Below are 112,645 nucleotides of genomic sequence, written 5' to 3' on the forward strand. Positions count from 1 at the left end.
GGATGTAACGTATTGAACCGACGTCGGTTTATAAAGGGCCTGCTGGCGGTGACGCTGGCAGGCCTTGTCACGGCCGCCTACGGGTTCATCATTGAACCCGCGGTTCGGTTGCGCGTGCGCAAATGGCGCATTCAGCGGGACGACTGGACAGCGCCGCCGCTCAGAATCGCCGTACTGTCCGATATGCATGTGGGCGAGCCCTATGTCGGCCTGAACCGCGTAAAGCAGGTGGTCCGTCGAACCAATGCGCTGGCTCCGGACGTGATCCTGCTGTTGGGTGATTTCTTTGCAAGCCACAAAGGTGTCTCGGACACGGTCAAGATGCAGGACCTGGCCCCTGTGCTTGCCGGGCTTGAGGCGAAGAATGGTGTCTTTGCCGTTCTGGGCAATCACGACTGGTGGGATGACAGGTCGGCTCAGCGGCGCGGGTCCGGGCCCAATCGCTATGCCGAAATTCTGGAACAGAACGGCATTTCGGTGTTGTCCAATGCCGCGATCAAACTCGAAACTCAGGGCATCTGGTTGGCCGGGCTCGAGGATCAGCTGGCGATCTGGCGCAACGGCAAGCCGCAAGGATTGGACGATCTGGAAGGTACTCTGGCGCAGATCACCGATGACGCTCCGGTTGTGATGATGGCGCATGAGCCCGATGTGTTTCCCACTGTGCCCGGGCGGGTGGCGTTGACCCTTTCTGGGCACACACATGGTGGCCAGGTGCGCCTGTTCGGCTGGTCGCCTGTGGTGCCATCGAAATTCGGCAATCGCTATGCCTATGGCCATGTACGCGAAGATGGGCGCGATCTGGTCGTTTCGGGCGGTATCGGCTGCTCGATCCTGCCGGTTCGTCTGGGCGTGACGCCCGAAATCACCGTTGTCGAGATGTCCGCCTAAAGGGTTGATGACCAGCCGGTGAAAACCCGCCGATACGTGCCCTTTCTGCACGACGGTACCTTGTTTGCTGTTTTCCAGTACACATCTCTGTAGGGTAGAGGGAGAAACTGCATATCAATTCAAACAATGATTGGGCTGCGCACTGTTCGTGCGTCAACAACCCCGCATGTCCGGCAGGTCGAGGGATACCCAGAACACAACCTAATCAGGAGATCGCAATGGTCGCACTTACACAGGGAACTTGGGTTATTGTTGCAGATGGAGAGAAAGCGCTGGTGATGGAGAATATCACCGATGCCGACGATCCCAACCTTGTCGTCGTCGCTGTCGAAGAACAAGACGGCCCGACCGGAAAACCGACGGACCGCGCAGGTCGTCGCAACGACGGCGGACCAAAACAGAAATCGGCAATTGAAGAACCCACGTGGAAGGCGCACGCAAAATCTCTGTTCGTGCAGGATCTGGCGAACCTGTTGAATCGCAAGGGGCTGAAAGGGGCCTATGACAAGCTGGTTCTGGTGGCCAGCCCTCATGTTCTGGGCTTGTTGCGGCGTCGGTTGCACAGCGAGGTGCTGGGAAAGGTCGTGGCCGAGGTCAACAAGACCCTGACCAATCATCCTTTGCACAAGGTCGAACAGGTGGTGCGCCACAGTCTGCAACCCAAAGCCAGACTGGCCTGATCAATACGGCGGGCGGTTCGACCGCCCGCACGGTTTCCCATCCTCAAGTCAGCTTGTTCCGCAGGGCGATCATGGCTGTATCGGCGTCTTCAACCCAGGTGATGAAATCCGCCAAAGACGTGTCGGCAAAGCCTTGCCCGATCACCTGATCCAACAATGTGTGCAACGCGTCCCAATAGCCGTTCACATTGACCACGACGATTGGCTTGTCATGCAGGCCAAGCTGGCGCCATGTCAGCGCTTCGAACAGCTCGTCCAGCGACCCCGGACCGCCCGGTAGAACCACGACGGCGTCGGCGTTCATGATCATGACCTTCTTGCGCTCGTGCATTGTCTCGGTGATCACGAAATGGGTCAGATCCGTTTTTCCGACCTCGCGCTTGACCAGATGCACCGGAATGACGCCGAAAGTTTCACCACCGGCATTCTGCGCGGCGCGGGCCACTTCACCCATCAAACCGACATCGCCGGCTCCGTAGACCAGCCGCCAGCCTTCCTGCGCCAGCAGGCTGCCGAACTGCCGTGCAGTTTCAGAATAGGCTTTCTCGGCTCCATTGCGTGACCCGCAGTACACACAGACTGATTTCTGAGACATCAAAGAGGGGCTCCGGGGTTGTGTCAGGGGTTTTGACCCGTGATAGCGGGATTGATAGATTGGCTCAACTGTCCGTCGGAAAGCTTTTCAACGCATAGCTTTTGCCCGGTGGAGTGAAAGGAAAATAATGGACGCCAAATCGGGAAACGGAAGCTCGGGCAATTTCATCTGGGGGGTGATTGCAGGTCTTGTTGCGATATTGGGCGCGGGTGGATTGTATCTGTCCGACGTCTTCACCAAAACGCCCGAGCCGAGCGCCCCGCAGGAAACCGCCTCTGCCGTGGCCCCGGAACCTGTAGGGCAGGATGCGCAGGTTTCGGAACCGGAAGTGGCTGAACAGGCGGCTCCTGTGGATGAAGGGCCCACGACCGAGCCTGCCGAGGACACAGGTAAAGCGGCCGACGCCCCTGACGCAGATACTGCCGTTGCCAAGACGGATGATACCGCGCCCCAGCCAGCGGTCCCTCCGGCGCTGGATCAGATATTTGTTGAGCCAGATGGCACGGCGCTGTTGTCCGGCGATGCCGAGCCCGGCAGCCGGATCGAGGTGCTGCTGAACGGCGAACCCCTGCACAGCTTTACCGTGGACGGCAGCGGCCAGTTTGCCGAATTCGTTTCGATCCCGTTCAGCGACGCGGCTCAGGGGTTGGTCCTGCAAAGCAAGGATGGCGAACGGATCACACAGTCCGACGACTATCTGATTGCGGCATTGCCAAAGCCGGTCGAAGAAGCGCCTGTAACTGAAGAATCGCTGGCATCCGATCCGGACACGACGGCCGATGCCGAAGACGCCACGATCGCGACAGCCGATGAAGATGTTGAGCCCGAAACGACGACCGAAGTTCCGGCGCCAGAAACTGACGTGACCGGAACCGAACCCACCGTGCCGGAGGCCGAGGAAACGCAAACCGCCGACTTGCCGCCGCAGACACCCGAACCGGATCAGCAGATTGCGGTGCTGCGGTCCGGCGAAGAAGGGGTTGAGCTGGTGCAGCCGCCTGTGGTGCGGGATACGCCCCCCGATCAGATCGCACTGGATACAATCGGATATTCTGATACCGGCAATGTTCAGTTGACAGGACGTGTGCAGGACGGTGCAGCCGTTCGACTGTACCTGAACAATCGCCTGATCGCCGATCTCGACCCGAAAGAGGATGGATCCTGGCGCAGCGATCTGGAGGGAATTGATCCGGGTGTCTACACGCTGCGCGTGGACGCGGTGAATACGGACGGGACGGTGCTGAGCCGGGTCGAAACGCCGTTCAAGCGAGAGCCGGTTGAAGTGCTGGATGCCGCCGTGGCGGCCAGCCAGGCCAACGCGCAGGGCGAAGCAGCTGCCATCCGTTCGGTTACGGTTCAACGGGGCGACACGCTGTGGGCCATCTCGCGCGACCGGTTTGGCGACGGGGTCCTGTATGTACGGCTGTTCGAGGCCAATCGCGACCTGATCCGCGATCCGGATCTGATCTATCCGGGGCAGGTCTTCACCATACCTGAATAAGCATCGCCTTTGGCCCAAGCGGGCCGGGGTCAATCTCTGACCGCAGTTAAGGTACGTGATGAGACGAACACCTACTATGACCCCGGACGATACGGTGCCGCGCGACGAACGAAGCTCGGGCTGGCGCACGATCCGCAAAGTGGCACCCTATCTTTGGCCACAGGATGAGCCATGGGTAAAGCGCCGCGTGGTGATTGCTATGGTCATGCTGGTTCTGGCCAAGCTGATCGCGGTCTATACGCCGATCCTTTACAAAGGTGCAGTTGACGCCCTGGCAGGTGAAGGCGTGCCGCCGGTGGCGCTGGGCGCGGTCGGGCTGACGGTTGCCTATGGCGTGGCGCGGATGCTGACCGTGGGTTTCCAACAACTGCGGGATGCGGCCTTTGCGCCCGTAGGGCAAAGGGCCCTGCGGGCGTTGGCGCTCGAGACCTTTCGGCATATTCACAACCTCTCGATGCGTTACCACGTGTCCCGCCGTACCGGAGGGCTGAGCCGCATCATCGAACGGGGTGTCAAGGGCGTCGAGTTCCTGTTGCGCTTTCTGCTGTTCTCGATCGGGCCGCTGATCCTGGAACTGCTGCTGGTGGCGATCATCCTGATGTGGCTGTTCGATGTCTGGTATCTGGTGGTCGTCGCCGTCACAATCGGCCTGTATATCTGGTTCACATTTGCCGTAACCGAATGGCGGGTGAAGCTTCGGCGCGAGATGAACGATCAGGACACCGAAGCCAATCAGCGCGCCATCGACAGCCTGCTGAATTTCGAAACCGTCAAGTATTTCAATGCCGAAGCCCGCGAAGCTGAACGATATGATGTGTCGATGAAAGCCTATGCCGGGGCGGCGTTGAAAACGGCTTATTCGCTGGCATTTCTGAATTTTGGCCAGTCATTCCTGATCACCTGTGGTCTGATCGGTGTGATGGTTCTGGCTGCAATCGGGGTTCAGAGCGGGAACCTGACAGTGGGCGATTTCGTCATGGTCAACGCCTACATGATCCAGATCACCGTACCGCTGAACTTTCTGGGGACGGTCTATCGGGAAATCCGGCAGTCGTTGGTCGATATGGGCCAGATGTTCGATCTGCTTGAACAGCCCGCCGAAGTCACCGACAAACCCTGTGCGCCCAACCTCAAGGTAAATGGCGGCGAAGTCACGCTGGACGACGTGCATTTCGGCTATGACCCTGAGAGGGAGATCCTCAAAGGTGTTTCGTTGACCGTTCCTGCCGGGCAGACCGTGGCCATCGTCGGGGCAACCGGGTCTGGCAAATCAACCATCGGGCGGCTGCTGTTCCGGTTCTACGATGTGACCAAAGGAGCCTTGAAGATCGACGGGCAGGATGTTCGGGATGTGACGCAGTCCAGCCTGCACGCGGCCATCGGCGTTGTGCCGCAGGACACAGTACTGTTCAACGACAGCATCCGGTACAACATTGCCTATGGCCGTGACGACGCCACCCCGGAGGAGGTCGAGGCTGCCGCCCGAGCTGCGCAAATTCACGATTTCATCACCTCGCTGCCCGAAGGCTACGACACTATGGTCGGTGAACGGGGGCTCAAACTGTCAGGTGGTGAAAAACAAAGAGTCGGCATCGCGCGGACTTTGCTCAAGAACCCGCCGATCCTGTTGCTGGACGAGGCGACCTCGGCCCTGGACACCGATACCGAGCAGGACATCAAGGATGCGCTGGCGCGCGCAGGAGAGGGTCGTACGGTTATCACCATTGCCCATCGCCTCAGCACCATTGCCGAAGCGGACCGGATCGTGGTTCTGGAAGCGGGCGAGGTTATCGAACAGGGCACGCATGACGAGTTGCTGGCGCGGTCGGGGCGGTATGCCCAATTGTGGAACCGGCAGCAATCGGACGGGGAGGCGGCCTGAAGTTCCAAACTTGGAGCGAAACAGGGTAGAATACACCAAACTAGGAGGGTGCCTGTCATGATGAAGCGACTGAAATCACGACTATCGTCTATTGTGATCGCGATTTGTCTGCCCGTCATTGTGGTGGCAGATCCCATCGTGGGTGTCTGGAAGACTGAACCTGACCGCAAGAACCTGATTTCGCACATCAAAATCACGGCGTGTGGAGATAAGTTCTACGGTCGGATCCTTTCGGCCTATGACGCTTCAGGCAAGGAAGTCCAAACACCGAATATCGGCAAAAAACTGTTCTGGGACGTGGTCGGTGAAGGCGGTGGAAAATACGGCGGCGGCGAATTCTGGGTCCCGCTGATCAACGTGGATGCGGTGCCACAGATGACGTTGCAGGGGGACAAGCTGCTGGTCAAAGGATGCGAACATGCGATTTGCGCGCATCAGACGTGGTCCCGGTTGTGATGATGGCCAAATGAAAAAGGACCGGGAAAACCGGTCCTCTTCCTTTATTCAGCAGCTTTCAGCGGCGGGCCAGAGGGGCGACCAGACTGATCTGATCGACTGTCCTGTTCTGATCCTTCAAAACGCGAGTCGTCCTCCCACACAATTTCAGTGGCCTGCATCTGCCGGGCAGAGCGCCCTATCGCCATGTCCTGCGCGATCTGGCTGGACCGGCCTGCCGTTACACGGGCCAGAACTCGGCTGAGCCAAATCGCATAGGTTGTCACCCAGACCCGCAAGGCCAGAAGCGATGGCGTCACGATCAGCGTCAGGACAGTTGCAATGCCCAGGCCAAACACCACCGCCGTGGCCAGCTGTTTCCACCACAGTGCGGTGGGGCTGTCGATGGAATAGCCGCCATTGATGAAGTCCAGCGATAGGCCGAACATCATCGGCGTCAGACCGGCCATCGTTGTCAGCGTGGTCAGCAGCACAGGGCGGATACGGGACTCCGCAGTGCGGATGATCGCCTCGATCCTCGGCATATAGCTGCTGTATTCCTGATAGGTGTCGATCAGAACGATATTGTTGTTCACCACGATACCGGCCAGGGCCACGATGCCGGTCCCGGTCATGATGATCGAGAAGGGCTGTTCCATCACGATCATGCCGATCAGAACCCCGGTAGTGGACAGAACCACCGCCAGCAGCACGAGAACTGAATTGTAGAACGAGTTGAACTGCGCCAGCAGGATCACGAACATCAGCCCCAGGGCGCCCATGAACGCGTTCACCAGGAAGGCGCCGGATTCTTCCTGCTCTTCCTGATCACCGGTCCATTCCCAGCTGATCGCGTTGGCGAACGGGCCGGTTTCCAGCCATTCCGTCAGCACCGCAATTCGCTCGTTCGGGTTGATCAGCGCAAACTGCGCGTCCCCGTCGTCGATTGCGCTGCGCAGCTGGTCGACACTTTCTGCGCCGGTCAATTGAACCAGTTCATATGACTTTCCACCCGTACCATTCAGAACGGTGCCGGTCGGTGTGTAGCCTTCCGTCACTTCACGCATGACCGCCAGCCGCACCTGTTTTCCATCGGGGCCCTCGGTCACGACCTTGCTCAGCCCCGGTTCGACATCCGCTTTTACGTCGTAGTATCGCTGCTGGTCGACGCGGTTGATCTCGGCCAGCTTGGCCACGGGTTTGCGCGTCACGAAGTTCGACAACGGCACCAAACCGTCCGGGGTACGAACCTTGAGTGTATCCAGTGTCGACAAAACGCGGTCTTCTTCGGGCAGGCGAACGCGAATTTCGATCTCTTCATCATTGCTGTCCGGGCGCATCTCGCCCAGCAATATGCCGCGCGTGACCAACTGGACCATGGCGCCGACGGTTGCCACGTCGGCTCCGAACCGACCGGCCTTGGCGACATCCACGTCAATCTGCCAGTCGATGCCGGGCAGGGGCAGGGTGTCTTCGGTCTTGATCAGGCCCGGCGTGGTGTCGAAAACCTCGCGGGCGGTGATCGCTGCCGAGGTCAGGTCTTCCCACCCGTCACCCTTGATGCGCAGATGCACAGGCTTGGCTGAAGCAGGGCCTTGCTCCAAGGGCAGAATCTCGACGATGATACCGGGGATCGTTGCAAGTTGGGCATTCAGTTCATCAATCACGAAGTCGCCGTCATACTCGGGCGCCACGAAGTGCCGCTCGAACAGGCCCCACAGAGCGGATTCCGAGATGTTGGGACGATCTTCCCACGGGATGATTTCGAACTGAACCCGGCCCACTGTATCGGCCGGCGCCTGAGCGCCACCGTTATTCTGGTTCAGGCCACCTTCGCCCGCAAAGGCAAAGACATTGATGACCGCGGGATGAGATCCGATGATCTCTTCGGCGGCAAGAACCATCGCGTCTTTTTCCGCCAGGGAAAGGTTCCCGCGGGCACGCACATATGCGGTGGCCTGTTCAGGTTCGCTTTCCACGAAGAATTCAACCCCGCGGGATTCCTGAGGAAACCAGACGAAGGCCACGAAATACACCGCCGTGAAAACCGTCAGCAGGGAAACGATCGGCATGATCGGATTGCCGACAAGGAACCGAACGACGTGGCCAAAAAACGTGTGTTCGTCCGCTGTATGAACGTGGTCCTCTTCGGCGCGTTCAATTTTGGCCGCGCTCAGGGTTACGGACCCGGCAAACGCCCCGAACAGGAACAGCAGGGCGCCGGCGATCGAGCCCCCGGGCAGCAGGTAGTTGGGGTTCAGAACCTGCATCGCGCCCAGAAAGATCATGTACAGCGACGGCGGCACCATCAGCACCCGTACCCACCAAGGCGTGCGCGCCCGCAACCACGTCGAAGACCGATCGAAGAGGCGGCTCAGGCGGCCGGATACACCGCCCATGACCGGCAGATAGATCAGCGCCACGATCAGTGACGCCGACAGAACGAAGATCAGCGTGACCGGCAGCATTCCCATGAACTCGCCGGGAATACCGGGCCAGAACAGCATGGGCAGGAACGCGCAGAGTGTCGTTGCGGTCGAGGACACGATGGGCCAGAACATGCGCTGGGCGGCCTCGACATAGGCGTGCATCGGGCCCACGCCTTCCTTGATACGTTTGTCTGCGTATTCCACCACGACGATGGCGCCATCCACCAGCATCCCCACCGCCAGGATGAGGCCGAACATCACGATGTTAGAGATGCTGACACCCATGACCGCCAGAAACGCGAAACACAGCAGGAACGAGGTTGGGATCGCAAAACCGACCAGCAGGGCGGCCCGCGTACCCAGCGAGGCAAGAACCACGATCATCACCAGCGCAATCGCGGTCAGAACCGAGCCTTCAAGCTGGCTGACCATCGAGCCGACGATGCGGCTCTGGTCGTTCGATGTGCCCAGGTCAACCGCCGCCTGAAGCTCGGGCGGCCACTTGGTCTTTGCATGCGCAATGGTTTCCTTCACCTGCGCGACGGTGTCGATCAGGTTATAGCCCTTGCGCTTGACCACCTGCAACGCGACGGTCGGTTCACCGTTGAAACGGGCCGTCCCTTCGCGGTCTTCGAAAGTGTAGTTGATCTGTGCCAGTTCCCCCAAGGTGACGACCCGATCACCGTTGACCTTGATGGGCAGGCCGTAAACATCCTGTGCGGTTTTGAACGACGACGGTATCTTGACCGAGAAGGTGCCCTGCGCGGTTTCAACTTCACCGGCTGCAATCAACTGGTTGTTGTTCCGTACCACGTTGATCAGCTCGTCCGCCGTCACGTTGTACGCCTCGAGCCGAAGCGGGTCGATCACGACCTCGAGCATCTCGTCGCGATTGCCTGCGATACCGGCTTCGAGAACGGAATCCAGAGCCTCAAGATCGTCCTGTAGATCCTTGGCGACACGGGCCATCGTGCGTTCGGGAACGGGACCGGTCAGGTTCACGATGACGATCGGGAATTCGGAAAAGTTGATCTCGGTCAGGGAATATTGTTCTGCGCCTTCGGGAAAGTCCGCCTGAGCTGTGTTCATTGCGTCACGCACATCGGCCATGATCGCGGTCTTGTCCCAACCGAAGTCAAATTCCAGCGCGACCCCCGCATAATTTTCGGCAGCGGTCGATGTCATTTCCTTGAGCCCGTCGAGATCCGCCAGTTCGGTCTCCATCGGCTTGATCAGCAGGTTTTCGGAATCCTCTGCGGAAATCCCGGGAAACTGCACTGATACAAACAGGGCAGGGATTTCGATATCCGGCTCGCCTTCTTTCGGAAGCGAGACATAAGCAAATCCGCCGATAACCAGCGAGATGGCGATAAATGCCAACACCATGCGGGCCCGATCAGCGGCCCATGCGACAACACCGGTCATTGTGACGCTTCCCGATAGGTCGGCGCTACGGTCACACCGCGTGTCACGAACTCTTGTCCGACAATGATTATTTCGGCTGTTGTGGGGAGACCGTCGACCCAGACACCCTCAGCCGTGTCACGCAGAATGCGGACAGGCAGGAAATCCACCACATTGCCGGTGCCGACCGTACGCACACCCAATTGACCCTCGTTGCTTAGGGTCAGAGCGGATTGCGGCAGCAGATGTGCCTTTGTGCCTTCGGCTGCGATGCGGATGGTCGCGGTCTGACCGTCGCGAATGGTCAGATCCGGGTTCGGAACCGTAATTTCAACTTCGAACGTACGCGTTGTTTCATCAGCCGACCGGCTGAGGAACGTGACGCGGCCGCCAAGCTGCCGACCGGTGACCAGCGTTGCCGATGACTCGGACCCCACCTGAACACGGTTGACTTCGGTTTCCGGCACGAACCCGACCAGTTTGATCGGATCAAGCTGAATCACGGTTGCGCACAGCGATCCGGGCTGCATCAGGCTGCCCAATTCTGCGGTGTCGCTTTCCAGCAGGCCTTTGAACGGGGCTTTGATGGTCAGGCGTCCGACCTCTCGCTGCGCGGCTTCAACTGCGGCTGTGGCTGCTTCGATTCCGGCCCGGGTCGCCTCCAACTCGGCTTCGGCGGATTTTACACCTGCTTTGGCGGCGCTCATCGCAGCCTCGCTGGAAATCCGGCGGGTTTCCGAAGCAAACCCGGTTTCCGCCAGTTTGCGCGAAGCCGTCAGATTGATTTCGGCCTCGGCCACACGGGCATGCGCCTCTTGCAAGCGGGCTTCAGCCTCGGGAATGCGGCTTTCGGCTTCGAGTTTTCCGGCCAGCGCCTCGGCCAGTTGCGCTGGGCGCGTGCCGGGGTCGAGTTCACACAGAACATCCCCGGCCTCGACAAAGGCACCTTTGCGCTTGGGTTCCGAGATGACCGTGGACGTGGTTTCAGACAGAACCTCGACCTGCCGGTTCGCCTTGGTTTGTCCTCGCAGCAGAACCGCACTGTCAATTTCGCGCGCCTGCGAACGCAGGGCGACCACGCCAACGGCATCAATATCGGTCTCGTCGGATTCGGCGGCTTCGGTCTGCGCCGCTTCTTCCGCTTCGCCACGCCCGGCGAAAGCAAACAAAGAGTCGCGCTCAAAAACAAGAAAATACAACGCAATAATAACCAGAAGGGCGTTGATGAAAGAAATCAAACGCATTCAGTGTTTCTCCTAGAATTCGGTGCCAACGAAAGCGGGCCGTTTTGGTATGAAATGGGGCGTCGGCTGTGTAATTTCTACACTAAACTGAATAGTTCGGTTTAGTTTTTTTCGCAAGAGAGAAGCCAAGCGGTGAAAATGCGCAAAATCGGACCCTTGGCTTGGCGTTGGTGGCGGGGTATGACATGGCGCACTTATGCAAGACACACAGCCCAGGGGGCAGGAATGAGCGACACCGACAGTTTCATTGATGAGGTCACGGAAGAGGTACGCCGTGACCGGATGTATCTGCTGCTGCGCCGTTGGGGCTGGGTTGGTGTGGCGGCGGTCGCGCTGATTGTTGGTGGGGCGGCATTCAATGAATACCGCAAATCCCGCGATACGGCCCAGGCGCAGGATCTGGGTGACTCGATTCTTGCGGCCCTGTCGGAAAACGATTCTGATGCACGGGCAGCCGGTTTGCGGGAAATCGAGGCGCAGTCGCCGGGCGGGAATGCTGTTCTGAACATGCTGCTGTCTGCGTCCCAGCTTGAAGCGGGATCGCGCGAAGAGGCGGTCAACAGTCTGAACGCGGTTGCCGTGCAGGGGGATTTGCCCGAGATCTATCGTGCGATCGCAAGCTTCAAGGCGCTTTTGTTGCAAAGCGACACCTTGCCCGCCGCCGACCGTCGGCAGCAGTTCGAAGCGCTGGCAGCGCCGGGTGCGCCCCTTCGACTGCTGGCCGAAGAGCAACTGGCCCTGATCGACGTGTCCGAGGGCAATGTCGATGCGGCACTGGACCGCTTGCAGGCGCTGCGTCAGGACGCCGAGGTCGGTATTGATCTGCAACAGCGTGCGGCCCAGCTGATAGTTGCGTTGGGCGGCGAACCCGAGCCATTGGTGGCGCAACAGGGCTGACCAGGCGGGACAAAAGACTTAATGACAGGCGAGTTCGGAACACCATGGTAACAAGACTAATTTCCCGCGCGGGATTGCCGGTTGCGGCACTGGCTTTGACCGCATTGACCGCCTGTGAACCTCCCGAAGCGATTTTGCCCGGAGAACGTGAAGACATCCGTCCGGCGTCTGATCTGGAAACAGTGGAAAAAAGCGGCTCTCAGCCCATCAGCCTGCCAGCTCAAAAAGCGAATGCCAGCTGGCCGCAAAGCCCTGGTACGGCTGCTTACCGAACCACGAACGCGGCACTGCGTGCCACGCCACAGCGGATCTGGTCCGTGTCGATCGGGCAGGGCGACTCGCGCAAGCAACGTATCACCGCCGAACCGGTGGTTGCGGGCGGGTTGATCTATACGCTGGATGCGGGGGCGACGGTGTCAGCGGTCACACCACAGGGCCAGTTGGCCTGGGATACCGATCTGGTTCCGCCAAGCGACGGTGATGCAGACGCCACCGGTGGCGGCATGGCGTATTCGAACGGCGTTCTCTATGTGTCCTCCGGGTTCGGGCGACTGACCGCATTGGATGCAAAAACGGGCGCCGTGCGGTGGCAGAAGCGATTGGACGCAACCGGAAGCGGCTCTCCGATGGTCAATGACGGGTTGTTGTACCTGGTTGCGGGGGACGAAACCGGGTGGACCATCAACACCAAGGATGGGCGTATCGCCTGGCAAATCGAAGGCACGCCCAGCGTCGGCAACGTTCTGGGCGCACCGGCACCGGTGATTGCCTCGGACCTGGCTGTGTTTGCATTCGGGTCCGGCGATGTTGCGGCCACCTTCCGCCGTGGGGGCATCCGTCGCTGGAATGCGTCCGTCGCAGGCGGGCGGCGGGGACGGGCCGCTGCGCAGATCGTTGACGTGACCGGCAGTCCGATGGTTGTCGGAAACACAATCTATATCGGCAACCATTCTGGCCGGACCGTTGCCTTTGACGCTGCCACCGGTGAACGCCGCTGGACCGCCGATGAAGGAGCGGTTGATACTGTCTGGCCCTCAGGCAACAGCATCTTCCTGATCAGTGACCGCAGTCAGCTGGTGCGCTTGAATGCGGCCGATGGCTCGGTCATCTGGGCGCAGGATCTGCCAAGCTTTGTCAAGGACAAGCGAGGCCGCCGTGGACCGATCTTTGCACATTACGGTCCGATCCTGGCCGGAGGCCGTATTGTGATTGCATCCAATGATGGTTATCTGCGCTTCTTCAATCCGGTTAACGGGGCACTGGTTCACCAGGTCGAAGTTCCCGGAGGTGCGACTACGGCTCCGGTTGTCGCCGGGCAAACGCTGTATGTCGTTTCCTCCAAGGGGGATCTACACGCTTTCCGTTGACGGCAAGATGCGCTAAAGGGCGCTTCTTGAGTCTTGAAAGTTGAGTATCATGTCGCTGACCCTCGCCATCGTGGGGCGCCCGAATGTGGGCAAATCCACCCTGTTCAACCGCCTTGTGGGCAAACGTCTGGCCCTTGTCGACGACCAGCCCGGCGTGACGCGTGACCTGCGCGAAGGCGAAGGGCGTCTGGGCGATCTGCGCTTTACAGTGATTGATACGGCGGGTCTTGAGGACGCGACGGATGACAGCCTTCAGGGGCGGATGCGCCGTCTGACGGAACGTGCCGTGGACATGGCTGATGTCTGCCTGTTCATGATCGACGCGCGCGTCGGTGTGACACCAACGGATGAAATGTTCGCAGAGATCCTGCGCAAACGGTCCAAGCACGTGATCCTTGCGGCCAACAAGGCCGAAGGCAATGCTGCGGATGCGGGTGTTCTGGAGGCTTACAATCTTGGTCTGGGTGAACCGGTCCGCTTGTCGGGCGAACATGGTGAAGGGATGACGGACCTCTATGCGCATCTGATGCCTCTGGCGGATGCGGCAGAGGAAAAACAGGTCGAGGAAGCCCCGCAAACCGACATTGAACTGGACGAAGACGGTGAGGGCGAGACGCCGCTGATCACCGCGGCCAAGCCCTTGCAGGTTGCGGTGGTGGGGCGTCCGAATGCGGGCAAATCCACCTTGATCAACAAGATCATCGGCGAAGACCGTCTGTTGACCGGGCCAGAAGCCGGGATCACGCGTGACGCAATCAGTTTGCGAATCGACTGGGCTGACCCGGACGGCCAAAGCACGCCGATGCGGATCTTTGACACCGCAGGGATGCGCAAGAAAGCAAAAGTACAGGAAAAGCTGGAAAAGCTTTCCGTGTCGGATGGTCTGCGCGCGGTAAAATTTGCCGAAGTCGTCGTTGTGTTGCTGGACGCCGCGATCCCGTTTGAACAGCAGGATCTGCGGATTGCCGATTTGGCCGAGCGCGAAGGCCGGGCTGTTGTCGTCGCCGTCAACAAGTGGGACATCGAAGACAACAAACAGGAAAAGCTGCGCGAGTTGAAAGAGTCGTTTGACCGTCTGCTGCCGCAACTGCGCGGCGCGCCGCTGATCACGGTTTCCGCCAAGACGGGCCGGGGATTGGAGCGTTTGCGCGCCGCGATCCTGCGCGCCCATGACGTCTGGAACCGCCGGGTACCGACTGCCGCCTTGAATCGCTGGCTGACCGCGATGCTGGAACAACACCCGCCGCCAGCCCCACAGGGACGCCGGATCAAACTGCGCTACATGACGCAGGCCAAGACCCGACCCCCGGGGTTTGTGGTGATGTGTTCGCATCCCGACAAAATGCCTGAAAGCTATACCCGTTATTTGGTGAACGGTTTACGGCAGGATTTCGACATGCCCGGAACACCGATCCGCCTGACGCTGCGCGGGCAGGGGGACAAGAACCCTTACAAGGGTCGGCGCAAGAAAAACGCGGGCGCATTGGCCAAGCATCTGAAGGGGCGCGGATAAGCTGCGCACCAGAATCAGGGCTTTGTTGACACAGACAGACTGACTCAATCGTTCCCAAGGACGAATGCGCGGTCCGCTTCTGCGGCATTGGCGATACCCTCTGACGTCCCATTGCCCTGTTCTATGGCCGTCGCCAGCTCGGTCGCGGCTGAACCTGGCGCGAAGATCGATGCAATTCGCATTCGATCTCCGAAAAGACCTTTGGAAGCGTCGGCATTGTCATAGGTCAGGTCAAATGTCGAAACCAAACTGACCGCCTCATCATTGGGTCGTTTGTTTTGATTGCGCGATATGGTCGGAACCAGCGTTGTCACGCGGCGCTGTATTCCTGCGTTGACCTCGACAGGCAGTGCCTTGGCAGGATCAGAGCGCAAGGCGATGTTCACGCCGCTGCGTTCCCCATAGACCAAACTGCGATCCTGAATTGAGGTGCAGCCCGCGACCGCGCAACTCGTGCAGGACTGCATTGCCAGTCAAGATGGCGACAGAGGATGAGGTGCCGAAGCCGTTAAAAGAGCACCCCGCAAGCGAGACGCAGATGAATGGCGCAAATGGCAAAAAATTTCTCGATAAAGTCAATCAACAGGCCTGAAAAAAACTGTTTGTTTTTCTGATCGGAAGCCTCCACGCGTCAACTCAGAGGGGCATACGAATGCTGTTGAAGCGTTCCGAGACACTTCAGGGCAGTATTTTTCGGGCGCTTCTTTCTTTTGAGAGGCTCGCGTTTTTCAGTGCCGGTGATCCTGACGCCAGCGCGTAACTGCGCCAATTTTCAGCGTTTTCGCTCTGAGGGCGTGACAGTCCCTGTTCTGCGCGTTAGCATTCGTGTGTGTGCATCTGTCAGCACATGCATTGCCTTCACGCGGTCAAGCCGCGACTGGATTTTAGCAGATTAAAACAGGGCCATCGTGGGGAGCGGACTGGATGGATCTGAGGGAATACACAAGACACTACGCAGTTCAGGACAACAGATTGGCTGCACTGAGCTATTTCGGCACGTTTGCGGTGTATTTCGCATCGCTGTCTCTGGCGATCGTATTCGTGGATCGCTGGTACATTATGATCCCGGCCGGGATCGTCTTCGCCTTTTCGGCGGTACGCCTTTATGTGCTGCAACATGATTGCGGGCACCATTCGCTGTTTGAAACGCGAATGCAGAACGAATGGGCAGGGCATGGTCTTTCGCCATTCACCTTTGCACCGTTCGAGGTGATGAAACAGAACCACAATCTGCACCACGCGGGGATCGGAAACCTTGAGCATCGTGAGACCGGCGAAATTCACACGATGACATTGCGGGAATGGAAAAACGCGGACTGGAAAACACGTTTGTTTTACAGGCTGTATCGAAACCCTTTCATTCTGGTGCCGGTCGGTGCGCTGTTCACATATTTCATTCGCTATCGCTGGCCCAAGAACACTGTTCGTTTCGGTGTCAAAGGCGTCTTGCTGCACAATGCTTCGATCATCGTATTTTTGGGCCTGTTGTACCTGGTGGCGGGCATGACCGGAATTCTGGTCTGGCTGGTGTTTTCTTTTCTGGGCGGAATGCTGGGTGTGTTTCTCGTGTATCTGCAACACAATTTTGAAGATACCTATTGGGATCGCCGTCCTCATCTGAACCCGCAGACTGCAGCGTTGCATGGATCTTCTGCACTGGATTTCGGATGGTGGTTCGATACTGCCGTCGCCTGCATCACGCTACATGACATCCATCATTACAACGCACGTATCCCGTCGTACCGGTTGCGGGCCTGCCACTATAACCTGCCGCCTGAATTCACGCCTCGTCGGATCAAGTTCCCCGAGGCAGTAGCGGCTTTGAACCTCAAGCTTTGGGATGAGGATGCGAAACGCCTCGTGCCATTCCCGAAAAATGACCGAACCGCTGGGTTGGCGCATAGCTGATCCATTGGCTCTGAGAAGGCAAGCGCTGAACTGGCGGACATGCATTTCCAATGTATACGCGATGAGGCAGGGCGATAGAGAAAGGACCCTTAGATGACTGCAGTGACCGACGTAAAAGGTGTGGGAGAGGCGCTGGAAAAAGCCCTTGCAGCCAATGGCTTTAAGACCGCAGAAGCGATAGCGAAGGCGTCACCCGCAGATCTGGTCAAGGTTCCTCGGGTTGGTGAGAGCCGAGCCGCCGTATTGATCGAAGCCGCAAAAGCCGCAATAGTCGCAACACCCACTGCCGGGAAACCTGTCGCGCGCAAGGCGCCGGCACGAAAGCCAGCGGCACGGAAGCCAGCAGCCGCAAAACCAGCCGCCCGAAAGCCGGCGACACGAAAAGCCGCCCCGCGCAAGACCGTGGCCGCTGTAGCGGCAGAAAAACGGGCGGAAGAAGCTGCACGCAAAGCGGCAGAAGAACAAGCGGCGGCCGAAAAAGCCGAAGCCGCCGCCAAGAAAAAGGCCAAGGCCAAGGCGAAAGCTGAAAAAGCCGCCAAGAAACGCAAAGAAATGGAAGCAGCGTTTTCCAAGGCCAAGGATAAGGTGAAAGCAAAGTCCAAGAAGGACAAAAAATCGAAAAAGGACGAAAAGAAAAAAGAGGCCAAGAAGGGCAAAAAAGACGCCGAGAAGGGCAAGAACAAAAGTGACAAGAAGAAAGATAGCAAGAAGGATAAGAAAAAGGCGAAGAAATAAATTCCTTCGCCCCGTCTTGCATTGTGAACCGGCGCCCGGTGGTGCCGGTTTCGTTTTTCAGGCTAGTGTGCCGTCCAGTTGCAGGGTCAGTTTGCCGCCCAGATAGGGGCTCAGGACTTCGGGCAGGGTCACGGTGCCGTCCGCGTTCTGGCCATTTTCAAGCACTGCAATCAGGCAACGCCCAACGGCCAAACCCGAACCGTTCAGCGTATGGACGTATTCCGGCTTGCCGCCACCTTCGGGACGGAACCTTGCGTTCATGCGGCGGGCCTGGAAATCACCACAGGTCGAAACCGAGCTGATCTCGCGATAGGTGTCCTGACCGGGCAACCAGGCCTCGATATCATAGGTGCGGCGGGCGCCAAAGCCCATGTCACCGGTACACAGGATGACAGTGCGGTAAGGAATGCCCAGCTTTTCCAGAATGCCCTCGGCGCAGCGCAGCATGCGCTTCTGTTCTTCATCCGATTTGTCCGGATGCGTGATCGAAACCATCTCGACCTTTTCGAACTGGTGCTGCCGCAACATCCCGCGGGTGTCTTTGCCCGCGGATCCGGCCTCTGACCGGAAGCACAGGGAATGCGCGGTGTAGCGACGGGGCAGATAGCTTTCCTCGATCAAACTGTCGTTTACTATATTGGTCAGCGACACTTCGGAGGTCGGGATAAGCCACCAGCCTTCGCGGGTCTGATAGCTGTCTTCGCCAAATTTCGGCAATTGGCCGGTGCCCTGCATCATTTCGGACAGAACCAGAACCGGGCCATTCACCTCGGTCAGCCCGTTTTCGGTGATATGCGTATCCAGCATGAACTGCGCCAAAGCGCGATGAATACGGGCGACGCCACCAGACAACAGGACAAATCGCGAACCCGAGAGTTTGGCCGCGGTTTCGAAATCCATGCCTTGCTGAACGGCTTCGATCTCGAAGTGTTCCTTGGGCGCAAAATCCAGTTCACGCGGTGTGCCCCAGCGGCTGATCTCGACATTGTCGTTTTCATCCACGCCATTCGGCACATCCTCGGCGGGCAGATTTGCGATCCGGATCAACTGATCCGTCAGTAGGGCATCCAGATCCTTGGCCTCGGTCTGCATGCGCGCGATTTCGGCCTTTTTCTCGGCGACCAGCGCGCGCAGGCGTTCGAATTCGGCTTCGTCGCCTCGAGCCTTGGCAGCCCCGACTTCCTTGGACGCCTTGTTCTGTTCGGCTTGCGCTGTTTCGGCCGCCAGAATCTTGGCGCGGCGGCTTTCGTCCAGCCTGAGCAAATCTGACGACACCGGCGCGTCCCCACGGCGCGCTAAAGCGGCGTCGAAAGCGGCAGGGTTTTCGCGAATGGCGCGGATGTCGTGCATGTCTCAGATCCTTGAATGCGTGAATCACTGAAACCGCTTATGCACCATCTGTGGGGCAGGGTGTAGCGCCGGTTACGACTTATCCGCTTCCTCGTGCGATTCATGTGCCAGATGACCATCCCATTCATCCGCCGGGATTTTTGGTTCTGGCGGATCAGCCATGTAAGATGGCGTCATGATCTGCACTTTGTTCTCATTGAAAACGGCGACAATATTGCGATGCAGGTCCGAGCGGATTTTGGGAATGATGCTGCCGCGGGTGGTGTAACCGTTGATCTGATAATTGATGGCGTAGTCGGCCAGCGCCGTCCACAACACGAAAGGTTCAGGTTTGGCCTTGATCCCCTTGGTGCGGTTGGCCGCCTCGATCAGCATCGCTTCGACCTTTTCGGGCGGTTCTTCATATCCGATGCCAACCGTCGTGTGCAGCAGCAACCCACTGCCATCGGTCTTCTTCGAGAAATTCACGACGTCCGAATTCATCAATTGGGCGTTCGGGATCGAAATCAGCTCGTTCTTGATGGATTTCAGATGCGTCTCCATCAGTTTGATCTGAACCACGTCGCCGATATGCTCTCCGATCTGAATACGGTCGCCAATTGACGTGGAACGGCGATAGATCACGAAAAGCCCTGCCAGCATGTTGGACACGACCGAGTTGGCACCCAGCGACAGCATGGCGCCGACCAGAATGGTCAGACCCTGGAAGGCGGCCGAATCCGAACCGGGAATGTAGGGAACGGCAAAGACGAGCGCGATCAGAATCACGACAACCCGAGCGATGTTGAACGTCGGATTGACCCAGTGTTTTTCAAAATCGCCCACTTCGAACGAACCGGCTTCGACCGCATCGAAGAACACGCGCATGCCCTTGATTATGTACAAAGTGACCCATGCGATCAGGCTGAGCATAATCAGGTTTGGGATATAGCTGAGTATTCCCTTGAATATCAGCAGTACCGGTTCTGTCAGATAGGTCAGCAGCAGTTGCGCGAAATAGCGTGTTTCCGCAAAGGCCAGTAGAACGAAGGACAGGTAGTAGTAGAAGCCGAGAAAGAAGATGACCAACAGGGCAAAATTCAACCCGTATCGGATCAGGGCTGCGATTGCTTCGGCCTGAACGCTTTTGGCCGTCGCCGTTTCGACATCCTTCAAATAACGCTTTACCAGTTTCAGAGTGCGCCGCCTGATCCGCCGGTGCAGCCAAAGGATAACCAGCACGAAGACGACAAAACCTAAGGTCCATCCCGCGGCTTCAATCGCTCCGGATACCCGGGCTTGATCTGTACGGTTGGAGCGGTAGGCAAGGATGGCCTCTTCGATGGCCTGACCATGCAAGAAGCCGAGGACGTCCAGCTCCATCTGGTCCAGTTCGGCGTCCGCAACCGTTACGATCGATACGATTTCACCGTCGGCGCGAATGCGTATACCCAGGTCGGTTTCTTCAAAGGTGATGTCGACCGTGGGGCTTTCCGCGGCTTCGGCCACCTCAATGATCTTGTTCTGCACGCTTTCGGCACGTTCCGGCGCGGGCAGGGCGCTGGAGCCGCGCAGGAAGAACAACATGTCGCCGTCCACGATGACGGGTGCCTTGAAACTTTCGGTTTGTTCCGCCTCGGGTTCGGTGGCTTCGGCAGGCAATTCCTGGGCCTTCACCGGTGCGGCCAGGCACAGGAGCAAGGTCAGCACAGACAGCAAAAGCGTCAACGATTGGAATGGTTTGTATCTAGCTCTCATTGCCCCCCCTGATGTTCGACTATAGCCAAATTGAGATATCTGCATAGGACATATCTGCAACGATTGACCGGTTCATGTGGCACCTTTGTCAGGTTGCGGCCGATCACATGACCACCTTTGCTTGCAAACGCGCATTTCAAAGCATAGGTTCCGGCAAAATTTGCGGAACGGTGCCGCAAGATCTGAACAAAGGAATATCCCATGGAAGGTGGCGCAATCGCCCAGTTTCTCCCGCTTATCCTGATCTTTGCGATCATGTATTTCCTGCTGATCCGTCCGCAGCAAAAGAAAATGAAGGAACATCAGGCCATGGTCGATGCCGTGCGTCGGGGGGATCAGGTTGTCACCCAGGGCGGGCTGATTGGCAAAGTGTCGAAGGTCAAGGAAGGCGAAAACGAGATCGAAGTCGAGATCGCCGAAGGTGTTAAAGTGCGTGTGGTTAAATCGACCATCGCTCAGGTTCTGAACAAAACCGAACCTGCGAAATAACATCACCTTACAAATCCTTGAAAAGGCAGGGTAATGCTGCACATTGATACCTGGAAGCGGGTTCTGATCTGGCTGGTCTGCGTGACTGGCCTGATCATGGCCCTGCCAAATGCGTTTTACACACGGGTCGAGCAATCAAACGACGCCAAAGCTGCGATCGAGCTGGGCGTGGACACGCCCGAGTTGCAGGCCGAGGCGGGGCAATGGCCGAACTGGCTGCCCTCGTCACTGGTCAATCTGGGCCTTGACCTGCGCGGCGGTGCACATCTGTTGGCCGAAGTTCAGGTGCAGGACGTCTACGAATCCCGGATGGAGGCGATGTGGCCAGATATCCGTGACGCCCTGCGCGATGAGCGTTCGACCGTTGGGACGGTCCGCCGTCAGGAATCGGCCCCAGATGAGATTCGCGTGCGCATCAGCCAGCCTGAGGGCATGGCGCGGGCACTTGAGGTCGTGCGCGGTCTTGCCCGTCAAGTGCAGACCCTGACCGGTGTCGGGGCAACGGATATCGAGGCACGTGCCGAAGGCGACACGATTGTCGTTCAGTTGTCCGAGGCAGAAAAACTGGCCTCAGACGACCGCACAGTGCGTCAATCGTTGGAAATCATCCGCCGCCGGATCGACGAAGTGGGCACCCGAGAGCCGACCATTCAGCGTCAGGGTGCCGATCGTATCCTGATTCAGGTGCCTGGCATCGGCAGCGCGGGTGAGTTGAAAGAGATCATCGGCACGACGGCGCAACTGACCTTTAACCCGGTTGCCGGACGCGGCACCGATCCGGATGCCGTTGCAGGCATCGGCGAAGAAATCGTGCCGTCGATTGACGAAAGCGGTGTTTATTACACAATTGAGTCCGCTCCGGTCGTTACCGGAGAGGAACTGGTCGATGCGCAGCCCGCATTCGACCAAAACGGTCGCCCTGCGGTCAACTTCCGGTTCAACACGTCTGGTGCGCGCAAATTCGGGGATTACACCCGCGACAATATCGGAGCCCCCTTTGCCATCGTTCTGGACGACGAGGTAATTTCGGCCCCCGTGATCCAAAGTCATATTCCGGGCGGCTCGGGCATCATCACCGGCAACTTTACGGTTGAGGAAAGCACCAACCTGGCCGTCTTGCTGCGAGCGGGCGCACTGCCTGCCAGTTTGGAATTCCTCGAAGAACGTACCATCGGACCCGAGTTGGGGCAGGACAGTATCGACGCGGGCAAAGTCGCCACAATCGTGGCCTTTGTGGCAGTACTGGTTTTCATGGCGCTCAGCTATGGTCTGTTCGGGATCTTCGCCAACATCGCGCTGATCATCAATGTGGGCCTGTTGTTCGGTCTGCTGTCCATGATCGGAGCAACCTTGACCCTGCCGGGTATCGCTGGGATCGTATTGACTGTCGGTATGGCGGTGGACGCCAACGTGCTGATCTTTGAACGTATCCGCGAGGAATTGAAATCCGCCAAAGGTCCGGCGCGCGCAATCGAACTGGGCTATGAAAAGGCGCTGTCTGCCATTCTGGATGCGAACGTGACCACATTCATCACCGCCGTGATCCTGTTTGCCATGGGCAGTGGCCCGGTGCGCGGCTTTGCAATCACTCTGGGCCTCGGCATTCTGACTTCGGTCTTCACCGCGATCTTCGTGACGCGCCTGATGATCGTGATATGGTTCGAACGCCGCCGTCCGAAAACGATCGAGGTTTGACATGAGACTGAAACTCGTACCCCAGAACACCTCGTTCGATTTCTTCAACCGCTGGAAGGTCTGGTTGGGCATTTCCGGCCTGATGATGGTGATTGCCTTCACCTCGTTCATGCTGCAAGGGCTGAATTTCGGTATTGATTTCCGGGGTGGCACGACGATCCGGACGCAAAGCGCGGTCGAGATCGATGTGGGCACATACCGAGATGCCATCGCCCCGCTGGAACTGGGCGATGTGACCATCACCGAGATTTTCGATCCAACCTTTGCGGATGACGAAAACGTTGCGATGATCCGCATCCAGGCGCAGGAAGATGCCGAGGCTGTCGAAGCAGCGACCATCACCGCCGTAGAGGACGCGTTGCAGCAGGTAATACCTGATATTCAGTTCGTGTCCGTGGAATCCGTGGGCCCCAAGGTCTCGGGCGAGTTGATCCAGACCGCCGTCATCGCGGTGGCTTTGGCGATTGGCGCGGTGCTTGTCTATATCTGGCTACGGTTCGAATGGCAGTTCGCGCTGGGGGCCGTGGCGGCACTGGTTCATGATGTGATCCTGACCATCGGCATCTTCTCAGAACTGCAAATCCGGTTTGACCTGGCCATTATCGCGGCCCTTCTGACCATCGTCGGTTATTCGCTGAACGATACCGTGGTCGTTTTCGACCGGGTGCGTGAGAATCTGCGGAAGTACAAAAAGAAAGACCTCAAAGACGTCCTGAACATTTCGATCAACGAAACGCTCAGCCGGACGGTGATGACCTCGGTCACCACTTTGCTGGCGTTGATCTCACTTTATGTTCTGGGTGGCGATGTGATCCGCGGCTTTGTATTCGCGATGATCTGGGGCGTGATCGTGGGCACCTATTCATCGGTCTTCGTCGCCTCGACCATCCTGTTGTGGCTGGGGGTCAAGCGCGACTGGTCCAAGCCGTCGAACACGGCGGGCAACCAGTTTGCCAATATCGATGCCTGAGGAGTTGCAACAGGCCTTGTCCCTGCCGGGGCTGGGTTGGTTGGTTCTTACCATCGGAGCCGCGGGACTTGTCCGCGGCTTCACTGGTTTTGGCACCGCGATGATCTTTGTTCCGGTGGCCACTCAATTTCTGCCGATTGCCGATGTCGTCTTTCTGATGGCAGCCACCGGGATCGTATCGACCTTTGCGCTGGCGCCGCAGGCATGGCGTGAATGCGACAAGACCGAAATCAGCACTTTGGGCGTTGCAGCGGCATTAACCGTGCCGCTTGGCCTTTGGGTCATGGCACAGGCCGACACGGTCGTTCTGCGCTGGATCGCCTGCGGTATCACCGGCGTGACCCTGTTGGCGATCGTCACTGGCTGGCGCTGGCAGGGGCGGCTGGGTGTACCCGGACGGCTGGCCATCGGAGGCAGCGCAGGCGTGATCGGCGGCATGACCGGACTGACCGGCCCGGTCGTTATCGTATTCTATCTGGCCAGCTCTTCAGACGTACGCAAGATTCGTGCCAACACGATCATCTTTCTGGCTTTGCTGGACGTGGCCATCGTCTTCAGCATCCTGATCGGAGGCGCTGCGGATCTGTCGATCCTTTGGATTGTCCTGCTGCTGGGCTTGCCCTATCTGAGCACGACACTGATCGGCAAGGCTCTGTTCGATCCAAAGCTCGAACGGATCTATCGCGCTGCGGCTTATTCGGTCATTCTGATAGCAGTCGTGTCCGGCTTGCCGATCCTGGATTGAAGGAGGGAAGGAATGCGCCTGAACCAAGTTACGTTTTCGGATGCCAAGCCGGTTGATGGCTATGGCCCCGGGTTTTTCCGCATCGGCGGTGATGTGTTCGAAGGCGCAGTTCTGACCGGCCCCACAGGACCTGCCACCTGGGGCGGTTATGAAGATGCGCAGCCACTTCTGGAGCTGGCCGATGGAATTGACGTTCTGCTTGTCGGTACGGGCAAAGACATGGCCCACATTCCCCAGTCTTTGCGCACCCAGCTGGAGAGTGCCGGTGTCGGCGTCGAAATCATGAATTCTCCGGCTGCGTGCCGCACCTACAATGTCTTGCTCTCTGAAGGTCGCCGAATAGCGCTTGCTCTGATCCCGGTCTGACGGGATCCCTTCATCTGGCTGAAAATATCCCGGGGTGTGTGAGGGGCTGGCCCCTCACTCAGACCTCTCTGCTCAGAGCTCCCACAACCGAACTGCGGCAAATCCCACCTTTTGCCTCTGATGACATTCCGATAAGCGGGTCTCATGACTCTGATTGTAACCGACCTGTCGATCACCCGTGGTGGCATTCCCGTCCTGGAGCATCTCAGCTTTCAGCTGCCTCCGGGCAAAGCGCTGATTCTGCGTGGGCCGAACGGGATCGGCAAAACAACCCTTCTGCGCACATTGGCCGGGTTGCAGCCGCCGCTGACGGGTCAGATCCAGGGCGCGGAAGACCAGATTGCATATGCGTCCCATTCGGACGGGCTGAAACCGACGCTGACTGTATCCGAAAACCTGACGTTCTGGGCTTCTGTTTTTGGAACCAACGGCATCCAGACGGCGCTGGACGCGTTCCAGTTGAACGAGCTGGCGGACCGCCATGCAGGAAACCTGTCGGCAGGTCAAAAACGGCGGCTGGGGCTGGCACGAATGCTGGTTACAGGGCGGCCGATCTGGATGCTGGACGAACCGACTGTTTCGCTGGACAAAAATGCCGTGCAAATGTTTGCCAATGCAGTCCGCGCGCATCTGGGTCAGGGCGGGTCAGCCCTGATCGCGACCCATATCGACCTCGGCCTGGATGGCGAGGTTCTGGACGTCGGCCCGAACAAGGCCAAACCCAAACCCATTGACGATTTCGACGGAGGCTTCCTGTGATCGCCCTTTTGCTGCGCGACCTGAAACTGGCCTTCCGTGCGGGCGGCGGGTTCGGATTGGGATTGGCCTTTTTCCTGATCGTGACCGTGATGGTGCCGTTTGCAGTGGGGCCACAATCCTCGCTGCTGTCCACCATTGCACCCGGAGTGCTCTGGCTGGGGGCGTTGCTGGCCTGCCTGCTGTCTCTCGACAGGCTTCTGGCGCTGGATTGGGAGGACGGATCGCTGGACCTTCTGGCCACGGCACCGCTGCCACTGGAATCAGTTGTGACCATCAAGGCGCTGGCCCACTGGCTGACCACAGGCCTGCCTTTGGTTCTGGCCGCGCCCTTTCTGGGGGTTTTGCTGAACCTGCCTGCACCGGGCTTCTTCTGGCTTGTCATCTCGCTGCTGATCGGAACCCCGGCCATGAGCGTGATCGGCACATTCGGCGCTGCCCTGACCGTCGGCCTCAAGCGTGGCGGGCTGCTGTTGTCGCTCTTGGTGCTGCCGCTTTACGTCCCCACCCTGATTTTCGGGGCCGAGGTCGCCCGGCGTGGGGCAACGGGGATGGACGTGCAGACGCCGTTGTTGATGCTGGCGGGGATCACGGCTGCCACCATCGCGTTGTTGCCCTTTGCCAGCGCGACTGTGTTACGTATCAATCTGCGGTGAACCGTCCCAACTTTGACTGATGTCAATTGAGAAAACCCCCAACTCGGACTAGATAGGGCCCATGTCGATAGCAGCCAAAGCCAATGCCCTCTGGGAATACGCCAACCCGCGCAAGTTTCTTGCGACCAGTGAACGTGTCCTGCCGTTTTTCTGGATCGTCTCGATCTTCTGCATCGTCGTCGGGCTGGTCTGGGGGTTCTTCTTCACGCCGGACGACTACAAACAAGGGTCGACGGTCAAGATCATCTATCTGCACGTCCCGGCGGCACTTATGGCGATCAATTGCTGGCTGATGATGCTGGCAACTTCTCTGGTCTGGCTGGTGCGGCGTCATCATGTCAGCGCGCTGGCGGCACGGGCGGCTGCGCCGATCGGGATCGTGATGACCCTTATTGCGTTGCTGACCGGGGCGATCTGGGGACAGCCCATGTGGGGCACCTGGTGGGCGTGGGATCCGCGCCTGACGTCGTTTCTGATCCTGTTCCTGTTCTATCTTGGCTATGTCGCGTTGTGGGAAGCCATCGAGGACCCGGACACTGCGGCGGACCTGACTTCGGTTCTGTGTCTGGTCGGATCCGTGTTCGCGCTGCTCAGCCGATATGCGGTCAACTTTTGGAACCAGGGCCTGCATCAGGGCGCATCAGTCATGCGCGCGGCAGCCGTGACCGGGGCCGATACGGAAGAAAAAGTCAGCAATATCTACTTCTATCCGCTGTTGCTGTGCATTATCGGATTTGTGCTGCTGTTCATCGCTTTGGTGCTGTACCGCACCGGAACTGAAATCCGCGCGCGGCGCATCAAGGCGTTGCAGGCGCGGGAAAGGGTGGGCGGATGATCCCCGATCTTGGAAAATATGCTGACGCGGTTTTGTCGTCTTATGCCGTGTCCATCGTGCTGCTGGTGGCATTGATCGTGTTCAGCGTGATGCGAGGGCGCAAGGTACGCACTGAAATGGAAAAGATCGAACAAAGGATTTCGCGAAATGGCTAAGATATCGCCCCTGATGATCGCGCCGCCTTTGATTTTTGGCGCGTTCGCCGTGTTGGCCGGGATCGGTATGTTCCGTGAAGACCCCAACGCGTTGCCCTCTGCCCGCGAAGGTCAACCGGCTCCGCCCGTGGTTCTGAGCGAGTTCCCGGAAAAGAAGCTGTTTGATGATGCCACGCTGCGGGATGGAGAGGTCAAGCTGGTCAACTACTGGGCCAGCTGGTGCGCACCATGCCGCGCCGAGCATCCCAATCTGGAGGCCTTGGCCGCCGAAGGCATCCCGGTCTATGGCATCAACTACAAAGACCAGTTGGACAACGCCCAAGCGTTTTTGACCGAGCTTGGCGATCCCTACGCTGCGATTGGACGTGATGAGAAGGGTCGCATGGCATTGGATTGGGGCCTTTACGGCGTTCCCGAAACCTATGTGGTTGATGGCGACGGCACGATCATTCTGCGCTTTGCCGGCCCGATTACGCAGCGTGTGATTGAAAACACTCTGCGTCCGGCGTTGGAAAAGGCTGCGGGCGGTTGAGTAATTTGGAAAACGAGGTTTGAGCCACCTTACAAGCGATAGCCTCCGGTCACGCCCAGAACCTCTCCGGTTACGAATCCCGCCGCGTCCGAGGTCAGAAACCGAACGACCCTGGCGATGTCTTCCGGAGTTCCGATCCGGCCCAGCGCCGTTTCCTTGACGAAAAGCGATGTCAGATCGTCAGGACGGGGGTCTTCGGGGATGTTGATGGCACCCGGCGCAACCGCGTTGACGCGGATTCCGTCCGGGCCAAGTTCTTTCGCCATGGCGCGCGTCCAGAGGTTCAGCGCGGCCTTGCTTGCCCCATAGGTCGCGGCGTCGCGCGGCGGCAATGTTGCGTTCATCGACGAGATGCTGACGATCGAAGCGCCGCGTTTCAGATGCGGTAATGCCGCGGCAAGCAACGCGGCGGGGGCCAGCACGTTGAGGTCAAGAATGGCGCGATGGTCCGCGGCCTGAAACTCTTGTTTCGGAGTGGAGCGAACAAGACCGGCGTTGTTCACGATCACGTCCAGTCGCCCGAAGTGATCGATGACCTTTTCGACCACCCGGGCGGGTTGGTTGTCTTTTGTAAGGTTCGATTGAATCGCCAGAACGTCGCCTTTCAGCAATTCTGAATCGGGGTGGCTGGCCAACCAGGTGAAGGCGACATGGTGATCACCGCGCAGGTCTTCGACTATTGCCCGCCCAATTCCACGGGCACCGCCGGTTATGAGTGCAACTTTTTCCATGAACTCAGATGACCGGCAAAGCGCCCAGGATTCAACGTTGATTTTTGCGCTGCCGGAATGCGGTCACTTGCGCAGCAATATCCAGAGCATTGCCGCGATGAACGCGAAGGTGACAAGGTTCATCAATGTGTCCGTGAGATCACCGATCAGCATTGCGTTGGCCCTCCTCTCTGAGCCCGCGGAACAGGCAAACCATCAGCAGGACCGAAATGAAGACAAAGGGCAATGCGCCAAGCGAGATGAGGATCTTAACCGAGTCCACGGATCCCGAAAGGATCATTGCAACGCTCAGCAGTCCCAGCAATCCCCCCCAGATCAGACGCACACGCGGCGGGGGGTTCTCGTCCCCGCCCGTCGAGAAGGTGCCCAGAACAAAGGCTGCGCTTACGACGCTGGTCACGATGAACAGAAAGGCGGCCAGCACCGTTGCAAGCGTGGTGATTACGGAAAGTGGAAGTCGGTCGAGCAGGGCGAAGGTTACGCGTTCGATGTTTGTCTGCGTATAGGCCAGCAATTCGCCCGCACCATTGAGTGCCTCGAACAGGCCAATGCCACCAAAGGCACCGAACCAGAGGATTGAAAACAGCGTGGGGGCGAACAGGACGCCGATCACGAATTCCCGTATCGTGCGACCGCGAGAGATGCGGGCGACAAAGACGCCCACGAACGGGCCCCAGGCAATCCACCAGACCATGTAGGTCAGGGTCCAGTCGCTGAACCATCTGGTGACGTCATCGCTGAAGAACGTAAAGGTCTGAAATCCCCTGGGAATGACATTGGTGACATAGTCGCCGAACCCCTGAACGATGGTATTCAGAAGGTATTCGGTGGGGCCAAGGACCACCGTGTAGGCAACAAGGCCGATTGCGATCAGCATGGCGGCATTGGACAGGCGCGCCATGCCCTGGCCCAGATCGATCATGAGTGCCGGGATATACGCAGCAACCATTGCCAGAAACACGACACCAATCAAAAGGGCGCCGACCGTTTCCCGACCGCCCAGCACTGCGATGCCGTCAGCCACCTGAAACACGCCCATGGCCATGGAGCCGCCAACACCAATGGATATGGCGATGATCGCCATGAAGTCCGAAAGCCACCCGACGCGTTCAGCCCAGCGTTCGCCGGGAAACAGGTTTTTGATCGGCGCACTGACCATCATCCCGGTACCGCGCCGGAAGCTGAAATAGGCAATAGTCAGCGCGGTAGAGCCATAAATCGCCCAGGCATGCAGCCCCCAATGGAAATTTGTCGCCAGCATGGCCTGCTGCGCCGCGATGAAATCCGGTGCCATGCCGGAGATGAAGTTGAAATGGGTCAGCGGTTCCGCCACAGCCCAAAACAGCAGGCCGACGCCCATACCGGCGGAGAACAACATTGAAATCCATGTGGCGGTGGAAAACTCTGGCTCCTCGTCATCCCGGCCGAGGCGAATGTTTCCATAGGGTGAAAATGCCAGAAACAGGCATCCGATCAACATGCCCGAAGCGGCGAGCATCACGAACCAGCCGCGGCTGTGGAAGGTCTGCTGGACGATGCCGCTTGCCCAGGTCACCAGGCCTTGAATGTCCACGACACCCCATATCCCGACCACGGCAATTACGCTGAGCGAACATACCAGCAGGGCGTTGGGTTTCTTCATGGCGAATGGTTTTCCGTTGATGACCTTGCCCAACAGTTTCAGGTTTTCGAATAAATGACCAGAATACAAAAAACCCCCGGCGGGTGGCCGGGGGTTTGAATTGCACGCTTTGCTATCGGTTATGATGCCTTCGCAAGATTGCGCAGGACGTAATGCAACACGCCACCGTTTTCGATGTATTCAATCTCGGGGGCGGTATCGATGCGGCATTTCAGGGTGATGGTCTTTTCGGTTCCATCGCCATAAACGATCGTGCAGGGGACTTCCTGAAGCGGCTCGATCGTATCCAGCCCGTGAATCGAAACGGTTTCATCCCCTTTCAGCCCCAGGGTTTTGCGGGTGTCGCCACCTGTAAACTCGAACGGAATGACCCCCATGCCAACAAGGTTCGAACGGTGGATACGCTCAAAGCTCTCGGCGACTACGGCCTTGACGCCCAGCAGCGCCGTGCCCTTGGCCGCCCAGTCGCGGCTTGAGCCTGCGCCATATTGCTCGCCACCGAATACCACAAGCGGGGTGCCGTTCGCCTGATAGGCCATCGAGGCGTCATAAATTGACGTCTGTTCACCGTCCGGGCCTTTGGTGTAACCGCCTTCGACGCCGTCCAGCATCTCGTTCTTGATGCGGATGTTGGCGAAAGTTCCGCGCATCATCACCTCGTGGTTGCCGCGGCGTGAACCATATGAATTGAATTCACGCGGCTGAACCTGACGTTCAATCAGGTACTGGCCTGCGGGCGAAGTTGTCGCAAAAGACCCCGCGGGCGAGATGTGGTCGGTCGTGACCATGTCACCCAGAATGGCCAGAACCTTGGCGCCTTCGATGTTGGAAATCGTGCCCGGTTCGGGGCCCATGCCCTGGAAATAGGGCGGGTTCTGGATATAGGTCGATGTCGGCGGCCAGTCATAGGTTTCCGCATCGGTGGTTTCGACCGACTGCCATTTCTCGTCCCCTTTGAAGACGTCGGCGTATTTCGATTGGAACGCTTCGCGCGTGACGGTCTGTTCGACCAGTTCCGCGACCTCCTGCTGCGTCGGCCAGAGGTCTTTCATATAGACGTCGTTGCCGTCCTTGTCCTGACCGATCGGTTCGGATGTCAGGTCGATGTCCATGGTGCCTGCCAGGGCGTACACGACGACCAGAGGCGGCGAAGCCAGATAGTTTGCGCGCACGTCGGGCGAAATGCGGCCTTCGAAGTTGCGGTTGCCGGACAAGACCGAAGTGGCGACCAGATCGCCTTCCGCAATGGCCTCCGAGATTTCTTTCTGGATCGGCCCCGAGTTGCCGATACATGTGGTGCAGCCGTATCCGACGAGGTTGAAGCCGATCTTGTCCAGATCCTCCTGAAGGCCCGCGGCCTCGAGGTAAGCGGACACAACCTGCGACCCCGGTGCCAGTGAGGTTTTGACCCAAGGTTTGCGATCCAGTCCCAGCGCGGCTGCCTTGCGCGCCACGAGGCCCGCTCCGATCATCACGTAAGGGTTCGACGTGTTGGTGCAGGACGTGATCGAGGCGATCACGACCTTACCCGATTCCATGCCATAGTTTTCGCCTTTGACCTCGACCTGTTTGCCCATCGGGCGCTTGAAGGTCTCGGCCATTTCCTTGGCGAAAGCGGCCTTGGCGTCAGTCAGCGCAACATAATCCTGCGGGCGTTTGGGCCCCGAGATTGCTGGAACAATCGTGCCCATATCCAGGGTCAGGGTGTCGGTGTAGATCGGCGCATAGTTTTCATCGCGCCAGAAACCATTTTCCTTGGCGTAGGCTTCAACCAGCGCGATGCGATCCTCGTCGCGGCCGGTGTTGCGCATGTAGCGCAGCGTTTCGCCGTCAATCGGGAAAAAGCCGCATGTCGCGCCGTATTCCGGGGCCATGTTGGCGATGGTCGCACGGTCGGCCAGCGGCAGACGATCCAGGCCTTCGCCGTAGAATTCGACGAACTTGCCCACCACGCCTTTTTCGCGCAGCATCTCCACGACCTTCAGAACCAGGTCGGTGCCGGTTGTGCCTTCGACCAGATCACCGGTCAGCTCAAAGCCCACGACCTCGGGGATCAGCATCGAGATCGGTTGACCCAGCATCGCGGCCTCGGCCTCGATCCCGCCGACACCCCAGCCCAGCACGGCCATGCCGTTGACCATGGTGGTGTGGCTGTCGGTGCCGACCAGCGTGTCGGGATAGGCGACTTCTTCACCGTTCTGGTCGGTGTCGGTCCAGACGGTCTGGGCCAGATATTCAAGGTTCACCTGGTGGCAGATACCTGTGCCGGGGGGAACAACGCGGAAGTTGTTGAATGCACCCTGACCCCATTTCAGGAACTGGTACCGTTCCATGTTGCGTTCATATTCACGGTCCACATTCATCTGGAACGCGCGCGGGTTGCCGAACTCGTCGATCATGACCGAATGGTCGATGACCAGATCGACCGGGTTCAGCGGGTTGATCTTTTGCGCGTCGCCGCCCAGCGCCTTGATGCCATCACGCATCGCAGCCAGATCCACAACGGCAGGAACGCCGGTGAAATCCTGCATCAGTACGCGGGCAGGGCGATAGGCGATTTCACGAGGGTTTTTGCCACCGTTGGCCCCCCATTCGGCAAAAGCTTTGATGTCATCGACCGAGACCGAGAACCCGTCATCCTCGAACCGCAACATGTTTTCCAGCACCACCTTGAGTGCGGCAGGCAGTTTCGAGAAATCGCCCAGACCGGCCTCTTGCGCGGCGGGGATCGAATAATAGGAAATGGATTTACCATTCACGCTCAGACTGCGGCGCGTTTTGGCGGTATCCTGTCCGACTTTGATGGGCATCTGTGGCCTCCCTCTCAAATGACTTGGATATTAGGATTTGCTGAGTGTTATCTGCATCACCAAGCCCCCGTGTTCAAGGCTGAACACGCGATGAGGGGCAATTTTGTATACTATTGTACACTTTTTCGCGGAGAGAATGTATCAAAGCCTCAAGAAACCTTGATTGGCTGTTGAGTGTCAAAGCAGCTATCCCTGAGATCCAACCGCCCAACCCGAGAGTTCACATGTTCAGATCCATTGCTTTGGCCACCGTGTTTTCCTGCCTTGTGGCGGTACAGGCCGCGGCCGAGGAAGACCCGGTTGTGGTCGAGCTGTTCACGTCTCAGGGGTGTTCATCCTGCCCGCCGGCGGATCGGATCATGCACGATTTGGCCAAGCGCAACGACGTCATAGGGCTGGCTTTGCATGTCGACTACTGGGACTATATCGGGTGGAAGGACGAATATGCGAACCCCGATCATACGCTTCGGCAGCGGGCTTATGCCCGCGAGGGGGGGCGTTCCATGATCTATACCCCGCAGATGGTGATCAACGGGCAGCACGACATCGTCGGGGCGCAATCCCGTGAACTTGATCGATTGATCGAAGCGCATCTGAAAGCAGCGCCCGAAGCGCTTGTGACGGCCGTGCGCTCAGCCGATGAAGTGACAGTGGATGTGACGCCCGTCGAGTTGCCGAAAGGCGATACCTATGACGTGCATGTGGTTCAGTATTCTCCCATGCGTCACGCTTCGATCCGTCGTGGAGAGCTGGCCGGGCACGAGTTGGATTATGCCAATGTCGTTGAGGCCTGGCAGATTGCGGGGCAATGGGATGGAACTGCACCGCAATCATTCACGGTTCAGCTTGGTTTGGACCTGCCGGCAGTCGTTCTGGTTCAAAGGGCCGGGGAAGGGCCGATTGTTGCCGCCACCCGGGTCAAGTGATCAGGGCATTTCTTCCGGTTTGATGCCCAACCCGTTCCAATGTTTCCAGCGGCGGTGAATCCAGAACCATTGCCCCATATGCTGCCGCACCATCTTTTCCAGATCGTCATTGGTGAACTGGGTCATGGTTTTTGGGTCCGTGTGCGGAACCGGTTCGTGCAGAACGATCTCAAAATCAATACCGTTGGGCTGACGCACCGCGTAACACGGAATCAGCTCGGCATTGTATTTGATGGCCAACTCGGCGTTCAGCACGGATGTCACGGCGGGTTTGCCGAAGAACATCAGTTCCTCACCGCCCATTGCATGAAGATCGGAAACGATGGCAATGATCCCGCCCTTTTTCAACGAGCGTACCATCTCGACCATTCCGCGCCGCCCCTGTTCGAACATCGGGGCGCCTGTCTTGTAGAAGGCTTCGACATAAGCGTCGTTGAAATACGGGTTGGCCATCCGCCGATACAGGCAGCCGATGGGCTGACCGCTGTATGTCTGCAAGGCGATGCGCGCTGCTAGGTAGTGACCGAAATGCGCCGTAATCATCATGACCGGACGCCCCTCGGCAACAGCCGCGTCTAATGCAGCGATACCTGGCCCAGAAATCTTGGCCTTGCTCTGCCGTTCGATAAAGTCTTCCGGAGAAAAATGTTCCATGATCGCACGACCGGCATTGTCCGGCACATCGCGGCAGATCTGCCTGACTTCGGCTTCAGGCAAGTCCGGGCAAGTCAGCTTCAGATTTCGACGGACACGTTTGCGAAACCCGACGACAGGTGCCAGAAACCGCACGATGGCCCCCATTGTTGCAATACGCCGCTCATAGGGAAGCATGCGCATAACGCGGATGACCCCCTGCAGAAACAGGTTGGCGACATAGTATTTCCCAAGCTCAAACCGGCTGAGCTCCGACTTTTCAACGGGCATGGAGGTGTCTCACCGCGTGTTGCGAATTGCTGAGGAAGACATACAGCCCGATGCCTGCAAGCTCAAGCGCCCAGACGGGCGGAAAACCTGAACCCGCAGCAGGTGGCCGGATCGCGCAATACCCGTGGGTTCGCGGGGTCAGGCTGCATCTTCCTCGTCATCGTTTTCGATCAGAACAATGGAACCGGCATCGACCAGAACGCGAATGGCGGCCACGACCTGTGTCATGGCATCTTCGGCTTCCGATTGTTTGACGCGCCCACGTTCGGCCATTTCCTCGCGCAGATTATCGGCCATGCGGGACGAAATGTTTGACAGAATGAATTCAACGGATGCCTTGTCATCATCTGCGGCGGCACCTGCCAATGCGGTGACAAGAACCGGCTGTTCCACTTCACGCAGGATGGCGGGAACATCGCGGGTCGCGATACGGTTTGGGATATGGGCAAAGGTGAAGATCGATTGGCGTACCAGATCCGCAAATTCGGCGTCGTCCTCGTCCAATGCGTTCAACAAGTCGTCGCGTGTTGCGGCCGCCGACTGGTTCAGGATCGCGCCCACGCGTGCGTCGGGACCATTGTCGAAAGCCTGAGCAGGCCGCTGATCCAGTTGCGCGGCCAGCGACCAGCCAATACGTTCAACCGCTTCGGGGGTGACATTTGTTGTTTTCGAGATGGCATAGGTAATGCGCCGCGCAACCGGGCCCGGCATATGGGCCAGCATCTGCGCCGCCTGTGCGGTATCCATCTTTGAAAGCATGACGGCCGCCACCTCGGTGCTTTCCGCCTGGGCCATTTTGGCAAGATCCTCAACGGATACCTCACGCAGGCGTTGCCATGGATCGCCGATCTGGCGCACCCCGGCAAGCTTGCGCAGGCGCGCGGCCGTCGATGGTGCGATCTTTCCGTTCACCGCATCCAATGCACCTGCAAGCCCATGTGGAAAAGCAAGCCCGACATTGTCCAGAGCGTCGCTGAATTCCTGGGCCACCACGCCTAGAGTGACGCGATCGACAAGGCCCATTTGACCAAGTTGATGGGTCAATGTCTCTTGCAGGTCGTCTGGCAATTCCTCAAGTGGAACATCGGCGCCTTCGTTCAACAGAAGGCGCACGACAACGGCCGCTTTTTGCCGACCGGTCAATGTGCGCGGAACAACTTGCGGCGCGTGTTCATCCCCTGCGGCAAGTGGGGCAGATCCCCCATTTGCCATTTGTATCAAAGCGTTTGTGTCCTGCATCTGCCCGTAGTGCCAAATTTCCCGAACCACGGGCAGATTAACGGGAGTTGGGTTAAATAACCCTGAAGCTCAGTAGCTGTAGGTCAACCCTGTCCGGATGGCCTCGCGCAGAGATGTCTCGGCCCAGGTCCCTTCGCCGCCGCGGGCCTTGATCTCGCGCCATTGCTCGATTGCCAGATCGGTTTTGCCTTCGGTTACAAAGCCTTGCGCCATGTAGCTGCGCGCCAGAAGATTGTCGGGATTGGCATTGATGGCATTCTGGTAAAAGACGTTCGCCAGCTCCAGCTCGCCCATCTTGCGGTAGGTAAAGCCCCAATAGGTCTGCACGCGGTCATCGTCCTGATCCATGATCCGCAGGATATCCTGCGCGTGCCCGTATTGCCCGTCATAGGCCAGTTCGCGGACGGCGTCGTAAAGCTGATCTTCCGACAGGTTGGTTTTGTTGGGTTTGACGCACCGGCCTCTGGCTTCGTCATAGACCCGACCGAACAAACATTTCTTGGTCGTATTCGTCGGTTTCGGCGGGCTGCTGCTGTCGCCGCCTGCGGCGTGGACCACCGGGGCAAAGGCGAAGGCCTGCAAAGCGAGGGCTGAAGCTAACAAAAGGCGCATATTCTTACTCCGTTCTCGGGGCTGCTCACAAAATCATAGTGCGATCTACAAAAAAGCTAACAGTGGAACGGTTGCTTTTATTCACAAGTCGGACAGAAATTCGTCAGCTGTTGACGGATTTAGCGCAGCTTTGCGTTTCAGAGTCCCAGATTGTGCCGGGTGCGCAGGATTGCGTCTGTTTGGAATGCCCGCTGCATGCAAGGCTGGCAGATGCCACACAAACAAGTGCAAGCGAGCAAAGAACGGTACGGATCATGGTGCCTCTCCCCAAAAAATCATCCACAGAATAAACGATTTCGGGCGGTCTGGCAAAAAACAAGGCCTGGCCTGTGAAATGCAGACCGGGCCGTGGGAAGGCGGCGTCGAGACCTACGTTATTCGCCGAATACCCGGGCGAAGATCGTATCCACGTGTTTGGTGTGATAGCCGAGGTCGAATTTCTCTTCGATTTCTTCGGGGCTGAGCGCGGCAGTTACATCGGCGTCCGCCAGCAGTTCCTGTTTGAAATCGGTGCGGTGTTCCCAAACCTTCAACGCGTTGCGCTGGACCATGGCATAGGCGTCCTCACGGCTGACCCCTGCCTGGGTCAGGGCCAGCAGAACACGCTGGCTCATGACAAGACCGGGGAATTTGTTCATGTTTTCCAGCATGTTTTCGGGGAAGATCAGCATCTTGTCGATCACGCCGGTCAGACGGGCCAGCGCAAAATCCAGTGTAATCGTGGCATCCGGACCGATCATGCGCTCGACCGAGGAATGCGAGATGTCGCGTTCATGCCAGAGCGCGACATTCTCCATTGCCGGGATCACTGCCGCGCGTACCATGCGGGCCAGCCCGGTCAGGTTCTCGGTCAGTACCGGGTTTTTCTTGTGCGGCATGGCGGACGAGCCTTTCTGGCCCATCGAGAAGAATTCTGCGCCCTCCAAAACCTCGGTCCGCTGCATGTGGCGGATTTCGATGGCGATGTTTTCGATGCTGCTGGCGATGACGCCAAGCGTCGCAAAGAAGGCCGCATGGCGATCACGCGGGATCACTTGGGTGCTGATCGGTTCGGGCACAAGGCCCAGTTTGTCACAGACATGTTCCTCGACGGCGGGATCGATATTGGCAAATGTGCCGACGGCGCCGCTGATGGCCCCGGTTGCGATTTCCGCTCGGGCGTCGCGCATACGGGACAGGTTGCGGTCCATCTCGGCATAGAACCGGGCAAAGGTCAGGCCCATTGTGGTGGGCTCTGCGTGGATACCGTGGCTGCGGCCGATGCGAACCGTGTCCTTGTGTTCAAACGCACGGCGCTTGAGCGCTGCCAAAAGCCCTTCGAGATCGGCGATCAGAAGGTCGGCCGCGCGCGTCAGCTGGACGTTGAAGCAGGTGTCCAACACGTCCGAACTGGTCATGCCCTGGTGCACGAACCGGGCCTCTTCACTGCCGACATGTTCGGCGAGATGGGTCAGGAATGCGATGACGTCATGCTTGGTGACGGCTTCGATTTCGTCGATGCGGGCGACGTCGAATTCCACGTCCTTGGCTTTCCAGACGGCTTCTGCATTCTCGCGCGGGATCACGCCCAGATCGGCCATGGCATCGCAGGCATGCGCCTCGATTTCGTACCAGATGCGAAACTTGGTTTCGGGCGACCAGATGGCAACCATGTCAGGGCGGGAATAACGGGGAATCATTGGCGGCAGCACCTTTATGTGATTGGGATGAGGCGTTGGCGCGGGGTTTAGCCGCCTGTGCGCAAGGGAACAAGATGTGAGAGCAGGTATGAGACGGTTTGCCCTGATTTTCGCCCTTTGGCCGGGTGTTTTGGCGGCCGGAGACTTCCAGAAACTGTCCGGAGAGGAAATCCTGTCAGCCTTGGCCGGCAAGAAGCTGGAATACGGCGCGGGTGTTTGGCAGGTTTTCGAAGCCAGCTTGACCACGCAGTATTCCTCGGGCGGGCCCAGTGTCGGGCGCTGGGCGGTGAGAGGGGATCAATACTGCTCGACATGGCCACCTTCCGATTTGTGGGCCTGCTATGACGTCTGGCAAAATGGGGACGCGATCCGTTTCGTTGATGATGCGGGCGGCCAGACCGTCGGGGTCTATGCGAAATAGAACTCATGTATTTGTCTGAAAAACTGGGGCGTGATGCTTGCAAGAGTCTGGCGACATGTGAGGGGAAGGGAAATACCTGAACGCGGTTTTCCTGGGTCTTTGCAACGCAGTGCTGGACAAGTCGCGCCTTGAGCGGTCAAGCTGAGGGCGAAGAAATCATCAGGTTATTGAGATATGCGTTTATTATCATCTCCAATTCTTGCCGCTTGCGCCGCTGTCTGGCTGGGTGGGGCAGGATCAGCACTGGCCGACACTCCGGTGACATATACCGAGGATGGTCGCGCCCTGTTTCGGTTCGACGTGCCCGATTTTTGGGTGCTGCGCACTGGCGGCCCGCGTGAGATCGAAGACACCGGGTTGGATGATCCGCGTGCGGTGGCTCGGGTCATGGGGCTGCGCCCCGTAACGGACGACAACGTCTGGATGGGGTTTGTTTCACCTTCAGGGGTTGCAACCATTCAGGATGGGGTCCGCTACTTGCAGGACATCGACAAGTTTCTGGTCAAAGACCCGACCCTTACCAGCACCAGCAACACCCGCATCGGCGGGTTGCCCGCCCGTGTCTTTCGGGGGACGGGGCGCCGCGATGGCAAGGGGGTGAACTTCACGGCCACTGTCATTGATTTGCCGCGCAACCGTGTCGCCATAGCTGTTGCCATCCTGCGGGACGGGGCAGACCCGGATTTCGCCGAAGATTTGAACGCCGTTTTCGCGTCGTTCCGGTCGCTTCTGTGAGGGGGGCAAGATGCGCTTTGGACTGATCAAACGGATTTCCCTCGCATTGGGGCTGGCGGCCGCGACTTTGACGTTGTCGGCCTGTGACGGCGTAACGGTCGGCGTCGGATACGGGTATGACCCGTTCTATGACTCGATGCTGTGGAATGACTACTATCGCGATGTCGATGTGAATGTTGATATCGACCGCCCAGATCGACCTGATCGGCCCGTGCGTCCCGAGCGTCCGAATCCACCGGTTGCCAAACCGCCTGCGCGGCCGCGGCCCCCTGTGGCCCGGCCACCTGCCGCGCGGCCACCAATACATCGCCCGGCACCACGCCGCAGATAATTAAAAGGCCGCCTGTCCGGCGGCCTTTTCTCAGGTAAGAAGTTCGGTCGTGATATGCGCCGAGCCTTCAAGTGTCCGGTGAACCGGGCATTTGTCTGCGATTTCCAGCAGGCGCTGTTTTTGTTCCTGATCAAGCGGGCCGCTCAGGCGGATTTTGCGGCGGAACTGATCCACTTTGCCCTCATTTGCCAAACCGGCATCCTGAGCATGAACTTTGTCATGGCAGACATCGACGCTGACACTGGTCAGCGGCCATTTTTTGCGGCGCGCATACATCCTTATCGTCATGGACGTGCAGGCGCCGAGGCCGGATGAGACAAAGCCATAAGGCGACATGCCCTTATCCGTGCCGCCGTAAGAGGCAGGCTCATCTGCAACCGCATGATGGTGCGGGCCTGCCTGAATATCCTGCATGAAGCCATTCGGATCCGCTTCTGTTACGCGAACGACACCTTCCGGCGCACCCGGGGGCGGCGCGGGTGGGCAAAGCTTCAGATAGCGCGATACCCAAGCCGAGATGACATCCGCGGCATACTCAGCATCAGAGGCCCGTGTGATCAGGTGATCGGCATCGTCGAGGGTGACGAAGCTTTTTGGGTGCTTTGCAGCCAGAAAGATGGTGCTTGCGTTGTCGATACTGACCGTTTCGTCCCGAGGGGCGTGCAGGATCAGCAAAGCGGCCTTGAGATCAGCGATCGAGGCAGACAGGGCCGATCCCGCAATGTCATCCACAAACGCTTTACCAATTCGAAACGGGCGCCCGCCCAAGGTGACCTCGGCGCTGCCCTCCTGTTCGATCTGGGGCATGGCTTCCTCGAAATGATGGGACACGTGGCCGGGATCCGCCGGTGCGCCCAAGGTGACCACAGCCTTGACCGTCGGAATTCCGGCACGCGCCCGCAAAACCGCCGCACCGCCAAGCGAGTGACCGATCAGAAGGGCAGGGGCCATGTTTCGTCCGGCCAGATATTGCGCGGCCGAGATCAGGTCCTCGACATTCGACGTGAAAGTCGTGTTGGCGAATTCTCCTTCGGAATGACCCAGGCCGGTAAAGTCGAACCGAAGCACTGCAATTCCCATGGCCGCCAGGCGGGCCGAAATGCGCCGGGCCGCAGGTATGTCCTTGGAACAGGTGAAGCAATGGGCAAACAGGGCTGTCGCAAGGACCGGACCATCCGGCAAATCCAGCCGCGCGGCCAATTGGCTGCCGTCATGTCCGGCAAAAGTGATGCGTTCCGTTGGCATGTCGGCTCCTTGAACGGTTCGGGGAAACATCCCCAATACTGTGGTCAAGCCCGCCGGGTCACAACCCTTATGTCAAACGCGTCACGGGAAGGTGAGAACCAAGCGAACGCCTTGCAATCCGAAAGATGTCCCGGGCGGTGACAGGCGCGGCCGCTAATTGGGGGTGGTTGGCGCTCCATCAATGTGTGTGATGCAACACCGAACAAACATTCGTTTCACTTATGTCGCAATCAAGCCCATCTACGGCCTACAGCAATTGATAAAGGAGACGCAGATGGCACATGCAGACGCTGCCGCACACCTTCCCAAGATACTTCCCAGTACAGTCATGGCGATTGTTCTGGCTGGCCTCGTGGGTTTTGCCGTCGGGCAATCCCGGCCCGCAGTTTTCAGCGGGCCGCACGCTCAGGTAAGTCCAACTGTCGAAGACTGGCACGGCAACGTGCGCCGGTCACATTGGTCAGAATGAGGCGCCGGCCTCACTCGAGCCCCATCAACCGGGCATCGAAGGGGTATTTCGTCAGGTTCTCATATCCGTCTTCGGTTATGAGAACCTGATCCTCCAGCTTGATGCTGAAATCGCCACCCACTTCGCCCACGCAGGCTTCGACACACAAGACCATTCCGGGTTCCAGCGGATAATCGTAGGCCCCTTCAACCGCCTTGTCTGGATAAGCAACCAGCGGCCATTCATCGCAAAGCCCGACGCCGTGCATCAGACAGCCATATTTCTGCGCCTGGAACTCCTCGTCCAGCCTGTGGGAATTTGCGGTCAGTTCCGGGATCATCACGCCGGGCTTCAGCATCTCCATATTGGTCATGATGTGTTCATGGGCGTGCTGCATGGCATAGATCATGTCCTCGCGTGGCTTCTGATCGCCAATCCACCAACTGCGGGAAATATCGATGCAAATCCCGTAAGAACCAATCAGGTCAGTGTCGAACGAGATGATCTCGTTCTGCTGGGTGATCCGCGGGCCGCATTCCTGAAACCACGGGTTGGTCCGCTGGCCCGAAGCCAGCAGACGGGTTTCGATCCATTCACCGCCACGCCTGATGTTTTCGGCGTGAAGGACAGCCCAGATATCATCTTCCGAGGTCTTGCCGTCGCCGACATTGGCACGGGCAAACCGTTCCATTTCGGCAACCGCAGTTTCGCAGGCATGGCTGGCGCAGCGCATGGCCAGGATTTCGTCAGGCCCTTTGATGGCGCGGGTCTTCTCGGTCAGTTCTTCGCCTTCCATGATGTCGAACCCCTGCGCCTCGAGCGCGCGCAATCCGTGCAGCATGATCTTGTCGACCGCCAGGCGCATATTGCCGCCGCCGTGTTCTTCGATCAGTACGCGTACTTCGTTCGAGAACACATCTGCGGCAACGTCAACCTTGTCGCCCCGGTCGAAGTAAAACAGGTCAGCGCCCGAGCGCTGCTCGCGCACAAGTGGGTTGAAGGTGCTGAGGAAGGGGGAGTTCTTGTAATCCCAGATCACCATATAGCCATCTGCACACAGCAAAACCGCCCGAAACGGATTGTGGGTGTTCCACAGCTGCATATTCGTGCTGTCGGTGGCATAGCGGATATTCAGCGGGTCAAAAATCAGCAAGCCGCCATAGCCGCGGTCCACGATGGCCTGTGTCAGCCTCTTCCAGCGGTGTTCCCGCATCCGTGCCAGATTGGGAAGTTCCAGCCCCGCAGCGGCCCACTCGTCAAACGCAAGCTGCGTCGGGCCAATCTCGATCCGGTCATTTTCGTTTGGCGTACCATCGCCCAATGTCGTGCCACGGCTGGGGTCAATCTTGCGCGTGTCTCGGTAGTGCTGGTTCATGGCTGGCCTCGTTGCTTGTTCCAATTACAATTCATCCGCCACGACCAATCGTCTGAGAAAAATGCGACGGCGAGGTTGTCGTTTTCGACCGACAAGAAAAGCTGCGCATGCTAAGCCCCCGGCATGACTCGTATTCTGCAAAACAAGATCCCGTATGATGTCGAAAACCCACGCGCTTTGCCGGGTATTCAACCGGCAACCATGGAAAACTGGCTGCATCAGGATGAGGCTTTTGCCGACCAGATGCGGCGCCGCGAAGAAATTCTGTCTGAGCGGCGCGACGATGTTCTTGCGCTTGATCCTGGGGCCAAACCTGCCGCGGTGGAGTTGCTGGATCTGGTGCTGATGCAGACATATCCCACGGCCGGGGCAGAGGCCGCAAGGCCGGATGGCATATCCGTCGCGATCGACCGCGACCGACCGCTTGATACGCTGTGCAGGCTGGTGCAGGAAGACTTCTGCATTCTTCAGAAACGGGGAAATGAGCATGTTCTGACGGGTGCCATTCTGTGTTTTCCTGCCAGTTGGCGCTTGTCCGAGAAATTCATGCGGCCGCTGATTGATATCCACGTGCCTGTGGAAAGCTATGACGCTAATGTCGCGAAACGGGTGCAGAGGCTGTTTGACGGTATTCAACCCGGTCGCCCGCTGTGGCGCTTCAACGCCCTGTGGTACGAAGACCCGGAGTTGTTCCAACCTCGCAGTGCCAGTGAGCCGCGCGAAATACGGGACCGGCGTCAGGCGTCTTATCTGCGAAGCGAGCGGCAGACGTTGTTGCGTTTGCCGAAATCCAACGCGGTCGTGTTTTCCATCCACACATACGTTCTGGCCGCAAACGCGATCCCAAAAACGGAAAACCCCGCCTGATGGCGGGGCCTCCTAGGAGGGTCTTCGATAATTCTTTTACATGCCCAAGGCACCCGCTACATCAGCCAACGCGTTGCTGGCGTTCAGCGCGACAATGGCGAATGTGAGCACAAGCACCTGTGTGTTCAGGCGGAAATCCTCGCCCCGGATCAGGTTGACTGCGGCCATCGATACAGCAATTGGCGCTGAAATGCTGGCCAACACTCCGGTCATGCACCAACTACTAAGGCGCAGGATGTCGCTTGGCTTGTCATCATCATCCGCGATGGCCGCACCTGCGTCCATCTGGGTGGGCAGGTCTGCCTCGTCGCTTCGGAACGCGATGCTGAGCAATTGTTCGTCGGTCAGTTGAATTGGACGCGCGGCAGGAGAGTGTAGGGCAGTGATCGTGTCATCCTGTTCAGACTGCTGCATCCCGGCGAACTGTCCGGTCAGTGATTGAAAGATCTGCTTTCGATCCCTGCTTGTTCGGCTTGGTGTCAGGGTGTCAAAGGCGCTCATGAAGTGCTCGACTGTAAGAACCGTGTGCGGCGACAACCATTCAACACGCCGGGTCGAACAGATATCGACCATGCGATACAGGGTGACCACCAGCATCAGTTCCGAAATCTCGGCGTCGTCCAAAAGTGGCGAGACTGGCGTAATTGTCAGCACCAACCTGTTTTGGGGATGCGACACGCGGGGCTTTGTTATGGTTTTCAACCCTGCGGCGCGATCCATGCGCTCGTAGCGGTCCTGCTGCCCGGAGGCGCCTGTATCCAGAGTCATCCGCACAAGATACTGGCTCGAGACGATGCTGGCCTCGGTCGCGCTGAGCAGGGCCTTGCGCTCGACCAGATGACCGTAGTCTTCCAGCGTCGTGGCAACGATGGATCCAAAGCGCTCTATTGCGCCGGTTGCGTCGCCATCAAATTGCAGGCCGCCATGGTAGCTGTGCTTCCGAGCCACTGCCCCGTCCTTTTCTGCGTTCTGTTATTCAAAGGCTAGCACCCCATCTTGGAGAGAATTTGGCGAAAAATGCAAAAAAGTGAAATTTCCTAGCGATTGGTTACGCTTTGGAAACCAAGCAACTAAAGGCTTTTGTTTGTCACTGTGGCGGAAATGTGGCGAAATCAGGTGCGGCGCGTGGTGCCGGTGCGGCGGGGCTAATTGTCGATTCGGGCAGCCATTATTGCGATGGATTGCTGATAGACCGAGGCTGCATTCCACTGCTGCAAGACGCGAAAATTTGGTTCTCCGGGTTGATAACCGCGCCCCGGTTTCCACCCCTTCTTGCGAAGAAAATTGGCGGTTGAGGCCAGTGCATCCGTCATGTTGTAGAAGTCCACGCGCCGGTCGCCCGTAGCATCGACACCATAGGTCAGCGCGTTGCCGGGCAGGAATTGCGTGTGGCCCAGTTCGCCATGTTTTGCCCCTTTTGTCGCCATTGTGATACTGCCCATGTCGACCAGTTTCAGTGCCCCAATTGCGTGGGGAATAAAGAACTCTGACCGGCGACAATCATAGGCCAGTGTTGTGATTGCGGAAACAACCTGACTGTCGCCCATGAAATTGCCAAAGCCGGTTTCCATGCCGTGAATGGCGATCAGAACGCCCGCAGGAACACCATATTGCCGCTCAAAGGCGGCATAATAGTTCGGGTTGGCGGCTTTGCGTTTGCGCCCCTGTGCGACAATTGTATCGGCCCCTCGGACACGCATGAATTTGTCCAGCGAGTATTTGAAGCTTTTTTGATTGCGGTCCGCGGCGATGGTGCGCGTGGCATATTGTGTCTGGGACAGCGCTTGCAGACCTTTCTTTTTCACTCCCGCCTTGCGTGCCTGTTTGGCAAAATCGGCCTTCCATGCCTCAAATCCAGCGCTGGTGTTGCCACAGGGTGCGGCCAGAACCGGGGACGTCAGGGAAAGGGCAAGAATGGTGGCAAGGCGAAACATGGGCGTAATCCGATGGAATTGAAATCTGCGGTTAGCCTAGCGTGGGCTGCGTCTTGGGCAAAGCGGTTAATAAAGGTCCAACTCACCCTTTTTCCTGAGCGTTTCGAACCATTCCTCAGGCGTGGCATTGATGCGGGCGTGTTTCACCATCATCGCATTCATATTTGGCAGATGGGTCGAATCCGGCCAGTCTTCGGGTTGCCACAGATGTGCGCGGATTACACATTTGGGACAGTGTGCAAATGCTGTCGCGACATGGATGAGCAGCGCCAGTTTGGGCGGGTGCCCGTCAATGGCCATGGTTTCAAGCAAACGGGGGTCAGCACAGATGCGGGCCGTGCCGCGAATGCGGAGCGTTTCCATCTTGCCGGGAACAAAGAACAGGACGCTGACGCGCGGATCTTTGAGAACATTGTGAAACGTATCCACGCGTTTGTTTCCCGGCCGATCCGGGATCGCGATCAGGGTATCGGACAGCACCTGAACAAAGCCGGGCGGGTCGCCACGGGGTGAAACATCAAGATGCCCATCCGTGTTGGCCGAAGCGATCAGGCAAAATGGCGAGGTCGCTATGAAATCGCGACACATCTGATCGAGTGAAGACACCTCTTTGGCAGTGATCTGTGGCAGCGGATGGCCAGAGATCCTCCTCAGCTCCTGTTCGGATGTCACAAGGTTTGTGAATTTCGAGAAAGGTGAGGTATCGCAAGGCATGCTGTCGTCTCCGGCCGGGAGTGTTCTCACCAGTTTGTTGGATCAAAGGCGGCGCGTCAAACCGTGTGGGCAGAAATGACAAGGGCGCCCGAAGGGGCGCCCTGCCAAATCGTTTCCGTACTCAGCTTAGCAGCTGTAGTACATGCCGTACTCCACCGGGTGCGGCGTGTGCTCGTAGGTTTCCACCTCTTCCATCTTAAGTGCGATGTAACCGTCGATCTGGTCTTTGGTGAACACATCGCCCTGAAGTAGGAAGTCGTGATCGGATGCCAGAGCTTCCAGAGCCTCACGCAGGCTGCCGCAGACGGTCGGGATGTCGGCCAGTTCCTCGGCGGGCAAGTCGTACAGGTTCTTGTCCATCGCCTCGCCGGGGTTGATCTTGTTCTTGATACCGTCCAGGCCAGCCATAAGCAGGGCGGCAAACGCCAGATAGGGGTTGGATGACGGATCGGGGAACCGCGCCTCGACACGTTTGGCTTTGGGGCTTTCAGTCCATGGGATACGCACACAACCCGAACGGTTACGTGCCGAATAGGCTCGCAGAACGGGGGCTTCAAACCCGGGGATCAAGCGCTTGTAGCTGTTGGTCGACGGGTTGGTGAAAGCGTTCAGGGTCTTGGCGTGTTTCAGGATGCCGCCGATGAAGTACAGCGCTTCGTCCGACAAGTCGGCATATTTGTCGCCAGCGAACAGCGGCTTGCCATCTTTCCAGATCGACATGTTCACGTGCATGCCGGTGCCGTTGTCACCTGCGACAGGCTTGGGCATGAAAGTGGCCGATTTGCCGTAGGCGTGTGCCACGTTGTGGATGACGTATTTGTATTTTTGCAGCTCATCGGCCTGCTTGGTCAGGCTGTCAAAGACAAGACCCAGCTCGTGCTGGCACGAGGCCACTTCGTGGTGGTGCTTGTCGACCTTCATGCCCAGACGTTTCATGGTCGACAGCATTTCCGAACGCAGGTCCTGCGCTTCGTCGATGGGGTTGACCGGGAAGTAGCCGCCCTTGACGCCCGGACGGTGGCCCATGTTGCCCATCTCGTATTCGGTGTCGGTGTTCCACGACGCATCCGTTGCATCAACTTCGAAAGATACTTTATTGATGCTGTTGGAAAAACGAACGTCATCGAACAGGAAGAATTCAGCTTCGGGACCCATATAGGCAACGTCACCGATACCGCTGGACTTCAGGTAGGCTTCGGCTTTCTGCGCGGTTCCGCGCGGGTCGCGGCCATAGGCTTCACCGGTGTCGGGCTCAACGATCGAGCAGTGCAGACACAGTGTCTTCTCCGCATAGAACGGGTCGATGTAAGCCGAAGTCGTGTCGGCGATCAGTTTCATGTCCGAGTTTTCGATCGATTTCCAGCCTGCAATGGACGAGCCGTCAAACATGAAGCCTTCTTCCAGGAAGTCTTCGTCGACCAGATCGACGTCCACCGTGACGTGCTGCAGTTTGCCGCGCACGTCGGTGAAGCGGATGTCGACATATGCGACGTCTTCTTCGCGGATTGTATTGAGAACTGCGTCTGCGCTCATTCCCTTGGTCCTTCTGATAGATGTGTCAGTAATGTTGTGAATTAGAGCGCTTCCGAGCCGGTCTCGCCGGTCCGGATGCGAATGGCTTGGTCGACGGGCGAGACGAAAATCTTGCCGTCTCCGATCTTGTCGGTTTTGGCGGCCGATACGATGGCTTCGATCGCGGCGTCGACCTGGTCGTCGTCCAATACGACCTCGACCTTAACCTTGGGCAGAAAATCGACGACATACTCGGCGCCGCGATACAGTTCGGTATGGCCTTTCTGGCGACCGAAGCCCTTGACCTCGATGACGCTGAGGCCCTGGACGCCCACATCCTGCAATGCCTCTTTCACTTCGTCCAGTTTGAACGGCTTGATGATCGCTTCGATCTTTTTCATCCCGGCTCACCTTGAATGGTTGTCTCAGGGGCAGTGATCACGTCTAAGATCGGGCGGCAATGTGATTGCGATATCGTGCGGGTCGGGGTGCTTTGAAAAACGGCTGTGTGCTATTTTTTGAGCGATTTGCACAAAAAGTAATCAAAATTGAATCGAGCAAGGGGTGAAAGGATGGAATTGCTGACAGCGGCACAGATGCGGGCCATTGAGCAGGCCGCCATCAAGTCTGGTGACGTGACCGGTCTGGAACTGATGGAGCGGGCCGGGCGGGGTGTTGTTGACGCGATTTTCGAAGAATGGCCCGTGTTGGACAGGCGAGGGGCCAGCCCCTCGCGCTCCCCGGGATATTTAGGGCCAGATGAAGAGGATCCGCTGCGCGCAGTGGTGCTGTGCGGACCGGGCAACAATGGGGGTGACGGGTTTGTCGTGGCCCGGCTTTTGCAGAAGCAGGGGTGGGCGGTTGAGGTGTTCCTTTGTGGAGACCCGGAAAAGCTGCCTCCGGATGCGCGGGTGAATTATGAGAGATGGGGGGCAAAGAACGAGGTTCGAGTCTCCGCTGTCGACTCCGCCCCGTTGGCGGATGATTTTCTTCGCGTTCCAAAGGGCATTGACCTGGTTGTTGACGGGGTTTTTGGCACGGGTCTCACCCGGTCATTTGCAGGGGCGTTCTCCATGCTGGCCAATGCGCCGGTCAGAGCCCTGCTGCGAGAGCGAGGCGTAAAGGTCGTTTCAATTGACGCGCCAAGCGGCCTGTGCGCCGACAGTGGTCGCATTCTTGGTCAGGCGATTGTTGCGGACATGACGGTGACGTTTCACAGCAAAAAGCTTGGGCATGTTCTGTGCGATGGTCCGGAGACCTGCGGGGCGGTCCGAACCAAGTCGATCGGGCTTGAAACACTGGAAGACGGTCAGATCGTTCACACGACCCAGGCTGACGGGGTGAAGCTGTCGAAAGGTTCGGTTGGCCACAAATACTCACATGGTCATGCTTTGATCCTGTCCGGGGGCTCGGGCAAAACAGGGGCCGCGCGTTTGGCGGCGCGGGGGGCTTTGCGGGTTGGAGCGGGGCTGGTGACGCTGGGCGTGCCGCCGTCTGCGCAGATGGAGGTGGCCAGCCAGATCACGGCCCTCATGTTGCAGCGGGTTGATGGGGCTGATCGAATGACTGAAATACTTGAGGATACGCGCCTGAATGCGCTCTGTCTGGGGCCTGCGCTGGGATTCGAGCGGGCGCAGGCGCTGGTGCCGATGGCGTTGGCTGCGCGGCGGGCGACCGTGTTGGATGCGGATGCTTTGTCAGCTTTTGCAGAGGATCCCGGCGCCCTGATCGCGCGATTGCACGACAAATGCGTACTGACACCGCATGGCGGGGAATTTACACGGGTATTCCCGGACATCGCCGCGCAGATGAACGTGCAACCGGCCAACGGCCCGGCGTTTTCCAAGGTGGATGCGACGCGTACTGCCGCAAAGCGGGCTGGGTGCGTGGTTCTGTTCAAGGGCCCGGACACGGTGATCGCTGCGCCGAATGGACGGTGCGTGGTCAACTTGGCCGTATACGAAAGAGCGGCCCCTTGGTTGGCGACGGCCGGGTCTGGCGATGTGCTGGCAGGGTTCATCGCAGGTTTGTTGGCGCGAGGTTTGGCACCGATGCAGGCGGCGGAAACTGCGGCGTGGCTGCATGTGGAGTGTGCGCGCCAGTTCGGGCCGGGTTTGATCGCGGAAGATTTGCCGGAACAGGTGCCGGAGGTTTTCAGAAAGTTGAATATTTGAGTTCGTTGGGCGTGGAACGGCTCAATTTCCGGCGAGTCGGCGGAAATCCGCCGTCAAGGTTCACATCAGTGCAGACCGAATGTTTGCCAGATGCATGGCTGGACGTCACAATTTATTTGCACACTGTGCTTTGGATCTTCGAATGGATTCGTAACTGTATGAAATAAATGAAAAATAACCAATTTTTCGATATGCCATGTTGCGAATTTGCAATTCTTGCGAGGGAGTGAATGCGGGCCACTGGAACGCGCGCAGTTCGTAAACAAATGGACAGTACCTGAACCCCGAACCTTTCATGGTGAGTGAAATGACCCTTAACATCAAACCGATATCAGTAGCCGCTGTTCTGACTGCGACGACCGCCATCCCGGCTGTGGCGGAAATGAAATACGAAAACAATAGTGGCGGATATGTGCTGCTGTATGGACAACTGCACCCCGCCTTGATCTCGGTGGATGACGGACAGGATACCGAGACCCGTGTTCTCGACAACGATCTGTCGAACAGCCGTGTTGGCCTGCGTCTTGTGCAGCCATATGGAAGCAACGAATTCCAATTTTGGTTTGAATCAGGCCTTGGCCTGCCGGGTTCGGCGTCTGCCGATCAATTCGGAACCAACGCAGATGGTTGGAACCGCGAAGACATTCGCCATGTGGATTTTTCGCTGAAAGGTGGCTACGGCAAGTTTTCGGCAGGTCAGGGCAGCATGGTCGCTGATGGCGCCGCAGAGGTTGATCTGTCATATGTCGGAACCGCGCTGTATTCGTTTACCAACGATGAAAATGCAGGGTTCTTCTATCGGGACACGACCGGTATGCTGAGCGGTATTACGGTTGGTGACAGTTCCAGCAACTTTGACGGCGCGCGGCGTGGTCGTGTGCGGTATGATACGCCGTCGTTCAATGGGTTCTCCGCCGGATTCGCTTATGGTCAGAACATTTTGTCCAGCAGCGACGACGACGACTATTATGACGTCGGTCTGTTTTACGAAAACACTTTTGCCGGTGGTGTGGAGTTCGCTGCAGCCGTTGCCTATTCGGTAAGAGACCGGGATAACAATTCGGGGGATCGCAAAGATACGATCGGTTCCGCTTCCGTCCTGCTTCCCAGCGGGTTGGGCTTTACGATTGCGGGCGGTACGCGCGACGATGATCAGGCCGGTGCCACGAATCCGAACTATTGGTACGGTAAGATCTCGTACGAAGGCAACTGGGTGTCCTGGGGCAAGACCGGCGTCGGTATCGACTATTATGATGGCTCGGATTTCCAGAGCAACGGTTCTGACACCAAAGCCTGGGGTATCGCGGTCGTGCAGAAAGTCGAGCCGATCAACACGGATGTTTATCTGAAATACCGCAACCACGATTTCGATGACGGCACATCCTTTGACAACAACGAAGCATGGGTTCTGGGCGCACGTTGGAAGTTCTGATTGTCTGGCTGGAACAAGCGCGAACGCCCCAGTTTCCGGGGCGTTCTTTTTTGCGGTTTTGGCGATCAAATACCACTGGATTCAGCCTTTGCCCCTTGCACGCGGGCGGCAGGGCAAATAGAAGGCTTCAAATTTGCCCGGCGCGCCCTTTTTGCGCGCCCCGAATCCTATGGGGACTACCATAATGCAGGTTACCGAGACGCTGAACGAAGGTCTGAAACGTGGCTACAACATCGTTGTGTCAGCAGCCGAGCTGGACGAGAAGGTCAATGAAAAGCTGACCGAAGCGCAGCCGGAAATCGAAATGAAAGGTTTCCGTAAAGGCAAGGTGCCAATGGCGCTGCTGAAAAAGCAGTTTGGCCAGCGCCTGTTGGGCGAGGCGATGCAGGAAACCATCGACGGCGCCATGAACAAGCATTTCGAAGACAGTGGTGATCGCCCCGCGCTTCAGCCCGAGGTCAAGATGACCAATGAGGACTGGAAAGAAGGCGATGACGTAGAAGTCGCCATGTCTTACGAGGCGCTGCCAGCGATCCCGGAAGTTGATCTGAAATCGGTCGAGTTGGAAAAGCTGATCGTCAAGGCTGATGAAGCAGCCGTCGAGGAAGCGCTGAACAATCTGGCGGAAACCGCTCAGGATTTCAAAGCGCGCCGCAAGGGGTCAAAAGCCAAGGACGGCGACCAGATCGTGTTCGATTTCGTCGGTAAGGTTGACGGCGAGGAATTCGAAGGTGGTTCGGCAGAGGATTACCCGCTGGTTCTGGGCTCGAACAGCTTCATCCCCGGCTTTGAAGAGCAGCTGGTTGGCGTGAAAGCCGAAGAAGTAAAAGACGTCAACGTCACGTTCCCTGAAGAGTACGGCGCCGAGCATCTGGCGGGCAAAGACGCTATTTTCACCTGCACCATCAAGGAAGTCAAAGAACCGGTTGCTGCGGAAGTCAACGACGAACTGGCTAAAAAATTCGGTGCCGAAGATCTTGAAGCCCTGAAAAGCCAGATCGCAGAGCGCCTGGAAGCTGAATATGCAGGTGCATCGCGCGCCGTGATCAAGCGCGCTTTGCTGGATGCACTGGACGAGAAGGTGTCATTCGATCTACCGCCGTCGCTGGTTGAAGCCGAGGCCAAGCAGATTGCGCACCAACTGTGGCACGAAGAAAACCCAGAAGTCGAAGGCCACGACCATGACCCGATCGAGCCCACGGACGAGCACACCAAGCTGGCCGAGCGTCGCGTGCGTCTGGGCCTGTTGCTGGCTGAACTGGGCCAGAAGGCCGAGGTTGAAGTTACCGACGCCGAGATGACGCAGGCGATCATGAACCAGGCACGTCAGTACCCGGGTCAGGAACGTCAGTTCTTCGAGTTCGTTCAGCAGAACGCGCAGATGCAACAGCAGCTGCGTGCCCCGATCTTTGAAGACAAGGTTGTGGACTACGTGTTGGAGCTGGCTCAGGTCACTGACAAGGAAGTCAGCAAAGATGACCTTAAGAAAGCCGTTGACGCATTGGAAGAGGAGTAATCCTCTTCCTTCCCTTCGTCAGAAGAAGGGACAAAAAACGGAGCCGCCTGCAATCAGACGGCTCCGCATGGGTGGCTTTTGTATCTATGAGGTGAGGGGGTCAGGCCTCATGAGCAAAAGCACGGGGGGTTTCCAAAAGAGCGGTTCTTTGCTCTGGCGTGAACGTATCCGTGAGCGCTTCGATCAGCTTGAGGACATCCTGCCGTTCAGCTTCTGTTTTTGCGGCGCTCATCTGTTCCACAAAATATTTCTCGAGATCGGTGAGTGGTTTGTGATCCTGGTTCGCGGGGTTCTGTGCTGCGGCTTTCTTCGCGGCAAACAGAGCTAACGCTTCTTCTTCGTCCATAAAGACGTCGTTGTGAATGCCCGCAAATTCACGCAGGCCGGCGATGCGTTCTTCGGTGCAGTCCAGCAGAGCGGCCAATGCGTGAACCTTACCCATTGGAACTGTCTTACCGACATAGTCGTAAGGCGCGCAATTCGAACGCTTCAACACCCTATCCATAACCGGATCAATCACGGTGATGATGTCCTGAATACCTGCATTTTTCGCATATTCCAAAGATCCGATCATCAACTCGCAAGTCGCGTAGGAGACCGAGTTCTTTTCTTTGCCACGCGTGAGCCGTTGCGTGTCGACGCAGAAGCGGGTAGATTCCCACATGGTCGCACTGCGAAGTGGTGCTTCGCCGCAAAGGATCGCCGAAAAGACATCCGACAACATGTGTGGTCCGGTGGTCTGGAGGGCACGCACGGCTGCGACGACATTCCCCTCATCGTCGAGTCCGATTACATATGCCGGGTCCAGGTGATCGAACTCGTCGATCTCTTTACCATCTTCAATGTTGACGTCCCATCCCAGGCGTTCGCCAAAAACTCGTGCTCTCAACTCGAACATTTCATCAAGAACTTCGCTGAACATATGTCTGTTCAGGCCATCTACCACGATGATCATTTCTTCCCCCTTCGAGTGGTTGTTCGGTAACTTAGACGTTACCGGACACAGGGGATTTTTCTATTGGGGGTTTCCCGTATTTTGGCGAAATTTTGCGTTTTTTTTGTTTAACTTGGGGTAATAAGCCCAATTGCAATCGCCCGGCCAACGGCCTGAGGGGTGGTCAGCGCACTAAGCTTTTCTCGACTGGAACGCAAGTGCACTTCTACGGTTCGGTGTGAAATGGACAAAATATCGCCGATGTCCTGTTGCGATTTCCCTGCCGCAACCCACTGCAAGATCTCTGTCTCACGTCTGGAAAGTGTTGGATGATACAGCGCGCTGGTCAATTCGTCTGAGGAAACCACGTTGTCATGGATGTGCACTGCCATCGATTGCAAGTCACTGATGACATGCGTGTATAGCTTGCGCCATTCCTCTTTGCTGCAATTGCGCGTTGCGCTCAGCAGGCCGATATCTCCGTATGGACCCCGCACGGGAATTGTAACGCCTTGGTTTGGCAATCCAAAATCATGGGCATCCCGGAAAACACGTTGGAAGTCGGGGCTGCGCTCAAGTCGGCTCCAATCCACTGGCGCGATGCTGCGGCGGGCCATATGGATGGTCGGATCAATCATGATCAGACCCTGGTTTTGGTAGTGCTCATTCCAGGCGTCGTCATAGGTAACAAAGCCGGCAACCGTACCGGCAGCAGGGTTCATCCCAGCATAAGCAGCATGATCCATATCATGCTTCTCACAGATTTGCCTTAGAAATTCGGTGTATCGAACTTCTGAATCCGGCAGAGTGCTCAGATCGACAATTTCCATGTGGTGCCTACCAGCTGCGGCCCATCTTACAGCCCGATGGTGTCGTCGAGCATGCATATAACACAGAGTGGAACCCGTTTACCTCACCGAGCCAGAACACCATACTTTCCTAAACATGACAAGGCGAGGTACTAATTGTCTGCGCAATTCCAAATAATGAGACATTCAATAGAACATTTTTGTCACTATTCAGCAAAAAGTGCTAATTTCACGCGGCTTTCTGACGCTAATCACCGTCAGTTGGCGGGTTTCAGCCCAGTTTCCACCAACAATCCGCGCGCTTTGGCTTCGGGGTAAAAGCCCTTGGCATAAAGAAATATGGCCCGATCCTGGTTGCCATCAGACAAAAGCCAGGCACCCCGAAGGTATTTCCCGGCGAACTCAAGGTTGGTGTCCGCGTCCAACAAGCCTTTGGCGTTTCCGGTGTATCCCATGGATCGCGCGGTGGCCGGAAGGATTTGCAACAACCCATAATAGGGTCGGTTGACCGCCCAAGGGCGATGCGTGCTTTCACGAATAGCAAGCTTGTGAACAAGCTCTCGCGGAAGCTCGTAGTGGTCCGCCCATTTGTTGATCGACGCGCGCAGTTCCGGCGTTTCGTTTGGATAGAGCGGAGGATTGAATTGTTGTGTCTCCGCCTTGGATACTTCTCCTGCACCGCAGGCAACCAACGGGGCTGTCAGTAAGAGTGCCATGAGATTGCGACGGGTGAACAGGGGCATACGTTTCTCCGGGGTTTCGAGTTGCAATGATATGGTCTGAGTATTTGGCTGCAAGATTATGGATGGAGTTGGGCTAAAATTTGCTGGTTTGGCTCGGAGGCAAGAAAAAAGGCCGCGCTGAAGCACGGCCTTTGTTGTGTTCGAAACCTTGCCGGATCAGGCTTTGGCTTCGTCTTCCTCGGCAGGAGCGGCTTCTGCAGCCAGCTCTTCGTCCTCGGATGCGGCCGAGCCGATGTCGTCGAACAGTTCGGCGATCTCGAATTCAGCGGCTGCTTCTTCTTCGGCGGCCAGTTCCTGGATCGATTTGCCCGAGGCCTGAAGTTCGGCTTCTTCTTCCGAACGCGCCACGTTCATCTTGATTTCAACTTCGACTTCGGGGTGCAGCTTGACTGCAACCGAGTGCAGACCCAGTTCCTTGATCGGATTGACCAGAACAACCTGCTTTTTGTCGACGGTGAAACCAGCTTCGGTTGCAGCCTCTGCGGCGTCACGCGGGGTGACCGAGCCGTACAGAGCGCCAGCATCCGATGCCGAGCGAATCACGATGAACTGCTGTCCGTCCAGCTTTTCAGCCAGTGCTTCAGCCTCTTTCTTGGTTTCCAGGTTGCGTGCCTCAAGCTGCGCTTTCTGGGCTTCGAACGACGCGATGTTGGCGTCCGAGGCGCTCAGAGCTTTGCCCTGAGGCAGCAGGAAGTTGCGGGCGTAGCCGGGCTTGACGTCAACGACGTCGCCCATCTGACCCAGTTTCGCAACGCGTTCCAGAAGGATAACTTGCATATCAGTCTCTCCTTACTTCACGGCGTAGGGCAGCAGGGCGAGGAAGCGGGCGCGCTTGATAGCACGGGCCAGTTCACGCTGCTTTTTCGCCGAAACGGCGGTGATGCGCGAAGGAACGATCTTGCCACGCTCAGAGATGTAGCGCTGCAGCAGACGGGTGTCCTTGTAGTCGATTTTCGGCGCGTTCTCACCCGAGAACGGGCAGACCTTGCGGCGGCGGAAAAATGGTTTTGCGGCCATGGTTTAGTGTCCTTTCCTCAGGCGGTGATCAACGACGCTCGCGGCGGTCGCCACGTTCGTCACGCTTCTGCATCTGAACCGACGGGCCGTCTTCGTGACCGTCAACCTTGATGGTCAGAACGCGCATGACGTCATCATGCAGGCGCATCAGACGTTCCATTTCCTGAACCGCACCCGAGGGCGCGTCGGTTTTCAGGAAGGCGTAGTGGCCCTTGCGGTTCTTGTTGATCTTGTAGGCCATCGTCTTGACGCCCCAGTACTCGCTATCAACCAGCTTGCCGCCGTTGTCAGCCAGAACGGTGCCGAAATGTTCGACGAGGCTTTCCGCCTGCGCGTTGGACAGATCCTGACGCGCGATCATTACATGCTCATACAGTGGCATGTGCACTCCTGTTTATGTCAAGGCGCATTTCATAGGCGGGGCCATCCGGTCCTTCGCGACCCTGCCACGAGAGGCTGCGCGATTCATCTGATTGCGAAGGATGGCCCCGTATACACGTTTGAACCGCAGGAGCAAGCCCCGCCACATATGCCTTTGAGACGCCGCCCAATTTCCTTTGGGCCGCCCAAATGCTGACGCTTTTCGGCTCAAAGTTGTTTTGCATACCGGACGTTACCCGGACCAAACAGAAATTCGACAGTAACCTGATAAAAGGTGAAGTGTTATGACCGCGACCAATACAAACACATACCGGGAAGAGGCGGCAGGCTCGCGCTTTGAGCATTCGGTGCCGGTAATGATTGCCTTCGCGCCAAACTGGAAGGCCCGTTTGATCCTGGCGCGGTTGGCCGGAGCGTTTCTGATCTTTTCGGCGTTTTCGATGTGGCTGATGCCGGGTTCGATCGTTGGCGCAGATGTCTGGCCGATCAAGATGGTGGCATCCATGCTGTTTCTGATCGTCGGTGTCAGTTTGCTGACAATTGAAGTTCTTGATCAGCGCCCGGATGCCTATTTCGACCCGATCCGCCGCGAAGTCCGTGTTCTGCAAAAGAACGAAGACGGACGCCCTCAGACGGTGCTGCGCCGCAGCTATGAATCGCTGGGTGGTGCACGTTTTGAAGAAAACGAAGTCCACTTGTTTGATGTAGATGGGAGCCTTTTGATGAAGCTGCCCCTTGAATCGGCGGATGTCAGCCGAGCGTTGAAAGGGCAACTGAGCAAGAGCGTAACAATTTTCGGCTGAACTTTATTCTGTTCAAAAAGGAACAGATGTTGTGACTCGAAAAAGGTTGTGTGCCGCCGACAGGCGGCACATTTTGTTTGTGAGCAACCCTGCCGGGTTGCATTCACAAAAAACGCGGAGATTGTTATGAAATCCACCCTTCTTGCTGCTGCACTGGCCGTATCGGCGACCACGGCATTCGCCAGCGCCGAGAAATACGTGCTGGACCCGAGCCACAGCCAGGTTGTCTTCAGCTATGACCACCTGGGCTTTTCAACCACAACCGGCATGTTCTCGGGCTTTGAGGGCGAGATCATGTTTGATCAGGAAAATCCCGCCGCTTCCAGCGTGAGCGTGTCGATGCCGGTATTGGAGATGTTCACCGGTTGGAAGCCGCGTGAAGATCACTTCATGACCGAGGATTTCTTTGGTGCGACCGAGGGCGACCTGATCACCTTTACCTCGACGGGTATCGAAGTGACCGGTGAAAACACTGCCAAGATCACCGGCGACCTCACCATGAACGGCGTGACCAAATCCGTTATTCTGGATGCCAAACTGAACAAGGTTGATACCCATCCAATGGCGAACAAGCCATGGGCCGGTTTCGACGCCACCACGACCCTTGTCCGCAGTGAATTTGATCTGGGCCAGTTCGCACCGTTTGTCAGTGACGAAGTGCAGGTGCAGATCTCGGTCGAAGCGCAAAAAGCCGAATAAGCGCAAGACGGCGAACACGAAAACCGCCGGTGATCCTGTCACCGGCGGTATGTATTTGGCATCACTGACTGCGGGACGCGGCGAGTTCCACAGCGACTGTGACGGTGAAGCCGAGCGAATCTTCGGTGGGCTGCGATGCGCCGATGCCGAAATCCAACCTGTTCAGATCAACCGAGCCTGTCATGGTCGCAGTGTCGTCCTGAAGGTCCAGTGAAAACGGTAGTATGATATCGATCGTCTTGTCGCGGATTGTCAGTGGTCCGCGTGCCTCATATCCGCTTTCGGTTTTGAAAAGGTCAGCCGCGAACTGGGCCGTCGGAAACTGGGCGTTGTTGAAGAAATCCGCACCCATGGCCTGTTCGGTTACGGTTCCGAGGCTGAGAGAACCTATTGCGATCGTGACCTCGACGGACCCGGCCGGGCCAGGCTCGGCCGGGTCGTCAAAAGCAATTGCGGCTGTCCAGTCGGAAAACGAGCCGGTGACCGGGCTGCCCAATTGGGAAATCGTGATGGACAGGGTGCCGTTCTGAACCTGCCAGTCTGATTGCACCTCGGCCAGTTGGACGTCGGCGTCATCATCGTCGGCCTCACGCGCAAATTCGCCAGAGACCCAGCCGCCGGTGAGGACAAGCGCCCAAACGGCCACCGCGGCGACGGCGGGCACAAGGGAATGATGCTGGTGTGGAGGCTCCGGTGCGTCCGACCCACCCGGCAACATCCTGCGCAACGTGCTGTCTTTGTCTATGACGTGATGCTTCAACGCTCCGGCAACATGCAGGACCAGCGCGCCGACGAGCGTCCACATGAACAGCCAATGCAGAACGCCTGTCACCTCGGCCACAATGGTTGATTTCGGTACAAAAGGCAGATTTTGGCCGAAGGGCCAGAGGATTGGAGCAAACCCTTCGGTTGCGGCGTGGTGCACCCAACCGGTCAGTGGCACAAGCACCAGTGACCCATAAAGAAGCCAGTGGACAGTTTCGGCGGCAAAAGCCTCGGGCTTGTTGTCGGCATTCAGCAGGCCGGGCTTGGTTTGCGTGAAGGCCCACATTATCCGAGCCAAAGCAACGAAGAACACGGTGACGCCTACGGTTTTGTGCAATGAGAACATGCGCGCCGCGCGTGCGATTTCGGCCTCGCTTGGGGCTGTGGAGGCATGCAATACGGCGTGGGCCAGGTTGTCCGCGATCCAGCCGAGCGGCAGGGCCGTAAAGATCAGCAACGCGGTGAGCCAGTGAAACGTCTTTGCGACACTTCCGTAACTTGAGAAGGAATTGGTCGAGGCCATGGGTGCAACGCTCCGAGATTCTGTGCTGCGCCCAAGTTAAGGTTATCGGAAGTCGGCACAAGTAAGCGCTTGTGCACAGCCAAGGTGCCAGAATGCAGAACACAGGCAATGCTTGTGCCAGACGATCAGTCAGTTTACACCCCGCCGCAACCTGACATCATCCATGAGGTTGCAATGACACTCGCGTTCGTTTTTCCGGGGCAGGGCGCCCAGACCATCGGTATGGGCAAAGCACTGGCCGATGCCTATCCGGCGGCGCAGGCCGTCTTCGATGAGGTGGACGAGGCACTGGGAGAAAAGCTGAGCAGCGTGATCTGGGAAGGCGACATCGCCGAGTTGACGCTGACTCAGAATGCCCAGCCGGCTCTTATGGCGACATCCATGGCGGCAATGCGTGCGCTGGAAGCCGAAGGCGTTTCGGTTGGTCAGGCGGCTTTTGTGGCGGGTCATTCCTTGGGTGAATACTCGGCCCTTGCGGCTGCGGGGGCTTTGTCGGTCGCGGACACCGCGCGCTTGCTGCGCACCCGCGGTCTGGCGATGCAAAGTGCCGTACCGGTGGGCGAGGGCGCAATGGCGGCCATTATTGGATTGGATCTGGAGGCGGTGCGCGCCGTTGCAGAGGAAGCCGCGCAGGGGCAGGCCTGTCAGGCTGCCAATGACAATGATCCAACCCAGGTCGTTGTGTCCGGTTCTAAGGCTGCCGTGGAGCGTGCCGCCGAGATTGCCAAGGAAAAAGGCGCAAAACGTGCTGTTATGTTGCCTGTAAGTGCTCCATTTCACTGTGCGCTGATGCAGCCTGCGGCAGATGTCATGGCGGAAGCGCTTGCTGCCGTCGAGATAAAGGCGCCTTCCGTGCCTTTGGTGGCCAATGTGCGCGCCGAAGCCGTCAGTGATCCGGATCTGATACGTCAGTTACTGGTGGAACAGGTGACGGGGTCGGTTCGCTGGCGCGAAAGCGTTCAGTTCATGGCCGCGCAGGGCGTGACTGAAACGTGGGAAATCGGTGCCGGCAAAGCGTTGTCCGGCATGATCCGCAAGATCGATCGTGCCATTGCAGGCAAGGCAGTGGGCACACCGGAAGATGTTCAAAAGGCCATTCAGGCCGAATCGTAAGCTCAAAAAGCGTCGTGGCCGACGCACCAAGAGGAAAACCGAATGTTTGATTTGACAGGTAAAAATGCGCTGATCACCGGTGCTTCGGGCGGTATCGGAGGCGACATTGCACGTGCGTTGCACGGTGCTGGCGCAGCGGTCGGATTGTCCGGTACACGAGTCGAGCCATTGCAGGCTCTGGCAGACGAACTGGGCGAACGCGCGCATGTGTTGCCTTGCAATCTGAGCGATCCGGAAGCCGTAGAAGCGTTGCCAAAGCAAGCGGCCGAGGCGATGGGATCGGTGGATATCCTGGTGAACAATGCGGGTATCACGCGCGACAACCTGTTCATGCGCATGTCCGATGAGGAATGGCAGAGCGTTATTGACGTGAACATGACCTCGACGATGAAACTGTGCAAAGGTGTGATCCGCGGCATGATGAAGTCACGGTGGGGCCGGATCGTGAATGTCTCGTCCGTGGTGGCCGCAATTGGCAACCCGGGGCAGGCCAACTATGCTGCGTCAAAAGCCGGGATGATAGGGTTTTCCAAGGCTTTGGCTCACGAAGTGGCAACGCGCGGAATTACCGTGAATGCCGTGGCACCGGGTTTTATCACGACTGCAATGACCGAGAAGCTGACCGAGGAGCAGAAAAAGGGTCTGTTGCTCAAGGTTCCGGCGGGCCGCATGGGTGAACCCGAAGAAATTGCAGCGGCTGTTCTGTATCTTGCCAGCCCCGAAGCGGGTTATGTTACCGGAAGCACCTTGCATGTGAACGGTGGTATGGCCATGTTGTGATCGCCACAGGGGCAGCGCGAAAGCGTTTGCCTCTTGCGTCGACTATGCTATAGGCGGCGCATCTAAGCGGGGCCGGTTGTTCAGGTCGGCCTTCGACTTCCCGGTTCGCCGGGACCCAAACCGCCCGAAACGGGCAAATCAAAGCCAACCCGTGCGGGCAAGGGCAGAATCGGGCAGACCGCCCTGTAAAGGAATGAGGAATAGACATGAGCGACGTCGCAGATCGCGTTAAGAAGATCGTTGTTGAGCACCTGGGTGTTGAAGAAGATAAAGTCGCGGAAAACGCGTCCTTCATCGATGATCTGGGCGCAGACAGCCTGGACACCGTTGAACTGGTCATGGCCTTCGAAGAAGAGTTCGGCATCGAAATCCCCGATGACGCAGCCGAGACCATCCAGACCTTCGGCGACGCGGTCAAATTCATCAGCGAAGCGTCCTAAGCGTTTCCTTCTGATCAAAAGCGGCGCTTCCGGGCAACGGAGGCGCCGTTTTTTTATGCCCGCTCAAAATTCATGCTTGCGCGTGCATTTTCGGATGCGCACTGTTTCCATTGAGGCAAAATTCAAAGTGGACAGGGCATGATAAGATCCACTCCCATGATAAATACCGCGCGTTTGACGCTGTGTGCCATGCGCCCGGAGGACTTTGACCGGTTCGCCGAGATCTGGAGAGATCCGTGCGTCGTTCAGCATGTTGGCGGCTCACCCCGATCGCGCGGAGAGGCATGGGATTCCTTTTTGCGCAATGCCGGGCATTGGCACATGGCCGGGTTTGGACAATGGGGTGTGCTGCAACAATCGAATCGAAAGCTGATCGGACAGGCCGGTTTCTTTTACGGAAACCGTGAGATGGGCGATGATTTCGACGGCTTTCCCGAGGCGGGCTGGGTTCTGGCGCCCGAGGCGCAGGGGCAGGGCCTGGGGTATGAGGCGGCCAAGGCAGCGCATGACTGGTTTGACCGGGTGATTCCCGGGCCTTTGGTTGCGATGGTGAATGCGTCCAACGCCTCGTCGCAGAAGCTTGCCAAAAAGCTGGGCTATGTATTGATGCGGGAAGGGGTGTATAATCAAACCCCGGTGCATTTGCTTCGGCGCAACGGCCCACCTGCGCTCGCGTAAATCCGCCAACTTAACACTATGCCGCAAAATGGCCAAACTGTGCCGATCCCGGTGATATTGGGAGGGCGTTCAAGGTGTATGCTTCCGGGGATTTTCAGAGCGATTGAGCGGAGGACCGAGCTCATGAGGATATACCCCACTATGGAATTGCAGAACGGCCGGTGTGTCACGTTAGACAAAGGTCGTTTGGACAACGCTATGATTTGGCATGTAAACCCAGTCGAAACAGCGCGAAGCTGGGCCGAAGCGGGTGCCGAATGGATGCATCTGACCGATTTCGACGCGATCGAAGGCAAGGATACCAACGTCGAATTGATTGAAGAGATTATCCGCGCGGCCGAAATCCCGGTTCAGTTGGCGGGGGGTATGCGGACCCGCGAACAGGTCGAACGCTGGATCGACAAGGGCGTCGGTCGCGTCGTGATCGGGACGCTGGCAGCGCGCGAACCGAAACTGGTCAAGGAATTGGCCACGCTCTACCCGGATCAAATCGTGCTGTCGGTCGATGTCTGGCAAGGTTATGTAATGACGGATGGCTGGCGCAGCCAAAGCGTATTCACGCCCGAAGCGTTTATCGACGCATTCGAAGGAGCGCCATTTGCTGCTATCGTGGTGACGGATATCGACAGCGATATGGAGGACGTCGAGGCTCAGCTTGGCCTGATCTCGGGGCTTGCCAGCCATTCGCGCACCCCTGTGATAGCGAGCGGGGTTGTACGTACCGCGGATGACATCTCGCGGCTGGCCTATATTCCCAATATCTCGGGTGCAATCGTGGGACGTGCACTGTTTCGAAAGACACTTGACCTGACGGATGCACTGGAAATGGCAAAATCGGCGCATGAGCCGGTGGCACAGTTCCAATAAACACGCTTCGCCCTTTCAACTAGATCCGTGAAAGGGCGGGCACCGATTTCCGTAACCCACAGCGGTACTGCTTCGATTGCCCGGCGGCGGGAAGCCCGCCTGAAATCGCCGTTGCTCTTGCCCCCGCACCCCGGGCCGGGGTAAGAGCGGTTCTCATAACAGGAAGCAGGCAAGAGGCACTTCATGCGCAGAGTCGTTGTAACCGGTCTTGGATTGGTCACTCCTTTGGCCAGCGGGGTCGAGGAAACCTGGTCGCGGCTGCTGGACGGAGAGTCCGGCGCTGGTCCCATCACGCATTTTGATGCGGAAGGCAGTGGTGTCGCCACGACCTACGCCTGTGAGGTGCCCCGCGGGGATGGAACCAATGGGACCTTCAATCCCGATGACTGGATGCCGCCGAAAGAGCAACGCAAGATCGAGGACTTTATCCTGTATTCCATCGCAGCCGCGGAAATGGCCTGCAAGGATGCGAACTGGTTGCCGGAAGATGAAGAGGACCGCCTGCGAACAGGTGTTCTGATCGGTTCGGGCATCGGGGGGTTGGGTTCGATCGCGAATACCGCCAATCTGATCCGCGACAAGGGCCCGCGCCGGGTTTCACCGTTCTTTATTCCGGGCGCTCTGATCAACCTGGCATCAGGTCAGGTGTCGATCCGGCACGGCTTCAAAGGGCCGAACCATTCGGTCGTGACGGCGTGTTCCACCGGTGCCCATGCAATCGGTGACGCCAGCCGTATCATTCGGGCAGGTGACGCAGACGTCATGGTTGCAGGTGGCGGCGAAGGTTGCATCTGCGAAATCGGCATCGCCGGGTTCAACGCATGCAAGGCGTTGTCGACCAAATATGCAGACAACCCAAAGGCGGCTAGCCGACCCTATGACGTTGACCGCGACGGATTCGTCATGGGCGAAGGTGCGGGCATCGTCATCCTGGAAGAGTATGAACACGCGAAGGCCCGCGGTGCGAAGATCTACGCCGAGGTGCTGGGCTATGGCATGTCGGGCGACGCATATCACATCACGGCACCGTCCGAGGATGGTGACGGGGCAGAACGTTCGATGAAAGCCGCGTTGCGCAGCGCGGGGCTGGAGCCGAAGGACCTGGATTACATCAACGCCCATGGCACCTCGACCATGGCGGATACGATCGAACTGGGTGCGGTCGAACGTCTGCTGGGAGACCACGCCGCGAACGCCACCATGACGTCGACCAAATCGGCAACCGGGCACCTTTTGGGTGCAGCGGGGGCGATCGAGGCAATCTTCTCGATTCTGGCGATCCGCGATCAGGTCGCACCTCCGACGATCAACCTGGACAACCCCGCGGTGGAGACACCGATTGATCTGGCCCCGAACGCCAAGCGTGAGCGCGAGATCAACGTGGCCCTGTCGAACTCGTTCGGGTTTGGCGGCACCAATGCCAGCGTGATCTTCGGAAAGGCCAACTAAATGTGGCGGGCCATTGCTTCGAACGCGCTGACCATTCTGGTGGTCGGCCTGTTCCTGATGGGTGGACTGATCCTTTGGGGGCAGACCCAGTACAAGGCCGAAGGCCCGCTTGAAACCGCGATCTGCCTTCAGGTCAGAAGCGGATCGAACATGACACGTGTCAGTCAGGAACTGGAAGAGCAGGGCGCCATCCGCAGTGCCACGATCTTTCGGATGGCCGCCGATTACACGGATCGGGCACAGCAGTTGAAAGCCGGCAGCTTCCTGGTGCGGGAAGGCGCGTCGATGGAGCAGATCATCGACGAAATTACCAGCAGTGGTGCCAGCACCTGTGGATCCGAGATTGAGTATCGTATCGGTGTGACGCGTGCTCAGACCCGTGTGCGTGAGTTGAACCCTGCGACCCTGGATTTCGTCGAAATCGCGTCGTTCGATCCCTTGGAAGACGAGGTGCCTGAGGCCTATACCGAGAAACGCAACGAGGCGGACACCCGTTACCGCGTGTCGCTGGCCGAAGGTGTGACCTCGTGGCAGGTGGTCCAGGCGTTGAAGGCGTTCGACGCTTTGACAGGTGAGGTGACCGAGATCCCGGCCGAAGGGATGCTGGCGCCTGACAGTTACGATGTTGTGGCGGGCCAGGACCGTACCGACATTTTGCAGGCGATGCAGGACAAGCAACAATTGCGGATCAATGCCGTTTGGGAAAGCCGTCAGGACGGGTTGCCGCTGCAAAATCCCGAAGAAATGCTGATCCTTGCGTCGATCATCGAAAAGGAAACCGGAGTTCCGGAAGAGCGCGGGCAAGTGGCCAGTGTTTTTGTGAACCGGCTGAAACAGGGGATGCGGTTGCAGACGGACCCGACCGTCATCTATGGCGTCACCAAAGGGCAAGGCACGTTAGGGCGCGGGCTGCGCCGCAGCGAGCTGAACCGACCAACCCCATGGAACACCTATCAGATAGACGGTTTGCCGCCGACGCCGATTGCCAATCCGGGCTTGGCCAGCCTTGAAGCTGCTGTTGCGCCGGATGACACGAATTTCGTGTTCTTCGTTGCCGATGGCACGGGCGGCCATGCATTTGCCGAAACCTTGCAGGAGCACAATCGCAATGTCGCCAAATGGCGCGAGATTGAGGCAGAGCAGAATTCGGGAAATTGATCTGAACGAAAAATGGTTTCGTCCATCGTGTTGCGCCAACGCCGGTCATTGAACCGGCGTTGGCTTTTTTGTGTTCCGATCTTAGGCCGCCGGACGTCTGCCGCGTGGACGACGCCGTTTGTTTGCTGCGGGTTTTGACCCCGCGTCGGCGGGTTTGGGTTTGAACCCCCGGCGAGGGTTGTTCGGGCGGCGCGCCGGTTTTTCAGGTTGCACAGCTTCGGGCATCGCGCCACTGGCAACTGGAATCTCGATCTTCATTAGCTTTTGAATCTGGCGCAGCAGATCAACTTCTTCCGCGGAACAGAAGGCGATGGCTTCGCCTTCGCGCCCTGCGCGGGCAGTGCGCCCGATACGGTGGACGTAGTTGTCAGGTACCTCGGGCAGGTCGAAGTTGATCACGTAGGCGACGCCCGGGATGTCGATGCCTCGGGCGGCAACGTCGGTGGCCACCAGAATGTTGATGTCACCCGCGCGGAACGCCTTGATCGCGCGATCACGCTGACCCTGGCTTTTGTTGCCGTGGATGGATGCGGCGTTGTAGCCATCGGCCACAAGCCCTTTCATCAGCCGTTCCGCGCCATGTTTGGTGCGGGTAAAGACCAGTGTCAGGGCATCCACGTCCTTCGACAGGATTTCACGCAGCTTGGCTGGTTTCCCGGGTTTGGAGACGAAGTGCAGAGATTGCGTAATCTTGTCTGCGGCTTTGCCCGGAGGCGAGACCTGCACCCGTTGCGGGTTGGTCAGGTAAGCGCGGCTGAGCTCTTCCATCTGCTTCGGCATGGTGGCCGAAAACAACATGGTTTGGCGTGGGGCGCCCAGTGCCGGAGCGATTTTTCGCAGCGCATGGATAAAGCCCAGGTCAAGCATCTGGTCTGCTTCGTCCAGCACCAGATGGCGCACCGCTCCGAGGTTTACCGCGCCCCGCTCCATCAGATCTATCAGGCGGCCCGGTGTGGCGACCAGAATATCGGTGCCACGGGAAAGGAACATTATCTGCTTGTTGATCGATTGGCCACCGACAACGGTGGCCACACGCAGCTTGGTGCCTTTCGTCAAGGTGCGGAGGCTGTCGGCGATTTGATTCACAAGTTCGCGGGTGGGCGCCAGGATCAGTGCTTTGGCGGTTTTCGGGTCGGGCTTGCCGGGTTGGGCCAGAAGGTGATCGATCAGAGGCAGGCCAAAAGCCAAGGTCTTTCCGGTGCCGGTTTGCGCCAGTCCCAGAATGTCGTGACCATTCAGAGCAAGTGGAATCGCCTGGTTCTGGATTGGGGTGGGTTGAGTGAAATTGGCGCGTTTGAGTGCCTCGTTCAGTGCCGGGGCAAGGCCCAGCATATCAAAGTCGAACAAATAACTATCCTTTGCAGCCCGGAGCGTTGGCCCAGGGACAGATCATGAAGGGTCGCGCGTTGGCGACCGACAGGGGTTGTGCGAGACCTCGGGACGAGCAGGCGTATCCTGCGCCATCCGGCCGCCGCGTCAAGAACCCTGCGTGATGGGGAACTGGAATGATGAGTTGGCGCTGTGGGGCGGACGAGGTCCGCTTGAACTCACGCATCAGCGCTGTGATGTGGGGCACATGAGGGTTCCGCCATGAAATGTCAAGCGCTGGCAAGCCTTCAGGTGGTCTACTGAGTCGAATAAGGCACTGTTCGCGGCACCAGACTGCCATTGAATTACAGCGTAAAACCAACGGCCCTGTTGATCGCCATTCCAGTATTCACGGCCTGATAGGTTGGAAATGGCATCCTCTCGGCAGTGTGAATGTCGCGTCGGATCCAGTTTTGTGCTTCCAATTGGTGAAGGGATGAGGACAGCGCCCGATCTGTAATGACCGTAAGACCTGATTTGATGGCCGAGAAACGATGAGGGGTACCTGTCAACGCCAGAACTGGCACAGTCCAGGATTTTCGTAGCAGTCTGATTTCATCCTCAGAGCGGGCGGTAGTAATTATCTTGCTGGCGATCGTGGCAGCCTCGGTTCCGAATGGCGTAAGTCGAAATTCTGGACGCAGAGGGTGCCCATGTCCGGGGTTTCTTTCGATCATTCCAAGTTCAATAAGATGAGAAAGGCTGGCTGCAAAGGCCGTTCGGCTTGCGTCGGTCGCTGCCAAAAGCGGGGCTTGCCGGCCCGGAACTTTGGCGTGCAGCAGGGCAAGAATTTTCAGGGACCAAGCCCGCGATGTCAGCTTGACAAGTGTATTTATGTCCATAAAGTATAGTAAATATATTTTTCAAAAAGGAAAAGCCTTATGTCGCTCGTTTCATTGAAAAACACCATCACACTTGCGATGTCCGTTCGGGATCGACATGCCAGTGCGGAATGGTACGCCGCCAAGCTGGGATTTGAGCTTATCCACCACATTGATGAAGCGGGATGGAGCGAATTGCGAACCAATGTCGACCGTGTCACTTTGGGACTGGGCGAACAGGCCGAAGCCTCTCCGGGGAATTGCGTGCCTGTCTTCGAAGTCGCGGATATCGCGGAAGCGCGCGGAAAGTTGGAACTTGCGGGTGTGGAATTTGACGGCGAAACGGACACGATTGAGGGTATGGTCAGCACGGCAACGTTTTATGATCCGGATAGGAATGCGCTGATGCTGGCGCAGGATTTGACAGGCCAGAGCTGAGAGTAAGAGGTAAAGGAAAACTCAACACAGCGACCGCTGCGTGTTGCGTCGACGTTGCGCAACTCATTGACTTTGAGCACTTAATACCGTATAGGTTGTGACATGCTAGAGGAAGTGGGCAACGGCCCCGGGGCGACCCGGTGGCCGTTTTTTGCTTCTCTCGTGCGGAGAAAACTCACGCATGAGGTCACAGGCAAACATGACTTTGATTACCCCGGAAGAGCGGATTTCCCAGACGGCTGAATTGTTGCAGTCGCTTGAGAGGTCCATTCGCGATCTGCGGCAAGCGGCGGAAGACCTGCGCAAACAGATCGGAGCCGGGGAGGATGCAGATCTTGCTGGTTCAGCCAAGCAACTCGGGCAGTTAGAGGGGCTGATCCGAAGTTGTCAGAAAGTGGAGACAAGCTTTGTCGAACAACATCACAGACAAGCCGGAATTGCCCAAGGAGGGTACGCGCTCGATCTTCACCGAGCTCGGTTTGAAGTCGGGTGCAGGCTGGCTCGCCTCCGTGCCTGTTGCGGTGCAGAACAGATTTCTGAGTGAGATCGGGGAGGGAGGGCTGTGTGCCCTCCCTTTCCTGTTCGAATTCTGGGCGCTGCCGCATCAGCTGCCACCCGAGGGCGACTGGCGGTCCTGGGTGATCATGGGCGGACGCGGTGCGGGCAAAACACGCGCCGGGGCCGAGTGGGTACGGTCGATGGTCGAGGGGTCTTTGCCGTTGGATGGGGGCAAGGCCTGTCGGGTGGCTTTGGTTGGTGAGACCTTCGATCAGGTACGCGATGTGATGATTTTTGGCGATAGCGGGATTTTGCAATGCTCGCCGCCGGATCGTCGGCCGGTGTGGAAGGCATCCGAGCGCAAGCTGATCTGGCCCAACGGGGCCGAGGCGCAGGCCTTTTCGGCGCATGATCCTGAGGGTCTGAGGGGGCCTCAGTTCGATGCGGCATGGGTGGATGAGTTGGCCAAGTGGAAGAAGGCCGGCGAGACCTGGGACATGCTGCAATTCGCGTTGCGGCTGGGTGAGCGGCCGCGGGTCTGCGTAACCACGACGCCGCGCAACGTGAAGGTGCTGAAGGATCTGCTGGCCTCGCCGTCCACGGTTCAGACCCATGCGCCGACCGAGGCAAACCGGGCCAATCTGGCGGACTCGTTCCTGCAAGAGGTGCGTGCGCGTTATGCGGGCACGCGTCTGGGGAGGCAGGAGCTGGACGGGGTGTTGCTGGCCGATGCCGAAGGGGCGTTGTGGACAGGCTCGATGCTGGATGCGGCGCGGGTTGAGGCAATGCCCGAGCTGGATCGCATCGTCGTTGCGCTGGACCCGGCGGTGACGGCGGGATCAAGCGCCGATGCCTGCGGGATCGTGGTGGTGGGCGCGCAATTGCAAGGCCCGCCCGAGGACTGGCGCGCCTATGTGCTGGCTGATCGGACGGTGCAGGGCGTTGGCCCGGTGGGCTGGGCGCAGGCGGCAATTGACGCGATGGACGAGTTTGGCGCAGAACGGCTGGTGGCCGAGGTCAATCAGGGCGGGCAGCTGGTGGAAGAGGTGGTGCGGCAGGTGGACCCTCTGGTCCCGTTCCGGGCGGTGCGGGCCTCGCGCGGGAAGGTGGCGCGGGCAGAGCCGGTGGCGGCGCTGTACGAACAGGGGCGGGTGCTCCATGTGGACGGGCTGGAGGCGCTGGAGGAGCAGATGTGCCAGATGACCGCGCGCGGGTTCGAGGGGCAGGGCTCGCCCGACCGCGTCGACTCGCTGGTCTGGGCGCTGCATGAGTTGGTCGTGGGGCCTGCGGGGGCGTATCGGCGACCCAGGGTGCGGATTTTGTAAGCCCAGTGCGGCAAACACATCAAGCGCTTTGGACAGGGGCGAGTTCATCTGGCCATCGTCTGGGGTGTTCAGAGACAATCAGCAGAACGTCAGCCCCGGCCAATACGGTTCGAATATCGCGTATCAAATCCAGGTTGAGGCGGTCGATTTCGCGCGCGAAAACGGAACGACATGGGTCGTAGTAAACAGTCACTAAATGGGATCGGCCCAGTTTGGTAACAGACAGATCCCGGATCCGCCCGCCATCTTCAATGAGAGTTGCACGTACGGCGCGGCGCGCGGTCGCAATAGTGGCGGGGCTGGCGCTTAAGCCTGCGAGCTCGCCCAATCCGCCTTTGAATTCACGGATATACGCCCCGAGGGCCAGCAGGCAAAGCAGTAGGACAATCACGGAGTCCCCGATCGGAGCGATCAAGGCAAGTGGTCCTTCCCTGAAATAGTAGATGGCAGCCAAGCCGATGCCTGCCGCGGCAGTGATCATCCCGTCAAAAAGCGCCGCTTTGGCCTCCAGTCGCAGGATTGCGCTGTTTCGTCCGATGCGACGCCAGGTGAAATGATGAAAGGCCCAGAGCAAGGTGCAGGTCAGCCCAATACCTGAGAAATAGAGGATCATTGGCGCAAAGCTCAGTGGCTCGGGGGGCAGGCCGTTCAGATAGTTGTAGATGCTTTTGAGGGCGCTGGTGATCGCAAACAACACAAGACCCAACAGGGATAGAGAGCGGAGTGTTGAAAAGATGGCTTCGTCTGCGGCATAGCCGAACGGTCGTAGCTTGTCGGGTCCGGCATCAATTCGTTGGCTGATCCTTCGGCCGAGAACGGCTGAAGTAAAACCGATCAGTGAGAACAGTCCGTCCATCATGATCGCGTTCGAATTCGATAGAATGCTGGCCAGGATTCCTGCGGCACCCATGAAGAGATTTCCCCCCATTGCCACTACGAGTGCGCGGCTTTCCAGTCGTTTTCTGATGGCCAATTCTGGCTGGGTCATTCGATCGGTCCCGGATTGCTTTCAGTACTTCTACCAATAGCCATCCATTCGGAATTGGCCACCCACTTTGCTTGTTCGTGTTGCCCAACCCCCGTACGCCCCATTCCTGAGGCTTAAACTTCTTTCCGTCATAACTCCTTTCAACAAGCCGGGCAGAGCGGCGGCAGAAAGGAGCACAGATGGTATTCGATTTCTTGCGTCGTGGATCGGCTGAAGCGGCGCCCGAGGCAAAAGCAAGCGCGGCTGGGCCGTTGGTGGCGTGGCAGACGGGCGGGCGCGTAGCCTGGAGCCCCAGGGACGCGGTGTCGCTGACGCGGACGGGGTTTTCAGGGAACCCGGTGGGGTTTCGTTCCGTCAAGCTGATTGCCGAGGCGGCGGCGGCTTTGCCGTTGGTGTTGCAGGATCCGGCGCAGCGGTTTGATACCCATCCGATCCTGTCCCTGATGCGTCGTCCGAATGCGGCGCAGGCGCAAGCGGAGTTGATGGAGGCCTTGTTCGGGCAGTTGCTGCTGTCGGGCAATGCCTATGTCGAGGCGGTTCAGGCAGAGGAAGGCCTGCCGGTCGAGCTGCATGTGTTGCGCTCGGACCGGATGAGAGTCGTGCCGGGGGCGGATGGATGGCCCAAGGCGTATGACTATGCGGTTGGCGGCAAGAAGCATCGGTTTGCGGCGGAAGCCATCTGCCATATCAAATCGTTCCACCCTCAGGATGACCACTATGGGTTCTCGCCGATGCAGGCGGCGGCGATGGCGATTGATGTACATAACAGCGCGTCGCGGTGGTCGAAGTCGCTGTTGGATAATGCGGCGCGGCCTTCGGGGGCTTTGGTCTGGAAAGGCGATGGCCACGGGGTGATGGCCGAAGATCAGTTCCGGCGCCTGTCAGACGAGATCGAGGCGAACTATCGCGGGGCGCGCAATGCAGGCCGTCCGATGGTTCTGGAAGGGGGGCTGGATTGGAAGCCGATGGGGTTCTCTCCGTCCGATATGGAGTTTCAAAAGACCAAGGAAGCCGCCGCCCGCGAGATCGCGCTGGCCTTCGGTGTCCCGCCGATGCTGCTGGGGATTCAGGGTGACGCGACCTATTCGAACTATCAGGAGGCCAACCGGGCGTTCTATCGTCTGACCGTTCTGCCCTTGGTGACGCGGGTGGCGGCGGCGGTGTCGGAATGGCTGGTGGGCTTTACCGGTGAGGATTTGATGTTGAAGCCCGATCTGGATCAGGTGCCTGCGCTGTCCGCAGAACGGGATGCGCAATGGGCGCGGGTCAATGGGGCCGACTTCCTGACCAACGCCGAGAAGCGCGCCTTGCTGGGCCTGCCGGAGCGTGCGGATGGGTGAGGGGTATCCCTCGTTCGAGTGCGCGCCGGGTCTGCGTCTGGCCGCGCATGAACGGGTGGCCGAGATCCAGCATGCGCATCTGTGTCGGCGTCTGGATCAGATCGAAGAGATGATGGAGCGGCTGGAGCGTCGGCTGTGGCTGACGGTTTATGGCGTGGCGGCGGTGATCCTGGCGCAGGCGTTTCAATCTCTCTTGGTGGTATCGCCATGATTTCAATGGGTTACGTGGAGAAGTTCATGGATTTGGAGCACAAGTTCGCAAGGTTCGGTGACGGTTTGTCGGTTACGGATGATGCGGTAATCGAGGGCTATTCCAGCCTGTTTGGGCAGGTCGATCAGGGCAGTGACGTGGTGCAGCGTGGCGCCTATCGGGGTTCGCTTGACAGGCTGGCCAGGGCGGGTCAGCGCGTCAAGATGCTGTGGCAGCATGATCCGGCCCAGCCCATCGGCGTGTGGGACGAAGTACGCGAGGACGACAAGGGCCTGTGGGTCAAGGGGCGTCTGCTGGAGAGCACGCAGAAGGGCCGCGAGGCGGCAGAATTGATCCGGGCAGGTGCGATGGATGGTCTGTCGATCGGCTACCGCACCAAACGGGCCGTGAAGAATGACAAGGGCCAGCGGGTCCTGACCGAACTGGAGCTGTGGGAGGTGTCATTGGTGACCTTCCCGATGCTGCCCAGTGCGCGGGTGGCGGCGAAGGGAAGGACACCTGACGCCGAGGAAGCCCTGCGCTGTATTGCCGACGTATTCAACGATGCCCGGCAGGAGCTGGCGCGGAACTAGCGCGCCTCAAAACCACTCAGAACAGGACATGCTGATGAGCAAGACCGAAACCCCGGCCTTGACCGGAGAGGGTGCGCCCCTGGTTCAGGAGGTGAAGCAGGCGATGGCTGGCTTCGTGAATGAATTCAAGGGATTGAAAGCCGAAGTTAATACCAAACTGCTACAGACAGAAGAGCGACTGACCATGCTGGATCGTAAATCAACAATCGCGGTACGCCCGCATCTTGCCGCTTCGATCGAAGACGGAGCCCCGCATCAGAAGGCATTTGACGCCTATGTGCGGTCCGGCGAAGATGACGGGCTGCGTGGCCTCGAGATGGAGGCCAAGTCCCTGTCAACAGCGGTCAACAGCGATGGTGGCTATCTGGTTGATCCGCAGACTGCCGAGACGATCAAGTCGGTTTTGAACTCGACCGCCTCGATCCGTTCGATTGCATCGGTCGTGAATGTCGAGGCAAATTCGTTCGACGTGCTGATCGATCACACCGATGTAGGTGCGGGCTGGGCTGACGAAAACTCGGCCACAGCGGAAACCGGAACACCGTCGATCGATCGCATCTCGATCCCGCTGCACGAGCTGAGCGCGCTGCCCAAAGCGTCGCAGCGTCTGTTGGATGACAGCGCCTTCGACGTCGAGGGCTGGCTGGCCGGGCGCATTGCCGACAAGTTTGCAAGCGCCGAGGCGGCCGCATTCATCAACGGCGATGGCGTCGACAAGCCCAAGGGGTTGATGATCCACCGAGCGGTTCCGAATGATGGCTGGTCCTGGGGCAGCCTTGGCTATGTCGCGACCGGTATTGATGCGGGTATTGATGCGGATGCGATTGTCGATGTGGTTTATGCGCTGGGCGCGCAGTACCGGGTCAACGGGACCTTCGTGATGAATTCGAAGACCGCAGGTGTGATCCGCAAGCTGAAGGACAGCGATGGCCGCTTCCTGTGGTCCGATGGTTTGGCCGCAGGTGAGCCGGCGCGTCTGATGGGGTATCCGGTTCTGATCGCCGAGGACATGCCGGATGTGGCAACCGACAGTTTCTCGATTGCCTTTGGTGACTTCCAGGCTGGTTACACCATTGCCGAGCGTCCTGATCTGCGCGTGCTGCGCGACCCGTTCAGCGCCAAGCCACATGTCCTGTTCTACGCGACCAAGCGCGTCGGCGGCGATGTCAGCGACTTTGCTGCGATCAAGCTGGTGAAATTCGGCACCGCCTAACGCGGGCTGAATCCGGGGGGCCCTGGCCCCTCGGACGGCGGGCGCGGGCCGGAGTGAGATCCTCTGCGTTGTCTAGCTGCTCCCCTCCGTCCGAGCAACGTGGGGCGGCGCGTGCCCGCCAATTTCCAAAGATGGGGCCCTGGAGGGGTCCGAGATTGCGGAGTGAGTGGATGATGTTGATCGAAGAGACCGCCATCGCGGATGCGGCGCTGCCGGTGGATCAGTTCAAGGCGCATCTGAGGTTGGGCACGGGCTTTGCCGAAGATGATGTGCAGAATGAAGTGTTGAAGGGGTTCCTGCGAGCCGCCATCGCGGCGATCGAGGCGCGCACTGGCACGGTTCTGATCACACGGGATTTCTCGTGGAGTTTGAACAGGTGGCGCGACCCGTCGGGCGAAGTTCTGCCTGTGGCCCCGGTGGTTTCAGTTCAGGCCGTGACGCTGACTGACAAGCAAGGAGCCGAAACAGTTGCGGACGCCGCGACCTATCGCCTGGAGCATGATAGTCAGCGGCCCCGGATCCGCCCATTGGGATCCAGCCTGCCTGCCATCGAAACGGGTGGTTCCGTAAAGATTTCGTTTGTCGCGGGGATGGCGCAGGATTGGGGCGGGTTGCCTGCCGATCTTGGGCAAGCCGTGCTGCTGCTGGCGGCGCATTACTATGAATACCGGGATGAAACCTCATTGGGCGCTGGGTGTATGCCCTTTGGTGTCACCAGCCTGATCCAGCGCTATCGCATGGTGCGTTTCGGGGCGGGGGTATCGCAATGAATACGCCGCATCTGAACCGTAAACTGGTGCTGGAGGCGCCAATGCGAAGTGCTGATGGGTCGGGGGGCTATACCGAAACATGGGCTGCGATGGGGACACTGTGGGCCGAGGTGACGGCGCGCAGTGGCGCCGAACGGCAGATCGCCGGAGCGTCCGTTTCGCGTGTCGGGTTCCGCATCGTGGTACGCGGAGCGCCCATGGGGTCTTCGATGCGCCCCGCGCCAGATCAGCGGTTTCGCGAGGGAAATCGCTGTTTCGTAATCCGGGCCGTGGCCGAGCATGATCCGCGCGGCAAGTTCCTGACCTGTTTCGCAGATGAAGAGGTGGCGGCATGAGCTATGGCGTTTCCGCCGCTTTGCAGGCGGCCGTGTATCAACAGCTTTCAGCGGACGCAGCAGTCAGCAGCCAATCGGGGGGCGCGATCTATGATGCCGTACCTGCGGGAACCGTGCCGCAGACCTATGTGACGCTGGGCCCCGAAGAGGTGCGTGACGCGTCGGACCGAACAGGCGCGGGCGCGATACACCGCTTCACCGTTTCGGTGGTGTCCCAGGAGGCAGGGTTCGGTGCTGCCAAAACACTGGCCGGCGCGGTGTGTGGCGCGCTGGAAAATGCGCCACTCAACCTGGTTCGCGGGCGTTTGGTGGGGCTGTGGTTCGAGCGGGCCTCGGCCCGGCGCACCGGGACCGGCGGCACCATCCGCCAGATCGACCTGAAGTTCCGCGCCCGCGTGGAAGATGACTAAGCAATCAACGGAGAGAGCACATGGCTGCCCAGAACGGAAAAGACCTGTTGGTCAAAATGGATATGAACGGTACCGGCCTGTTCCAGACCATCGCGGGGCTGCGGGCCACGCGCATAAGTTTCAATGCTGAAAGTGTGGATGTCACGAGTCTGGAAAGCCAGGGTGGATGGCGCGAGCTTTTGTCCGGGGCGGGGGTCAAATCGGCTTCGATCTCTGGCTCTGGCGTGTTCAAGGATGCTGGCACGGATGAACGCGCGCGGCAGTTGTTCTTTGATGGCGAAACTCCGGCCTTTCAGGTCATCATCCCTGATTTCGGGATTGTAGAAGGCCCGTTCCAGGTGACCAGTATCGAATATGCGGGCTCGCACAACGGTGAGGCGACCTATGAGATGAGCATGGCTAGTGCCGGTGCTCTGACCTTTACGGCGCTTTGATCCGATGGCCAATCCGTGGACAGGCGAGGTGGCGCTGACCATCGATGGCGAGCAGCGGGTGCTCAAACTGACGCTTGGTGCTTTGGCGGAGCTGGAGCAGGAGCTGAATGCTGGGTCGCTGGTTGAGCTGGTGCAGCGGTTTGAGGGCGGTGCGTATTCCAGTGCGGATGTTCTGGCGCTGATCGTTGCCGGTTTGCGGGGCGGTGGCTGGAACATTGCCCGGGCCGACCTGATGCATGCCGAGATCGAAGGCGGCCCCATGGCGGCCGCCAGAACAGCAGCCGAATTGTTGGCGCGCGCCTTCATGGTGCCGGAGGGCGCATGAGCGGGTTCGACTGGCCTGCCCTGATGCGGGCCGGATTTCTGGGGCTGCGACTGACGCCGGATCAATTCTGGCGTCTGACCCCGGCAGAGCTGCGGCTGATGCTGGGGCAGGGTTCCGGAGCGCCCGCAATGAACCGGGCGGGGTTGGACGCTTTGCTGGCCGCCTATCCGGACAAGACACAAGGAGAGCGTGATGACAGATCGTGACGGGTTTGAGGACCTGCAAGAACGAGGCGAAGCGCTGGGCGATTCCCTCGGCGATGCTGCGACTATGGCGGCGGCGTTTGACAGCCAGATGAAGCGCATCAGCGCCGCATTTGAAGAGACCGGCAAGGATGTCGCCACGCTGGAGCGCGGCATGTCCAGTGGATTGCGCAAGGCCTTCGATGGTGTCGTTCTGGATGGGATGAGCCTTTCCGGTGCGTTGGATATCCTGAGGAACTCGTTGATCCAAACGGCTTATGCGGCTGCGATCAAGCCGGTGACGGACCACTTTGGCGGCATGCTGGCCAACACGGTCGGCGGGTTGGTGAAGGGAATTCTGCCCTTTGCCGATGGCGGCAGCTTCAGCCAGGGCCGGGTGATGCCCTTCGCCAATGGCGGTGTGGTCAGCGGCCCGACCATGTTTCCCATGCGCGGCGGCACCGGGCTGATGGGAGAAGCCGGGCCAGAGGCGATCATGCCGCTTGCGCGCGGGGCCGATGGCAAGCTGGGCGTGCGGACGCAGGGCGCCGGGCCTGCCGTGAATGTGGTGATGAACATTTCAACACCGGACGTGCAGGGGTTCCGCCGCTCTCAGGGGCAGATTGCGGCCCAGATGAGCCGCGCGCTGGGGCGCGGCAATCGCAACAGGTAAATCAGGGAGCAGCTGATGAATTTCCACGAGGTGAGATTTCCCGCCAGCCTGAGCTTTGGCTCGGTCGGGGGGCCGGAACGGCGCACGGACATCGTGACGCTGGCCAATGGTTTTGAAGAGCGCAACACCCCCTGGGCCCATTCGCGTCGCCGATATGATGCGGGGTTGGGGATGCGTTCGCTGGACGATATCGAGACACTGATTTCGTTCTTCGAAGCGCGGCAGGGTCAGATTTTCGGCTTTCGCTGGAAAGACTGGTCGGATTTCAAATCCGGCAAGGCCACGGCGGACATCAATTTCGGAGATCAGGTGATCGCCAAAGGCGACGGAACACGCACCGAGTTCCAGTTGATCAAGACCTACCATTCGGGCGGAGCAAGCTATGCGCGCCCCATCGTGAAACCGGTATTGGGGACGGTGCGTCTGGGGCTGGATCAGGATGAGGTCCGCGAGGGCGTGGATTTTGACGTTGATCTGACGACGGGCAGGGTCACGTTTGCGGACCCGCCGCCGGAAGAGGTCGATATCACTGCGGGTTTTGAGTTTGATGTGCCGGTGCGTTTTGACACCGACAAAATCCAGACCAGTGTTGCCAGTTTTCAGGCCGGAGACGTACCGAATGTTCCAGTGGTCGAGGTGCGCATCTGATGGCTGAAGATATTAAGGGTCTGCACGCGCATCTGCAAAGCGGGTTGACAACGGTCTGCCGCTGTTGGGCGATCAAACGCACGGACGGGCAGGAATACGGTTTCACCGACCACGACATGGAGCTGAGTTTTGACGGGTTGACCTTCAAGGCCAACACCGGCCTGACGGCCGCCGCCATCGAGCAGGCCACCGGCCTGTCCATCGACAACACGGAAGCGATGGGCGCCCTGTCTGACGCGGCCATTCGCGACGAGGATATCGAAGCGGGGCGTTTTGACGGGGCCGAAGTGCGGGCCTGGTTGGTCAATTGGGCAGATCTGGATCAGCGCGTCCTTCAGTTCCGTGGTTCAATCGGTGAGTTGCGCCGCTCTGGCGGCGCGTTCCATGCGGAATTGCGTGGCCTGACCGACTTGCTGAACCGCCCCTTGGGGCGCGTTTACCAAAAGCCTTGCACGGCTGTGTTGGGGGATCGGGCCTGCCGGTTCAACACCGACACGCCAGGGTATTGGTTCGACGGTGTGATCTCGGGTTTCGATGGCGGCACCCTTTTGCATGTTGCAGGAGGTCAGACCATTGAAGAAGGCTGGTTCGAACGGGGACGCGTGGATGTTTTGTCCGGATCTGCCAAGGGGTTGTGGTCTTCGATCAAGAACGACAGGCAGACGGCAACCGGGCGCGAGATCACGCTTTGGTCCGGTTTCGGGGCAAGCCTGGCGATCGGCGACAGTGTGAAACTGCGGGCAGGATGCGACAAACGCATGGAAACCTGCCAGTTCAAGTTCAACAACTTTCTGAATTTTCAAGGTTTTCCAGATCTTCCGGGCGAAGACTGGGTCATGGCTGTTCCCAAGAAAAGCAAAGCCAATAGCGGAGGCAGCTTACGATGACGATACGTAGAGAGGATATTGTGACAGAGGCGCGCAATTGGCTTGGAACGCCTTATATGCATCAGGCCTCGGTCAAAGGTGCCGGTGCGGATTGTCTGGGCCTGTTGCGCGGCGTTTGGCGCGCCGTGATCGGGCGGGAACCTGAATCTGTTCCGGCCTACAGCATGGACTGGTCCGAACCGCAGGGTGAGGAACGGATGTGGGTGGCTGCCAGGCGGCATCTGGTCGAAAAACCAATAGGCAAAATGGCATCGGGGGATGTTCTGCTGTTTCGGATGCGCGACGCAAGCGTCGCCAAGCATCTGGGCATCGTCAGTACCACGCACCCCGAGCCCCGCTTTATTCACGCGTATTTCGGCCACGGCGTCGTGGAGAACGCACTGAGCAGGCCCTGGTACCGCCGTATCGTTTCCTGTTTCGAATTCCCGATGGAGATGCATTGATGGCCACTATTCTTCTTTCTGCAGCCGGGGCCGCGCTGGGCGGTTCGATCGGGGGCACGGTTGCGGGCCTTTCAACCGCGATTATCGGTCGGGCCGTCGGTGCGACGGTCGGGCGGGTCCTTGATCAGAAGTTCTTTAACCAGTCCGTTATGGGCAGCGGCAGTGAAGTCGTTGAAACCGGCCGCATGGATCGGTTTCGGTTGACGGAAACCGGCGAAGGTGCGCCGGTGACCACCGTGTTTGGCCGTATGCGTGTGGGTGGTCAGGTCATTTGGGCTTCGGATTTTCTGGAGACCCAGACGACCACCACAGAGGGTGGCGGCGGCGGGGGCAAGGGGAAACCCAAGACCCCTGAGGTGACTACCGTCACGTACAGTTACTCGATTTCGCTGGCGATTGCGGTCGGCGCCGGTGAGATTGCCGATGTCGCGCGGATTTGGGCGGATGGAGAAGAACAAGATCGATCCAGCCTCAACATGCGGGTTTACCATGGCACGTGGGATCAGTTGCCGGACCCTCTGATCGAGGCGATTGAAGGCTCTGGAACGGTTCCAGCATATCGCGGAACCGCCTATGTCGTGATCGAGGACTTCCCGCTCGGCGCTTTTGGCAACCGGGTGCCGCAGTTTTCATTTGAAGTTGTGCGCCCCACGCAGCGGGACATGCCCGATTATGGCAGTGCACTGCCTCAGATCGTGCGCGGGGTCGCCATGATACCGGGGACCGGAGAATACGCTCTGGCCAGCTCTCAGGTGAATTATTCACAATCTGGCAAGAGCTGGCCTGCAAACGCACATTCCGCATCAGGCACCTCGGATCTTGTCTCCTCGACCCGAGCGCTGGAAAGCGAGTTGCCCAATTGCGATGCCGCATCATTGGTGGTGTCGTGGTTCGGTGATGACCTGAGATGCGGACACTGCAAGATCCGGCCAAAGATCGAACAGCGTGAGAACGACAGCAGCGATATGCCCTGGATCGTATCTGATCAGGCCCGAAGCGACGCCGGGCTTGTGGTGCGACAGAACGGCCGCCCGGTCTATGGGGGGACTCCGGCCGATGCGGCCGTGGTCGAGGCGATCCGCCATCTGAACCAATCCGGCAAACGGGTGATGTTTTACCCCTTCATCCTGATGGAGCAATTGCCGGGGAACGGGCTGCCTGATCCCTGGTCGGATGCGTCAAGTCAGCCTCACCTGCCATGGCGTGGGCGGATCACCCTGGATGTGGCGCCGGGGCGTCCGGGTTCTGTGGACCAGACGGCATCGGCCGATGCACAGGTCGCTGCGTTCTTTGGATCAGCACGGGCACAGGATTTTGCGATCAGTCAGGATACGAACGGATCGGGCGGCACCGGCGGTGGCTCGGGTGGTCTGGTCAGGCCCAGACCGGGTGGTCGGCCTGACGACAGAGGGGATACCGGTTTAACTTGGGTCTCCGGGGGCGGTACCTTTGGCGGGCTGCTGGGGGACAGCGGTGTCACGGCCAAAGAAATCATCACATATTCCGGCCCTCAGGAATGGAGCCTGCGGCGTTTCATTCTGCACTATGCCATGCTGTGCAAGGCTGCCGGCGGCGTTTCGTCGTTCTGCATCTCGTCCGAGATGCGTGGCCTGACGCAGATCAGGGGGGCTTCGGGCTTTCCGGCCGTTGCGCAGCTTCGCGCCTTGGCGGCCGAGGTGCGTCAGATTCTGGGGCCGGACACGAAAATCGGCTATGCAGCGGATTGGAGCGAGTACTTCGGATACCAGCCAAAGGGCACCAGCGACAGGTATTTTCACCTCGACCCTCTTTGGGCGGACGACAACATCGATTTCATCGGCATCGACAACTACATGCCGTTGTCCGATTGGCGTGACGGTGAACATCATCTGGACGCCGAGGCCGGCGCGCCTTCGATTTACGACCTGGGGTATCTTCGCAGCAATATCGAAGGCGGTGAAGGGTATGACTGGTACTACGCCTCTCCGGAAGAGGCGGAAGCGCAGATCAGGACTACGATCAAAGATCAGGGGTATGACGAGCCGTGGATCTGGAGATACAAGGACCTGCGCAACTGGTGGTCGAATTCGCATCACGAACGGATCGGAGGTATGCGTCAACCCAACCCGACCGATTGGGTGCCCGGATCGAAACCGATCTGGTTCACCGAGTTGGGGTGTGCGGCAATCGACAAGGGCACGAACCAGCCGAACAAATTCCTGGACCCGAAGTCATCGGAATCGCTGTTGCCCGCGTATTCAAACGGGCTGCGCGACGACTTCATTCAGGTTCAGTATCTGACGGCGATGCTTGGCTATTGGAGCGATCCGAAGGTCAATCCGAGCTCGGACATCTACGGCGCGCCGATGCTGGACATGGCAAACGCTTATGTCTGGGCATGGGATACCCGTCCGTTTCCGACCTTTCCGAACCTGAAAAGCCAGTGGGACGATGGCGAGAACTATCCCAGAGGGCACTGGCTGAACGGTCGGTCCGGGTCTCGCACGTTGGCCTCCGTGGTGACCGAAATCTGCCACGGTGCAGGTGTCACGGATATAGACGTCTCTGGTCTGTACGGTGTGGTCCGCGGGTATGTCATCGAAGACGTGACGAACGCTCGTTCCGCCTTGCAGCCGCTGATGCTGCGCTATGGGTTTGATGCGATCGAAAGGGATGGAGTGTTGAAGTTCCAGATGCGCGACGGGTACGGCGCGGTTGCCTTGAACCCCGACCATCTGGCGATCAGTAGCGATCTTGAGGGCACGGTTGAACACCGGCGCGAGGCCGAGGCCGAAATGACCGGGCGCGTTCGTCTGCGCTTTGTTCAGTCGGACGCGGATCATGATGTCGTCGCGGAAGAGGCGGTTTTGCCCGATGATCGCACCCATTCCGTATCCGTGAATGAGATGCCTCTGTCCATGACCCGCGCCGAAGGGCGGCAAACGGCCGAACGTTGGTTGAGCGAAGCCAGAGTTTCCCGCGATACGGTTCGGTTTGCGCTTCCGCCGTCTCAAATGCACCTGGGGGCAGGGGATCTGGTTCGTTTGACAGATGCTGAAACCGGGCCGGTGTACCGGATCGACCGGTTGGAATCCGCCGACTTGCAACTTGTTGAAGCGGTCCGGATTGAACAGGGCGTGTACAAAGCGTCCGAATTGAATGACGACCCGGCAACGCTCAAACCATATGCGGCGCCGGTCCCCGTGCTGCCGGTTTTTCTGGATCTGCCCTTGATCACGGGGGCCGAGGCCCCTCATGCGCCTTATCTGGCCGTTACCGGAGATCCATGGCCCGGGGCGGCAACGGTCTATTCCTCGTCCAGTGACGATGGCTATCGCCTGAGCGACGTCATTGCCCAGCGGGCAGTGGTCGGCGTGACCGAAACACCGCTGAGCCGCGCCAGTGTCGGTGTCTGGGATGAGGGCTCTGCCTTGAAGGTCAAACTGCTTGCAGGTCAGTTGGAATCCCGCCCGCGCAGCTCGGTGATGAATGGCGTCAATCTGGCTGCAATCGGTGACGGAACACCCGGTAACTGGGAGGTTTTTCAGTTCGCTGACGCGGCGCTCGAGACCCCGGATGTATACGCGTTGTCCGGGCGGCTCAGGGGTCAACTGGGAACAGACGCCTTGATGCCTGATGTCTGGCCGGATGGATCGGTATTCGTGCTGCTGAATGACAGGGTGCAACAGATCAGCCTGCTGCGAAACGAAAGGCGTCTTGCCAAACATTATCGCATTGGGCCTGCGACCCGCGGCTATGATGACCCGTCCTATCAACACCTGATTGCCTCGTTTGCAGGCAACGGATTGCGCCCCTATGCGCCTGTGCACATGCGGGTTCGGTCTGGTACCGCCGGGGATGAGCTTACGTGGATCCGACGTGCCCGAACGGATGCGGATGACTGGTCGGGGCTGGAGATTCCCCTGGGCGAAGAAAGCGAATCCTACCTGGTCCGTGTCATTTCGGTTGGAACCGTTCTGCGCGAAGAACTGATATCCGAACCAAGGTGGACTTATTCGACTGCCATGAAAGCGGCGGATGGTCTGTCCGGGGGCTATGAGGTCGAAGTGGCCCAGGTATCTGCTGTATTCGGACCGGGTGCTTGGTCGCGTCTTGCGGTTGGGCAAGCTGCCTGATGCGGCCGGTTCTGCATGGGGATGTCAGTGCTGCGGCGCGCGCCTTGCTGGCCGTGCCGCAGCCGGACAGGGGGGCTTTGTGTGTGCGGATGATCCACGAGGCGGAATTGGCCGACAGGCATTTGGAGCGCACGGGCAAGCTCCACCCGGTTTACGGCAATGGTTCTCTCATGGCCGTTGCGCGAAACAGGGCCCTGGCCGATGAACCCGGGTTTGACGATCTGCAATATTGCCAGTGTTTTGAGATGGTTCTGCACCAGCTTGCCAGATTTCAGGCTAGCCGGACGCGCAGCTGACGCATTTGCTGGCAGCCAGATCCAGATTCAGCCGCCCATCCGGAATGCGCTCTCCGCAGTCTTCGCAATATCCGAACTCGCCGTCGTCAAGCCGTTCCAATGCGGCCAGAAGCCGGCGTGTTTCCACATCGCGATTGGCCTGCTGTGCCTTGGCCATGGCCTGATTTTGCAGCGCATCCATGCGGCTCAGCCGTCCAACGGCCTGTTGATCCAGCTCGACAACAGCCTGAGCCTGCTGCCCCGACGCTGACATCTGCTGCAATTCCGCCAATCGCTCGCGAATTCGTGTTTCGAAATGGGTGCGCTCTGACTCATTCATTTTCGTTACATGACCGATCATGGGTTTGCGTTTGGTCTTTTTGCCACTAAATGGCATTCTAGGCGCAGCAAAGGATCAAAGCCATGTTCGAAAAGCGCAGCCATGTGACACCGGTTGATCCGGTCTGGACCCGTATCACATCCGAGGCCCATGCGGCCGTCGAGAAAGAGCCCCTCATGGGGGGGCTCGTGCACGCCTGTATCCTGCATCACCGCAGCCTTGAACGCGCGCTTTCATATCGAGTGGCGGCGAAGCTGTGCTCGAACGAAATGTCGATGATGGTTCTGCGTGAAATCGTGGATGAGGCATATGCCGACGATCCGGGTCTGCTCGAAGCTGCTCGGGCGGACCTTATGGCCGTTTACGAACGTGACCCGGCCTGTCATCGGCTGTTGCAGCCGATCCTGTATTTCAAAGGGTACCAGGCCATGCAGGCATATCGCGTGGCCCATTGGTTGTGGCGCAAGGGGCGCTATGATCTGGCCTATTTCTTCCAGATGCGCTCATCCGAAATTTTCGGGATCGACATTCACCCGGCAGCCAAAATCGGCAAGGGCATCATGATTGACCATGCCCATTCCATCGTGATTGGCGAGACGGCAGTGGTGGGTGACAACGTGTCGATGCTGCACTCGGTGACACTGGGCGGAACCGGAAAGGAAGAAGAAGACCGTCATCCAAAAATCGGAGACGGTGTTCTGATCGGAGCCGGGGCCAAGGTGCTGGGCAATATCACCATTGGCCATTGCAGCCGCATCGCGGCCGGTTCGGTGGTGCTGCAAGAGGTGCCGCCCTGCAAGACCGTCGCCGGTATCCCCGCCAAGATCGTGGGGGAAGCCGGGTGCGACCAGCCTTCGATCTCGATGGATCATATGCTGGGTAAGGATCAGTAACAGTTCAGCGAGAGCGGTTGGCGCGTTTGTCCAACCGCTTGCGCCGCCGTTCTTCCCGTTTTTGTTTGCGAAGCTCCTGCCGTCTGTCCTGTGCGGCTTTGTGCCGGGCAATCGCGGCCGGATCGTTTGGCTTGAACTTTGAATGCTCACCCGGATAGCCGTTGGGCTTTGCCATGGCACATTCAGGTGCCGTGGCTGCGGGTATCGCCAAAACAGTCAGGCAGAGAATGAGATTTCTTGAGAGCATCGCGCACCTGCCTTCCGTCTGCTACTAAAGGAAGGAAGTGGGGCGTTTGGATGCATCGGGCAATCGGTGCCCCGATCACGCAAGTTCAATTCAGTGCAAACACTTGAGGCTGCCCGCGCTCCGGCTGTCCGGGGCACGGGCATCATTCGGGTCGTCAGGCCAGCATGACCATCGGGTTTTCCAGGTTGTCGACAATAGCCTTGAGCAGTTCTGCCCCCAGCGCGCCGTCGATGACGCGGTGATCGACGGACATGGTAACAGACATTACGGTCGCCACCGTCAGTTCTCCATCATCCCCGACAACGGGCTTTTTCACGCCGGTACCCACCGCCAGAATGCCGGCATGAGGCGGGTTCACGATGGCGTCGAAATTATCGATGCCAAACATACCGAGGTTCGAGATGGCAAACGTGCCGCCCTGATACTCGTGCGGTGCCAGCTTGCGCTCGCGGGCGCGGGCGGCGAGATCCTTCATCTCGGTCGAAAGCGCCGACAGAGATTTCATGTCGGCGTCCTGAAGAACCGGGGTGAACAACCCGCCCTCGATCGCGACCGCTACGGCCACGTCCGAAGGCTTGAGTTGCAGCACGCGGTCGCCCGCCCAGACGGCGTTGCAGGCCGGAACCTGCTGAAGCGCGTTGGCGACGGCCTTGATGATGAAGTCGTTCACGCTCAACTTCACGCCACGGCCTTCCAACTGCTTGTTTAACTGGCTGCGGAACTTCAGCAGCGCATCCAGCTTGATGTCACGGCGCAGGTAGAAATGCGGGATGGTCTGTTTGGCCTCGCCCAGTCGCGCAGCGATGGTTTTGCGCATCCCGTCGAGCTGAATTTCTTCGTACTCGCGGCCATCATACATCCGCGCGACCATATCGGCGGACGGTCCAGAGGCCGCCGCCGGTGCGGTCGCAGGCGCGGCCGCGGCGGCTGCCGGGGCAGGGGGCGTCGCAGTGGCCGTCGCGCCCTCGACATCCGCCTTGACGATGCGACCATGCGGGCCAGAGCCTGTGATCTGTGCCAGATCGAGGCCTTTCTGCGCAGCGATCCGTCGGGCTAGAGGGGAAGCAAAGATACGACCGCCATCCGCCTTGACCGGAGCGGCCGGCGCAGGGGCAGGGGCGGGCGCTTCGGACGCCGCAGGGGCGGCGGCCTCGTTGCCCGCGTCGGCTGCGGGGGCAGCCTCCGGGGTCTTGGCCGGGGCCGCGGCGATGTCATCGGCGCTTTCGCCATCTTCCAGCAAAATCGCGATGGCGGTATTGACTTTGACCCCTTCGGTGCCTTCGGGGATCAGGATTTTGCCGACGATGCCTTCATCGACGGCTTCGAACTCCATCGTGGCCTTGTCGGTTTCGATCTCGGCTAGCAAATCGCCGGAGGAGACGGTGTCGCCTTCCTTGACCAGCCATTTTGCAAGCGTGCCTTCCTCCATGGTCGGTGAAAGGGCGGGCATCAGAATTTCGGTGGGCATCTGTCTGTCGCTCCTTACCGGTAGGTCACTTGTTTCACGGCTTCGATCACCTCGTCCGTAGTGATCAGGGCCAGCTTTTCGAGGTTCGCGGCGTAGGGCATCGGAACATCCTTGCCGGTGCAGTTGATGACCGGCGCGTCGAGATAATCGAATGCTTCCTGCATCACGACGGATGAGATGTAACTGCCGACCGAACCTTGCGGCCAGCCCTCTTCCACAGTCACCAGACGGTTGGTCTTCATCACCGAGTTTATGATCGCACCGGTATCCATCGGACGGATGGTGCGCAGATCGATGACCTCGGCGCTAATGCCTTCTTCGGCCAGCCTGTCGGCGGCTTCCAGCGCGTATTGCATGCCGATGCCGAAGCTGACGATGGTCACGTCCGAGCCTTCGCGCCAGATGCGCGCCTTGCCCAGCGGCACGGTCAGGTCATCGACCTGCGGCATGTCGAAAGTGCGACCATAGAGGATTTCGTTTTCCAGGAAGATCACCGGGTTGGGGTCGCGGATGGCCGATTTCAGCAGACCTTTGGCGTCGGCTGCCGAATAGGGCATCACCACCTTCAGGCCGGGGATCTGCATGTACCAGGCGGCATAGTCCTGGCTGTGCTGGGCAGCCACGCGCGCGGCGGCGCCGTTGGGGCCGCGGAACACGATCGGACAACCCATCTGACCGCCAGACATGTACAGCGTTTTGGCGGCCGAGTTGATGATCTGGTCGATCGCCTGCATCGCGAAGTTGAACGTCATGAACTCGACGATCGGTTTCAGCCCGCCAAAGGCCGACCCGACGGCGATACCGGCGAAACCATGTTCGGTGATTGGTGTATCGATCACGCGCTTGGGACCGAATTCGTCCAGCAGACCCTGGGAAATCTTGTATGCGCCCTGATACTCCGCGACTTCCTCGCCCATCAGATAGACGTCTTCGTCGTTGCGCATTTCTTCGGCCATCGCGTCACGCAGAGCTTCGCGAACGGTTTCGGATTTCATCTCGGCATCTGCCGGCCAGTCGGGCGACAGGTCGACCACCGGCGCAGCGGCAGGAGCGGGGGCCTCGACCGCCGCAGGGGCGGCTTCGGCCACCGCTGCGGCTGCGGGTGCAGCTGCGGTCACGGCCGACGCGTCTTCGCCTTCCTCGACCAGAACCGCAATCGGGGTGTTCACTTTGACCCCTTCGGTGCCTTCGGCGATCAGGATCTTGCCGACGATGCCCTCGTCGACAGCTTCAAATTCCATTGTCGCCTTGTCGGTCTCGATTTCGGCCAGGATGTCACCGCTTGATACGGTGTCGCCTTCCTTGACCAGCCATTTGGCCAGCGTGCCCTCTTCCATCGTGGGCGAAAGGGCGGGCATGAAAATTTCGGTTGCCATGTCTTATTCGTCCTCTCAGGCGTAAATGTCGGTCCAGAGCTCTTCAACGGCGGGCTCGGGGCTTTCTTTCGAGAATTCGGCGGCTTGGTTCACGATCTCTTTGATTTCCTTGTCGATCGCCTTCAGGTCATCCTCGGTCGCGTGTTTGCCGGTCAGCAGCAGCTCGCGCACATGTTCGATCGGGTCGCTTTGTTCGCGGACTTTCTGAACCTCTTCGCGGGTGCGGTACTTGGCCGGGTCAGACATCGAGTGGCCGCGATAGCGGTAGGTCTTTACCTCAAGAATGTAAGGGCCCTTGCCGGCGCGGCAGTGGGCAACGGCCTTTTCACCAGCGGCTTTGACGGCCAGCACATCCATTCCGTTGACGATCTCGCCGGGGATGCCGAAGGCTTCGCCGCGCACATAGATATCGGGTGACGAGGTCGAACGCGCCTGCGCTGTGCCCATGGCGTATTGGTTGTTCTCGATCACGAAAACCACGGGAAGATCCCACAGGGCGGCCATGTTGAACGTCTCATAGACCTGACCCTGGTTTGCGGCACCGTCGCCGAAATAGGTAAAGGTCACGCCGCCATTTTCCTTGTACTTGTCGGCAAAAGCCAGACCGGCACCCAAAGGCACCTGCGCGCCGACGATGCCATGGCCCCCATAGAAGTGCTTTTCTTTTGAGAACATGTGCATCGAGCCGCCCTTGCCCTTGGACAGGCCGCCTTCGCGCCCTGTCAGTTCGGCCATCACGCCGCCCGGGTCCATGCCACAGGCCAGCATATGGCCGTGGTCACGATACGAGGTGATCCGCTTGTCGCCGTCCTGGGCTGCCGCTTCGAGCCCGACAACAACCGCCTCTTGACCGATGTACAGGTGGCAGAACCCACCGATCAGGCCCATGCCATAAAGCTGACCCGCCTTTTCTTCGAATCGACGGATCAGAAGCATCTCGCGGTAGTATGTCTTGAGTTCTTCCGCAGAAACATTTGGTTTCTTTGTGGTTTTTCGCGCAGCCATAGTGGCGATCTCCCCCTTTCGGCAAGATAGTTTAGCGTTAAACTATCTCATAAAGCATTTGGGGCTTTCTGGCGAGGGGAAATGTGACGCAGCGTCCGCGCAGGCGCGGCGCAGCCGACAAACAAAGCGGTGCGACTATGGTCCGAAGATGTCCGGCGGCCTAAAAAGGATCAGCGGATCACGATCTCATCCGCCCGGATCATGCCAAGAACCGAACGCGCCTGCTGATCGAGCAGGTCAAGATCCAGATAGGTGTCGGACAGGCGCCGGGTCAGGTTTTCCAATTCGGCGATTTGGGCATTCAGCTTTTCCAGGTCCTGTGACAGGGCGTCCCGTTCCGCAGCAATTTCGACCCGCCGAAACAGGCCATAGTCACCTTGTACGGCGGCAAACGTGAAATACACACCAAGCATGAAAGCCACCGAGAAGAAGATGATTGAGCCCAAACCGGGCCGATGGGAACGGGACACTCTGTTTACCGCCGTATGAAAACTAGCCTCAAAAACGTGCCCTTTGCGAGCATCTGAAAACACTATGTCACAGGTGATTCGGGTTGTGAATCCCCTGTTTCGATTTTTTCATCAGTAATTTAAGCGCGTCCTGATCCGCGTCAGCGCCATGATTCCAGCGCCTGATTTCGCGCGACGGTCTGTTCTTTCATGCAGGTCCAGTAGAACATCGGCGCAGCGCTGCCGCCGCCCGACAATTCCTTGTCACAGGTTACGTCTCGGGCCTTCAGCCAGGCGCGTTGTTCGGTCAGAAGGGCATCACCGTCGCCGCGCGCATCGGCTGCGGGCTTGATCTGAGCCCACAGCCGGTTGAGTTCGCGATCTGCGGCCTCCCATTGTTCCTTGGCGCAGAAATTGGCGTCAAGCTGGGTTTGGCCGCCGCAACTGGATTGAGCTGCGGCAGAGCAGGGCAGGATCATTAGGACAAGAAGGTAAACTGGCTTCACGGTAATATCCCCCGTTCAAAAGAGGATACTACCATGGACCATATCAGGCGATCAAAGGCGGCAAGTGGTGCTTACTGATCCAGCGCTGCGACACCGGGCAGCGTTTTGCCTTCCATCCATTCCAGAAACGCGCCACCCGCGGTCGAGATATAGGTGAAGTCCTTGGCGGCACCCGAGGCGTTCAGGGCAGCAACCGTGTCTCCACCTCCGGCGACCGAGATCAGCTGGCCCGAACGGCTGAGCGCGGCCGCCTTCAAGGCGGCGGCATTGGTGGCGGCGTCGAACGGTTCCAGTTCGAATGCGCCCAGCGGTCCGTTCCAGATCAGGGTTTTGCTTTTTTCGAATATCTCGATGATCGCGGCCACGCTTTCGGGGCCAGCGTCCAGGATCATGCCATCGTCGGGGCATTGATCCGCGGGCAAAACTTGATGCGGGGCATTGGCTTCAAACGTTTCGGCAACCACGACGTCACGTGGCAGAACGATCTGACAGCCGGTGCTTTCGGCTTTGGCCAGAATTTCGGCTGCGGTGTCTTTCATCGCAGTTTCGGCCAGCGATTTTCCGACACTGACACCTTGCGCGACAAGGAACGTATTGGCCATGCCGCCACCGATCACCAGATAATCGACCTTGTCGATCAGGTTGCCCAGCAATTCCAGCTTGGTCGAAACCTTGGCCCCGCCCACAACCGCTGTTACGGGGCGTTCGGGCGCGCCTAACGCGCTTTCCAGTGCCTGCAACTCGGCCTGCATCAAACGACCGGCACAGGCGGGCAGCAGGCGCGCGATGGCCTCGGTCGAGCTGTGGGCCCGGTGCGCCGCTGAAAACGCGTCGTTGCAGTACACGTCACCCAGCCTGGCCATACCTGCGGCCAGATCGGCATCGTTCTTGGTTTCCGCAGCGTGAAAACGCGTGTTCTCAAGTAACAGCACCTGGCCGGGCTGCAACGCCTGCGCCGCCAGTTCGGCCTCGGTTCCGACACAGTCGGCGGCAAACAGGACTTTGGTGCCAAAAGCGCTTTCGAGGGTCGGAACCAGTTGCTTGAGCGACAGGTTCTCGCGCCGCTCGCCTCCGGGGCGACCGAAATGGGCCAGAAGGATCGGTTTGCCGCCAGCGGCCAGAATGTCGCGCACCGTCGGCACGATTCTCTGGATGCGGGTGGCGTCGGTCACGACACCGTCAACCACGGGCACGTTGATATCCACACGCACAAGTACGCGTTTGCCGTTCAGGTCCATATCGTCCAGTGTTTTCCAGCCCATTGTGCGATCCTTGTCATTGGCAAATGATTTAGGCGGTTCTTTTCCTGCAATTTGCCCTCAGGTCAATGCGTCACTTGGCATTCGTACGCGTGCGTCATAGGTATTTGCGCAAGATAAACGACAGGAGGGCCTCATGGCCGAGATCAAGGATCCCGAAAACACGATCATCATCGAGCTGAAAGACGGCAATGTCGTCATCGAGCTGCTGCCGGATGTGGCGCCTTTGCACAGCGCGCGGATGAAAGAACTGGCCCGCAGCGGAGAATACGACAACGTGGCCTTTCACCGAGTGATCGACGGCTTCATGGCCCAAACCGGTGACGTGCAGCATGGCGACATGGAAGATGGGTTCAACCTGCGTATGGCGGGGACCGGCGGTTCGTCGCTGCCGAACGTACCGGCAGAGTTCTCCAAGTTGCCCCATGATCGCGGTACGCTGGGCGCGGCCCGGTCGCAGAATCCGGATTCGGCCAACTCTCAGTTCTTCATCAACTTCAAGGACAACCACTTCTTGAACGGTCAGTACACTGTTTATGGCCGCGTCATCGAAGGCATGGAGCATGTGGACGCGATCGTTCGTGGCGAGCCGCCTGCGAACCCCGACCGCATGATCAGCGTCAAGGTGGCCGCAGATGTATAAGCTTGCCGCCGCCTTTGCCTTGCTGGCAAGCCCGGCGCTGGCCAGCGGTTTGCAGATCGAGGTCGAAGGGGAAGGGGCCAATGGCACGATCTCCATCGATCTGTTCGAAGATGTCGCGCCGAAGCACGTGGAACAGATCACGGTACTGGCTGCGGACGGCAAGTATGATGGTGTGGTGTTCCACCGCGTGATCGAAGGTTTCATGGCCCAGACCGGCGATGTTCAATACGGCAATTCCACCGCGAACGGCTTTGACATGCGGTATGCCGGGCGTGGTGGGTCAGACCGCCCGGATCTGCCGGCTGAGTTTTCTGATCTGACCTTTGATCGTGGCGTGGTCGGCATGGCCCGGTCGCAAAACCCGGATTCAGCCAATTCGCAGTTCTTTATCATGTTCGAACCCGGCCCGTTTCTGGATGGCCAGTACACCGTGGTCGGTCAGGTGACCGACGGGATGGACGTGGTGGATGCAATCAAACGGGGGCATTCCCAGACCGGAGCGGTTACGGGACAGCCCGACGTGATGAAAAAAGTCACCGTCACCGAATGAACCGAAACAGCCCGGCGTTACAACGAGCGCCGGGCTGTTCCTTATGGTCGATTGAACGAAACTCAATCGTCTTGTGACATCGCTTTCCAGATGACAGCACCGATCGCGCCGCCGATCAGCGGGGCCACCCAGAACAGCCACAGCTGTGACAGGGCAGGGCCGTCGGCAAACAGGGCGACGCCTGTGGACCGGGCCGGGTTGACCGAAGTGTTGGTGACCGGAATTGATACCAGGTGGATCAGGGTCAAGGCCAGACCAATTGCGATGGGGGCGAAACCGGCCGGCGCCTTGTCCGAGGTTGCGCCCAGGATGATCAGGATGAAGAAAGCGGTCATCACGATCTCGATTACCAGAGCCGACATCAGGGAGTATCCGCCGGGTGAGGCCTCACCATATCCGTTGGACGCAAATCCCCCGACGCCGGCGAAGTCGGGCGCACCGCTGACGATCAGATACAGAACCACTGCGGCGGCGATGGCGCCGATGACCTGAGCGATCCAGTAGGGCAGCAGATCCTTTGCCGGAAACCGCCCGCCGATCATAAGGCCCAGGCTGACCGCCGGATTGAAGTGCCCGCCCGAGATATGGCCAACCGTGTAAGCCATTGTCAGAACCGTCAGGCCGAAGGCGAAGGAAACGCCAAGCCACCCAATGCCGACATCTGCAACGCCCGCTGCCAATACGGCACTGCCGCAACCTCCGAGAACCAGCCAGAAGGTGCCGAAGAACTCGGCCAGTAGTTTTGATGACATGAAATTTCCTCCACAATGCAATGCGCTTAAGCGTAGTTCATAAATTAACTTTTGTTAAATTGTGCCGAACGGGGAATTTTCCCGGCACCCTCGCACCAGGTGTCGAAAAGCCCTTAGTGCCATTGAGAAGGGTCCAGGTGAAACAGCTTGGAGAGTTGCTTGTAAACCTCCGGGTCCGACCTGCGCAGGGCCTTTGGTCGCTCAAAAAACACTTCAACCGAAACGGCGAAAAACTCCTCGTGCCCTTCCGCGCCATAGGGGTCGATTACGGTTGGCTGCCCGGATTCGACGGCGCGGACATGCGCGTCATAGGCTGTCAGGAATGCGGATTCCCATTCTGAAAAGCTTTGGTCGTCGCTAAGTACGGGCACTCCGTTGGCCGACCCTGTCAGATCGTCGATCTGATGGGCAAATTCGTGAAACACAACATTTTGGCCGTCATGATCGTTCATGGCCCCGCGCTGGCTATGCGCCCAGGACAGGATCACCGGGCCGCGGTTCCAGCTTTCCCCTGTGCGCACGATTTCCTTCTCGGTGACGACATAGCCGCTGTGCCGGCTCTGCCTGGATTTGAATGCGCTGGGATAGATCAGGATGGTGGTCAGATTGTCATACCAGAGATCGGTATTCACAACCAGCAGACAGGCTTGCGCTGCGATGGACAGTTGCATGTCTTCGGTAACGTCCAGACCGTCACACCCGATGAATTCAACCTGATCAAGGAACAGGTTGACCTTGCCTTCCAGCTTTGCGCGCAGGCCTTGCGGCAGTTTCCGCAAGATCGGGACCTGAGCGTCGACAAGCTGCCGTTGTTTGTCAGTCAACGGAGCGGCCAACAGGGCGTGGCGCGCCTGTCGTTTGGACCAGAAGTAATAGACCAGACCTGCGGCGATCACCGCAATAAGTGTCAGAAAAATCAACATGGCCCGACCCTAACGTGATCCCGGCGGGATCAAAACAAGTTTCCCGGGTATGGGCTGAGGTGCAAAAAAGAAACGCCGCTGGTCTCCCGGCGGCGTTTCCGATCTGACCTGATGGGTCGAATTACTGTTTGACGTCTGCTGCCGGATTCGATCCGGCTTTGGCGCTGCGGCCCGGATTCAGCGGATCGTCCTGGCGCTGTACAGACCCTTCGAAATGCGCTCCGCTTTCGATGGCGATGGTCTTGTGGATGATGTCGCCTTCGACACGTGCGGTCGATGTCAGACGCACCTTGAGGCCACGTACGCGACCCACGATACGTCCGTTGATCACGACGTCATCTGCGGTGACTTCACCTTTGATCGTTGCCGATTCACCAATGGTCAGAAGGTGAGCGCGGATGTCGCCTTCGACTGTGCCTTCCACCTGTATGTCACCAGAGGTTTTGATATTGCCAGTGATGTGCAGATCCGAAGACAGAACCGACGCAGGCGGCTTGGGCTTGGGTGCAGTGGCAGGTTTCGACTCGGTCGGTGCAGGGGCCGCTGGGGTCGCCGGAGCAGCTGGTTTGGCCGCCTCGGGTGCCTTGGATGCGGGCTCGTTGATTTTGCTTTTAGAAAACATTTCTCGCAGCCTTGATGTAAGTCATTGGGTTTACGGGTTTTCCGTTCACGCGCACCTCATAGTGCAAATGCGTGCCGGTCGACCGTCCGGTGCTACCCATATCAGCAATATGATCCCCGCGCGAGACCCTTTGACCAACCTTCACGTTGATCTTGGTGTTATGAGCGTAAAGTGTCTCAATTCCGAATGCGTGCTTGATTTTCACAAGCCGTCCGAAACCGGATTGCCAGCCTGCATGGGTAACGACGCCGTCTGCGGTCGCAAAGATATCCGTGCCTTGCGGCCCTGCGAAATCGACCCCGTTATGCATCCGGCGACCACCGGTTTTGGGGTCGCGCCGGCTGCCATAGCCGCTGGTGAAACGCACGGCCGAATGTACAGGATTGGCAAAGGGGGCCTTTTCCGCCGCAAGTCGGTAAAGGTTCAGCTGATCCATCTGTTTCAGCAATGTATTCGCGCGGGCTTCCTCGGCGGACAACTCGTCCACCTCACCGCGCGTGCTAAGGGATAAAGGGGTCAGCGGACCGCCCATACCGCTATATCCGCGCCGGACCTCTTCGATGATACGGTCTGTTGGCATTCCCGCCTGACGGAACATCTTGTCCAACGGCTCGACCGAAATCACCATGGCCTCTTCCAGCTGCCGGAAAATCTCGTCGCTGCGTTCCTGCATAAGGCGAATTTCCAGCTCAAGATCATCGCGCTGGTCCAGTGCCTCGCGGGCGTCGGCGGCGATCTGATCGCGTTCCTCGGCCGTACGCGCCAGAGCGTCCGTCATGAAGGCCATCTGTACCGGCGCGCTGGAGGCCGTTACGTACATGTCTGTGTTGCTGTTTTCCTGCTTCAGCGCCGCCAGTTCCTTCCGCGCATCTTCCCGCTGTTTCATGGTGGTGCGCAGCGTGGTTTGAATGACTTCGATCCCCGTCTCAAGTTCGCGACGGCGGTTTTCCGAGGCCAGCAGTTCGGACTGCATGGCGGATATCTGTTCCAGTGCGGCGTTGAAACGATCCTGAGCGGCGAGGGCTTCCTGCGCACGGGCGTCGCGTTCTGCGGACAGGACATTCAATCGTTCCTGATAGGTTGCCTGGTCGCGTTTCGCCTGTTCCCGGAAGTTGCCCGAACCGATGCTGTCCATCAGCAGAATGGCAGTTGCGACAGCGGTCCATCCGACCATGACGGCAACACCGGCCACCGCGACCACCTGCGTTTCCGAGCTGAGACGGATAAAACGTGTATCTTTGTCAGACTTCAGAAAAACCCGGCGTTCCGGAAAGTACCGTTCAAATGCGGAGTGTATTTTTATTGCCAGACGTGTTCGCACGCGTCCTACCTCTCATCCCCAAGATCGGGACCGGTCGTGAGTGCCGGCCGCTCCTTGGGCCGACTGCATAAAGGGCAGGCAGCGTTCGGGCAAGTTTGTTGATCAGTCTGGCGCCAACTGCGTAGAAATCCCCCCAAAGATCGGCGGGAAATTGCCGAAAACTATGTTGAGGCGTCAGCTCGTGATTTCGCCAGGCGCGGGCAGGTCTTCGGTCAGCGGCCAGTAGAAATCGGGCGGCAACCCGGCCTCGGCCCGTTTTTCCTCGTTGAAGGGTGGTTTGAGGACGCCGTGGAAATACCGGCGTACCAATGCGTGAAACACGTCCTTGGGGTCCGTGTTTTCCCGGCCGCATAGGAAGTGAAACCACTTGGACCCATAAGCGACATGGCCGACTTCTTCGGCATAGATCACCTCAAGCGCCGCGATGGCCTGCTCAGACTTGGCCTTGCGAAAAATCTCGATCATGCCGGGGGTCACATCCAGACCACGCGCTTCGAGAACCATCGGAACGACCGCAAGCCGTCCCATCAGGTCGTCTGCGGTGTCTTTGGCCGCGCGCCACATGCCCGCATGGGCGGGCAAGGCGCCATAGTGGCTGCCCATCTGTTCCAGACAATCGCAGACCATCTCGAAATGGCGCGATTCCTCTTCGGCGCATTTTACCCAATCGTCATAAAACCCGATCGGCATCGGCACATGGCCAAAGCGGGCAATGATATCCCAATGCAGATCGACGGCGTTCAGTTCGATATGCGCCACGGCGTGCAAAAGGGCGATGCGGCCCGCCTCGGTGCCCGGTTTGCGCTTTGGCACCTCGCGAGGAGACAGGAGTTCTGGCCGTTCCGGGCGCGCGGGTCGCAGCGGGGGTGACGCCGTCCCGACCTCGATCGGGGGCGCGTCGCCCTTGCGCGACGCAAACCACGCGGCGGCGTGCTGTTTGGACAGGGCGGTCTTTTCCCGACCTTCCGCCGTTGCAAGAACTTCGGTCGCCATCTGAGTCAGCGATTTGGACACCATTATTCTCCGCCTGGTTGATCCTGTGGCTCTTAAACCGGATGGCGACCGTGGTCGAGGGCGTTACAGCGCGCGCACGGCTTCCAGCACCTCGTCTACGTGACCGGGAACTTTGACCTTGCGCCAAACGCGGGCAATTTTGCCTTCGGGATCGATGATGAAAGTCGAACGCTCAATCCCCATCGACTTGCGCCCATACATGTTCTTTTCGACCCACACGCCGTAGTCTTCACAGACGGTCGAGCTCTCATCCGACAACAGCGGTGTGGTCAGCCCATGCTTGGCGACGAATTTGTCATGTTTGGCGACGCTGTCGCGCGAGATGCCGAAAACTTGAGCGCCCGCATCGGCAAAGGCCTGAAGTTGTTCCGAGAAACCGATGGATTCCTTGGTGCAGCCCGGCGTATCATCGCGGGGGTAGAAAAACAGAACCACGGTGCTACCGCGCAACGCCGAAAGCGTCACCTCGCCGCCGCCGTCGCGCGGCAAAGTGAAGTCAGGGGCGATGTCTGAAACGTCGGGCATTGGAAACTCCGCTAAAGGTTTTTAAAGGCTGCCTGATATCATAGGGCAACGCGTGCGGGTTGGAAGGCGTGGATAGCAATTTGAAGCAGCACGAAGACGACGACGGAGCACAGCCCGTTAAGCCCGCGCGCCGTCGGTCTCGCCGCCGGGCCGCTGGTCTGTGGGCCATGCGCGGCACTTTCGTGCTGGTACTTCTGGCGCTGTTCACCGGTTTCATGGTTGTCGGACAACGAATGCACGCACCCGTCTGGCTGCGGGACAGGGTCGAAGCGCGGCTTGAGCAGGCTTTGGGCGGGCTGCAAATCCGGTTTGGCGATGTGAGTTTCATCATTCACGAGGGATGGCGACCCCGTCTGCGTTTGACCGATGTGGCCATCAGCGACGCTGAGGGTCGGCAAATTGCGCAGGTGTCCGACATGCGCGCCAGCCTGGCCATGCGCCCCTTGTTGCGGGGGCACGTCCGCCCCAAAAGGATAATTCTGAGGGGTGCGCAGATCGCCGTGACCCGGGACAAGGACGGGGCGCTGAGCCTTACGGTCGGGTCCGGCAGCGCACCGGTGCAGGAGGCCCCGAACCTGGCACAGCTTATCGAGGCTTCGGATCAGGTTTTCCTGTCTCCGGCGCTATCGGCGCTGACCTCGGTCGAGCTTGATGCGATCACACTGGATTATCGCGATCTTCGGCAGGGGCGGTCCTGGATTCTGGACGGTGGGCATATTCAAGCCAACCGAAGCGGCAACGAAGTGCGCTTGGCAACCGGGTTTTCGGTTCTGGCGGGGCGTGACTATGTCAGTGCCATCGAGGCCAATTATACAAGCGTTCTGGGTACACCTGCCGCACAATTCGGGATCTCGGTCACTGACCTGCCAGCCGAGGACATCGCGGGCCAAACGCCCGCCCTTGCCTGGTTGCAGGTTCTGCGGGCCCCGATCTCGGGTGCCTTGCGCGGTGGTGTCGACGAAAACGGAGCGATCGGAACTTTGTACGCCACGCTGAATCTGGGGGCGGGGGCGGTGCAGCCAAACCCGGAAACACGCCCGGTTCCCTTCGAATCCGCGCGCACCTATTTCACCTATGATCCCAAAGGTCAGATTCTGGATTTCAACGAAGTTTCGGTGGTCTCGGCCTGGGGTGAGGTTCAGGCTGACGGAAAGGCGTATCTGGAAGGTGCAGAAGATGGCGTGCTGGACAGCCTGTCTGCACAGTTGCGGCTGTCCGGTATCAACGTGAACCCGGCAAACCTGTTCCCGCAACCTATTCAGCTTTCGCGGGCCAGCCTGGATTTCAAGATGGTCCTCAACCCGTTCCAGCTGCATCTGGGTCAGATGACCATTGAAGATCCGGGTCACACGGTGCGTGCCTTTGGCGTCCTGACCGGGCGGCCGGATGGCTGGGCCGTCAAGCTGGACGCACACCTGGATCAAATGACGTCGGACAAGGTTCTGGGATACTGGCCCGAACGTCTGGCCCCGAAACCGCGAGAGTGGGTGACCGAAAACCTGTACGAAGGGGTTCTGTCGGATATGGACTTTGCCCTGCGCCTGCTGCCCGGATCGAAACCGGATCTATATCTGGATTTCGGATTTGAAAAGGCGAAGATTCGGTTTGTCAAAACGCTGCCGCCGATCGAAAAGGCGCAGGGTCAGGCCAGCCTGATCAACAGCAGGTTCACGGTCACTGCACAGCAGGGTGTTGTGATTGCGGATGACGGCGGTGCTGTTGATGCGTCGGGGACGTCCTTCATCATACCCGACACGGATATCAAGAAATCCGCGCCTGCGATTGCGCGCATTCAGGCCAAAGGCAGCGTGACGGCCGCGTTGTCGTTGTTGGACAGGCCTCCGCTGGAATTGCTCAGCAAGGCGGGGTTGCCCGTTGACGTAGCGAAAGGAACGGTGTCGCTGGCGGGAACCCTTTCCTTGCCTTTGAAAAAGGGTCTCAAGTTTGACGAGACCGAGTTCCATTTCGACGGAAGGTTGGCCAACCTGTTCAGTGACCGCTTGGTGCCCGGATTTGACGTTAGTGCTGATCTTCTGGACCTTTCTGGTGATCAGTCCGGCGTTCAGATTCAGGGGCAGGGGCAGTTCGGGGATGTACCGCTGACGGCGCTCTGGCGGCAGCCTATAGACGGCAAGTCGGATCAGCGAAGCACCCTGACCGGTCAGATCGAGCTGTCGCCGCGATTGATGGATGAGATCGGCGCCGGCCTGCCTCCGGGGATGCTGACCGGCAAAGGGATTGCAGATATCACGTTGGGGCTCGGCGCCGGGGTTGCCCCGAAATTATCCGTCACATCCGATTTGCAGGGGGTCGCGCTGGCCATACCCGAACTTGGTTGGAGAAAGGGGGCCAATTCGACCGGCTCTCTGACGGCCGAAGCGACTTTGGGATCGCAGTTGAAGGTGGATAGCCTGCGCATAAATGCAGCCGGATTGCGTACATCAGCCTCCATTACGTTTCGCGAAAACGGCGAATATGACCGGGTTCGCTTCACCTCTTTTGACCTCGGCGACTGGCTGGCGGTCCCGGCAGAGCTGATCGGGCGCGGAAACGCCATGCCGGATATCCGTGTGCTTGGCGGCGTCCTTGATATGGGTCGCGCGAATTTCGGCGAAAGCGGCGGATCGGGCGGCGGGGGCGGCGCCGGGCCTAAACTGGACGTGGCTCTGGATCGCCTACAGGTTACGGAAACCGTCGCGCTGACCGGGTTCCGGGGCGCATTTCAGACGACCGGCGGAATACAAGGGAACTTCACCGCGCAGGTCAATGGCGGCGCGCCGGTCAGGGGGCAGGTCAGCCCCAGAGGGAACCGAAGTGCTGTTGACCTTACGTCGCAAGATGCGGGGTCCGCGCTGCGATCGGCCGGAGTACTGACACAGGCGCGGGGCGGAGAAATGAATCTCAAGCTCGAACCTGTGACGGCACCGGGCAGCTATGACGTGATACTGAAAATCACCAACACGCGGATTACCGACGCCCCGGCCATGGCGGCCTTGCTGAATGCCATCAGCCTTGTGGGCCTGTTGGATGAAATGGCGGGGCAGGGTATCTTTTTTGCAGCAATCGACAGCCGGATGCGTGTCACCCCCACAGACATCAAAGTGCTAAGCGGCAGTGCCGTCGGCCCGTCGATGGGCCTGTCTTTTGATGGCACCATCGATACGGTGAACGGATTGCTGAACCTGCGCGGTGCGATCTCGCCCATATACCTCCTCAACGCAGTTGGCAGCGTGTTTACGCGCAAGGGCGAGGGCGTCTTTGGCTTCAACTACACTCTGACCGGCCCGCTTGCCTCGCCCAAAGTGTCGGTAAATCCGTTGTCCGGTCTCGCACCTCTGTTCCTGCGCGACCTGATGCGCGCCCCGGCACCCAAAGTTCAGGATGGTCCGAACGCAGTGCCGCAGAAACCGGATGAACCCAAACGCACATTCGGCTCATCCCCAAGTGACCGCTGACAGGATATGGCCGAATCTGACGCAGGGTTGTAAGGCGCGGGCATGAAACTTAGCGATTTTGATTTCCATCTGCCCGAAGACCTGATCGCCACGCGGCCGGCCAGCCCGCGTTCCTCTGCGCGCTTGCTGGTGGCGCAGGGGGATGCAATCACGGACAGCCATGTTTTCGACCTGCCCGATTTCCTGCGGCCGGGTGACCGGCTGGTGTTGAATGACACACGGGTCATTCCGGCGCGACTGAACGGCCGACGCCACCGGGACAGCGCGCAGGGGCCGGTTTCCGCAGGGATCGAGGCCACTTTGCTGGATCCACAGGCCGATGGCACGTGGTCTGCGTTGATCAAGCCGCTCAAGAAGGTGAAGCTTGGGGAAGAGATTGTCTTCTCGGATGATCTCAGCGCCACACTGGACAGGGTTGCGGATGGCCAGGCGTATCTACGCTTCAATCTCAGCGGCGAGGATTTCGACGCGGCGCTGGATCAGGCCGGAGCAATGCCTCTGCCGCCCTACATCGCAGCCAAACGTCCGGCTGATGAACGGGACAAGACGGACTATCAGACCATCTGGGCAAATCATTCCGGTGCCGTGGCCGCCCCGACCGCATCATTGCATTTCGATGAGGCGTTGATGAAGGCGCTGGCAATACGGGGGGTAAGCTTCACGCATGTGACGCTTCACGTGGGGGCAGGGACTTTTCTTCCGGTCAAGGTTGAGGATGTCACAACACACAAGATGCATGCTGAATGGGGGCAGGTAAGCCCCGACGCCGCCGCTGAGATACAGGCAACCAAGGCCGCCGGCGGGCGGGTGATCCCGGTGGGGACAACGGCTTTGCGCTTGATCGAAAGTGCGGCAAGGTCAGGAAAGATCGAACCCTGGGAAGGCGAAACGGATATCTTCATCTATCCCGGTTTTGAATTCCATGTCACTGACGCATTGATGACCAATTTTCATCTGCCGAAGTCCACGTTGCTCATGTTGGTTTCGGCACTGATGGGGCAGGATCGGATGCGCGATGTCTACGCGCATGCCATCGCCCGGAAATACCGGTTCTTTTCCTATGGCGACGCGTCGCTTTTGATCCCTTGAGAGGCGCGGAAACAGCATCGCGGATCGGGAATGTCGTAGACAAGCGCGACGTAGGCGGTCTTTGATCGCAGAACGACACTAAAATCAGGTTGGCATTAGTCGGAGGCCCCAATGATTCAGGTCCTTTCCAGCGCATGGGCGCTGCTGCTCGGCATGGGGTTGCTGATGGTCGGAAACGGCCTCCAGGGTACGATTCTGGGTGTGCGGGGTGAGATCGAAGGCTTTTCGACCCTCGAGATGTCTTTTGTCATGTCGGCCTATTTTCTGGGCTTTCTGGGCGGCTCACGTCTTGCGCCCGAGATGATCCGGCGCGTTGGCCATGTGCGGGTTTTCGCGGCCCTTGCGTCGTTTATTTCGGCCGTGATGATCATGTATCCCATGCTGACCAACCCGATCGCGTGGGCCTTGGGCAGGGTGGTGATCGGATTCTGTTTTTCGGGCGTCTATGTCACCGCTGAAAGCTGGCTCAACAATGCGGCCAGCAATGAAAATCGCGGGCAGGCGCTGTCGCTCTATATGATCGTCCAGATGACTGGGATCATCAGTGCGCAGGCGCTTGTTCTTGTCGGCGACCCGGCTGGTTACGAGACCTTTGTGATCGCCTCGATCCTGGTTTCAGTGTCCTTCGCACCGATTTTGCTGTCGATCTCGCCGACACCGGCCTTTGATACCACCAAACCGATGACCCTGAAGAAACTACTGGAAACCTCGCCTCTGGGCTGCGTGGGCATGTTTCTTCTGGGGGGTGTGTTTTCCGCGCAGTTCGGCATGGCGGCGGTGTATGGCGCCCGGGCAGGGCTGTCGCTTGTTGAAATTTCAACCTTCGTTGCGGCGTTTTATATCGGCGCAGTGGTCCTGCAATACCCTTTGGGCTGGTTCTCTGACCGTATGGATCGCCGCTTTCTGATCCTGCTTGTGGCGCTCGCCGGTGCCGGTGGCGCAACGATCGCTATGATGATGGGCGGATCGTTTCCAATTCTGCTTGCTTCGGCTTTCCTGATCGGCGGTATGTCCAACCCGCTATATTCACTGCTGATCGCGCATGCGAATGACTTTCTGGATCACGAGGACATGGCGGCCGCATCCGGTGGGCTGGTATTCATCAACGGTCTGGGCGCGATTGCCGGGCCGGTGATCACCGGCTGGCTGATGGGGGATGCCGTATTCGGGCCACCGGGCTTTTTTCTCTTTATTGCGGCACTGTTACTCGCAATGGCACTTTACGCCCTGTATCGGACGACGCAGCGGGCATCGATACCCGTGGACGAAACCGGCACAATGTCGACGCTGTATCCAACGGCCTCGCCAGTTGCGTTTGAAGTGGCACAGGAAGTCGCCATCGAAGCCGCCGAGGCCGAACAGGCTGAGCAGGAAGATGCCTAGGACACAGGATTATGTCGCAAGTGTTGCAATATGTTACTGTAACAGTTCTGTAAAACGGCCTTAAATGACGTTACGTCCAAACTACGGGCACAAGACGGAGTTTAAGGCAATGGTAACGCCTGAAGAAGTATTGAGTTTTTGGTTAGATGAGGTGGGTCCAAAGGGCTGGTACATAGAGGATGAAGCGCTGGATTCAGAAATCCGCGCACGTTTTCAATCAACGTGGGAGGCTGCGGCCGAGGGCAAGTTTTCGCTCTGGCTGACCTATCCCAGCGGGTCACTGGCTTACATAATTTTGACGGACCAATTTCCACGCAACATGTTCCGCGGGCAAGCGCGTGCTTTCGCGACGGACCGAGCGGCCTTGGCAGCTGCAAAATGCGCGGTAGACAGAGGCTGGGACAAGAAGATCGATGAACCGGCCCGGCAGTTCTTTTACCTGCCGATGATGCATTCGGAGAATCTGTGCGATCAGGAACGCTGCGTGCGTCTGATCTGTCAGAACCTGAGCGGCGATACAAGCAATCTGCTGCACGCCCGTGCGCATCGCGAAGTGATCCGCAAGTTCGGTCGTTTCCCTTACCGGAACAAAGCACTGTCGCGCAGCTCGACCCCCCATGAAGAGGCTTATGTCGACATGGGCGGCTATGGCAGCACCGTGCGAGAGCTGCAAGCAATGGCCTGAGACCGTACAAAGGTTTTGCGCCTCTGTTGCTAGTGCGGGGGCTTCAGGCTCCCGGCTCGCATCCTTTGAACGACAATACCCATTCGGACGCGATGTCTGCTCCGGTCTGTATGGCTTGGGCGATCAAAACCTCTGGTGTTTCTTCAAGTTCTGTGAATCGCTCCTGCGCAGTTTGTAGCTTTTGTTCAACTGCGTTCAGGCGGCGCAATGTTGCCTGGATATTTTGAGCGGTTTGACTGTCCGTAACTTGGTTTTCCCTCATCAGCGTCGTCAAATCACCGCGCAACGCGGAAAGCTCGCCCCGAATGCCCTTCGCCTCATCCCGAATAGGGGCAAGAACTTGCACTGTCTCTGAGAATTCCGCCGAGACACTTTCGACTTTCGATGCCAGCTTCCAGCCTAAAAACAAGCACAGCGCCACAAGTATCAAAGTTGCGTTTAGCAGAGCAAGCGCCAGATCTTTTAGTGTTTTGGCCATGGTAAACCCCTTGAATTCAATGTGTTCACAAATGTCCGAGCGGCGTCGGCGTTTCTGTTCTAGCCATAGCATGGGCCTGCGTATAGGCTGAAATCCGCATATTCAGGTAAGGTTTACCCTGCGTCTCATTTGTCGCGGGAACGCGTGTTGATGCGTTTCTGAAAATAGTTTAATGGTAAACTAAATTTTCACCACCTGCGCCGAGAGGAACACATGGCTGCACAATCCTATGATCTGATCGTAATCGGGGCTGGCCCCGGTGGCTATGTCGCCGCCATCCGTGCGGCCCAGCTTGGACTGAAAACCGTCGTGGTCGAGCGCGAGCACCTTGGTGGCATCTGCCTGAACTGGGGGTGCATTCCGACCAAGGCATTGCTGCGGTCCTCCGAAGTGTTCCATCTGATGGAACGCGCCAAGGATTTCGGATTGAAGGCCGACAACTTCGGTTACGATCTGGACGCGGTCGTCAAAAGATCCCGTGGCGTTGCCGGGCAGCTTTCGGGCGGCATCGGCCATCTGCTGAAAAAGAACAAGGTCGCCGTGGTGATGGGGGAGGCGACGATCCCCGCAAAAGGCAAGGTCAGCGTCAAGACCGATAAGGGCACCGAAGAACTGACGGCCAAGAACATCATTCTTGCAACCGGCGCACGGGCCCGCGAACTGCCCGGTCTCGAGGCTGACGGCGATCTGGTCTGGACATACAAGCACGCGCTGCAACCACCCCGGATGCCAAAGAAGCTGCTGGTCATCGGCTCGGGCGCGATCGGCATCGAATTTGCAAGTTTCTACAACACGCTGGGGGCCGACACGACGGTGGTCGAGGTTATGGACCGCGTGTTGCCCGTGGAAGATGCGGAAATCAGTGCCTTGGCCAAGAAAGCCTTCACCAAGCAAGGCATGACCATCATGGAAAAAGCCATGGTCAAGCAGTTGGATCGCGGCAAGGGCAAGGTCACCGCTCATATCGAGGTCAAGGGCAAGGTTGAAAAGCACGAGTTCGACACCGTTATCTCGGCTGTCGGGATTGTTGGGAATGTCGAAAACCTCGGGCTCGAGGCGCTGGGCGTCAAGATCGACCGCACGCATGTGGTGACGGATGAATATTGCCGCACCGGCGTCGATGGCCTTTATGCGATCGGTGACATCGCGGGCGCGCCCTGGCTTGCACATAAAGCCAGCCACGAAGGTGTCATGGTTGCCGATCTGATCGCGGGCCAGCATGCGCATCCGGTCAAGCCCGAAAGCATCGCCGGATGTACCTATTGTCAGCCGCAGGTGGCCTCGGTGGGATATACCGAAGCCAAGGCCAAAGAGCTGGGCTATGACATCAAAGTCGGTCGCTTCCCCTTCATCGGCAACGGCAAGGCCATTGCTCTGGGCGAACCGGAAGGTCTGATCAAAACCGTGTTCGACGCCAAGACTGGCGAACTGCTGGGGGCCCATATGATCGGCGCGGAAGTCACGGAACTGATTCAGGGCTATGTGGTTGGGCGGCAGCTGGAGACCACCGAAGAAGACCTGATGAACACGGTCTTCCCGCACCCGACTCTGTCAGAAATGATGCATGAAAGCGTGTTGGACGCTTATGGCCGCGTGATCCACATGTAACGTCATACGCGTGTTGCGGTCGGACAGGGGGCTCTGCCCCCGCCCTTGCTGCGCGCGGCTCCCCCGGGATATTTTGGGCCAGATGAACAAGGGATCCTTTATTCATCTGGCGTCAAATATCCCGGAGCGCGAGGCAGAGCCTCGCTGAAATCCGTTACTTGTTCAAAGCATCCAGAATGCGGGCCCACGAACGGATGCCCTTGTGGAAGCTTTTGACGTCGTATTTCTCATTCGGCGAATGGATTGCGTCGTCCTCGTTGGCATAGCCGACCAGCATCGAATCCAACCCCAGAACGGTATTGAAATACCCGACGACGGGGATCGAGCCGCCCATGCCGGTAAACACCGCTTCGCGGTCCCACTCGTCCGACAGTGCTTTGCGCGCGGCTTCGAATTCCGGGCGATCGATATTCATGACCGAAGCGGGCGAACCTTCCAGATCGTTGTCCCAGACAACTTTTGCATCCGGGGACAGGTGATCCTCGACATGTTTGCGGATCTTGTTGCGCAGCGCGTCGGGGTCCATGTCGCCGACCAGTCGGCACGTGATTTTACAATGCGCTTCCGAAGGGATAACGGTTTTCGAACCTGCGCCATTGTATCCGCCCCACAGCCCGTTCACCTCAAGTGTCGGGCGCGCCCATTGCTGTTCGAGCGTCGAATAGGCTTTTTCGCCGTGCGGCTGGGTATAGCCGACCGAATTCAGATAATCCGCTTCATCGAAACCGCAATTCTGCCACTGGCGCAGCTGGTCCTGGGGCACTTCATGAACGCCTTCATAGAAGCCATCGACCGCGACACGCCCGGTTTCGTCATCATAGAATGAGGCAACGATTTTCGACAGCTCGCGCAGCGGGTTCAGCCCCGGACCACCGTAATGGCCGGAGTGCAGATCGATGCGGGGCCCGATGATGGTGAACTCGTCCTTCAGCATGCCGCGCAGCTGCGCGGCAATCGACGGAACACCTCGCGACACCATGGATGTATCGCAAACCAGCGCCAGATCCGCTTTGAGTTCGGCCGCGTTTTCTTCGAGGAAGGGGACCAGCGAGGGTGAGCCGGATTCCTCTTCGCCTTCAAAGAAGAAGGTGATGCGGCAGGGCAGGGTTCCGTGCACCGCTTTCCATGCGCGGCAGGCTTCGACGAATGTCATCAATTGACCTTTGTCGTCCGATGCCCCGCGCCCGCGGATGACGGGGCCGTGCTCGGTATCTTCGATGGCAGGGTCAAACGGGTCGCGTGTCCAAAGGTTCAATGGATCGACAGGTTGCACATCATAATGGCCATAAAACAGGATATGGGGTGCATCCGAGTCCTCGCCCACATGGCCTACGACCATCGGGTGCCCCGGGGTTTCCCGTTTTTCTGCTGCAATTCCGATACTGTTGAGGTCGGCAACCAGCCAGTCGGCCGCACGGCTGACGTCGGCCTTGTACGCGGGATCGGTTGAGATCGAAGGGATGCGCAGCAGCTCCATCAGGCGGTCGATCGAGGTTTGCAGATCTTCGTCAATCCGGTCCAGCACGGTGTCTAGCGACATGGGTATCTCCTGCTTGTCTGTGTTCGCGCGAACCCTAGCAGCGTTGATAGCGCCGTCCAGAGCGGTTGATCTGAATTGTTCATGCAATCACAAGCCCGCGAATGACGTTGCGCGGGCTGCGTCGTTTCCACGCGTCCGATAGCCGGAACTATACTTGCCGTGAGCATTGCAAACTTATATTTGATGCAAATCAAAGTTGGGTTCACCTGTTCGGCTGTAACCAGCTGAATAAAGTAACACAAAGCTGCTGATACAGGTTAAGCTGTTGGATGTGGCAGACTAATTGCCCAAGGGAAACCGGAAACGGGCATTCAAGGAGGGTCCGTTGGACTATACTGCTCAGCTCGATTCAGCGATTGCCAGGCTGCATGACGAAGGACGTTACCGGACCTTCATCGATATCGAACGTCGCAACGGACACTTTCCGCACGCGGTACGCACGCGCCCGGACGGCTCGCAGCAGAACATCACCGTATGGTGTGGCAATGACTATCTGGGCATGGGCCAGCACCCTGTTGTTCTGAACGCAATGCACGAGGCGGTCGAAGCCGCAGGTGCGGGATCGGGCGGTACGCGCAACATCTCGGGAACAACGGTCTATCACAAACGGCTCGAGGCCGAACTGGCAGATCTGCATGGCAAGGAAGCCGCGCTTTTGTTCACCAGTGCTTATATCGCCAACGACGCCACGCTCAGCACGCTGCCCAAGCTGTTTCCGGGGCTGATCATCTATTCTGACGCGCTGAACCATGCTTCGATGATAGAGGGGGTGCGCCGAAACGGCGGGGCCAAGCGCATCTTCCGTCATAACGACTTGGCGCATCTGCGCGAATTGCTTGAGGCGGAAGATCCCGCCGCACCCAAGCTGATCGCGTTCGAGTCCGTCTACTCGATGGATGGCGATTTTGGTCCAATCGAAGAAATCTGCGATCTGGCAGATGAATTCGGCGCGCTGACCTATATCGACGAAGTGCACGCGGTGGGCATGTATGGCCCGCGCGGTGGCGGCGTGACCGAGCGTGACCGGCTGGCACATCGTATCGACATCATCAATGGCACTCTGGCCAAGGCATATGGCGTCATGGGGGGCTATATCGCCGCAAGCGCAAAGATGTGCGATGCCGTGCGGTCTTATGCGCCGGGCTTTATCTTTACGACATCGTTGCCGCCGGCAGTTGCCGCAGGGGCTGCAGCATCCGTTGCGCACCTGAAAACCGCGTCTGAGCTGCGCGAGCAGCACCAGACTCAGGCGAAGATCCTCAAGCTGCGGCTGAAGGGAATGGGCCTTCCGCTGATCGACCACGGCAGCCATATCGTGCCTGTGATCGTCGGCAATCCGGTGCACACCAAGAAGCTCAGCGATATGCTGCTGGACGATTATGGCATTTACGTGCAACCGATCAATTTCCCGACCGTCCCGCGCGGAACCGAACGTCTGCGTTTTACCCCGTCTCCGGTGCACGGACCCGACGAAATGAACCGTCTGGTGCAGGCGATGGACGAACTTTGGTCACATTGTGCGCTAAATCGCGCCGAACTTGCCGGATAACCTAACGCCAAAGTGTGCAACGAGTTTGCCGCGTGTTAAGCTTACGCTAACAAAACGAGTAGACGAATCATTCTGGGGATGATTCGCCACTTACGCGAAATACGCGACAGGCAGAATGGGGCAGCAGGGATGATTGGGCGCAGATCTCAGCGCGAATCCGAAGAGGACGTAGATGTCAGACCAAAAGGGTTTGACGACTACGAAGTTCGCCTAGGCGACAAGATGCGCGGTGAACGCGCAACGATGGGCAAATCTCTTCTGGATGTTCAGCGCGAGCTGCGGATCAAAGCCAACTATATCGCTGCAATTGAAAACGCCGACCCAGATGCGTTTGATACACCCGGCTTTATCGCCGGGTATGTGCGTTCCTATGCGCGCTATCTGGGTATGAACCCCGATGAGACCTTCGCGACTTTCTGCGAGGAAAGCGGATTTGAGGTTGCGCATGGCATGTCCGCAGAGGCCTCGGTGGTGCGGAAACCTTCGGGGGCTCTGCCTGCGCGCGGTCCGATGGGGCGCGATCCGTTCATTTCACCCAATACGCCCTATATTCCGGGCAAGGAGTCTCTGGTCAGCCAGATTGAACCGCGCGCAATCGGCTCGTCGCTGGTTTTGCTGGCGGTGATCGGTGGCATTGGCTATGGCGGCTGGGCTGTTTTGAACAAGATTCAGCAAGTACAGGTCAGCCCGGTTGAACAGGCACCGGTGGTTCTGTCTGATCTGGATCCGCTGGATGCGGCGCGCAGCAACGTGTCTGATGACGCGGCACAAGTGGCGAATGCCGAAGCACTGGACCGTCTCTATCGTCCGCAGGCACTGGATGTTCCGGTGCTGGTCTCGCGGGATGCTCCGATCTCAACGCTTGATCCGCGCGAGGTTGGAACCTTCCGCCCGCCCGAATTGCCGCAGTTCGAAGTGGCTGAACTGCACACGGTCGAAAAACCTGCCCTGCCGCAAGTGGTCGAACAGATCGACACCACGCTCAAGATCGTGGCCGTTGACCCCGCCTGGATGCGTGTGACGGCTGCGGATGGCAGCGTCATTTTCGAAGGTACGCTGGGAACCGTCGAGCAAGGCAGTGTATTCGAAGTGCCCCTGACGGAAGAACCGCCGACATTGCGTGCGGGCGCGTCGGGATCGGTATATTTCGCGATGAATGGTGAGCATTACGGCCCGGCGGGTGCTCCGGGCACGGTCGCCAAGGGTGTTGTTCTGTCGAAAGACGCCGTGTCCGAGGCCTATGCCGTCGCCGATCTGGAGGCGGAACAGAACAGTGCGCTCAAGCAACTGGTGGCGGAACTGCAAACCGAGGCGACAGAAACGCCCACCGAGTGATCTAGCCATTGCGATAACCCCGTTGCCGAACTATCTACAGTCGCAACTCAGGCAGACGCGGATCCGTCCTTATGTCCCTCAATCACGTGCGCCCATGGCGCGACATCTATCGTCGTAAATCCCGTCAAATCATGGTCGGCAACGTCCCCGTTGGTGGCGATGCACCCATTGCCGTTCAAACCATGACCAACACGCTGACCACCGATGTGGCGGCGACCGTGGCGCAGGTACAGGCGGCGGCTGAGGCCGGCGCTGACATCGTTCGCGTCTCGGTTCCTGACGAAGCGTCATCCAAGGCGCTGAAACAGATCGTTCGGGAAAGCCCGGTGCCCATCGTGGCGGACATTCATTTCCACTATCGGCGCGGGATCGAGGCCGCCGAAGCGGGCGCTGCCTGTCTGCGCATCAACCCCGGCAATATCGGCGACGAAACCCGGGTAAAAGAAGTCATCCAGGCGGCGCGCGACCACAACTGCTCGATCCGCATCGGCGTGAACGCGGGCAGCCTGGAAAAGCACCTGCTTGAGAAGTATGGCGAGCCGTGCCCCGAGGCGATGGTCGAAAGCGGGCTGGAACATATCCGCATCCTTCAGGACAATGATTTTCACGAGTTCAAGATCAGCGTAAAGGCCAGCGACGTGTTCCTGTCGGCCGCGGCCTATCAGGGCATTGCCGAGGCGACGGATGCCCCCATCCATCTGGGCATTACCGAGGCCGGAGGGCTGGTCAGCGGCACGATCAAATCGGCCATCGGGTTGGGCAACCTGCTTTGGATGGGGATCGGCGACACGATCCGCGTCAGCCTGTCTGCTGATCCGGTGGAAGAGGTCAAGGTCGGGTTTGAAATCCTCAAATCCCTTGGCCTGCGTCATCGGGGCGTCAATATCATCTCGTGCCCATCCTGCGCGCGACAGGGTTTTGATGTCATCAAAACCGTCGAGGCGCTGGAACATCGCCTTGAACACATCAAGACGCCGATGTCCCTGTCGATCATCGGCTGCGTGGTCAACGGGCCGGGTGAAGCGCTCATGACCGATGTTGGTTTCACCGGCGGCGGGGCAGGGTCCGGCATGGTCTATCTGGCCGGCAAAGCCAGCCACAAGATGTCGAACGACCAGATGATCGATCACATCGTGGAAGAGGTCGAGAAAAAGGCGGCTGAACTG

The 112,645-nt window shown here is 58.6% G+C and carries 114 protein-coding genes and 1 pseudogene (2 of these 115 only partly in view); 69 read left to right on the top strand and 46 right to left on the bottom strand.

Annotated features, from left to right (window positions below; translation table 11 throughout):
• The 3 genes from GOW04_RS01960 to GOW04_RS01970 form a co-directional block, all read left to right on the top strand.
• Positions 1 to 8: the end of a superoxide dismutase gene (locus GOW04_RS01960; protein ID WP_170343869.1), read on the top strand. 592 nt of this gene lie to the left of the window's left edge; only the last 8 of its 600 coding nucleotides appear in the window; the start codon falls outside the window, past its left edge; it ends in the stop codon at positions 6 to 8.
• A gap of 40 nt (positions 9 to 48) precedes the next feature.
• On the top strand, positions 49 to 891 hold the full coding sequence (locus GOW04_RS01965; RefSeq protein ID WP_371814340.1) for a metallophosphoesterase: 843 nt from the start codon (positions 49 to 51) through the stop codon (positions 889 to 891).
• A gap of 218 nt (positions 892 to 1,109) precedes the next feature.
• Positions 1,110 to 1,571: a host attachment protein gene (locus tag GOW04_RS01970; RefSeq protein ID WP_171231389.1), complete on the top strand. Its 462-nt coding sequence runs from the start codon at positions 1,110 to 1,112 to the stop codon at positions 1,569 to 1,571.
• 43 nt (positions 1,572 to 1,614) lie between these two features.
• Here GOW04_RS01970 and GOW04_RS01975 read toward each other — a convergent pair whose 3' ends face one another.
• Positions 1,615 to 2,166, bottom strand: a complete 552-nt coding sequence (locus tag GOW04_RS01975) for a TIGR00730 family Rossman fold protein (protein WP_152458382.1) — start codon at positions 2,164 to 2,166, stop codon at positions 1,615 to 1,617.
• A 127-nt stretch (positions 2,167 to 2,293) separates the two neighbouring features.
• On the opposite strand from GOW04_RS01975, the gene GOW04_RS01980 reads away from it, so the two are divergent.
• The 3 genes from GOW04_RS01980 (at position 2,294) to GOW04_RS01990 (ending at position 6,005) form a co-directional block, all read left to right on the top strand.
• Positions 2,294 to 3,667 (top strand): LysM peptidoglycan-binding domain-containing protein, encoded by a 1,374-nt coding sequence (locus GOW04_RS01980; protein ID WP_171231390.1) that lies wholly within the window; start codon positions 2,294 to 2,296, stop codon positions 3,665 to 3,667.
• Between the two features lie 76 nt (positions 3,668 to 3,743).
• Entirely contained in the window at positions 3,744 to 5,549 is a 1,806-nt protein-coding gene (locus GOW04_RS01985; protein ID WP_171231391.1) for an ABC transporter ATP-binding protein/permease, read from the top strand.
• A 57-nt stretch (positions 5,550 to 5,606) separates the two neighbouring features.
• On the top strand, positions 5,607 to 6,005 hold the full coding sequence (locus GOW04_RS01990) for a DUF2147 domain-containing protein (protein ID WP_171231392.1): 399 nt from the start codon (positions 5,607 to 5,609) through the stop codon (positions 6,003 to 6,005).
• 44 nt (positions 6,006 to 6,049) lie between these two features.
• Here GOW04_RS01990 and GOW04_RS01995 read toward each other — a convergent pair whose 3' ends face one another.
• On the bottom strand, positions 6,050 to 9,838 hold the full coding sequence (locus tag GOW04_RS01995; RefSeq protein ID WP_171231393.1) for an efflux RND transporter permease subunit: 3,789 nt from the start codon (positions 9,836 to 9,838) through the stop codon (positions 6,050 to 6,052).
• On the bottom strand, positions 9,835 to 11,061 hold the full coding sequence (locus GOW04_RS02000) for an efflux RND transporter periplasmic adaptor subunit (protein ID WP_171231394.1): 1,227 nt from the start codon (positions 11,059 to 11,061) through the stop codon (positions 9,835 to 9,837). The genes GOW04_RS01995 and GOW04_RS02000 overlap by 4 nt, the downstream gene beginning before the upstream one ends.
• A 225-nt stretch (positions 11,062 to 11,286) precedes the next feature.
• Between GOW04_RS02000 and GOW04_RS02005 the strand changes: the two genes are divergently transcribed.
• Genes GOW04_RS02005 through der form a run of 3 tightly spaced genes read left to right on the top strand, consistent with a single transcriptional unit; the run spans position 11,287 to position 14,838 of the window.
• Positions 11,287 to 11,958 carry a hypothetical protein gene (locus GOW04_RS02005; protein ID WP_171115289.1) on the top strand — a complete coding sequence of 224 codons (672 nt, stop codon included), beginning with the start codon at positions 11,287 to 11,289 and terminating at the stop codon, positions 11,956 to 11,958.
• 44 nt (positions 11,959 to 12,002) lie between these two features.
• Positions 12,003 to 13,325 (top strand): PQQ-like beta-propeller repeat protein, encoded by a 1,323-nt coding sequence (locus tag GOW04_RS02010; RefSeq protein WP_171231395.1) that lies wholly within the window; start codon positions 12,003 to 12,005, stop codon positions 13,323 to 13,325.
• A gap of 49 nt (positions 13,326 to 13,374) precedes the next feature.
• Positions 13,375 to 14,838, top strand: a complete 1,464-nt coding sequence (gene der / locus GOW04_RS02015) for a ribosome biogenesis GTPase Der (RefSeq protein ID WP_171231396.1) — start codon at positions 13,375 to 13,377, stop codon at positions 14,836 to 14,838.
• 44 nt (positions 14,839 to 14,882) lie between these two features.
• On the opposite strand, the gene GOW04_RS02020 is transcribed toward der, so the two are convergent.
• Positions 14,883 to 15,305, bottom strand: coding sequence for a hypothetical protein (locus GOW04_RS02020; protein WP_171231397.1), 423 nt, complete (start codon positions 15,303 to 15,305; stop codon positions 14,883 to 14,885).
• Positions 15,306 to 15,762: 457 nt separating this feature from the next.
• Between GOW04_RS02020 and GOW04_RS02025 the strand changes: the two genes are divergently transcribed.
• The 3 genes and pseudogenes from GOW04_RS02025 to GOW04_RS22200 all read left to right on the top strand — a co-directional run bounded on the left by GOW04_RS02025 (position 15,763) and on the right by GOW04_RS22200 (position 17,481).
• A complete protein-coding gene (locus tag GOW04_RS02025; protein WP_171231398.1) occupies positions 15,763 to 16,746 on the top strand; it encodes a fatty acid desaturase in 984 nt (327 codons plus the stop codon).
• Positions 16,747 to 16,839: 93 nt separating this feature from the next.
• Positions 16,840 to 16,995: pseudogene (locus tag GOW04_RS22195) on the top strand (helix-hairpin-helix domain-containing protein); the annotation flags it as partial.
• A 153-nt stretch (positions 16,996 to 17,148) separates the two neighbouring features.
• Positions 17,149 to 17,481, top strand: coding sequence for a hypothetical protein (locus tag GOW04_RS22200; protein WP_371814368.1), 333 nt, complete (start codon positions 17,149 to 17,151; stop codon positions 17,479 to 17,481).
• Positions 17,482 to 17,538: 57 nt separating this feature from the next.
• Here the strand turns inward: GOW04_RS22200 and serS are convergent, their stop codons facing one another.
• The gene (gene serS / locus GOW04_RS02035; protein ID WP_171231400.1) at positions 17,539 to 18,831 is read right to left on the bottom strand and encodes a serine--tRNA ligase; all 1,293 of its coding nucleotides are present in this window, start codon (positions 18,829 to 18,831) and stop codon (positions 17,539 to 17,541) included.
• Between the two features lie 72 nt (positions 18,832 to 18,903).
• Positions 18,904 to 20,568, bottom strand: coding sequence for a mechanosensitive ion channel family protein (locus tag GOW04_RS02040; protein WP_171231401.1), 1,665 nt, complete (start codon positions 20,566 to 20,568; stop codon positions 18,904 to 18,906).
• Between the two features lie 201 nt (positions 20,569 to 20,769).
• Between GOW04_RS02040 and yajC the strand changes: the two genes are divergently transcribed.
• The 10 genes from yajC to GOW04_RS02090 all read left to right on the top strand — a co-directional run bounded on the left by yajC (position 20,770) and on the right by GOW04_RS02090 (position 27,767).
• Positions 20,770 to 21,057, top strand: coding sequence for a preprotein translocase subunit YajC (gene yajC, locus GOW04_RS02045; protein ID WP_152458368.1), 288 nt, complete (start codon positions 20,770 to 20,772; stop codon positions 21,055 to 21,057).
• Between the two features lie 33 nt (positions 21,058 to 21,090).
• The gene (gene secD / locus GOW04_RS02050) at positions 21,091 to 22,752 is read left to right on the top strand and encodes a protein translocase subunit SecD (RefSeq protein ID WP_171231402.1); all 1,662 of its coding nucleotides are present in this window, start codon (positions 21,091 to 21,093) and stop codon (positions 22,750 to 22,752) included.
• Position 22,753: 1 nt separating this feature from the next.
• Positions 22,754 to 23,722 (top strand): protein translocase subunit SecF, encoded by a 969-nt coding sequence (gene secF / locus GOW04_RS02055; protein ID WP_171204989.1) that lies wholly within the window; start codon positions 22,754 to 22,756, stop codon positions 23,720 to 23,722.
• Complete coding sequence (locus GOW04_RS02060) at positions 23,715 to 24,467, top strand: sulfite exporter TauE/SafE family protein (protein WP_171167565.1); 753 nt, start codon at positions 23,715 to 23,717, stop codon at positions 24,465 to 24,467. The genes secF and GOW04_RS02060 overlap by 8 nt, the downstream gene beginning before the upstream one ends.
• Positions 24,468 to 24,479: 12 nt before the next feature.
• Positions 24,480 to 24,833, top strand: coding sequence for an Mth938-like domain-containing protein (locus GOW04_RS02065; protein WP_171231403.1), 354 nt, complete (start codon positions 24,480 to 24,482; stop codon positions 24,831 to 24,833).
• 144 nt (positions 24,834 to 24,977) lie between these two features.
• A complete protein-coding gene (gene ccmA / locus GOW04_RS02070) occupies positions 24,978 to 25,592 on the top strand; it encodes a heme ABC exporter ATP-binding protein CcmA (protein ID WP_171231404.1) in 615 nt (204 codons plus the stop codon).
• The gene (gene ccmB, locus GOW04_RS02075; RefSeq protein WP_171231405.1) at positions 25,589 to 26,245 is read left to right on the top strand and encodes a heme exporter protein CcmB; all 657 of its coding nucleotides are present in this window, start codon (positions 25,589 to 25,591) and stop codon (positions 26,243 to 26,245) included. Before ccmA ends, ccmB begins: the two co-directional genes overlap by 4 nt.
• A 61-nt stretch (positions 26,246 to 26,306) precedes the next feature.
• Positions 26,307 to 27,080, top strand: a complete 774-nt coding sequence (locus GOW04_RS02080) for a heme ABC transporter permease (protein WP_152458361.1) — start codon at positions 26,307 to 26,309, stop codon at positions 27,078 to 27,080.
• Entirely contained in the window at positions 27,077 to 27,235 is a 159-nt protein-coding gene (ccmD, locus tag GOW04_RS02085; RefSeq protein ID WP_171115312.1) for a heme exporter protein CcmD, read from the top strand. Before GOW04_RS02080 ends, ccmD begins: the two co-directional genes overlap by 4 nt.
• Positions 27,228 to 27,767 carry a DsbE family thiol:disulfide interchange protein gene (locus tag GOW04_RS02090; protein ID WP_171231406.1) on the top strand — a complete coding sequence of 180 codons (540 nt, stop codon included), beginning with the start codon at positions 27,228 to 27,230 and terminating at the stop codon, positions 27,765 to 27,767. Before ccmD ends, GOW04_RS02090 begins: the two co-directional genes overlap by 8 nt.
• Before the next feature lie 29 nt (positions 27,768 to 27,796).
• Here the strand turns inward: GOW04_RS02090 and GOW04_RS02095 are convergent, their stop codons facing one another.
• The 3 genes from GOW04_RS02095 to acnA all read right to left on the bottom strand — a co-directional run bounded on the left by GOW04_RS02095 (position 27,797) and on the right by acnA (position 32,950).
• Entirely contained in the window at positions 27,797 to 28,498 is a 702-nt protein-coding gene (locus tag GOW04_RS02095; RefSeq protein WP_171231407.1) for an SDR family NAD(P)-dependent oxidoreductase, read from the bottom strand.
• A 139-nt stretch (positions 28,499 to 28,637) separates the two neighbouring features.
• Complete coding sequence (locus tag GOW04_RS02100; protein ID WP_171231408.1) at positions 28,638 to 30,140, bottom strand: BCCT family transporter; 1,503 nt, start codon at positions 30,138 to 30,140, stop codon at positions 28,638 to 28,640.
• Between the two features lie 119 nt (positions 30,141 to 30,259).
• Entirely contained in the window at positions 30,260 to 32,950 is a 2,691-nt protein-coding gene (gene acnA, locus GOW04_RS02105; RefSeq protein ID WP_171231409.1) for an aconitate hydratase AcnA, read from the bottom strand.
• A gap of 224 nt (positions 32,951 to 33,174) precedes the next feature.
• On the opposite strand from acnA, the gene GOW04_RS02110 reads away from it, so the two are divergent.
• Positions 33,175 to 33,876 carry a thioredoxin family protein gene (locus tag GOW04_RS02110; protein ID WP_171231410.1) on the top strand — a complete coding sequence of 234 codons (702 nt, stop codon included), beginning with the start codon at positions 33,175 to 33,177 and terminating at the stop codon, positions 33,874 to 33,876.
• Here the strand turns inward: GOW04_RS02110 and GOW04_RS02115 are convergent, their stop codons facing one another.
• The 4 genes from GOW04_RS02115 to purB form a co-directional block, all read right to left on the bottom strand.
• Positions 33,877 to 34,800, bottom strand: coding sequence for a lysophospholipid acyltransferase family protein (locus tag GOW04_RS02115; protein ID WP_171228073.1), 924 nt, complete (start codon positions 34,798 to 34,800; stop codon positions 33,877 to 33,879).
• A 138-nt stretch (positions 34,801 to 34,938) separates the two neighbouring features.
• Entirely contained in the window at positions 34,939 to 36,012 is a 1,074-nt protein-coding gene (locus GOW04_RS02120; protein ID WP_371808339.1) for a flagellar motor switch protein FliG, read from the bottom strand.
• Between the two features lie 96 nt (positions 36,013 to 36,108).
• Positions 36,109 to 36,651 carry a tetratricopeptide repeat protein gene (locus GOW04_RS02125; protein WP_171115327.1) on the bottom strand — a complete coding sequence of 181 codons (543 nt, stop codon included), beginning with the start codon at positions 36,649 to 36,651 and terminating at the stop codon, positions 36,109 to 36,111.
• A gap of 374 nt (positions 36,652 to 37,025) precedes the next feature.
• On the bottom strand, positions 37,026 to 38,330 hold the full coding sequence (gene purB, locus GOW04_RS02130; RefSeq protein ID WP_171228076.1) for an adenylosuccinate lyase: 1,305 nt from the start codon (positions 38,328 to 38,330) through the stop codon (positions 37,026 to 37,028).
• An 88-nt stretch (positions 38,331 to 38,418) separates the two neighbouring features.
• Here purB and GOW04_RS02135 point away from each other — a divergent pair, with 88 nt between their 5' ends.
• From GOW04_RS02135 to GOW04_RS02145, 3 genes are all read left to right on the top strand, one after another.
• Positions 38,419 to 38,751: a hypothetical protein gene (locus GOW04_RS02135; RefSeq protein WP_171231412.1), complete on the top strand. Its 333-nt coding sequence runs from the start codon at positions 38,419 to 38,421 to the stop codon at positions 38,749 to 38,751.
• A 174-nt stretch (positions 38,752 to 38,925) separates the two neighbouring features.
• The gene (locus GOW04_RS02140) at positions 38,926 to 39,486 is read left to right on the top strand and encodes a hypothetical protein (RefSeq protein WP_171231413.1); all 561 of its coding nucleotides are present in this window, start codon (positions 38,926 to 38,928) and stop codon (positions 39,484 to 39,486) included.
• A 10-nt stretch (positions 39,487 to 39,496) separates the two neighbouring features.
• The gene (locus GOW04_RS02145; protein ID WP_171231414.1) at positions 39,497 to 39,817 is read left to right on the top strand and encodes a hypothetical protein; all 321 of its coding nucleotides are present in this window, start codon (positions 39,497 to 39,499) and stop codon (positions 39,815 to 39,817) included.
• Positions 39,818 to 39,847: 30 nt separating this feature from the next.
• Here the strand turns inward: GOW04_RS02145 and GOW04_RS02150 are convergent, their stop codons facing one another.
• On the bottom strand, positions 39,848 to 41,062 hold the full coding sequence (locus GOW04_RS02150) for a bifunctional alpha/beta hydrolase/OsmC family protein (RefSeq protein WP_171231415.1): 1,215 nt from the start codon (positions 41,060 to 41,062) through the stop codon (positions 39,848 to 39,850).
• Positions 41,063 to 41,336: 274 nt separating this feature from the next.
• Here GOW04_RS02150 and GOW04_RS02155 point away from each other — a divergent pair, with 274 nt between their 5' ends.
• The gene (locus GOW04_RS02155; RefSeq protein ID WP_171115340.1) at positions 41,337 to 41,531 is read left to right on the top strand and encodes a hypothetical protein; all 195 of its coding nucleotides are present in this window, start codon (positions 41,337 to 41,339) and stop codon (positions 41,529 to 41,531) included.
• Positions 41,532 to 41,541: 10 nt separating this feature from the next.
• On the opposite strand, the gene dddP is transcribed toward GOW04_RS02155, so the two are convergent.
• On the bottom strand, positions 41,542 to 42,885 hold the full coding sequence (gene dddP, locus GOW04_RS02160; protein ID WP_171231416.1) for a dimethylsulfonioproprionate lyase DddP: 1,344 nt from the start codon (positions 42,883 to 42,885) through the stop codon (positions 41,542 to 41,544).
• A gap of 123 nt (positions 42,886 to 43,008) precedes the next feature.
• Between dddP and GOW04_RS02165 the strand changes: the two genes are divergently transcribed.
• The gene (locus GOW04_RS02165; RefSeq protein ID WP_171231417.1) at positions 43,009 to 43,752 is read left to right on the top strand and encodes a DUF3445 domain-containing protein; all 744 of its coding nucleotides are present in this window, start codon (positions 43,009 to 43,011) and stop codon (positions 43,750 to 43,752) included.
• 36 nt (positions 43,753 to 43,788) lie between these two features.
• Here the strand turns inward: GOW04_RS02165 and GOW04_RS02170 are convergent, their stop codons facing one another.
• From GOW04_RS02170 to GOW04_RS02190, 5 genes are all read right to left on the bottom strand, one after another.
• Positions 43,789 to 44,700: a hypothetical protein gene (locus tag GOW04_RS02170; protein WP_171231418.1), complete on the bottom strand. Its 912-nt coding sequence runs from the start codon at positions 44,698 to 44,700 to the stop codon at positions 43,789 to 43,791.
• Positions 44,701 to 44,897: 197 nt separating this feature from the next.
• On the bottom strand, positions 44,898 to 45,686 hold the full coding sequence (locus tag GOW04_RS02175; RefSeq protein WP_171204971.1) for a lytic transglycosylase domain-containing protein: 789 nt from the start codon (positions 45,684 to 45,686) through the stop codon (positions 44,898 to 44,900).
• A 66-nt stretch (positions 45,687 to 45,752) separates the two neighbouring features.
• Entirely contained in the window at positions 45,753 to 46,400 is a 648-nt protein-coding gene (locus GOW04_RS02180; protein WP_171231419.1) for an MSMEG_1061 family FMN-dependent PPOX-type flavoprotein, read from the bottom strand.
• 126 nt (positions 46,401 to 46,526) lie between these two features.
• A complete protein-coding gene (gene glnA / locus GOW04_RS02185) occupies positions 46,527 to 47,933 on the bottom strand; it encodes a type I glutamate--ammonia ligase (RefSeq protein WP_152458343.1) in 1,407 nt (468 codons plus the stop codon).
• A gap of 41 nt (positions 47,934 to 47,974) precedes the next feature.
• Positions 47,975 to 48,313: a P-II family nitrogen regulator gene (locus GOW04_RS02190; protein ID WP_152458342.1), complete on the bottom strand. Its 339-nt coding sequence runs from the start codon at positions 48,311 to 48,313 to the stop codon at positions 47,975 to 47,977.
• A gap of 171 nt (positions 48,314 to 48,484) precedes the next feature.
• Here GOW04_RS02190 and GOW04_RS02195 point away from each other — a divergent pair, with 171 nt between their 5' ends.
• From GOW04_RS02195 to tig, 3 genes are all read left to right on the top strand, one after another.
• A complete protein-coding gene (locus GOW04_RS02195) occupies positions 48,485 to 50,086 on the top strand; it encodes an NAD(P)H-hydrate dehydratase (protein ID WP_171231420.1) in 1,602 nt (533 codons plus the stop codon).
• 307 nt (positions 50,087 to 50,393) lie between these two features.
• Positions 50,394 to 51,518, top strand: coding sequence for a porin (locus GOW04_RS02200; RefSeq protein WP_171231421.1), 1,125 nt, complete (start codon positions 50,394 to 50,396; stop codon positions 51,516 to 51,518).
• A gap of 184 nt (positions 51,519 to 51,702) precedes the next feature.
• Entirely contained in the window at positions 51,703 to 53,034 is a 1,332-nt protein-coding gene (tig, locus tag GOW04_RS02205; protein ID WP_171232021.1) for a trigger factor, read from the top strand.
• Positions 53,035 to 53,134: 100 nt separating this feature from the next.
• On the opposite strand, the gene GOW04_RS02210 is transcribed toward tig, so the two are convergent.
• The 6 genes from GOW04_RS02210 to rpsF form a co-directional block, all read right to left on the bottom strand.
• Positions 53,135 to 53,989 carry an acyl-homoserine-lactone synthase gene (locus GOW04_RS02210; protein WP_152458338.1) on the bottom strand — a complete coding sequence of 285 codons (855 nt, stop codon included), beginning with the start codon at positions 53,987 to 53,989 and terminating at the stop codon, positions 53,135 to 53,137.
• Between the two features lie 107 nt (positions 53,990 to 54,096).
• On the bottom strand, positions 54,097 to 54,798 hold the full coding sequence (locus GOW04_RS02215; protein WP_152458337.1) for an autoinducer binding domain-containing protein: 702 nt from the start codon (positions 54,796 to 54,798) through the stop codon (positions 54,097 to 54,099).
• 236 nt (positions 54,799 to 55,034) lie between these two features.
• Positions 55,035 to 55,520 (bottom strand): lytic transglycosylase domain-containing protein, encoded by a 486-nt coding sequence (locus tag GOW04_RS02220; protein WP_171167611.1) that lies wholly within the window; start codon positions 55,518 to 55,520, stop codon positions 55,035 to 55,037.
• Positions 55,521 to 55,676: 156 nt separating this feature from the next.
• Positions 55,677 to 56,297, bottom strand: a complete 621-nt coding sequence (gene rplI / locus GOW04_RS02225; protein WP_152458336.1) for a 50S ribosomal protein L9 — start codon at positions 56,295 to 56,297, stop codon at positions 55,677 to 55,679.
• Between the two features lie 12 nt (positions 56,298 to 56,309).
• A complete protein-coding gene (rpsR, locus tag GOW04_RS02230) occupies positions 56,310 to 56,537 on the bottom strand; it encodes a 30S ribosomal protein S18 (RefSeq protein WP_005608650.1) in 228 nt (75 codons plus the stop codon).
• Positions 56,538 to 56,565: 28 nt separating this feature from the next.
• Positions 56,566 to 56,919, bottom strand: coding sequence for a 30S ribosomal protein S6 (rpsF, locus tag GOW04_RS02235; protein ID WP_152458335.1), 354 nt, complete (start codon positions 56,917 to 56,919; stop codon positions 56,566 to 56,568).
• A 283-nt stretch (positions 56,920 to 57,202) separates the two neighbouring features.
• On the opposite strand from rpsF, the gene GOW04_RS02240 reads away from it, so the two are divergent.
• Both GOW04_RS02240 and GOW04_RS02245 read left to right on the top strand, forming a co-directional pair.
• Positions 57,203 to 57,721, top strand: coding sequence for a hypothetical protein (locus GOW04_RS02240; RefSeq protein ID WP_171115365.1), 519 nt, complete (start codon positions 57,203 to 57,205; stop codon positions 57,719 to 57,721).
• Between the two features lie 126 nt (positions 57,722 to 57,847).
• On the top strand, positions 57,848 to 58,420 hold the full coding sequence (locus GOW04_RS02245) for a YceI family protein (protein WP_171231422.1): 573 nt from the start codon (positions 57,848 to 57,850) through the stop codon (positions 58,418 to 58,420).
• 61 nt (positions 58,421 to 58,481) lie between these two features.
• Here the strand turns inward: GOW04_RS02245 and GOW04_RS02250 are convergent, their stop codons facing one another.
• On the bottom strand, positions 58,482 to 59,708 hold the full coding sequence (locus GOW04_RS02250; RefSeq protein ID WP_171231423.1) for a cytochrome b/b6 domain-containing protein: 1,227 nt from the start codon (positions 59,706 to 59,708) through the stop codon (positions 58,482 to 58,484).
• A 174-nt stretch (positions 59,709 to 59,882) separates the two neighbouring features.
• Here GOW04_RS02250 and fabD point away from each other — a divergent pair, with 174 nt between their 5' ends.
• From fabD to mltG, 7 genes are all read left to right on the top strand, one after another.
• A complete protein-coding gene (gene fabD, locus GOW04_RS02255) occupies positions 59,883 to 60,821 on the top strand; it encodes an ACP S-malonyltransferase (RefSeq protein ID WP_171231424.1) in 939 nt (312 codons plus the stop codon).
• A 42-nt stretch (positions 60,822 to 60,863) separates the two neighbouring features.
• Positions 60,864 to 61,601, top strand: a complete 738-nt coding sequence (gene fabG / locus GOW04_RS02260) for a 3-oxoacyl-[acyl-carrier-protein] reductase (protein WP_152458330.1) — start codon at positions 60,864 to 60,866, stop codon at positions 61,599 to 61,601.
• Between the two features lie 206 nt (positions 61,602 to 61,807).
• Entirely contained in the window at positions 61,808 to 62,041 is a 234-nt protein-coding gene (locus GOW04_RS02265) for an acyl carrier protein (RefSeq protein WP_008756330.1), read from the top strand.
• Positions 62,042 to 62,179: 138 nt separating this feature from the next.
• On the top strand, positions 62,180 to 62,719 hold the full coding sequence (locus GOW04_RS02270) for a GNAT family N-acetyltransferase (RefSeq protein ID WP_152458329.1): 540 nt from the start codon (positions 62,180 to 62,182) through the stop codon (positions 62,717 to 62,719).
• A gap of 123 nt (positions 62,720 to 62,842) precedes the next feature.
• Positions 62,843 to 63,586: a HisA/HisF-related TIM barrel protein gene (locus GOW04_RS02275; protein WP_152458328.1), complete on the top strand. Its 744-nt coding sequence runs from the start codon at positions 62,843 to 62,845 to the stop codon at positions 63,584 to 63,586.
• Positions 63,587 to 63,769: 183 nt separating this feature from the next.
• Positions 63,770 to 65,035, top strand: coding sequence for a beta-ketoacyl-ACP synthase II (gene fabF, locus GOW04_RS02280; RefSeq protein WP_152458327.1), 1,266 nt, complete (start codon positions 63,770 to 63,772; stop codon positions 65,033 to 65,035).
• Positions 65,036 to 66,193, top strand: coding sequence for an endolytic transglycosylase MltG (mltG, locus tag GOW04_RS02285; RefSeq protein WP_171231425.1), 1,158 nt, complete (start codon positions 65,036 to 65,038; stop codon positions 66,191 to 66,193).
• Positions 66,194 to 66,274: 81 nt separating this feature from the next.
• Here mltG and GOW04_RS02290 read toward each other — a convergent pair whose 3' ends face one another.
• Positions 66,275 to 67,540, bottom strand: coding sequence for a DEAD/DEAH box helicase (locus tag GOW04_RS02290; protein ID WP_171231426.1), 1,266 nt, complete (start codon positions 67,538 to 67,540; stop codon positions 66,275 to 66,277).
• Positions 67,541 to 67,866: 326 nt separating this feature from the next.
• Positions 67,867 to 68,403 (bottom strand): winged helix-turn-helix transcriptional regulator, encoded by a 537-nt coding sequence (locus tag GOW04_RS02295; RefSeq protein ID WP_171204960.1) that lies wholly within the window; start codon positions 68,401 to 68,403, stop codon positions 67,867 to 67,869.
• A 39-nt stretch (positions 68,404 to 68,442) separates the two neighbouring features.
• On the opposite strand from GOW04_RS02295, the gene GOW04_RS02300 reads away from it, so the two are divergent.
• Positions 68,443 to 68,820 (top strand): VOC family protein, encoded by a 378-nt coding sequence (locus tag GOW04_RS02300; protein WP_171204959.1) that lies wholly within the window; start codon positions 68,443 to 68,445, stop codon positions 68,818 to 68,820.
• A 479-nt stretch (positions 68,821 to 69,299) separates the two neighbouring features.
• Positions 69,300 to 70,643 carry a DNA-packaging protein gene (locus GOW04_RS02305; RefSeq protein WP_371814365.1) on the top strand — a complete coding sequence of 448 codons (1,344 nt, stop codon included), beginning with the start codon at positions 69,300 to 69,302 and terminating at the stop codon, positions 70,641 to 70,643.
• A gap of 19 nt (positions 70,644 to 70,662) precedes the next feature.
• Here GOW04_RS02305 and GOW04_RS02310 read toward each other — a convergent pair whose 3' ends face one another.
• Complete coding sequence (locus GOW04_RS02310) at positions 70,663 to 71,631, bottom strand: cation transporter (RefSeq protein WP_171231427.1); 969 nt, start codon at positions 71,629 to 71,631, stop codon at positions 70,663 to 70,665.
• 179 nt (positions 71,632 to 71,810) lie between these two features.
• On the opposite strand from GOW04_RS02310, the gene GOW04_RS02315 reads away from it, so the two are divergent.
• The 16 genes from GOW04_RS02315 to GOW04_RS02395 all read left to right on the top strand — a co-directional run bounded on the left by GOW04_RS02315 (position 71,811) and on the right by GOW04_RS02395 (position 84,485).
• Entirely contained in the window at positions 71,811 to 72,971 is a 1,161-nt protein-coding gene (locus tag GOW04_RS02315; RefSeq protein ID WP_171231428.1) for a phage portal protein, read from the top strand.
• Positions 72,964 to 73,182 (top strand): hypothetical protein, encoded by a 219-nt coding sequence (locus tag GOW04_RS02320; protein ID WP_171231429.1) that lies wholly within the window; start codon positions 72,964 to 72,966, stop codon positions 73,180 to 73,182. The genes GOW04_RS02315 and GOW04_RS02320 overlap by 8 nt, the downstream gene beginning before the upstream one ends.
• A 26-nt stretch (positions 73,183 to 73,208) precedes the next feature.
• Entirely contained in the window at positions 73,209 to 73,754 is a 546-nt protein-coding gene (locus GOW04_RS02325; RefSeq protein ID WP_171231430.1) for an HK97 family phage prohead protease, read from the top strand.
• 34 nt (positions 73,755 to 73,788) lie between these two features.
• Positions 73,789 to 74,967, top strand: coding sequence for a phage major capsid protein (locus GOW04_RS02330; RefSeq protein WP_171231431.1), 1,179 nt, complete (start codon positions 73,789 to 73,791; stop codon positions 74,965 to 74,967).
• A 170-nt stretch (positions 74,968 to 75,137) separates the two neighbouring features.
• Positions 75,138 to 75,737, top strand: coding sequence for a head-tail connector protein (locus GOW04_RS02335; protein ID WP_171115395.1), 600 nt, complete (start codon positions 75,138 to 75,140; stop codon positions 75,735 to 75,737).
• A complete protein-coding gene (locus tag GOW04_RS02340) occupies positions 75,734 to 76,072 on the top strand; it encodes a phage head closure protein (protein ID WP_171231432.1) in 339 nt (112 codons plus the stop codon). The genes GOW04_RS02335 and GOW04_RS02340 overlap by 4 nt, the downstream gene beginning before the upstream one ends.
• The gene (locus GOW04_RS02345; RefSeq protein ID WP_171231433.1) at positions 76,069 to 76,482 is read left to right on the top strand and encodes a DUF3168 domain-containing protein; all 414 of its coding nucleotides are present in this window, start codon (positions 76,069 to 76,071) and stop codon (positions 76,480 to 76,482) included. Before GOW04_RS02340 ends, GOW04_RS02345 begins: the two co-directional genes overlap by 4 nt.
• Before the next feature lie 20 nt (positions 76,483 to 76,502).
• Positions 76,503 to 76,916 (top strand): phage major tail protein, TP901-1 family, encoded by a 414-nt coding sequence (locus GOW04_RS02350; protein WP_170343937.1) that lies wholly within the window; start codon positions 76,503 to 76,505, stop codon positions 76,914 to 76,916.
• A 4-nt stretch (positions 76,917 to 76,920) separates the two neighbouring features.
• Positions 76,921 to 77,241: a gene transfer agent family protein gene (locus tag GOW04_RS02355; RefSeq protein ID WP_152458312.1), complete on the top strand. Its 321-nt coding sequence runs from the start codon at positions 76,921 to 76,923 to the stop codon at positions 77,239 to 77,241.
• A complete protein-coding gene (locus GOW04_RS02360; RefSeq protein ID WP_152458311.1) occupies positions 77,238 to 77,447 on the top strand; it encodes a rcc01693 family protein in 210 nt (69 codons plus the stop codon). Before GOW04_RS02355 ends, GOW04_RS02360 begins: the two co-directional genes overlap by 4 nt.
• A complete protein-coding gene (locus GOW04_RS02365) occupies positions 77,434 to 78,096 on the top strand; it encodes a phage tail tape measure protein (RefSeq protein WP_171231434.1) in 663 nt (220 codons plus the stop codon). The genes GOW04_RS02360 and GOW04_RS02365 overlap by 14 nt, the downstream gene beginning before the upstream one ends.
• Before the next feature lie 15 nt (positions 78,097 to 78,111).
• Entirely contained in the window at positions 78,112 to 78,744 is a 633-nt protein-coding gene (locus GOW04_RS02370; protein ID WP_171231435.1) for a DUF2460 domain-containing protein, read from the top strand.
• Positions 78,744 to 79,631, top strand: a complete 888-nt coding sequence (locus tag GOW04_RS02375) for a DUF2163 domain-containing protein (protein ID WP_171231436.1) — start codon at positions 78,744 to 78,746, stop codon at positions 79,629 to 79,631. The genes GOW04_RS02370 and GOW04_RS02375 overlap by 1 nt, the downstream gene beginning before the upstream one ends.
• The gene (locus tag GOW04_RS02380) at positions 79,628 to 80,074 is read left to right on the top strand and encodes an NlpC/P60 family protein (protein WP_171231437.1); all 447 of its coding nucleotides are present in this window, start codon (positions 79,628 to 79,630) and stop codon (positions 80,072 to 80,074) included. Before GOW04_RS02375 ends, GOW04_RS02380 begins: the two co-directional genes overlap by 4 nt.
• The gene (locus GOW04_RS21855; protein ID WP_254430050.1) at positions 80,074 to 84,189 is read left to right on the top strand and encodes a glycoside hydrolase/phage tail family protein; all 4,116 of its coding nucleotides are present in this window, start codon (positions 80,074 to 80,076) and stop codon (positions 84,187 to 84,189) included. Before GOW04_RS02380 ends, GOW04_RS21855 begins: the two co-directional genes overlap by 1 nt.
• A complete protein-coding gene (locus GOW04_RS02395; RefSeq protein WP_152458306.1) occupies positions 84,189 to 84,485 on the top strand; it encodes a hypothetical protein in 297 nt (98 codons plus the stop codon). The genes GOW04_RS21855 and GOW04_RS02395 overlap by 1 nt, the downstream gene beginning before the upstream one ends.
• Here the strand turns inward: GOW04_RS02395 and GOW04_RS02400 are convergent.
• Positions 84,466 to 84,804 carry a TraR/DksA C4-type zinc finger protein gene (locus GOW04_RS02400; protein ID WP_171231438.1) on the bottom strand — a complete coding sequence of 113 codons (339 nt, stop codon included), beginning with the start codon at positions 84,802 to 84,804 and terminating at the stop codon, positions 84,466 to 84,468. The genes GOW04_RS02395 and GOW04_RS02400 overlap by 20 nt on opposite strands.
• 83 nt (positions 84,805 to 84,887) lie before the next feature.
• On the opposite strand from GOW04_RS02400, the gene cysE reads away from it, so the two are divergent.
• Positions 84,888 to 85,697, top strand: coding sequence for a serine O-acetyltransferase (cysE, locus tag GOW04_RS02405; RefSeq protein ID WP_152458304.1), 810 nt, complete (start codon positions 84,888 to 84,890; stop codon positions 85,695 to 85,697).
• A gap of 4 nt (positions 85,698 to 85,701) precedes the next feature.
• On the opposite strand, the gene GOW04_RS02410 is transcribed toward cysE, so the two are convergent.
• The 7 genes from GOW04_RS02410 to pgk form a co-directional block, all read right to left on the bottom strand.
• Positions 85,702 to 85,872 (bottom strand): hypothetical protein, encoded by a 171-nt coding sequence (locus GOW04_RS02410; protein WP_171231439.1) that lies wholly within the window; start codon positions 85,870 to 85,872, stop codon positions 85,702 to 85,704.
• Between the two features lie 226 nt (positions 85,873 to 86,098).
• Complete coding sequence (locus GOW04_RS02415; protein WP_171231440.1) at positions 86,099 to 87,412, bottom strand: pyruvate dehydrogenase complex dihydrolipoamide acetyltransferase; 1,314 nt, start codon at positions 87,410 to 87,412, stop codon at positions 86,099 to 86,101.
• 14 nt (positions 87,413 to 87,426) lie between these two features.
• Positions 87,427 to 88,788, bottom strand: coding sequence for a pyruvate dehydrogenase complex E1 component subunit beta (locus GOW04_RS02420; RefSeq protein ID WP_171231441.1), 1,362 nt, complete (start codon positions 88,786 to 88,788; stop codon positions 87,427 to 87,429).
• A 15-nt stretch (positions 88,789 to 88,803) separates the two neighbouring features.
• Positions 88,804 to 89,793, bottom strand: a complete 990-nt coding sequence (gene pdhA, locus GOW04_RS02425; RefSeq protein WP_171115415.1) for a pyruvate dehydrogenase (acetyl-transferring) E1 component subunit alpha — start codon at positions 89,791 to 89,793, stop codon at positions 88,804 to 88,806.
• A 170-nt stretch (positions 89,794 to 89,963) separates the two neighbouring features.
• Positions 89,964 to 90,263 (bottom strand): septum formation initiator family protein, encoded by a 300-nt coding sequence (locus GOW04_RS02430; protein ID WP_171115419.1) that lies wholly within the window; start codon positions 90,261 to 90,263, stop codon positions 89,964 to 89,966.
• Positions 90,264 to 90,403: 140 nt separating this feature from the next.
• On the bottom strand, positions 90,404 to 90,748 hold the full coding sequence (locus GOW04_RS02435) for a lysozyme inhibitor LprI family protein (protein WP_171231442.1): 345 nt from the start codon (positions 90,746 to 90,748) through the stop codon (positions 90,404 to 90,406).
• Positions 90,749 to 90,819: 71 nt separating this feature from the next.
• A complete protein-coding gene (pgk, locus tag GOW04_RS02440; RefSeq protein ID WP_171231443.1) occupies positions 90,820 to 92,010 on the bottom strand; it encodes a phosphoglycerate kinase in 1,191 nt (396 codons plus the stop codon).
• 133 nt (positions 92,011 to 92,143) lie between these two features.
• Between pgk and GOW04_RS02445 the strand changes: the two genes are divergently transcribed.
• The gene (locus tag GOW04_RS02445) at positions 92,144 to 92,650 is read left to right on the top strand and encodes a peptidylprolyl isomerase (protein ID WP_152458298.1); all 507 of its coding nucleotides are present in this window, start codon (positions 92,144 to 92,146) and stop codon (positions 92,648 to 92,650) included.
• A complete protein-coding gene (locus tag GOW04_RS02450; protein WP_171231444.1) occupies positions 92,643 to 93,200 on the top strand; it encodes a peptidylprolyl isomerase in 558 nt (185 codons plus the stop codon). Before GOW04_RS02445 ends, GOW04_RS02450 begins: the two co-directional genes overlap by 8 nt.
• Before the next feature lie 62 nt (positions 93,201 to 93,262).
• On the opposite strand, the gene aqpZ is transcribed toward GOW04_RS02450, so the two are convergent.
• The 6 genes from aqpZ to GOW04_RS02480 all read right to left on the bottom strand — a co-directional run bounded on the left by aqpZ (position 93,263) and on the right by GOW04_RS02480 (position 98,357).
• Entirely contained in the window at positions 93,263 to 93,952 is a 690-nt protein-coding gene (aqpZ, locus tag GOW04_RS02455; RefSeq protein WP_171167669.1) for an aquaporin Z, read from the bottom strand.
• 113 nt (positions 93,953 to 94,065) lie between these two features.
• Positions 94,066 to 94,875, bottom strand: a complete 810-nt coding sequence (locus tag GOW04_RS02460) for a zinc-dependent peptidase (RefSeq protein WP_171231445.1) — start codon at positions 94,873 to 94,875, stop codon at positions 94,066 to 94,068.
• Between the two features lie 121 nt (positions 94,876 to 94,996).
• Entirely contained in the window at positions 94,997 to 95,497 is a 501-nt protein-coding gene (locus tag GOW04_RS02465) for a polymer-forming cytoskeletal protein (protein ID WP_117868644.1), read from the bottom strand.
• Positions 95,487 to 96,818 carry a M23 family metallopeptidase gene (locus GOW04_RS02470; protein ID WP_171231446.1) on the bottom strand — a complete coding sequence of 444 codons (1,332 nt, stop codon included), beginning with the start codon at positions 96,816 to 96,818 and terminating at the stop codon, positions 95,487 to 95,489. The genes GOW04_RS02465 and GOW04_RS02470 overlap by 11 nt, the downstream gene beginning before the upstream one ends.
• Positions 96,819 to 96,992: 174 nt before the next feature.
• Positions 96,993 to 97,811: a ferritin-like domain-containing protein gene (locus GOW04_RS02475; protein WP_371814366.1), complete on the bottom strand. Its 819-nt coding sequence runs from the start codon at positions 97,809 to 97,811 to the stop codon at positions 96,993 to 96,995.
• An 84-nt stretch (positions 97,812 to 97,895) separates the two neighbouring features.
• Positions 97,896 to 98,357, bottom strand: a complete 462-nt coding sequence (locus GOW04_RS02480; protein WP_171115431.1) for a peroxiredoxin — start codon at positions 98,355 to 98,357, stop codon at positions 97,896 to 97,898.
• A gap of 68 nt (positions 98,358 to 98,425) precedes the next feature.
• Between GOW04_RS02480 and GOW04_RS02485 the strand changes: the two genes are divergently transcribed.
• The 4 genes from GOW04_RS02485 to GOW04_RS02500 all read left to right on the top strand — a co-directional run bounded on the left by GOW04_RS02485 (position 98,426) and on the right by GOW04_RS02500 (position 104,969).
• Positions 98,426 to 101,812 carry a DUF3971 domain-containing protein gene (locus GOW04_RS02485; protein WP_371814343.1) on the top strand — a complete coding sequence of 1,129 codons (3,387 nt, stop codon included), beginning with the start codon at positions 98,426 to 98,428 and terminating at the stop codon, positions 101,810 to 101,812.
• Positions 101,813 to 101,854: 42 nt separating this feature from the next.
• Complete coding sequence (gene queA, locus GOW04_RS02490) at positions 101,855 to 102,901, top strand: tRNA preQ1(34) S-adenosylmethionine ribosyltransferase-isomerase QueA (RefSeq protein ID WP_171231449.1); 1,047 nt, start codon at positions 101,855 to 101,857, stop codon at positions 102,899 to 102,901.
• A 111-nt stretch (positions 102,902 to 103,012) separates the two neighbouring features.
• On the top strand, positions 103,013 to 104,284 hold the full coding sequence (locus GOW04_RS02495; RefSeq protein ID WP_171115435.1) for an MFS transporter: 1,272 nt from the start codon (positions 103,013 to 103,015) through the stop codon (positions 104,282 to 104,284).
• Between the two features lie 109 nt (positions 104,285 to 104,393).
• On the top strand, positions 104,394 to 104,969 hold the full coding sequence (locus GOW04_RS02500; RefSeq protein WP_152458288.1) for a DUF924 family protein: 576 nt from the start codon (positions 104,394 to 104,396) through the stop codon (positions 104,967 to 104,969).
• Positions 104,970 to 105,012: 43 nt separating this feature from the next.
• On the opposite strand, the gene GOW04_RS02505 is transcribed toward GOW04_RS02500, so the two are convergent.
• Positions 105,013 to 105,447: a hypothetical protein gene (locus GOW04_RS02505; protein WP_171231450.1), complete on the bottom strand. Its 435-nt coding sequence runs from the start codon at positions 105,445 to 105,447 to the stop codon at positions 105,013 to 105,015.
• Positions 105,448 to 105,660: 213 nt separating this feature from the next.
• Between GOW04_RS02505 and lpdA the strand changes: the two genes are divergently transcribed.
• Positions 105,661 to 107,055, top strand: a complete 1,395-nt coding sequence (lpdA, locus tag GOW04_RS02510) for a dihydrolipoyl dehydrogenase (protein WP_171231451.1) — start codon at positions 105,661 to 105,663, stop codon at positions 107,053 to 107,055.
• 154 nt (positions 107,056 to 107,209) lie between these two features.
• Here the strand turns inward: lpdA and GOW04_RS02515 are convergent, their stop codons facing one another.
• Positions 107,210 to 108,595 carry a dipeptidase gene (locus GOW04_RS02515; protein ID WP_171231452.1) on the bottom strand — a complete coding sequence of 462 codons (1,386 nt, stop codon included), beginning with the start codon at positions 108,593 to 108,595 and terminating at the stop codon, positions 107,210 to 107,212.
• Positions 108,596 to 108,920: 325 nt separating this feature from the next.
• On the opposite strand from GOW04_RS02515, the gene hemA reads away from it, so the two are divergent.
• The 3 genes from hemA to ispG form a co-directional block, all read left to right on the top strand.
• Entirely contained in the window at positions 108,921 to 110,144 is a 1,224-nt protein-coding gene (hemA, locus tag GOW04_RS02520) for a 5-aminolevulinate synthase (protein WP_171231453.1), read from the top strand.
• Between the two features lie 129 nt (positions 110,145 to 110,273).
• Positions 110,274 to 111,479: a helix-turn-helix domain-containing protein gene (locus tag GOW04_RS02525; protein ID WP_171231454.1), complete on the top strand. Its 1,206-nt coding sequence runs from the start codon at positions 110,274 to 110,276 to the stop codon at positions 111,477 to 111,479.
• Positions 111,480 to 111,550: 71 nt separating this feature from the next.
• Positions 111,551 to 112,645, top strand: partial view of a flavodoxin-dependent (E)-4-hydroxy-3-methylbut-2-enyl-diphosphate synthase gene (gene ispG, locus GOW04_RS02530; protein ID WP_171204937.1) — the 5' portion only. The gene runs 27 nt beyond the window's last position; only the first 1,095 of its 1,122 coding nucleotides appear in the window; its start codon is at positions 111,551 to 111,553; its stop codon lies beyond the right edge, outside the window.

Source organism: Ruegeria sp. HKCCA4812 (assembly GCF_013034245.1).
Lineage (GTDB): Bacteria > Pseudomonadota > Alphaproteobacteria > Rhodobacterales > Rhodobacteraceae > Ruegeria.

Bases quoted from the DNA above. Each gene is read 5' to 3' on its own strand.
- GOW04_RS01990 (WP_171231392.1), top strand. From the start codon at position 5,607: ATGATGAAGCGACTGAAATCACGACTATCGTCTATTGTGATCGCGATT.
- GOW04_RS02145 (WP_171231414.1), top strand. From the start codon at position 39,497: ATGCGCTTTGGACTGATCAAACGGATTTCCCTCGCATTGGGGCTGGCG.
- fabG (WP_152458330.1), top strand. From the start codon at position 60,864: ATGTTTGATTTGACAGGTAAAAATGCGCTGATCACCGGTGCTTCGGGC.
- yajC (WP_152458368.1), top strand. From the start codon at position 20,770: ATGGAAGGTGGCGCAATCGCCCAGTTTCTCCCGCTTATCCTGATCTTT.
- GOW04_RS02400 (WP_171231438.1), bottom strand. From the start codon at position 84,804: ATGAATGAGTCAGAGCGCACCCATTTCGAAACACGAATTCGCGAGCGA.
- GOW04_RS02040 (WP_171231401.1), bottom strand. From the start codon at position 20,568: ATGAGAGCTAGATACAAACCATTCCAATCGTTGACGCTTTTGCTGTCT.
- aqpZ (WP_171167669.1), bottom strand. From the start codon at position 93,952: ATGTCATCAAAACTACTGGCCGAGTTCTTCGGCACCTTCTGGCTGGTT.
- GOW04_RS02320 (WP_171231429.1), top strand. From the start codon at position 72,964: ATGGGTGAGGGGTATCCCTCGTTCGAGTGCGCGCCGGGTCTGCGTCTG.
- GOW04_RS02275 (WP_152458328.1), top strand. From the start codon at position 62,843: ATGAGGATATACCCCACTATGGAATTGCAGAACGGCCGGTGTGTCACG.
- GOW04_RS02295 (WP_171204960.1), bottom strand. From the start codon at position 68,403: ATGGACATAAATACACTTGTCAAGCTGACATCGCGGGCTTGGTCCCTG.
- GOW04_RS02065 (WP_171231403.1), top strand. From the start codon at position 24,480: ATGCGCCTGAACCAAGTTACGTTTTCGGATGCCAAGCCGGTTGATGGC.
- GOW04_RS02420 (WP_171231441.1), bottom strand. From the start codon at position 88,788: ATGGCAACCGAAATTTTCATGCCCGCCCTTTCGCCCACGATGGAAGAG.
- GOW04_RS02250 (WP_171231423.1), bottom strand. From the start codon at position 59,708: ATGGCCTCGACCAATTCCTTCTCAAGTTACGGAAGTGTCGCAAAGACG.
- fabF (WP_152458327.1), top strand. From the start codon at position 63,770: ATGCGCAGAGTCGTTGTAACCGGTCTTGGATTGGTCACTCCTTTGGCC.
- GOW04_RS02500 (WP_152458288.1), top strand. From the start codon at position 104,394: ATGGTAACGCCTGAAGAAGTATTGAGTTTTTGGTTAGATGAGGTGGGT.
- GOW04_RS02135 (WP_171231412.1), top strand. From the start codon at position 38,419: ATGAGACGGTTTGCCCTGATTTTCGCCCTTTGGCCGGGTGTTTTGGCG.
- GOW04_RS02025 (WP_171231398.1), top strand. From the start codon at position 15,763: ATGGATCTGAGGGAATACACAAGACACTACGCAGTTCAGGACAACAGA.
- GOW04_RS02380 (WP_171231437.1), top strand. From the start codon at position 79,628: ATGACGATACGTAGAGAGGATATTGTGACAGAGGCGCGCAATTGGCTT.
- GOW04_RS02355 (WP_152458312.1), top strand. From the start codon at position 76,921: ATGGCCAATCCGTGGACAGGCGAGGTGGCGCTGACCATCGATGGCGAG.
- GOW04_RS02350 (WP_170343937.1), top strand. From the start codon at position 76,503: ATGGCTGCCCAGAACGGAAAAGACCTGTTGGTCAAAATGGATATGAAC.
- GOW04_RS02460 (WP_171231445.1), bottom strand. From the start codon at position 94,875: ATGTTGATTTTTCTGACACTTATTGCGGTGATCGCCGCAGGTCTGGTC.
- GOW04_RS02410 (WP_171231439.1), bottom strand. From the start codon at position 85,872: ATGGCAAAGCCCAACGGCTATCCGGGTGAGCATTCAAAGTTCAAGCCA.
- GOW04_RS02110 (WP_171231410.1), top strand. From the start codon at position 33,175: ATGTTCAGATCCATTGCTTTGGCCACCGTGTTTTCCTGCCTTGTGGCG.
- GOW04_RS02445 (WP_152458298.1), top strand. From the start codon at position 92,144: ATGGCCGAGATCAAGGATCCCGAAAACACGATCATCATCGAGCTGAAA.
- GOW04_RS02495 (WP_171115435.1), top strand. From the start codon at position 103,013: ATGATTCAGGTCCTTTCCAGCGCATGGGCGCTGCTGCTCGGCATGGGG.
- GOW04_RS01970 (WP_171231389.1), top strand. From the start codon at position 1,110: ATGGTCGCACTTACACAGGGAACTTGGGTTATTGTTGCAGATGGAGAG.
- GOW04_RS02505 (WP_171231450.1), bottom strand. From the start codon at position 105,447: ATGGCCAAAACACTAAAAGATCTGGCGCTTGCTCTGCTAAACGCAACT.
- GOW04_RS02395 (WP_152458306.1), top strand. From the start codon at position 84,189: ATGCGGCCGGTTCTGCATGGGGATGTCAGTGCTGCGGCGCGCGCCTTG.
- GOW04_RS02370 (WP_171231435.1), top strand. From the start codon at position 78,112: ATGAATTTCCACGAGGTGAGATTTCCCGCCAGCCTGAGCTTTGGCTCG.
- GOW04_RS02240 (WP_171115365.1), top strand. From the start codon at position 57,203: ATGACCGCGACCAATACAAACACATACCGGGAAGAGGCGGCAGGCTCG.
- GOW04_RS02020 (WP_171231397.1), bottom strand. From the start codon at position 15,305: ATGCAGTCCTGCACGAGTTGCGCGGTCGCGGGCTGCACCTCAATTCAG.
- GOW04_RS02180 (WP_171231419.1), bottom strand. From the start codon at position 46,400: ATGCCTTGCGATACCTCACCTTTCTCGAAATTCACAAACCTTGTGACA.
- dddP (WP_171231416.1), bottom strand. From the start codon at position 42,885: ATGAACCAGCACTACCGAGACACGCGCAAGATTGACCCCAGCCGTGGC.
- GOW04_RS02315 (WP_171231428.1), top strand. From the start codon at position 71,811: ATGGTATTCGATTTCTTGCGTCGTGGATCGGCTGAAGCGGCGCCCGAG.
- GOW04_RS02080 (WP_152458361.1), top strand. From the start codon at position 26,307: ATGTCGATAGCAGCCAAAGCCAATGCCCTCTGGGAATACGCCAACCCG.
- GOW04_RS02525 (WP_171231454.1), top strand. From the start codon at position 110,274: ATGATTGGGCGCAGATCTCAGCGCGAATCCGAAGAGGACGTAGATGTC.
- GOW04_RS02215 (WP_152458337.1), bottom strand. From the start codon at position 54,798: ATGGAAATTGTCGATCTGAGCACTCTGCCGGATTCAGAAGTTCGATAC.
- GOW04_RS02155 (WP_171115340.1), top strand. From the start codon at position 41,337: ATGGCACATGCAGACGCTGCCGCACACCTTCCCAAGATACTTCCCAGT.
- GOW04_RS02310 (WP_171231427.1), bottom strand. From the start codon at position 71,631: ATGACCCAGCCAGAATTGGCCATCAGAAAACGACTGGAAAGCCGCGCA.
- glnA (WP_152458343.1), bottom strand. From the start codon at position 47,933: ATGAGCGCAGACGCAGTTCTCAATACAATCCGCGAAGAAGACGTCGCA.
- cysE (WP_152458304.1), top strand. From the start codon at position 84,888: ATGTTCGAAAAGCGCAGCCATGTGACACCGGTTGATCCGGTCTGGACC.
- rpsR (WP_005608650.1), bottom strand. From the start codon at position 56,537: ATGGCCGCAAAACCATTTTTCCGCCGCCGCAAGGTCTGCCCGTTCTCG.
- GOW04_RS02195 (WP_171231420.1), top strand. From the start codon at position 48,485: ATGGAATTGCTGACAGCGGCACAGATGCGGGCCATTGAGCAGGCCGCC.
- fabD (WP_171231424.1), top strand. From the start codon at position 59,883: ATGACACTCGCGTTCGTTTTTCCGGGGCAGGGCGCCCAGACCATCGGT.
- rplI (WP_152458336.1), bottom strand. From the start codon at position 56,297: ATGCAAGTTATCCTTCTGGAACGCGTTGCGAAACTGGGTCAGATGGGC.
- GOW04_RS02100 (WP_171231408.1), bottom strand. From the start codon at position 30,140: ATGAAGAAACCCAACGCCCTGCTGGTATGTTCGCTCAGCGTAATTGCC.
- GOW04_RS02465 (WP_117868644.1), bottom strand. From the start codon at position 95,497: ATGTTTTCTAAAAGCAAAATCAACGAGCCCGCATCCAAGGCACCCGAG.
- GOW04_RS02515 (WP_171231452.1), bottom strand. From the start codon at position 108,595: ATGTCGCTAGACACCGTGCTGGACCGGATTGACGAAGATCTGCAAACC.
- GOW04_RS02325 (WP_171231430.1), top strand. From the start codon at position 73,209: ATGGATTTGGAGCACAAGTTCGCAAGGTTCGGTGACGGTTTGTCGGTT.
- GOW04_RS02095 (WP_171231407.1), bottom strand. From the start codon at position 28,498: ATGGAAAAAGTTGCACTCATAACCGGCGGTGCCCGTGGAATTGGGCGG.
- GOW04_RS02175 (WP_171204971.1), bottom strand. From the start codon at position 45,686: ATGTTTCGCCTTGCCACCATTCTTGCCCTTTCCCTGACGTCCCCGGTT.
- GOW04_RS02375 (WP_171231436.1), top strand. From the start codon at position 78,744: ATGGCTGAAGATATTAAGGGTCTGCACGCGCATCTGCAAAGCGGGTTG.
- der (WP_171231396.1), top strand. From the start codon at position 13,375: ATGTCGCTGACCCTCGCCATCGTGGGGCGCCCGAATGTGGGCAAATCC.
- GOW04_RS02480 (WP_171115431.1), bottom strand. From the start codon at position 98,357: ATGCCCGACGTTTCAGACATCGCCCCTGACTTCACTTTGCCGCGCGAC.
- GOW04_RS02120 (WP_371808339.1), bottom strand. From the start codon at position 36,012: ATGGCAAATGGGGGATCTGCCCCACTTGCCGCAGGGGATGAACACGCG.
- ccmA (WP_171231404.1), top strand. From the start codon at position 24,978: ATGACTCTGATTGTAACCGACCTGTCGATCACCCGTGGTGGCATTCCC.
- GOW04_RS02010 (WP_171231395.1), top strand. From the start codon at position 12,003: ATGGTAACAAGACTAATTTCCCGCGCGGGATTGCCGGTTGCGGCACTG.
- pgk (WP_171231443.1), bottom strand. From the start codon at position 92,010: ATGGGCTGGAAAACACTGGACGATATGGACCTGAACGGCAAACGCGTA.
- GOW04_RS02415 (WP_171231440.1), bottom strand. From the start codon at position 87,412: ATGCCCACCGAAATTCTGATGCCCGCCCTTTCACCGACCATGGAGGAA.
- GOW04_RS02365 (WP_171231434.1), top strand. From the start codon at position 77,434: ATGACAGATCGTGACGGGTTTGAGGACCTGCAAGAACGAGGCGAAGCG.
- GOW04_RS02330 (WP_171231431.1), top strand. From the start codon at position 73,789: ATGAGCAAGACCGAAACCCCGGCCTTGACCGGAGAGGGTGCGCCCCTG.
- GOW04_RS02340 (WP_171231432.1), top strand. From the start codon at position 75,734: ATGAATACGCCGCATCTGAACCGTAAACTGGTGCTGGAGGCGCCAATG.
- GOW04_RS02220 (WP_171167611.1), bottom strand. From the start codon at position 55,520: ATGCCCCTGTTCACCCGTCGCAATCTCATGGCACTCTTACTGACAGCC.
- lpdA (WP_171231451.1), top strand. From the start codon at position 105,661: ATGGCTGCACAATCCTATGATCTGATCGTAATCGGGGCTGGCCCCGGT.
- GOW04_RS02165 (WP_171231417.1), top strand. From the start codon at position 43,009: ATGACTCGTATTCTGCAAAACAAGATCCCGTATGATGTCGAAAACCCA.
- pdhA (WP_171115415.1), bottom strand. From the start codon at position 89,793: ATGGCTGCGCGAAAAACCACAAAGAAACCAAATGTTTCTGCGGAAGAA.
- GOW04_RS02270 (WP_152458329.1), top strand. From the start codon at position 62,180: ATGATAAGATCCACTCCCATGATAAATACCGCGCGTTTGACGCTGTGT.
- GOW04_RS02200 (WP_171231421.1), top strand. From the start codon at position 50,394: ATGACCCTTAACATCAAACCGATATCAGTAGCCGCTGTTCTGACTGCG.
- rpsF (WP_152458335.1), bottom strand. From the start codon at position 56,919: ATGCCACTGTATGAGCATGTAATGATCGCGCGTCAGGATCTGTCCAAC.
- acnA (WP_171231409.1), bottom strand. From the start codon at position 32,950: ATGCCCATCAAAGTCGGACAGGATACCGCCAAAACGCGCCGCAGTCTG.
- GOW04_RS02265 (WP_008756330.1), top strand. From the start codon at position 61,808: ATGAGCGACGTCGCAGATCGCGTTAAGAAGATCGTTGTTGAGCACCTG.
- tig (WP_171232021.1), top strand. From the start codon at position 51,703: ATGCAGGTTACCGAGACGCTGAACGAAGGTCTGAAACGTGGCTACAAC.
- GOW04_RS02060 (WP_171167565.1), top strand. From the start codon at position 23,715: ATGCCTGAGGAGTTGCAACAGGCCTTGTCCCTGCCGGGGCTGGGTTGG.
- GOW04_RS02140 (WP_171231413.1), top strand. From the start codon at position 38,926: ATGCGTTTATTATCATCTCCAATTCTTGCCGCTTGCGCCGCTGTCTGG.
- GOW04_RS02190 (WP_152458342.1), bottom strand. From the start codon at position 48,313: ATGAAAAAGATCGAAGCGATCATCAAGCCGTTCAAACTGGACGAAGTG.
- GOW04_RS02115 (WP_171228073.1), bottom strand. From the start codon at position 34,800: ATGCCCGTTGAAAAGTCGGAGCTCAGCCGGTTTGAGCTTGGGAAATAC.
- GOW04_RS02360 (WP_152458311.1), top strand. From the start codon at position 77,238: ATGAGCGGGTTCGACTGGCCTGCCCTGATGCGGGCCGGATTTCTGGGG.
- GOW04_RS02125 (WP_171115327.1), bottom strand. From the start codon at position 36,651: ATGCGCCTTTTGTTAGCTTCAGCCCTCGCTTTGCAGGCCTTCGCCTTT.
- GOW04_RS02210 (WP_152458338.1), bottom strand. From the start codon at position 53,989: ATGATCATCGTGGTAGATGGCCTGAACAGACATATGTTCAGCGAAGTT.
- mltG (WP_171231425.1), top strand. From the start codon at position 65,036: ATGTGGCGGGCCATTGCTTCGAACGCGCTGACCATTCTGGTGGTCGGC.
- GOW04_RS02335 (WP_171115395.1), top strand. From the start codon at position 75,138: ATGATGTTGATCGAAGAGACCGCCATCGCGGATGCGGCGCTGCCGGTG.
- GOW04_RS01995 (WP_171231393.1), bottom strand. From the start codon at position 9,838: ATGACCGGTGTTGTCGCATGGGCCGCTGATCGGGCCCGCATGGTGTTG.
- purB (WP_171228076.1), bottom strand. From the start codon at position 38,330: ATGATTCCCCGTTATTCCCGCCCTGACATGGTTGCCATCTGGTCGCCC.
- GOW04_RS02000 (WP_171231394.1), bottom strand. From the start codon at position 11,061: ATGCGTTTGATTTCTTTCATCAACGCCCTTCTGGTTATTATTGCGTTG.
- GOW04_RS21855 (WP_254430050.1), top strand. From the start codon at position 80,074: ATGGCCACTATTCTTCTTTCTGCAGCCGGGGCCGCGCTGGGCGGTTCG.
- secF (WP_171204989.1), top strand. From the start codon at position 22,754: ATGAGACTGAAACTCGTACCCCAGAACACCTCGTTCGATTTCTTCAAC.
- ccmD (WP_171115312.1), top strand. From the start codon at position 27,077: ATGATCCCCGATCTTGGAAAATATGCTGACGCGGTTTTGTCGTCTTAT.
- GOW04_RS02345 (WP_171231433.1), top strand. From the start codon at position 76,069: ATGAGCTATGGCGTTTCCGCCGCTTTGCAGGCGGCCGTGTATCAACAG.
- GOW04_RS01980 (WP_171231390.1), top strand. From the start codon at position 2,294: ATGGACGCCAAATCGGGAAACGGAAGCTCGGGCAATTTCATCTGGGGG.
- GOW04_RS01985 (WP_171231391.1), top strand. From the start codon at position 3,744: ATGACCCCGGACGATACGGTGCCGCGCGACGAACGAAGCTCGGGCTGG.
- queA (WP_171231449.1), top strand. From the start codon at position 101,855: ATGAAACTTAGCGATTTTGATTTCCATCTGCCCGAAGACCTGATCGCC.
- GOW04_RS02090 (WP_171231406.1), top strand. From the start codon at position 27,228: ATGGCTAAGATATCGCCCCTGATGATCGCGCCGCCTTTGATTTTTGGC.
- serS (WP_171231400.1), bottom strand. From the start codon at position 18,831: ATGCACGACATCCGCGCCATTCGCGAAAACCCTGCCGCTTTCGACGCC.
- GOW04_RS02475 (WP_371814366.1), bottom strand. From the start codon at position 97,811: ATGGCGACCGAAGTTCTTGCAACGGCGGAAGGTCGGGAAAAGACCGCC.
- GOW04_RS01975 (WP_152458382.1), bottom strand. From the start codon at position 2,166: ATGTCTCAGAAATCAGTCTGTGTGTACTGCGGGTCACGCAATGGAGCC.
- secD (WP_171231402.1), top strand. From the start codon at position 21,091: ATGCTGCACATTGATACCTGGAAGCGGGTTCTGATCTGGCTGGTCTGC.
- GOW04_RS02450 (WP_171231444.1), top strand. From the start codon at position 92,643: ATGTATAAGCTTGCCGCCGCCTTTGCCTTGCTGGCAAGCCCGGCGCTG.
- GOW04_RS02005 (WP_171115289.1), top strand. From the start codon at position 11,287: ATGAGCGACACCGACAGTTTCATTGATGAGGTCACGGAAGAGGTACGC.
- GOW04_RS02150 (WP_171231415.1), bottom strand. From the start codon at position 41,062: ATGCCAACGGAACGCATCACTTTTGCCGGACATGACGGCAGCCAATTG.
- GOW04_RS02300 (WP_171204959.1), top strand. From the start codon at position 68,443: ATGTCGCTCGTTTCATTGAAAAACACCATCACACTTGCGATGTCCGTT.
- GOW04_RS02245 (WP_171231422.1), top strand. From the start codon at position 57,848: ATGAAATCCACCCTTCTTGCTGCTGCACTGGCCGTATCGGCGACCACG.